Here is a 112,435-nt window from a genome sequence, read left to right on the forward strand (position 1 = left end):
GGGTGAGCAGCACGGCGGCCGGATGCAGGCGGTGCTCGGCGAGCAGCGCGTCGAGCTGGTCGAGCACCCCGATGCCGGGATCGACCACCACGCACTGCTCCCCCGGCGCGGTGGCCACCACATAGCAGTTGGTGCCGAAGGCGTCCGCGGGAAAGCCGGCCACGAGCACGGGCGCTGTCCTCTCCGTCGAGCTGTCGTCCTGCCCAGCAGCCTAACCGGCGGGGCGAGCGCGTTTGCCGCGTCCGCCCCCGAGGCCCCATCCGACACAGTGACATCGCACGATATGGGCTGCTGGCGGTGGGGTGGACCTCGTACACCACATTCCCAGTCACTAGCCGTACACTCTGGCGGGCGTGTGGCGTGGCACACGCGAGCCCGGACGGGCCGGGGTACCCGGCCGCCGGTGACGACCAGGCAGAGGAAAGGGGAGCACCTGTGGCTTCCAGCAGGGACCGGCAGCGCAAACTGGCGCGGGCCAAGCTCGACCGGCAGCTGGCTCGCCGGGCCGCCGCCACGCGGCGCCGCCGGCAGATTCAGGCCGGTGTCGGCGCCTTCCTGGTCCTCGCGGTGATCGTGGCCGGCTCGGCCTGGGCGCTCGGGGCGTTCGACTCCGATCCGAAGAAGAACACCGCCGCGGAGGACACCTGCCTCTGGACGCCGCAGGACGCGACCGCCAACACCAACCTCAAGGACGTCGGCACGCCGGCGACCAAGGGCCTGCCGACCGACGGCACCCGGGCGATGACGGTCACCACCAACCAGGGTGCGCCGATCACCGCCGAGCTGAACCTGGCCAACTCCCCCTGCGCCGCGGCGAGCATCGCCCACCTGGCGAGCCGGTCGTTCTACGACAACACCAAGTGCCACGAGATCACCGCCGACGGCGCGCTGCGCTGCGGTGACCCCAGCGGCACCGGCCTCGGCGGGCCGACCTACTCGTTCTACGACGAGGACGTGCCGACCGTGCCGTCGGCGTCGCCGTCGGCCAGCCCGGCGCCCGGTCAGCCGCCGACGTACCCCAAGGGGACCGTGGCGATGATCTCCAACCCGCCCGGCACCAACGGCAGCCAGTTCCTGATCTTCTTCAAGGACTTCACGACCACGGACCCGAAGTACCCGGTGATCGGCAAGGTGACCGGTGGGCTCGACGTGGTCGAGAAGATCGGTGCCCTGCCGACCGTGGACAATGGGACCGGGGCCAAGGTCAAGCCCAAGACCGACGTGGTGATCCAGAGCCTCACGGTCGGCGAGCCGGTCACCGGCGCGGCACCGGCGCCGTCCGGTGCACCGGCCAGCAGCCCGAGCGCCGGCTGACCGGTCGCCCCACCCCACCCGAGCGGCACCCCGCAGCAAACAGCCAGGAGGATCCAGGCGTGACGTCCACCAGAGAGCGGCAGCGCGCGGCGGCACGCGCCCGACTCGAGAAGGAGATGGCCGAGCGCTCGGCCAAGGCCCGCAAGCGCCGCCAGACGCAGGCGATCGTCGGCGCGGCGGCCGTGCTGGTGCTCGTGGTCGCCGGCACCGTCTGGCTGGCCACGACCCTCGGCGGCGACGACGACAAGAGCGACACCGCCGCCTCGGCGCCCGGCGCCAGCGAGTGCGTCTACAACGCGATGCCCGCCGACCAGCGGCCCCCGCAGATCAAGGACGTCGGGGTGCCCAGCAACCAGCAGTCCGCCAAGGGCGTGCAGACCATGACGATCACCACCAACCTGGGCCCGATCACGGCCAAGGTCGACCGGTCGCAGGTGCCGTGCACGGCGGGCGCCTTCACCTACCTCGCGGAGAAGAACTTCTTCGACAACAGCAAGTGCCACCGCCTGGTGACCGAGGGCATCAAGGTGCTGCAGTGCGGTGACCCGAGCGCCACCGGCAAGGGCTGGCGGGACACCGACGGCACGGGTGGCCCGAGCTTCCGGCTGCCGGAGGAGAACCTGCCCACCGACAAGCGCCCGCCGTACCCGGAGGGCGTCATCGCGATGGCCAACTCCGGTCAGCCGGGCAGCACCGGCAGCCAGTTCTTCATCGTCTACGGCGACTCGCCGCTGGACCCGGCGTACACGGTGCTGGGCACCGTCACCGGCGGCATGGACATCGTCAAGGACGTGGCCAAGGCCGGCGACGACGGGGCGTTCGCCCAGCAGGCCGGTGGCGGCCACCCGAAGAAGGAGGTCACGATCACCGACCTCACGATGAGCCCGCCGCAGGGCTGACACCCGCACGAGACGAGGAAGCGCCCGCCGGCTGTGCCGGCGGGCGCTTCCGTGTGCGGGGTACGGGGTTCAGGCGCCCGAGGTGACCCGGTACGCGTCGAAGACCCCGTCGACCTTGCGGACGGTGGCCAGCAGGTGGCCCAGGTGCTTCGGGTCGGCCATCTCGAAGCTGAACCGGCTCACCGCCACCCGGTCGCGGGTGGTGGTGACGGTGGCGGACAGGATGTTGACCCGCTCGTCGGAGAGCACCCGGGTGACGTCGGCGAGCAGCTTGTGCCGGTCCAGTGCCTCGACCTGGATCGCCACCAGGAACGTGGAGGCGGACGTGAGCTTCCAGCTCACCTCGACCACCCGCTCGGCCTGGGCCCGCAGGTCCTCGGCGTTGGCGCAGTCGTCGCGGTGGACGCTCACCCCGCCGGAGCGGGTGACGAAGCCGAACACCGAGTCCGGTGGGACCGGGGTGCAGCAGCGGGCCAGCTTGATCCACACGTCGCTGACGCCACGGACCACCACGCCGGGGTCGCTGCTGCTCTGGCGGCTGCGCGGCGGCCGGGTGGCGACGGCGGTCTCGGCGATGTCCTCCGCCGCGCCCTCCTCGCCGCCGTACGCGGCCATCAGCTTCTGCACCACCGACTGCGCGGAGACCTGACTGTCGCCGACCGCCGCGTACAGCGAGGCGACGTCGGCGAGGTGCAGGTCCCGGGCGATCGACATCAGCGCGTCGGAGGTGAGCATCCGCTGCAACGGCATGCCCTGCTTGCGCATCGCCTTGACGATCGCGTCCTTGCCGGCCTCGATCGCCTCCTCGCGCCGCTCCTTGTTGAAGTACTGGCGGATCTTCGTGCGGGCGCGCGGACTCTTGACGAAGCCCAGCCAGTCCTGTGTGGGGCCGGCCGTCTCGGACTTCGACGTGAAGATCTCGATCACGTCGCCGTTGGACAGCGTCGACTCCAGCGGGACCAGCTTGCCGTTGACCCGCGCGCCGATGCACTTGTGCCCCACCTCGGTGTGCACGGCGTACGCGAAGTCCACAGGCGTCGACCCGGTCGGCAGCGGGATGACGTCACCCTTGGGGGTGAAGACGTACACCTCCTGGCTGGACAGGTCGAAGCGCAGCGCGTCCAGGAACTCGCTCGGGTCGGCCGCCTCGCGCTGCCAGTCGAGCAGCTGCCGCAGCCAGGTCATCTCGTCGATGTGCGCGGGCGGGCCGACGATCTGGGTGCCCTTGTGCTCCTTGTACTTCCAGTGCGCGGCGATGCCGAACTCCGCGGTGCGGTGCATCGCGTACGTGCGGATCTGCATCTCCACCGGCTTGCCGGTGGGCCCGATGACCGTCGTGTGCAACGACTGGTACATGTTGAACTTGGGCATCGCGATGTAGTCCTTGAACCGCCCCGGCACCGGCTGCCAGTTGGCGTGGATCACGCCGAGCGCCGCGTAGCAGTCCCGCACGGTGTCGACCAGGATCCGGACGCCGACCAGGTCGTAGATGTCGTTGAAGTCGCGACCCCGCACGATCATCTTCTGGTAGATCGAGTAGAGGTGCTTCGGCCGCCCGGTCGTCTCCGCCTTGATCTTGGCGGCCTTCAGGTCGGTGCCGACCTTCTGGGTGACCTGCCTCAGCAGCGACTCCCGCTGCGGCTGGTGCTCCCCGATCAGCCGGTTGATCTCCTCGTAGCGCTTCGGGAACAGGGTGCCGAAGGCCAGGTCCTCCAGCTCCCACTTGATCGTGTTCATACCGAGCCGGTGCGCCAGCGGCGCCAGGATCTCCAGCGTCTCCTTGGCCTTCTGCTCCTGCTTGGGGCGGGGCAGGAAGGTCAGGGTGCGCATGTTGTGCAGCCGGTCGGCCAGCTTGATCACCAGCACCCGCGGGTCCTTGGCCATCGCCACGACCATCTTGCGGATCGTCTCGGCCTTGGCGGCGTCGCCCAGCTTGACCTTGTCCAGTTTGGTGACACCGTCGACCAGCAGGGCGACCTCGCCGCCGAAGTCGGCGCGCATCGCGTCGAGGGTGTACTCGGTGTCCTCGATGGTGTCGTGCAGCAGCGCGGCCACCAGCGTGGTGGTGTCCATCCCCAGGTTGCCGAGGATGGTGGCGACGGCGAGCGGGTGGGTGATGTACGGGTCGCCGGACTTGCGGTACTGCCCGGAGTGCCACCGCGCCGCCGTGTCGAAGGCGCGCTGGAGCAGCCGCGCGTCGGCCTTCGGGTGGTTCTCGCGGTGACTCGCGATGAGCGGCTCCAGCACCTCGCTGACCTGCGAGGTCTGCCAGGGCGCGTTGAACCGGGCCAGCCGGGCGCGCACCCGCCGACCGGTGGGCGCGTTGGACAGCCCGAAGCCACCGCTCGGCGACGGGTCGACGCCGGCGTCGGCCGGAAACGGGACCACGACCCCGTCGGCGCCCGGGGACGCCTCCGTGGTGGCGCTCGCCGTGACCCCGGTCGGAGCCGTCGCGTCGTCGGCAGGAGCCCTGCCGGAGCCGTTGTCGGTGCCCGTCACCCGGGCCGGCGCGTCGCCGTTCCGGTCGGTCACCGAGCCGTCAGCGTCGCCTGTCGGGTGCACCGTGCCCTCCGCCGGAGGGACGACATCGTGGGACACCGGCCTCCTCACCGCTCGCCGGAAACACACCGGCCGAACATCGGCCGGCCTGGTCTCGCGTCGCCGGACGGTGTACCGCCGGCGTCAGCAAAGGGCAATGCTACCCGCACGGACGGTCCCCTGCCGCTCCGCCGGACGGTCGGCGCGACCTCCGCCCGGCGGGCCGGGTTCAAACGGTCAGCAGGGCATGGACCGGACGCGGCGCCAGCCGTTCCCGCGCGCCCAGGAAGCCGAACTCCAGCAGCACGGTGAAGCCGGTGACCGTCCCGCCGGCCCGCTCGACCAGGTCCAGCGTCGCCTCGGCGGTGCCGCCGGTGGCCAGCACGTCGTCGACGACAAGCACCCGGTGGCCGGCGGTGAAGGCGTCCTCGTGCACCTCCAGGGTGGCCTCGCCGTACTCGAGGGCGTACGACACCGAGTGCGCCGGGCGGGGCAGCTTGCCCGCCTTGCGCACGGGCACCACGCCCACCCCGGCCGCGTACGCGACAGCTGCCGCGACGACGAAGCCGCGCGCCTCGATGCCCACCACGACGTCGAAGCCGTCCCGCCCGTGGTACGCGACGATCTCGTCGACCACCTCGCGGAACGCCTTCCCGTCGGCGAACAGCGGCATCAGGTCCTTGAACAGGACACCGGGCTGGGGAAAGTCCGGCACGTCCAGCACCCGGCTGGCCACCAACCGGGCGGCCTCCGGGCCGCTGTCCCCGCGCGCCGCGGTGCTGTGGGTCTCCGTCACGGCTGTCTCGTTTCCCTTCCCACGACGACGGCGTCCGGCATGCTGCTCGCACAGCATGCCGGACGCCGTTCGGGCGTTTCCTCCCGGGGCGACCCCGGGGGTCGGTCAGCGCCGCTTGGCGCCGCCGGGCCGGTTACCGCCGCCGCCGGGGCGACCGCCCCGGGCGCCGGTCGGCCGCTTGCCCGCCGGCCGCGCGCCCACCTTCGGGGCGGCGCCGGCCAGCGCGGCGGAGTCGGGATCGAGCGGCGCGTCGGCCGCCTCGCCCTCGACCGGGGCCGGGGCACCCTTGCCGGTGACCTCGCCACGGCCCGGCGTACCCCGACGGGCCTGCACCCGCTTGTTGTGCGCCTGGATGCGGGGGTCGTAGTTCTTCAGCAGCGCCAGCAGCGGCGTCGCCACCAGGATGGAGGTCAGGAACGCCACCGCCATACCCACGAACAGCACCAGGCCGAGGTCCTTCAGCGTGCCGGCGCCGAGCAGGCCGGCGCCGATGAAGAGCAGACCACCGACGGGCAGCAGCGCCACCACCGAGGTGTTCAGCGACCGCATGAGGCTCTGGTTGACGGCCAGGTTGGCCGCCTCGCCGTACGTCATGTTGTTGTTGGCGGTGATGCCCCGGGTGTTCTCCTGCACCTTGTCGAAGACCACCACCACGTCGTAGAGCGCGAAGCCCAGGATCGTGAGGAAGCCGATGATCGTCGACGGGGTGACCTCGAAGCCGACGAGGGAGTAGATGCCGGCGGTGAGGATCAGGTTGGTGAACAGCGACGCCACCGCGGCGACCGCCATCCGCCACTCGAAGCGCAGGATCAGGTAGACCATCACCAACGCGATGAAGATGACCAGACCGAGCAGGGCCCGCGAGGTGACCTGGCTGCCCCACGCCTCGCTGACCTGGTTGTCGCTGATCTGGTCCGCGTTGATGCCGAACCGCTGGGCGATGTCGGCCTTGACCGCGGTGGCCTGCTCCGCGCTGAGCTGACCGGTACGCAGCTCGTACGAGTCGCCGCCCGTGCCGCCGACCTTCTGCGCGGTCACCACCTCGGCGCCGCCGCCCTTGGCCGCGAGCGCGGCGTCGACCTGCTCCTCAGCCTGGTTCAGGGTGCCGACGCTGGCCGGCACCTGGAACGAGTTGCCGCCGGCGAACTCGATGCCGAGGCTGAACCCGCGGATCGAGAAGCTCAGAATCGCGATCAGGATCAGGATCCCGGCGACGCCGAACCAGAGCTTGCGCCGGCCGACGACGTTGAGACCGGCCTCGCCGTTGTAGAGGCGGCTCGCCAGACCGTTCTGAGCCATCTCAGGCCTCCTTGGCGCGCGGGTTGCGGGGCTGAGTCTGCTGGCTGCGGGCCGGGAGTGCCCGACCCAGGCCGCTGACCCGCGGGGACAGGAACGCCCGGGTCCGGGCGAACATCGTCATGATCGGGTGCCGGAAGAGGAAGACCACGACCAGGTCCAGCACCGTGGCCAGGCCGAGGGCGAACGCGAAGCCCTTGACCGTGCCGACCGAGACCACGTAGAGCACCACTGCGGAGAGCAGCGTGATCGCGTTTGCCGAGATGATCGTCCGGCGGGCGCGGACCCAGGCGCGGGGCACCGCGCTACGCGGGCTGCGTCCCTCCCGGATCTCGTCTTTCAGTCGTTCGAAGTAGATGACGAACGAGTCCGCCGCCACACCGAGCGAGACGATCATGCCGGCGATGCCGGCGAGGGTGAGCGTGAAGCCGATCTGCCGACCGAGCACCACCAGCGCGCCGAAGACGAGCAGCGCGGACAGGATCAGGCTCAGGAAGATCACCGAGCCGAGCAGCCGGTAGTAGAAGAACGCGTAGATGATGACCAGCAGCATGCCGATGCCGGCCGCGAGCAGACCCGCGCGGAGGTGGCTGGCACCCAGGGTCGCGGTGACGTTCTGCGACTCCTGCGGCTGGAAGGTCACCGGCAACGCGCCGTAGCGGAGCTGACTGGCGAGCGCGCTGGCGTCCTTCTGGGTGAAGTTGCCGGTGATCTGGGAGTTGCCGGTCAGCACGGCCTGAATCTCCGGGGAGGAGACGATCTCGTTGTCCAGCACGACGGCGACCCGGCACTTGCCGTCCTGCCCGAGAGCGGTCGCGTCGCAGGCCTGGCCCTCGTTGGTGAACGCCTCACGGGTCAACGCGGTCCACTTGCCCTGGCCGTCGCCGGTGAAGTCGAGGCTGACCACCCAGGCGTTGGTCTGGTCGAGCACCGCGTTGGCGTCGTCCACGTCGGTGCCCAGCACCTTGGCCTGGTCGAGCAGGTACTTCGAGGCGCCGTCCTCGCAGGACACGACCTGCTGCTTCGGGTCGGAGATCGAGGCCGGGGGGCGCTTGTCGAGCTGGGCGCAGCCGATCGTCGGCACGTTGAACTGCATCTGCGCCGGCAGCACGGCAACCTCTTGCGGGCTCAGCGTGCTGAACGGCTTGAGCTTGTCGCCCAGCGACGGGTCGGCGCTCAGGTCGGCGGGGGCCTGCAGACCGCTGGCGGCCTGCCAGGCGGCGGCGCCGACCTTCTGCTCGACGGCCTTGCGCTGCTCCTCGATGCTCGCCGGCACCGGCTCGGCGCTGGCGCTCGCCGACGGGGCGGCGGCGCTCGCCGAGGCCGAGGGGGTCGGTGTCGCGCTGGCGGACGGCGCGGGCGCCATCCCGCCCTGTCCACCGCTGCCCGACGGGGTCGCCGAGGGGGCGCCGCTGCCCGACGGGGTCGCCGAGGGGGCGCCGGACGGGGTGACGCTGCCCGGGGCTGCCGTGGCGGCCGGCGGGGCGGCGGCCGTCCCGCTGCCGTCGGCGGCCTTGAGCACCTTGCGGAAACGCAGCTCGGCGGCGCTGCCCACCTCGTCGAGGTTCCGGTTCTCACCGGGCAGGGAGATGACGATGTTCCGGTTGCCCTCGGTGACCACCTCGGCCTCGGCCACGCCGAGCCCGTTGACCCGGTTCTCGATGATCTGCCGGGCCTCCTCAAGGTTTTGGGCCGTCGGGGGCTTGCCATCGACGCTGTTGGTCGCCTGCAGCGTCATCCGGGTGCCGCCGATCAGGTCCAGGCCGAGCTTGGGCTCCAGCCGGTCCTTGAAGCTGCCGCTGGCACCGCCCGCGAAGAACACCAGAAGGTAGAGGACCACGAAGATGAACCCGAGCACGGCGAGCTGCCGGCCGGGGCGCATCTGTCCCTGAGGTGGTGCCACGGTTGTCCTGTCTCCCTGTACGGTCGCGCCGCTGCGCGCGGCGGCGGCGAGTGTCGGGCCGGGGGTCCCGGCCAACGGGTCTGACCTGGGCCGACGGGGTGCCGACACAGTGGCCGGACACGCCGGCATGGGGACGCCGACGGCCACGGGAACGTGCCGACGCCCGGCGTCGACCCAACTATCCAGTTTTCACGTCACGTCCGCTGCCCCGTTGGGCGCGGTGGCCGGGGAGCCGGTCACCCGGCCGTACGCCGGAACCGTCACCCCCGCGGGAGGGTCACTCCTTGACGGTGTCCGCGTCCTCGGTGACCGGCTCGCTCGGCAGCTCCGCGCGGGTGACCACCCGGGCGATGGCCGGTCGGGCGTAGCGGGTCTGCACGCCCGGAGCGATCTCGAGCAGCACGGCGTCGTCCTCGACGCCGGTGACCGTGCCGTAGAGCCCGCCGATGGTGACAACCTCGTCGCCCGGGCCCAACGCGGACTGCATGGCCTCCGCATCGCGGCGACGCTTCTGCTGCGGACGGATCATCATGAAATACATGACGCCGAAGAGCAGGACGATCATCAGGATCGGCGTGAAGCCGCCGGCCCCACCACCCGCTGCAAGGTATTGCACGGTTACTGCCTTCCCATTGGCCACCTGTCCGGCACGGGAGTGCCGGAGCGGAGGCGGATTCTCACATCCTGTACAGACCGCGGCGAAGTCTAATCCCTGCACCTGAGAACACCGAATGCGGCACAGATCACGTTCACATCACGGCTGATCGGTGTCCAGGGAGAACAGACCGGGCGGAGACGGGATATCCATCCCAAATGTACCATTCGGTGGAGTACGCCCCAGGTGCCGCCAGGCGGCTTCCGTGGCCACCCGCCCCCGCGGGGTACGCGCCAGCAGGCCGGCACGCACCAGGAACGGCTCGCAGACCTCCTCGACCGTGTCCGGCTGCTCCCCCACCGCCACGGCGAGGGTGGACAACCCGACCGGGCCGCCCCGGAACGAGTCCACCAGCGCGGTCAGCACCGCCCGGTCCAGCCGGTCCAGGCCCAGCGCGTCGACGTCGTACACCGTCAGTGCCTTGCGGGCGGTGCCCAGGGTGACCACGCCGTCGGCCCGGACCTCGGCGTAGTCGCGGACCCGGCGCAGCAGCCGGTTGGCGATCCGGGGGGTGCCCCGGGACCGGCCGGCGATCTCCGCCGCGCCGTCGGCGGTGATCGGCACCCCGAGGATGCGCGCCGAACGGTGCAGCAGCGTCTCCAGGTCCGCCGGGGCGTAGAAGTCGAGGTGCGCGACGAAGCCGAACCGGTCCCGCATGGGCCCGGTCAACAGACCCGAGCGGGTGGTCGCGCCGACCAGGGTGAACGGCTCGACGTCCAGCGGGATCGCGGTGGCGCCCGGCCCCTTGCCGACCACCACGTCGACCCGGAAGTCCTCCATCGCGCTGTAGAGCAGCTCCTCCGCCGGCCGGGCGATCCGGTGGATCTCGTCGATGAAGAGCACATCGCCCTCGGCGAGGCTGGTCAGGATCGCCGCCAGGTCACCGGAACGCTCGATCGCCGGGCCGCTGGTCACGCGGATGCCGGCGCCCAGCTCCGCGGCGACGATGTTGGCCAGGCTCGTCTTGCCAAGCCCGGGTGGGCCGGAGAGCAGGATGTGATCCGGCGGGGACCCCCGCCGCATGGCGCCCTGCAACAACAGGTCGAGCTGATCGCGCACCCGGTCCTGGGCGATGAACTCGGCCAGCCGCCGGGGCCGCACGGTGGCCTCCGCGTCCCGGTCGGCATCACTGACGTACGCCGAGACGAGCCCGTCGGTCTCGCTCACCGTGCCGCCTCCCGTCGCCCCTGGGCGGTCATCGGGTACGACCCAGCAGGCGGATGGCCTGCTTGAGCAGGACCGGCACGGGCGGGGTGGCGCCGTCGATGGTCTCCGCCACCGCGGCCACCGCCTGGTCGGCCTGCCCGGCCGTCCAGCCCAGACCGACCAGCGCCTGCCGTACCTGATCGGGCCAGGCGCCGCCGGTCACGCCGCCCACCCCGTCGGCGCCGATCGACACCGGACCGATCCGGTCCCGCAATTCCAGCACCAGGCGCTCGGCGCCCTTCTTGCCGATCCCGGGCACCCGGGTCAGCGCGGCGGTGTCGGCGTTGGCGATGGCCTTTCGCACCGCGTCCGGCGTGTGCACGGCCAGCACGGCCTGGGCCAGCCGTGGGCCGACCCCGCTGGCGGTCTGCAACAGCTCGAACAGCGCCTTGGCGTCGTCGTCGGCGAAACCGTAGAGGGTCAGGGAATCCTCCCGGACCACCAGGCTGGTGGCCAGCCGCGCCGGCTGCCCCACCCGCAGCTCGGCGAGGGTCCCGGGGGCGCAGTGCACGGCCAGGCCGACCCCGCCGACCTCGATCACGGCCAGATCCGGACCTGTCGCGGTCACCGTGCCGCGCACGCTGGCGATCATCGTGCTCCTCCTCGTCGTGCCCGATCGGCCGCGGCGGCCAGCTTGGAACGGGTGCCACCGCGCCACACGTGGCAGATGGCCAGGGCGAGAGCGTCGGCGGCGTCGGCCGGCTTCGGTGGCTCGTCCAGCCGCAGCAGCCGGGTCACCATGGCGGTCACCTGCGCCTTGTCGGCCTGACCGGAACCGGTCACCGCCGCCTTCACCTCGCTCGGGGTGTACGTCTGCACCGGCAGCCCCGCCCGCGCCCCGGCCAGCACGGCGATGCCGCTGGCCTGCGCGGTGCCCATCACCGTCCGGACGTTGTGCTGGCTGAACACCCGCTCGACGGCGACGCTCTCAGGCTGGTGCTCGGCGACCAGCTTGGTCAGCGACCGGTCCAGGTGCAGCAGGCGCAGCGGCAGGTCGTCGGCCGGGTCGGTGTAGACCACGTAGTAGGCGATGAGCGTGCAGGGCCGACCGGGCACCCCCTCGACGACGCCCACCCCACACCGCGTCAACCCCGGGTCGACCCCCAGCACCCGCACGCCGCCCCCTCCCCCAGCCGTCAGCAGTACGTGTGTTCGACACCCTAACTGCCGGCCTTCCCACCGGCCCCACGGGACACGCCCTCCCCCACCCCACACCCCGCGCCACGATCTGGGCAACGTCCCGGAGGTTGCTGCCTCCGACGCCCGAGAGACAGCCTTCCGGCGCGCGGCTCGGCGGGGCGGGCGCGGGCCATGGGGGCAGGGGCCACACAGCAGGGGTACGGAGTATGTGTCGCTGCCCCATGTGCCGCAGGGCACACAGCTCGTAACTTCTTGCGCCATGACGGCAGAACCCGTGGCGGTCCCCCACGTCGTACAGGTCGACCTCGCTGGTCGGACCGCCCTGGTCACCGGGGGCGGCAGCGGCATCGGGCGGGCCTGCGCCCTGCGGTTGGGCGCGGCCGGCGCCAAGGTGCTCGTGGTGGATCGCAACCTGGAGGCGGCCAAGGCGGTGGCCGCCGAGGCCGGCGGACGCGCCGAGGGCGTGGACCTGGCCGACGCAGCGGCCGTGGACGCGCTCGACGTGGACGTGGACATCGTGGTGAACAACGCCGGGCTCCAGCACGTGGCGCCGCTGCAGGACTTCCCCGTCGAGCGCTTCGAGTACATCCAGCGGGTGATGGTGGAGGCGCCGTTTCTGCTGATCCGCCGCGCGTTGCCGCACATGTACGCCCGGGGCTGGGGCCGGATCGTCAACATCTCGTCGGTGCACGGCCTGCGCGCCTCGCCCTACAAGGCGGCCTACGTCTCGGCGAAGCACGCCCTCGAAGGGCTGTCGAAGGTGGTGGCGCTGGAGGGGGCCGCGCACGGGGTGACCGCCAACTGCATCAACCCGGCGTACGTGCGGACCGCCCTGGTGGAGAGCCAGATCGCCGATCAGGCGGCCAGCCACGGCATCGGCGAGGCCGAGGTGATCGAGAAGGTCATGCTGGCGCGGGCCGCCATCAAGCGGCTGATCGAGCCGGAGGAGGTGGCCGAGCTGTTGGCGTACCTCTGTTCGCCGCCGGCGGCCTTCATCACGGGCGCGTCGATCGCGCTCGACGGGGGCTGGACGGCCAACTAGTGGGCCTGAGCACAATGTCGACCATGTCGTCGCCGGTGGAGTTCCTCGAACTGCTCGCTCGCGAGGCCGCCGCGGTGGAGTTCGAGGGCCCGTTGGTGGCCGCGCGCGCCGCCGGGATGCCCGCCGACCGGCTGGCCGAGCTGGAGCAGGCCAAGACTGTGGCGTTGCGGGTTCGCGCGCTGCTGGAGCGCCGCCGCCGTCGCGAGACCGAGCTGTCCGGCCTGTACGACACGGTCAGCGACCTGGCCGGGCTGCGCGACCTGGACGACGTGCTGCGGGCGATCGTGCACCGGGCCCGTCACCTGCTCGGCGCCGACGTGGCGTACATGACGCTCAACGACGACGAGCGCGGCGACACCTACATGCGGGTGACCGACGGGTCGGTCTCGGCCCGCTTCCAGCGGCTGCGGCTGCCGATGGGCGCCGGCCTCGGTGGTCTGGTGGCCCAGTCCGGCGCCCCGTACGTGACCGCCAACTACGGCGAGGACGCGCGCTTTCACCACACCGGGGAGATCGACGCCGGTGTGGGCGAGGAGGGCCTGGTGGCGATCCTCGGGGTGCCGCTGCGACTCGGTTCCACCTCGATCGGGGTGCTCTACTCGGCCAACCGCTCGGCCCGGCCGTTCGCCCGCGAGGAGGTGGCGCTGCTGGTCTCCCTCGCCGCGCACGCCGCGGTGGCGATCGACACGGCCCGGCTGCTGGCCGAGACCCGCTCGGCGTTGGCCGAGTTGTCGGCGGCGAACACCACCATCCGGGCGCACAGCAGCTCGGTGGAGCGGGCCGCGGCGGCGCACGACCGGATGACGGCGCTGGTGCTGCGCGGCGGCGGGGTGGAGGACGTGGCCGCCGCGGTGACCGAGGTGCTGGGCGGGGCGCTGTTGGCGTTGGACGCCCAGGGCCGGTTGCTGGCCCGGGTGGGCGAGATCGACGAGCCGGACCGGGCGGACATCGTCGAGGCGGTGGCCGCCTCGCGTACGGAGGGACGCAGCGTGCGCCGCGGCCCGCTCTGGTACGCGGCGGTGGTGGCCGGCGCGGAGAACCTGGGCGCGTTGGTGCTGCGTCCCGACGACGAGTTGGTCGACGCCGACCAGCGGATCCTGGAGCGGGCCGCGCTGGTGACGGCGCTGCTGCTGCTGTTCCGCCGGACCGTGGCCGAGGCGGAGGGGCGGGTCCGTGGCGAGTTGCTGGACGACCTGATCGCCCGGCCGCTGCGCGACACCGACGCGCTGCGCAGCCGGGCCCGGCGGCTCGGCGTGGACCTGGACGCGCCGCACGTGCTGGTGGCGGTGGGCGACGACGCGATCGCGGCGACCGGCTCGGCCCGGCAGCGGGTGCTCTCCTGGGCCACGACGTACGCCACGGCGCGCGGTGGCCTGGCCGCGGCGCGCGACGGTCGGGTGGTCCTGATGCTGCCCGGCCAGGATGCCGGTGGCAGCGCCCGCGCGGTCGCGCGGGACCTGTCGCGGGTGACCGGCCGGCCGGTGACGGCCGGGGCGAGCGGCCCGTCGACCGGGCCGGGGACGCTGGCCGGGACGTTCCACGAGGCGGACCGCTGTCTGACGGCGCTCGGTGCGCTGGGCCGCGCCGGTCAGGGCGCCAGCACCGCGGAGCTCGGCTTCGTCGGGCTGCTGCTGGGCACGGTCGGTGACCGGGGTGAGCGGGACGTGGCTCAGTTCCTGACCGCCACGGTCGGGCCGGTGGTCGACTACGACGCCCGGCGCGGGACGGCGCTGGTGAAGACGCTGGAGGCGTACTTCGGGGTGGGCGGCAGCCTGGCCCGGGCCGCCGAGCAGTTGCACGTGCACGTCAACACGGTGACCCAGCGGCTGGAGCGGGTCGGGCAACTGCTCGGCGCGGACTGGCAGCGGCCCGAGCGGGCGTTGGAGGTGCAGTTGGCGCTGCGCCTGCACCGCCTGCGCGCCCCTGCGGGTTGACCCCGCCGGGGGCGCGCGGTCGGGTCAGCGGGCGCGGATGCCGTCGAGGACGCCGTCGACGACCTGCGTGGGCAGGTTCCGCTCGTCCAGCTCCGGGTTCCACTGCAGGACCCGTTGGATCAGCATCGGCCCGGTGAGCAGCGCCATGGTCACCTCGACGTCGATGTCGGGGCGCAGCAGCCCCTCGTCGATGCCGCGCCGCAGCACCTCGCGCATCAGCTGACGCCGGGGCTCGATGATGGTCTGGTAGAGCTGGTACTGGTCCGGGCTGCGGTTCACCGCCGGCACCAGGCAGGGCATGATCTTCGCGGCGCGGGGGTCGACGTTCTGCCCGACCGCGCCGACCAGCAGGAGCAGGTCGTCGCGGACGGAGTGACCGGCTGGCTGCGGCATGATGCCCTTGAGCCGGCGCAGCGCGTCCAGCAGCAACGCGTCCTTGCCGGCCCAGCGGCGGTAGATGGTGGCCTTGCCGACGCCGGCGCGGGTGGCGATCGCCTCGATCGAGAGCGCCTCGACGGTGCTTCCCTCGGCGAGCAGGTCGAGGGTCGCCTCGATGATCGCCTCGTCGGCGCGGATGCTCCGCGGTCGCCCGGGCGACCGCGGAGCATCGGCGGTGGACGTCATGTCGGACATTGTCCCCTAACCTAGGCCGTCCCGGCCAACTCGGGCTCGGCGGCGGGGGCCGCCGAGGCCGGAGCCAGCGCGTCGCGACCCGGCATCCATCGCAGCACCACCAGCACGCCGAGGGCCGCGACGACCGCGGACAGCGCCGCCGCCCAGTGCATGGCGGTGACGAAGGCGTCGTTGGCCGCCGAGATCAGCGTCGGCGCCGCCGGGCCGAGCTTCGCGGCCGCAGCGTACGCCCCGGAGATCGACTCGTTGGCCGCGTCCTGGGCCTGTGCGGGCAGGCCGGTCAACGCGTCGCCCACGTCACTGCGGTAGACCGCGGAGAGCACCGAGCCGAGGACCGCCACGCCGAGCGCGCCGGCCACCTGGCGGACGGTGTTGCTCACCGCGGAGCCCACGCCGGCCTTCTCGCGGGGCAGCGCCGACATGATGGACTCGGTGGCCGGCGGCATGATGTTGGCCATCCCGACGCCCTGAATGAAGAAGACGACAAGCACGATCCAGATCGGGGTGGACGCGCCGATGAAGGCGAACGCGGCCAGCGCCACCACTGTCAGCCCCAGCCCCACGGCGGCGACCGCCCGGCCGCCGTAGCGGCGGACCATCGCGGCGCTGCGCGGCGCGAAGATCAGCTGGGCGCCGGCGAAGGGCAGGAAGAGCAGGCCGGTCTGCAGCGGGCTGTAGTCGCGGACCAACTGCAGGTAGAACGAGCTGAAGAACATCACGCCCATCGCGGCGAAGAACACCAGGCCGACGATCGCCACCGGCGCGGCGAAGCGCGGCACCTTGAACAGCCGGACGTCCAGCGACGGGTGGTCGGAGCGCAGCTCGTGCCGCACGAACCAGGCCAGCACGGCGAGGCCCACCAGGATCGAGCCCCAGGCCACCGGACGGTCGAAGCCATGCTCGCCACCGTCGATGATGCCGTAGGAGAGGGCCACCAGGCCGACCACGGAGAGCAGGACGCCGAGCAGGTCGACGCGGCCGGGGCGCGGGTCACGCGATTCGGGGACGAGCAGCGCCACCAGGAGAACGCCGGCGACGACCACCGGGACGTTGATCAGGAAGACCGAGCCCCACCAGAAGTGCTCCAGCAGCGTGCCGCCGAGGATCGGGCCGATCGCCACGGCCAGGCCGACCGCGCCGGCCCAGATGCCGATGGCCCGGCCGCGCTCACGCGGGTCGAACACGTTGGAGATGATCGAGAGCGTCACCGGCATGATGGCCGCGCCGCCGACCCCCATCAGGGCGCGGGCCGCGATGAGCTGCGCGGGGCTGTGTGCGTACGCGGAGAGCAGCGACGCCAGGCCGAACAGCGCCAGCCCGATCATCAGGAAGCGCTTGCGGCCGGCGCGGTCGCCGAGCACCCCGAAGGTGAACAGCAGTCCGGCGAAGACCAGCGTGTAGGAGTTGATGGACCACTCCAGCTCGCCCTGGCTGGCCCCGAGGCCGTGCACCGGGTCGGCCAGGGTGCGTAGCGCGACGTTGAGGATCGTGTTGTCGAGGACGACGACGAGGAGGCTGATCACCAGCACCCCCAGGATCGCCCACCTCCTCGGGTGTCCCGTGTTCTCGTGCAGTTCCATGCCCGGTTCTCCCCCCGGTTGCACCCGACGCAATACGATACGAGCCAGACTCGTATCGCGGGACAGCCTAAGGGCGGGCATTAACGATACGGAACCGATCCGTATCGTATGTGGCGGGCATCACCTCCGCTGTGCCGCGAGACAGGCGGCGACGGCGGCCGGCAGCCCGCCCAGATGGCCCACCGGCGCGGCCAGCGGCTCGATCCAGCCCGGCCCGGCGCCGTACACCCGCAGGCGCGGAAAGTCCCGGGCGAAGCGCACGAGGCGGTACGCGCGGCCGGTGACCGGCGTCTGCGACCAGAGCACGACGGTGTGCGGGCGAGCCCGGTACACCGCGCTGGTCAGGGCGGCCCAGGGCAGCGCGGGCCCCAGGTGCAGGCAGCCGCGGCCCTGCTCCCGCAGGGCGGCGGCGAGCGCGTGCAGGCCGAGGGAGTGCGTCTCCTGCTCGGCCCCGGCCAGCAGCACCCCGCCGACGGGCAGGGAGCGGCCGGGCTCGCGGCGGTACACGTCCAGTCCGACCCGGACACCCTCGGCCAGGGCGTGCTCGACGGCGATCTCGGCGGCGCCGCGCCCCGACAACCGCCCCAGCAACGGCCGACAGACCTGCTCCCAGAGCGCCGGCACGCCCCACTCGGCGGCCAGCTCCCGCGTCAGCGCGGCGACACGGTTACCGTCCAGGTCCTCGGCCGCCAGCGAGACCCGCTTGAGCGCGGTCTGCACGGCGTCGGCCGGCATCGGCTCGGTCAGCATCGGCTCGGTCAGCACAGACGTACCCCCGGGTAGACGTTCTCTACCCGGGGGTTCGCCGCGAGCGCGCGCGGCGGATGCGCCCGGCGGGAATTTACCGGCGCCGGAGCGCCAGCCGGCGGGCCAGCGCGGCGGCGCTGCCCCAGATGCCGCGCCGGAAGAGCACCACCACGAGGACGAAGATGCCGCCCGTGACCAGGCCGATCGCCTCGAATCCGGAGAACGACAACCAGTCCTCCAGGCGTACGACGACCGCGGCGCCGAGCACCCCGCCCCACAGCGTCCCGATCCCGCCGAGCACCACCACGATGACCGCCTTGCCGGAGGTGGTCCAGTGCAGCACGTCGAGCGAGACGAACCGGTGCCCCACCGCGAACAGGCCGCCGCCGAGGCCGGCGATGAACCCGGACAGGACGAACGCGGTGAGCTTGTAGCGGTGCACCGGGTAACCCAGGGCACGGGCGCGGGCCGGATTGTCGCGGATGCCGACGAGCACCCGGCCGAACGGCGAGTGCACGATCCGCCAGGCGGCGGCCAGCCCGAGCAGCACGATCGGCAGGATCGCATAGTAGAAGTAGTAGTCGTCGGTCAGATCCAGGCCGAAGAACGAACGGGGCACCCCCTGCAGGCCGTTCTCCCCCTGCGTCACGGAGCGCCACTCGTTGGCCACGTAGTAGACCATCTGCGCGAACGCGAGGGTCACCATGGCGAAGTAGATGCCGGTCCGCTTGACCGCGAGATAGCCGATCGGCACGGCGAGGACGGCCGCGGCGAGCGCCCCGGCCAGCACCGCCAGGGGGAACGGCAGGCCGGCGTGGATGGCCACCAACCCGGTGACGTACGCGGAGGTGCCCCAGAACGCGGCGTGCCCGAAGGACATCAGCCCGGTGAAGCCGAGCAGCAGGTCCACCGCCACGGCGAACAGCGCCCAGCAGAGGATGTCCACCGCGACGGCCGGGTAGAGGCCGTTGGGCAGCCAGGCCGCGACGGCCAGCCCGACGGCGAGCAGCGCGTACCGCACCCAGCCGGGGGCGTGGGCCACGGCGACCAGCCCGGACGGCGGCGTCGAGCGGGACGCGTCGGCGGGAGTGTCCACGGTGCTCGTCATGCCGGGGCCTCCTCACGACCGAACAGGCCGGCCGGACGCCAGAGCAGGACGCCGGCCATCACGACGAAGACGATCGTCTGCGACACGATCGGGAAGTTCGACAGGTACGCCTCGCCCCACGCCTGCACCAGGCCGATGCCGAAGCCGGCGGCGACCGAGCCGAAGATGGAACCCAGACCGCCGATCACGACCACCGCGAAGACCACGATGATCAGGTCGGCGCCCATCAGCGGGTTGACCGCGCGCATCGGCGCGGCCAGCACACCGGCGAGCCCGGCCAGGCCGATGCCGAAGCCGAAGACCGGCGTCACCCAGCGCCCGACGTCGATCCCGAACGCCCGGGTCAGGTCGGGCCGCTCGGTGGCCGCGCGGACGACCATGCCGATCCGGGTCCGGGTGAGCACCCACCACACCGCCACACAGAGCAGCACCGCGAAGCCGAGGATGAACACGCGGTACGTCGGGAAGTCGAACAGGCCGAAGTTCACGGTCCCGTCCAACAGCGCCGGGGTCGCGTACGGGCTGGACTGCACGCCGTAGCGCAGCTTCACCAGGTCCTGCAGGATCAGCGTCAGGCCGAAGGTGAGCAGGAAGTTGTAGAGCGGGTCGAGCTTCGTCAGCCGGTGGATCACCGCGCGCTCCAGGGCCATGCCGAACAGCCCGAGCCCCACCGGCATGATCACCAGGGCCGCCCAGAACGGCACGCCCGCCTCGGTGAGCAGCACGTACGCGCCGAACGCGCCGAGCATGTAGAACGCGCCGTGCGCGAAGTTGACCACCCGCAGCATGCCGAAGATGACGGCGAGCCCGAGGGCGAGCAGGGCGTAGAACGCCCCGCTCACCAGCCCGTTGAAGGTGTTCTGCGCGAAACCACTCATAGCTTGCAGTCCGCCGACGGCGCGCGGAACGCCTCCGCGGCGGGGATCGTCTTGAGCACCTTCACGTAGTCCCACGGCTCGGTGACCTCGGCCTGCGGCTTCACCTGGGCCAGGTACGCGTCGTGCACCACCCGGTGGTCCTCGGCGCGGATCTTGCCGTTGCGCAGGAAGACGTCCTCGACCGTCTTGCCCTCCAGCCCCTTGACCACGGTGTCCGCGTCGTCGGTGCCGGCGGCCTGCACCGCCTCCAGGTACTGCAGGGCCGCCGAGTAGTTGGCGGCGTGCGCGAACGTCGGCCGGGTGCCGGTCTTCTGCTGGAACCGGTCGGCGAACTCCCGGTTCTTCGCGTCGAAGTTCCAGTACCAGGCGTCGGTGTACGTGGTGCCGGCCAGCGCCGCCGGGGTGAGCGAGTGGATGTCGGTGAGGAACATGAGCCCCACCGCCAGGCCGACGCCCTTCTCGCGCAGCTTGAACTCGTTGTACTGCTTCACCACGTTGACCAGCTCCGCGCCCGCCTGCATGGTGCCCAGCACGTCCGGCTTCGGGTTCAGCGTCGGCGCCTTGAGCAGGAACGTCGAGAAGTCGCCGCTGGTGTTCGGGAACGGCGCCCCGTCCTTCCCGACGACAGTCCCGCCGGCCGCCGTGATCGCGGTGGAGAAGCTCTTCTCCATGTCCTGCCCGAACGCGTAGTTCGGGTAGAGGATGTACCAGTTCTTGCCGATCTGCTCGGTGGTGGTCTTCCCGGTGCCGTTGGCCAGCATGTACGTGTCGTAGGCGTAGTGGAACGTGTATTTGTTGCAGCTCTTGCCGGTCAGGTCGGTCGTCGCCGCGCCGATGTTGAAGTAGAGCTTCTTCTTCTCCTTCGCCACGTCGGCCACCTTCAGCGCCGCCGACGAGGTGGGCACGTCCAGGATGAGGTCGACGCCCTTGCGGTCGTACATCTCCTGGGCCTTGGAGTTGGCCACGTCCGGCTTGTTCTGGTGGTCGGCGGTCTCCACGGTGATGTCCTTGGTCACCGCCTTGTCGCCGTACTTCGCGGTGAAGTCGGCGATGGCCATCTCCACCGCCGTCACCGAGTTCTTGCCGGACAACTCCGAGTACGCCCCGGACTGGTCGTTGAGCACGCCCAACACGATCTTGTCGCCGGTCAGCTTCTGATCGCCGCCCGACTGGGGTCCACCGCCGCCGCAACCCGCGACCAGCACCACCGCGGCCGACGCCGCGGCCACACCCACCGTCCTGCGCATGCCCACTCCATCCATTCCGCGCGCCGTCGCGCGGCTCGTCGTTGAGAAGAATCAGATCCCGAGGTACGCGAGCAGCTCGCGTTCGCGCGAGCGCACCTCGGAGTTGTCCATCGCCTCGGCGACACGTCCCTCGGCCAGCAGGTAGTGCCGGTCGGCGACGCCGGTGGCGAAGTGCAGGTTCTGCTCGACCAGCAGCACGGTCACCCCGTGCTGCTTGGCCTCCCGCAGCAGGTCGCCGACCTGCTGCACGAGCAGCGGTGACAGCCCCTCGGTGGGCTCGTCGCAGAGCAGCAGCCGCGCACCCATGCGCAGCACCCGGGCCAGGGCCAGCATCTGCTGCTCGCCGCCGGAGAGCATGGTGGCCGCCGAGTCCCGCCGGGTGTGGAGAGCGGGGAACGCCTCGTACACCCGCTCCAGCGGCCACGGGTCGGGGCCGACCGTGGGCGGCAGGGTGAGGTTCTCGGTGACGGTCAGGGTGGCGTAGCTGCCCCGGTCGTCGGGCACCCAGCCCAGCCCGAGGCGGGCCCGGCGGTGCGCGGGCAGCCTGGTGATGTCCCGCCCGTCCAGCTCCACCGTGCCGCGCTGGCCGGAGTGCAGCCCCATCACGCAGCGCAGCAGAGTGGATTTGCCGGCGCCGTTGCGGCCCACGAGGGTGACCACCTCGCCGGCGGCGACCTCCAGGCCGACCTCCCGCAGCACCTGCGCCTCGCCGTAGAACGCGGCGAGGTTCTCAATGCGCAGCATCAGCGGCTCCCAGGTAGGCGGTGATCACGCGCTCGTCGGCGCGGACCTGCTCGTACGGGCCCTCGACGAGGACCCTGCCGGCCTGCAGGACGGTGACGGTGTCGGCGAGCCGGCCGACCACGCTCATGTTGTGCTCGACCATGACCACGGTGCGGCCCGCCCGGACCCGGCTGATCAGCTCGACGGTGCGGTCGACGTCCTCCAGGCCCATCCCCGCGGTCGGCTCGTCGAGCAGCAGCACCTTCGGGTCCAGCGCGAGGGCGATGGCCAGCTCCAGGGCCCGCTTGCGGCCGTACGCCAGCGCCGCCGACGGGGCCTGCGCCAGGTCGGCCAACCCCACCATGGCCAGCAGCTCGTCGGCCCGTTCGGTGTAGCGGTCCAGCAGCTTCGCCGAACGCCAGAACCGCCAGCCCAGCCCGCTGGAGGACTGCAACGCCAGCGCGACGTGCTCGCGGGCGGACAGCTGCGGGAAGAGGCTGGTGATCTGGAACGAGCGGGCCACGCCGAGCCGGGCGACCCGCTCCGGCGGCAGCCCCGTGACGTCCCGCCCGGCCAGTTCGATCCGCCCGCCGCTGGGCGCGAGGAACCCGGTGAGCAGGTTGAACAGGGTGGTCTTGCCGGCGCCGTTCGGGCCGACGAGCGCGTGCACACTCTCCGGCGCGACGTCCAGGTCGACCTCGTCGACCGCCCGGAAGCCCCGGAAGTCCCGGGTCAGCCCGCGGGCCGACAGGAGCGCTTGCCCGGCCATCGCCTCATCCTCCGCACGGTCGCGGCGACGGTCGATTCGGTGACCGCGGTCACAGGCCCGTCGCGTGGAGGAAACCTACGGCCGCTCGCGCGAGTCGAGCCATGTCGATCGCATCCATATTCGACGGGCAGAGGACGTGCCCGGCCTCCACTCCCCCGTCCAGCCGACTTGACCCGACCTCCTAGGTTGATGATCCACACAGCCCAGCGGAAGGTCCCCACCCCATGCCCGTCGGCTTCACCATGGCGATCGTCTTCGCCGTCGCCCTGGCGGTCAGCGCCGTCCTGGCTCTCGTCGCCCCCGCGCGGTCGCTGAAGCGGATGGCCGCCCTCGCGACGCTCGTCTTTCTCGCCCTCACCCTGCTGGTCGGTGTCACCTCCAGCGCCCACTCGGTGCCCATCCGCTCGGTCGGCATCGTCACCAGCTTCGGCAAGCCCACCGGCAAGGTGACCGGCTCCGGCCTGAAGTGGGTCGCCCCCTGGCAGAAGGTCGGCGAGTGGGACGCCGGCCGGCAGAAGTACGACCACATCGGCGGCAACAACTGCGTACGCGTCCGCACCGGCACGCTCGCCGACGCCTGCGTCGAGGTGCTCATCGAGTGGCAGGTCAGGCCGGAGAACGCGCCGAAGCAGTTCATGGACTACAAGGGAGACTTCGACAGCTTCCGGGGCCAGCGGGTGGGTGTGCAGCTCGACAGCGCGGTCAACGACGCCTTCGCCGCGTACAACCCGCTGGAGAAGATCGACGCGCGGACCGGTGACCTCAACGTCGACCTCAAGCCGTTCGCGGCGAACATCAAGACCAGCGCGGACACCCGCCTCGCCAGCGACGTGGACATCCTCTCGGTGACCATCACCCGGGTGAACCACGACGACAAGACCGAGGGCAATATCAAGGCGTTCCAGGACAAGCTGGCCCAGACCCGCAACCTGGAGCAGGACCGCAAGAACGCCGAGATCTCCAAGCAGATCACCGAGACCAACGCGAAGGTCGACAAGGTCACCCGCTGCCTGGAGATCGCCGAGAAGAACGGCGCCAACCCGGGCCTGTGCATCAACCCGGGCATCGTCACCGGCAAGTGAGAAGGAACCGGCCCACCCGTGGCAGGTGGGCCGGCGCCGTGCCGCTCGATGCTCAACTCAACAGGACGGCTCGTCCGCCCTGACGTGCCGCAGCGAGTACGCGGCGTCGGTGAAGGCGCCGCCCTGCAGGGCGGCGGGGTCGACCGGGTCGCGCGAACCGGGCACCCCGTCGGCGAAAACCTCCGCGTTGTCCACCGGCAGATAGCCGAGCCGAGCCCCGGCCGTGGTGTCCCAGAACGCCCGAGTGTTGGCGGACACGGCGTAGGCGGTCGCGAAGCGCACGTCGGGAGCGGTGAGAGCCGCGCGAACGAAACCGATGCCGTCGCGCGGGCTCAACCAGGTCGCCAGGTAGCGGGCCTCGTCCGGCGCGTCCTCGAAGCTGCCGATGCGCAGGCACACCACCGACAGGCCGAACTTGTCGGCGTACAGGCGCCCGAGCGCTTCGACAGCGACCTTGCTCACCCCGTAGAAACCGTCCGGTCGGACCGGCTCGTCCGGCCCGACCACCTGGCCGACGGGGTAGAAGCCGGTGACACGGTTGCTGCTGGCGAGGACGACCCGCCCTACCCGCTGCCGACGGGCCGCCTCCAACACGTGGTACGTGCCCAGCACGTTGCTCTCCAGCAGGTCGGCCAGGGGTGCCTCGTCCGGCAGCCCGGCCAGGTGCACCACCGCGTCCGCGCCCTTGAGCGCGGCGGTCACCGCGTCGGCGTCCGCCAGATCCAGTTGAATCGCCCGGTCTGTCGGCGACTGCGGCTGCGAGGGCACCCGATCGACCAGAACGAGGCGGCGCACGCCGTCGCGCAGGTGGCGGCAGACCGCCGAACCAATGCGACCGGCGGCACCCGTGACGACGACCGTGCCCAGACGTGAACCCATGACGCCATCCTGCCGGCCCGCACCGACAGGATGGCCGGTCCAGGGTGACCACCCAGCGGGCGCCCTCGCCCCGGACCGGTCGAGCGGATCAGCTCGTCCGGTTGGTGGCGGACCGCTCCCACTGGCGGGGGGCGCTGATCTTGGCCCAGCTCGCGCCGAACGTCATCCGGCGCAGCGGTGACGCGATGCCGCAGAGGCTGAACCAGCCACGGGTCAGACCCACGCTCACCCGGTTGCTCATCATGCCCTGGTGCAGCGTCCGCAGGGCCAGCTCGACGGCGTGGAATCCGTACTCGCGCATCTCGGCCTCGTATCCGCCGATCGCATCCAGCAGCGGCAGGTGGCCGCCGTCGGCCAGCGACAACTGCCGGGTGAGCAGGGCGGCGTCGCGCAGTGCGGTGTTGGCGCCGTTACCGCCGGCCGGTGGCATGCCGTGCACGGCGTCGCCGAGCACGGTGACCCGCGAGGGCGTCCAGGGCGCCGGACGGTCGGACGCCTGGAACGGAAACGCACTCACGTCGTTCGGTGGACATTGGTCGATCAGCTGGCGGAGCGCCGGATGCCAGTGGGTGATCAGCCCGGCGACGTAGGCCTTCAACTGTGGGCCGTCGAGGCGCTCCGGACGCGAGGGGAACAGCTCGTTACGGGCGACGAACGCGCACAGCAGATAGTCGTCCCCCACCGGCTGCCGGCGTTCGAAAACAGAGGTGAACAGGAAGTGCGGCGCACCGGTCACGATGAGGTTCATGCCCTCAGCCAGCCGGGCGGGTAACCAGGCTCGGGTGTCGTCGTTCAGCGGCAACTTGAGCCCGACGCCTACCGCACCGGCATCTCTCTGCGTGGCGGTCGGCAGGTACTGCGCCCGCACCCGCGAGTTGATCCCGTCCGCGCCGACCAGGACGTCGCAGGTGGCGGACGTCCCGTCGGCGAAGCGCGCGGTGGGGCGACCGTCGGCGGCGAGCTCGTAGCGCTCGAATGCCTTGTCGTAGTGGACGGTGTCGTCGAGTCCGTCGAGGAGAACGCCGCGCAGCGTGTGACGGTCGACCGGGTAGGCCCGTTCGGCGGGGTCGGGATCGTCGGGATACATGACCGCGTCCTCCACGAGGACCAGCGTGCGCAGGTCCGTGCCCAGGAAGCCGAAACCGCCGCCGGGCCGACCCGCGGTGTCGATGAACGCCTGCCAGTGTCGGTCGGGCAGACAGGCACGCAGCGACCGGCTGCCCGCCGGGTTGATCGCGAGCCGGTAGCGGTCCACCCGGTCGTCGCGGCGTCGGTCACGCTCGTACACGGCGACGGTGATGCCGTGTTTACGCAGACCCTGGGCGAGAGCGAGGCCGCCGATGCCACCGCCGACGATGAGCACGTCAGTCATGGGTGAGACTTTCTGGTGCGAAGAGGTCGCACAGCTGGTTGACCACCGACTCGGCCTTGTCGGGACGCAGACGAATGCCTTTGACGGTGGCGATCACCAGCTCGACGCTGGCAGCGACGTCGAGGTCCACCGACCACACGTGTCGCGCGACGCCTTCGGTGAAGATCGCCGCGAGCGCGTCCCGCCAACCCTGTTCGTCCCGCTCGATATCGGCCCCGGTGGACTCGTCCCGTCGAGCCCGAAGGTCGAGCTCATCGAGCACGATGAACAACTCGGGCCGTTGCGCGACCGCGGTGGCGATCTCGCTGAGGTGTTGCCGCAATCGGGCGGCGGGTTCCAGGTCGGCGTGCATCGTGGCCTCGAATTGGCTGGTCACGTGCTCGAGCACTGCGGCGATCAGGTCGGCCTTGGTCCGGAAGTAGTGGTGCAGGGTGGAGTGGTCGATGCCGGCCGCCGCGGCGATCGGCCGCAGCCGGAACCCCTCGAAGCCCTCCTCGGCGATCGCCGAGAAGGCCGCGTGCACCAGCGCCTGCCGGCGATCGAGCCGTTCGGTCATCCTCCACCATCCCCAACCAAGCGGTTGGTTGATAGTTCAGCATCGGTGTGTCGAGCTGTCAACCACGTGGTTGATGAAGACCTCCCGGTCCGGTTCGGACCAGCCGCAGCGATCGGGGCTGGTCGTGCCGACAAGGTTGATCGTCGAGTCGTCGACCTGCGAAGCTGCTGCGTGTGACTGATGCTTCCGAGCGTGAAGCGACGCCGGTGACCGTGGTGCGTGACGGAAAGCTGCGCGCGGCGGGGCTGCGCCTTGGCGACGCCATCGTCTACGACTGGGGATTTCACCTCGACAATCGACCGTATGAGCAGCGCAGCTTCGTGCTGCTCGATGACGGGTTCCAGATCAATCAGCCGGTCCTGTTCCCACCCGAGCAGCAGGGCTGGTGGTACTGCGACCTGGTACGAGTCATTGATCATGGGAGCGTGGTCACGGTCGACGACCTGTGGATCGACGTGATCGTCGGACCTGGCGACCATCCCTACCGGGTCCTGGATCTCGACGAGTACGCCACGGCCATGCAGGACGGCGCGCTCAGCGTGGGTGAGGCGACCGAGGGACTCATCCGTACCCAGCGTTTCCTTGATCGACGTCTCAACCGACGGCACGACCCGCAACGCTCCTGGCCGGACTTCCCACCGGCCAGTATCACCGACCTGCTGCACGTCGTATTTCCTCAAGACTGGTCCCTCATCGACGCCGGATGAAGGCCAGTCCCGCTCAGCTGAGCCGGATGACAGCGGCGACGAGGAGCGGGCTGGCCGTTCGCCGGGACGGGCGGCCGGGTCACGCCACGGCACGCCCGTCCACGGCTTCCACCAGATCCCGTTGACGACCTGAACGTGATCCCCTAGGCGTAGCTGAACAACGGGGGAAAGACGAGGACCACGATCCAGGCCCACGCTGCGTACACCGGCAGGTAGCCGGTCTGCCACCGTTCGAGCGCCACGAAGGGCGTACGCCGACGCAGGAAGCTCAGCAGGAGCCACGCCGACCACGCGAGGTTGACCAGCAGGATCACGTTCTCGCCGAGCGCTGCCGCCCGGTTGGGCGTACCGCCGTAGTTGTCGGTGATACGCCCGGTGATCTCCACCAGCACCAGCACGTCGATGGCCAACGCGCTGACCACGAGCGCGAGCTGGAGTTTGTCGAACGGGCCGGGCGGGGCCAGCGGATCGCGGGCCGAGAGCGAGTAGAGCAGCAGCCCCAGCACCACGACGAGCAGAAGGTCGAACAGGATCAACGCCTCGCGCTCGACGTCGATGCCGTGGCTGGTCCAGACGACGGCGACGAGGAAGGCGAGCAGGGCGGCGGTGAAGAGCGGGGTGAACAGTCGCGTGAGGACCGGCGCGATGTTCTCGACGACGCTCTGCTTGGCCTCGACGAGCCACCCGGCCACGACGACCGCGGCCGCGGCGCCGCAGGGCAGGAGCCACTGCGAGATGAACGCCTCCGGGACGATCCCGATGGCCGCGAAGGTGTTGAACAGGAACGCGGCGAGCACGCCGCCGCCGAGGGCCATCAGCACGAAGTAGATGAACCACTCGCCGGTGAAGCGGATGAAGTCCATGCGTCGACGCGACGAGCGCCAGTCGTCGGCGACATAGGCCAGACCGACCACGAGCCACAGGGCGATCGGAAGGTGGATGCCGGTCACGACCACGGACTGCGAGTCGTCCGCCAGGGGGTAGACGTTCGCCGCCACGGCGCCGAGGGCGAACAGCGCCACCAGCACCGCGATCACCACCGGTCGGGCTCGCCGGCGCCAGGCCAGGAACGCCGCCAGCCAGGGCAGCGCGAACAGCGTGGCGTTGCGCGCGTAGAACGACCCGTCGTCGTCGAAGGTCAACCCGAACAGCGCGGGCACTTTGACGGACGCCACCGCGCCGGCCGCACAGGCCAGCATGACCCACAGGTCCCGCCGGGAGCGCGAGCCGGCGGCCGGGTTGCCGGAGTCGCCGGTCAGCACCAGTTGCTTCCACAGCCGTTCCGAATGCTCCCGGGCGAACTCGCGGGAGAGCTCGTCGAGACTGCCCATCCGCTTGACCGCGACCAGGAACGCCTCGTCCGGGCTCAGGCCCGCCGCGACGAGCTCGTCGACCGAGCCACGGAGGTGGTCTTCCAACTCGTCGGCGTCCACCGACTGCAGTTCCCGACGCCGGAGCACGTATCGGCGCCACTGTGCGAACTGCGCTTCCAGCTCCTCCGGCCCGTCGTGCGCCGTCATGCGAGGCCCCCCAGCGGGCGCACCGTCAGCGGCGTACGGTCGTGCCAGATCTCCTTGAGCGCGCCCACGACGGTGTCCCACTGCCGGCGCTGCTCGGCCAGCTCGGCCAGGCCCCGGTCGGTGATCCGGTAGTACTTGCGTTTCCGCTCACCGGCGACCGACTGCCAGCTCGCCTCCACATAGGCCAGGCGCTCAAGCCGGTGCAGCAGCGGGTACAACAGCCCCTCGGTCCAGTCCAACTCACCTCCGGACAGCTCGTTGATCCGCCGGAGGATGGCGTAGCCGTAGCTCTCCCCCTCGGCCAGGATGCCGAGCACCATCGGTGTCGCCGACGCGGCCACCAGATCCTTAGCGACCTTCACGAAACCTCCCACCTCCAACCCTAGAAGTACGATGCATAGTACCGCTAGGTATTCTCCGGATGCAACGACTCCGGCGCGAAAACCCCGTGGGGTGCTGGTGGTCGATTCCGCGACAATGGCCGACGTGCAGGAGATCGAGGTCGTCGTCGCCCACCAGGAGCGGGCGACCGTGCGCGTCGGCGACGTGTTCCTCAAGATCGACGCCGATCCGGGTCACGCGGACGTCGAGGTCGCGGCAATGGCCATGGCGCCCGTGCCAACTCCGGAGGTCCTGTGGCGCAACCCGCCTGTGCTCGCGCTCGCCGTCCTGCGCGGCAGGGCACTCGGCCGCCTCGGCGAGCCGTCGACCGCGCCCCCGACGGCGTGGGCCGCGGCGGGCGCCGCCGTACGGGCGTTGCACGACGCGCCGCTGCCACCCTGGCCCGGTCGGAGCCTCGACGAGCTGGCCGCGCAGCTCGACGGTGAGTGCCGGTGGCTCGTCGCGAACGGCGTTCTCCCCACCGACCTGGTCACCCGAAACCGCCACGTCGCCGAGGCTGCACTCCGGCCGTGGACACCTGTGTTCACGCACGGCGACCTGCAGGTCGCCCACGTGTTCGTCGACGGTGACGAGGTCACCGGCGTGCTCGACTGGTCCGAGGCGAGCCGGGGCGACGCCCTGTTCGACCTCGCCACGTTGACTCTCGGACACGAGGAGCACCTCGGCGACGTCGTGGCCGGCTACGGCGCCGACGTCGACCTCGACGTGATCCGGGCGTGGTGGTCGTTGCGCAGCCTGCTGGTGATCCGGTGGCTGGCCGAGCACGGCTTCGACCCCTCGGCGCCCGGCTGCGAGGTCGACGTGCTGCGGGCGCGGATGTGACGAACGTCAGGGGATGAGTCGGTCGAGCAGCTCGAACCGCTCGTATGGCTGGTTGTAGTCGCCGAAGTGCCCGTCGTCGCGCACGATCTGGGTGCCGCCGAGCCGCTCGAACATGGCGCGTCCCTGTCGGTCGTCGCAGCCGTACGGATCCGCGCGGGAGTTGATGAAGAGGATCTCGCGCACGTGCGACCGGATCGCGGCCCAGTCGTAGCTCTCCTGGAGGACCGGTTCCTCGCTGGTGTTGGGCCGGGTGCAGTAGCCGGCGACCAGGATCGCCTGGGCGACGGGCACCTCGACATGCTCCAGGAGCGCCAACAGCAGGGCCGCGCCGCCGGAGTGGCCCACCAGGACCGTGTCCTCGTCGAAGCGGCGCCCGTCGAGCACCGTCGGCAGGAACGTCGCGATCGGCTCGACGTTGACGCCCGGGAGGTGCGGCACCTCGACGGTGTAACCCCGAGCCTCGAGCCGCTCCGCCAGCCAGCGATACCAGACGACGTCCGGGTTACCGCCGGTCCCGTGGAAGATGATCGCTCTGCGTCCCACCATGCCCCCTTCGCATCGACATCGTGATCAAACCGCGTGACCCACAGAAGCGAGTGCGGCCTCAGGGGGCCGGCCGCTCCCGAGGTTCTAACGGCATCCGCATCCGCGGACAGCGGTCGCGTCCGGCGCCCTGTCACTAGGGTGATGGCTCCAACCGTTCGCGGTCGCGGGTGAGCTGGAGCCGCGTCGTTGCGTTGTGATGTGCCTGCCAGCCCATGTCAAGTGCCTGCCGGATGATCTTCGCGACCAAAGCCGGGGCGATCGGGCTCAGTTCGAACACTTCGGCCGCTCGGCCGGCAGGTGCGGTGATGATCGGTCCATAGTTCAGCCATGGGTCATCAAAGAACGCCATGACCTCCAATGCACCGCCGGGCCCGTCGCGCCAGACCTTGACCTTGACACGGCTCGGATCGACCAGTCCGACGGTCCATCGGTAGACGATGTCCTCGACGACGCTGCTCCTGATTCGGGTACGCGCCACGGCGGAAGAGTAGGCACCGTCCGCGCAGTCCGGTAGCGAGGTACCGCTTCGCCAATCCGGCACCGCACCCTCCGATCACCTCGTTCTGCGCGCTGACCCAGACCGCAACTACATCCTCGCCGCACACATGGCTTCCGGGACACCCCCAGCGCTCGCGGCTCTGTCGAGTCGAGTGCGCTTGGGAGGCCGGCAAGCCATGGAGGCCGGCAAGCCATGGAGGGAGGCCGCGTCACTGCACAGCGGTCGCCGGGGGATGATCGAATGATTTGGGGCAGCGGAAGGTGTACAGCGAGTAGCCACGCCCGATCTGCACGCCGACGATGTCTGGGGACACGGTCGGGTTCTCCTCGGACGGGCGCCAGCTGCAATGCATGCCGTTCCAGTCGCCCGAGCCCACGGTGAAAATCAAGGTCATCGTGGTGCCGCAGGCAGCACAATCCATCGGGTACGGATCGGTCAGTGACCAGTTCGCGTACCCGCCGACCTTCCATCCCGGCGCCAGCGACAAGTCGGTCTGATACTGATAGTGGGGACGGCTATCGTCTTCGTCCCACTCGTCGAGCCGCTCGCGCAGGTCATCGGGGAGTAGAGCGGCGTATTGGTACTCGCGAACCTGCTCGGGGTGCACCACGCACGGAACCGGCAGGTACATGTCGCTGATCACCGGCGGCTCGGGAGGCGCTTCGAGCAGCGGGCCGACGGCGGAACTGTCGCGCCAGAAGAGGAAGACGCGAGGGCTGTAGTGCCGGTCCGAGTGGTCCACCGGGCACCACAGCACCTGGAGCAGGTCGGTGCCGTCCGGACCGGCGTAGTCCGGGACATCATGTCGGTACAGCTGCGCGACCGGGACCAACGGGATGGGGTCCTCGATCAGGTCGTCCAGGTCCAATGCGTCGGCCGCATCGAGCTCGGCCCGCTCCTGCGCAGTCAAGAAGTACCCGCCCGGCAGCGGCTCCCGGGCTTCTGCGGTCGCGAGGATCTCCCGCCTGCAGCGCAGGGCGGCCGGGGTGGCCAGGTTGTATGGCTCGTGCGCCCCGGCGTCGTCGCAGACCGGCCATACCTCGTCGGCCGGCCACAGCAGCGGTCCGCCGACCGAGCTGTCCCTAACGGTCGGAGCGCCGGGTCGGGGATGCAGGCGGGTAGCGGTGATGGAATGGTCCCGCAGTTCGGGGAAGAGCGCGGTGATGTCCAGGGGACGCGGAGGTGTGGTGCGGACCATAGAAGTAAACCTTATGGGCTGCGGTGTACCAGCAGGACCGCGCCGGTCTCCACGAGTGCGCCACAGACGACGACATGCATGACGGGATGAGAGCACCGGGATAGGACAAGCTCGGTCCAGCCCGAGGGCACGCGCACACATCCGGCTCCGCCAGGGACCAAGGCTGCGGATTCAGCGACCGGCGTCTGGCTCGGCCCTTAGCCACCGCACGATCGTCGCAAAGGGGTAGCAGATCACGATCGCTCCCCTGGCCGTTCGGTTTAGGGGCAGTTGCGGGGCGCGATCGAGCGCAGTCCGGGATAGCCTTGGCGCATATGGCTACCTATCGCAGCGCCTCAGTGCTTCTCTCCTCGGACGGCACCAGGACCCCTGGCACCGCCGCCCTCTTCGCCGAGCCCGCCCGCAAGGGTGGGATTCGACCGTGGGCAGGCGACTTCCGGCCCGCCAACAGCGCCGGCAACGGCCCCAAGAACGCGGTCGGGAAGGCTTTCACGTTGGAACTGCCCGACGGCAGCACCGGCAAGGTCGTGGTCCAGAGCCTCAAGAGCGGGAGGGGTGGCGTCGTGCTGGCGTTGATGGGCGAGGACACACCACCCTTCTGATCGAAACTGATCGCCGCCGACGTCACCGGCCCGAGCAGGCCCGCATGCGAGCCTGCTCGGCTCAGTCCAGTGTGACCACCCAGCGAGCGCCCTCGCCCCGCGCCAACCGGTCGAACGCGGTGGGCGCCTCGTCCAGCCCGATCGTGCCGCTGACCAGCACGCGCAGATCCAGTGCGCCGTCGGCGAGCTCGGTGGCCAGCACCGGCACCTCGCGGTCCGGGTCGGACGAGCCGTACACCGAGGAGCGCAGCGTACGGGCGGAGTGGAAGATGTCGAGCGCGCCGAGGCTGACCATGTCGTCCTTGGCGCCCATGCCGACCACGGTGACCGCTCCCCCGCGCCGGGTGAGCCGCCACGCCGCCCGGATCGTGGCGGCCCGCCCGACGCACTCGAAGGCGTGGTCGACGCCGCGGCCCTCGGTGCGTGCCCGCACCTCCTTGGAGAGCCGGTCGTCGGAGAGCAGGAAGTCGGTGGCCCCGGCGGCGAGGGCCAGGTCCCGCTTCGCCTCGGCCACGTCGACGGCGAGGATCGTCGTGGCGCCGGCCCGGCGGGCTGCGGCGAGAACGGCGAGCCCGACCCCGCCGAGCCCGATGACGGCGACCGACTCGCCGGGCGCGACCCGGGCGGTGTTGCCGACCGCGCCGACGCCCGTGAGCACCGCGCATCCGAGCAGCGCGGCCTGCTCGGCGGGCAGCCCGGCGGGGATCGGTACGACGGCGCTCTCCGGCACCACCACCGCCTCGGCGAGCGCGCCGAGACCCAGCGTAAGGTGCAGCCCGATGCCGTCCTCGGTCTCGCCGCGCGCCACGGTCGGGGCGGTGTTGGCGGCGCAGAGCCACGGCTCGTCGTGCCGGCACCACCAGCAGGTCCGGCAGGCGGGCGCCCAGTTGAGCACCACCGGCGTGCCGACCGGCAGCCGGGTGCCCGCCCCTGCCTCGGCCACCACGCCGGTCGCCTCGTGCCCGAGCACCAGCGGGAACGTCGCGGCCAGAGTGCCGTTGACCATGGACAGGTCGGAGTGGCAGACGCCGGCGGCCCGGATCGTCACCCGCACCTCGCCGGGGCCGGGGGCGGGCAGGCGTACCCGCTCGACCCGCAGCTCGGCGCCGGGCCCGCGCGCGACCAGCGCGCGGACGGTGACCGACCCGCCCGCCCGCTCAGCGCTGACCGCCGGCACGGCCGCCTGCTCCGCAGCCACCCCCGGTACGCCCGTCGACTCGGCGGCGCTCATCGCTGGATCGCCTTCAGCTCGCAGAACTCGGCGAGCCCGTGCACGCCCAGCTCCCGGCCCAGGCCGGACTGCTTGTAGCCGCCGAAGGGCGCGAGTGGGTTGAACGCCGCGCCGTTGATGTCGACCGCGCCGGTCCGCAGCCGCCGCGCCACCGCGAGCGCCGCCTCGGTGTCGGCGGACCAGACCGCGCCGGCCAGCCCGTAGCGCGAGTTGTTGGCGATGGCGACGGCCTCGTCGGTGTCGTCGAACGGGAGAACGGCGAGCACCGGGCCGAAGACCTCCTCCTGGGCGAGCGCGCTGTCCGGGTGCACGTCGGCGAAGACGGTCGGGGCGACGAAGTGCCCCCGCGCCGGGACCGGGGCGTCCGGGCCACCGGCGACGAGGCGGGCGCCGTCGGCGAGAGCCCGCTCGACGTGGCCGCGCACCCGCGTCGCCTGGGCGGCGGAGACCAGGGGGCCGAGGCGGGTGGCCGGGTCGAACGGGTCGCCGACGCGGTAGCCGGCCACCGCCGTCGCGACCAGGTCGAGCGCCTCGGCGTACCGGTCGCGGTGCACCAGCATCCGGGTCCACGCCGTGCAGGTCTGGCCGGAGTTCATCAGGGCGTTGCCGACGCCGACCTTGACCGCGGCGGCCAGGTCGGCATCCTCGAGGATCACGTTGGCGGACTTGCCACCCAGCTCCAGCGCGACCCGGGCGATCCGGTCGGCGGCGAGTCGCATGATCCGGGTGCCGGTGGCGGTGGAGCCGGTGAACGAGACCAGGTCGACGTCGGGGTGCCCGGCGAGCGCCTCGCCGACCGCCGCGCCGGTGCCGGGGACCAGGTTGAGCACACCCGGCGGCAGACCGGCCTCGGTGACCGCGTCGAACAGCAGGTACGCGGTCAGCGGGGTCAGCTCGCTGGGCTTGAGCACGACCGTGCAGCCGGCGGCGAGCGCGGGCGCGACCTTCGCCATCACCTGGTGCAGGGGGTAGTTCCACGGGGTGATCGCGCCGACCACGCCGATCGGCTCGCGCACGACGAGGGAGTTGCCGATGGTCTCCTCGACCGGCGGCCGGGCGGCGAGCGCCACGTGGTCGCGCAGCACGATCAGCGGCAGCGCGACCTGCACGCGGGTGGCGAGCTTGAGCGGGGCGCCCAGCTCGAAGGCGACGGTGCGGGCGAGGTCGTCGGCGCGCGCCGCGAGCGCGGCGTGCAGCCGGTCGAGGTAAGCGGACCGTTCGGCGGGCGCGGTGGCCGCCCAGCCGGGAAAGGCGGCGCGGGCGGCGGCGACGGCGGCGTCCACATCGGCCGCGGTGCCGGCGGGCACCTGACCGATCAGCTCGCCGGTGCTCGGGTTCTCCACGTCGATCACGTCGGTGCCGGCGGGAGACGTCCACTCGCCGCCGATGTGCAGGTGGCGCCGGAGGCGCAGGGCATCGGGCAGCAGCGACGGCGGGGCGGCGAGGTCCATGGCGTCCCTTCCGGGGTGGCGACGGGCGATGGGGGCGGGCTGAGCGGCGGGCGAAGGCGACGGGTCGCGGCGGGCGATGAAACTAGCGCTGGGAGTTTGGACGCTACCCGCTGGACCGCCCGGACTCCACCGGCCCGACGGTGCGGACGTACTCGGCGGCCAGGCCGTGCAGCAGCGCGTCCAGGCCGAGGGCGAAGGCGCCCTCGTCCACGCTCTGCTGGTGCTCGGCGAGCCGGTGCGCCTGGCGCAGGTGCGGGTAGTGCGCGGCGTACAGCTCGGGATCCTCGACGAAGCCGCGGGCGAACGAGCCGAGCGCCGAGCCGGCCACGAAGTAGCGCAGCGCCGCGCCGATGTGGGTGGCGCGGGCCGGTGGCCACCCGGCGCGGACCAGGCCGCCGTAGACCGCGTCGGCCATGGCGAGGGCGGCCGGCCGGCGACCGGGCCCCTGGGCCAGGTACGGCACGATGTTCGGGTGCGCGGTGAGCGCCCGCCGGTACGACCAGGCCCAGTCGCGCAGCGCGCCGGCCCAGTCCCGGCCGGTGAAGCCGCTGGTGTCGACGGCGCCGGTCACCGCGTCGGCGACCGCGTCGAGGATCTCGTCCTTGGTGGCGAAGTGGTTGTAGAGCGACGGGCCCTGCACGCCCAGCGCGGCGGCGAGTCGACGGGTGGAGAGCGCGGGCAGACCCTCGGCGTCGATGAGCGCCGTGGCGGTGTCGACGATCAACTGCCGGGTGAGCCGGGGCTGGCGGGGTCGGGGCACTGCGCTCCTCGCGAGTCGGCGACGTAGGGTCTGGACGCATCAAAACTTACACCGCTAGTTTAGGGGTGACCGGCCGCGCCGACGCCAGGAGGACCACCGTGGACTTTTCGCTCACCGACGAGGAGCGGGCGGTACGGGACACCGTCCGGTCGTTCATCCGCCGCGAGGTGATGCCCCTGGAGGCGGAGGTGCTGCGCCGCGAGCGGGCGCACCAACCGGGCCTGGATCACTCCGAGGTGCGCGAGCTGCAACTCAAGGCGCGCAAGTTCGGCTTCTGGGGCCTGGCGACCCCCGAGGAGTACGGCGGGATGAACCTGCCGGCCGTCCTCCAGTCGTTGATCTGGACGGAGCTGGGCCACACGTTCGTGCCGTTCCGCTTCGGTGGCGAGGCGGACAACATCCTGTTCCACGCCACCGAGGAGCAGAAGCAGGAATTCCTCATTCCGACGATCGAGGGCGAGCGGCGGTCCTGCTTCGCGATCACCGAACCGGGCGCCGGCTCGGACGCGGCGAACATCCGGCTCTCCGCCCGCCGCGACGGCGACGGCGACGACTGGATCCTCGACGGCGAGAAGACCTTCATCACCGGCGGCCACGACGCCGACTTCGCCATCGTCGTCGCGGTGACCGACCGGGAGAAGGGCGCCCGCAACGGCGGCGCGACCGCGTTCCTGGTCGACCGGGCGATGGGCTGGCGCTCGGAGTTCATCCAGACCATGGGCGAGGGCGGGCCCGCGTCGCTGATCTTCGACGGTGTACGCGTGCCGCACCGCAACATCCTCGGCGAGATCGGGCAGGGCTTCACCCTCGGCATGGAGTGGATCGGCAAGGGCCGCTACACCATCCCGTCGCACGCCATCGGCATCGCCGAGCGGGTCCTGCAGATGGCGATCGACTACGCCAACACCCGCGAGACGTTCGGCGCGAAGATCGGCACCAACCAGGCCATCCAGTGGATGATCGCCGACTCGGAGACCGAGTTGGAGGCGGCCCGCTGGCTGGTGCTGCGCTCGGCGTGGACGGTCGACCAGGGCCTCGACCCGCGGCACGCGTCGTCGATGGGCAAGCTCTACGGCGCCGGCATGGTCAACCGGGTGGTCGACAGGGTGCTCCAGATCCACGGTGGCATGGGCTACACCCGGGAGCTGCCCATCGAGCGCTGGTACCGGCAGGTGCGGCTCTACCGCATCTTCGAGGGCACCGACGAAATGCAGCGGCTGATCATCTCGCGAGACCTGCTGCGCGGGTACACGAAGATCGGTGGCCACCTGGCCTGAACCGCGTCACCCCGCCAGCGCCTCCAGGGCGGCGTCCACATCGGCCTCGGTGGAGTAGAGGTGGAACGAGGCGCGGACCCGCCCGGCGCGCACCGCCGCCCGGATGCCGGCCGCGGCGAGACGCTGCTCCGCGCCGGGTACCTCGACGGTGACGATGGCGCTGTCCCCCGGCGGCCGGCCCAGGCCGGTCAGGAACCGGTTGGCCAGTGCCACGTCGTGCTCCTGGATCGCCGGCACGCCGATCTCGGCGACCAGCTCCATGGCGGGGGCCGCGCCGACCCAGCTGAACCAGGCCGGCGAGATGTCGAACCGGCGGGCGTCGTCGGCCAGCCGCAGCGGCGGGCCGTAGTAGGAGGCGTGCGGGTCGTGGCCCGCGTACCAGCCGGCGGCGTCCGGGCGCAGGCGCTCGCGCAGCGCCGGGGCCAGATAGGTGTACGCGGTGCCGCGCGGGTTCATCAGCCACTTGTAGCCGCCGACGGCCACCACGTCGGCCCGGCTGCCATCGAACGGCAGCCACCCGCACGCCTGGGTCGCGTCCACCACCACCAGCGCGTCGTGCGCGCGGGCCGCGGCCACGATCTCGTCGTACGCGGCGACCGAGCCGTCGGCCGACTGCACCAGGCTGAACGCGACGAGGTCGGTGTCGGCGTCGATCGCGTCGACCAGCCGGTCCGCCGGCACCGTGCGGACCGTGACGCCGCGCTCCTCCTGAACCAGCCAGGGGAACAGGTTCGAGGTGAACTCGATCTCCGGAACGACCACGGTGGCCCCCGCCGGCAGCCCCGCCGCCACCGGCGCCAGCATCTGGGAGACGGTCGCGCCGACCGCGACGTCACTGGCCGGCACGCCGATCAGACCGGCGAACGCGGTCCGGGAGCGCTGCACCGAGTCGCCCCAGCCCTCCCATGACGTGCTGCCGACCCGCCAGGCGGCCAGGGCCTCCTGCAACGCCGTCCAGGCCGGCTCGGGCGGCAACCCGTAGGAGGCCGTGTTCAACCAGCCGGGCTCCGGCTTCCACAACTGCTGTGCCTGCGCGATCTCCATGCCACCGACGCTAGGCGGGCTCGTCGCGCAGGGGCACGGCCAATCGGAGTCCTGCGGCCTGCGGGCTCCCGGCGGCGGACTGCCGGCGGCTTGCGGGCTTGCGGGCTGTGCCCGGCACCCCGCACCCGGCGCCCGCCGCTCGCCACCCGGAGCCGGGCACCGGGGAGGGCGTGATGACTCTCAGGTATAGATATGACTCTGAGGTATGTCGCTCACGACCAACCTGCCGCCGAGGCGACCAGCCAGGCGCGGGCGGCGACGTCATCGACGCCGATTCGCGTCCGGCGGGTGGATCCGGGTGAGGCTGTCGGCGAGGCCGGCGAGCCACCGATCGACCTCCACCAGGTGCCGCACCGCCGAGGCGTCGACCGCGCCGAGCAGCGGACGGACCCGGTCCACCTCGTCGACACAGTCGGTCGGGGCCGGCACCGCGCCCGCGGCCCGGCCCTGTGCCACCTCTCCGGCCAGTTCGTCGTACGCCGAGCGCAGTTGCCCGGCCGCGTCCCGCAGCAGGACCGCCGCCGCCGGCCAGCCGGCGAGGCAGCCGGGCGGGTTGCGGCGCAGCAGCGACTCGGCGCCGGGCACCACGTGCTGCCCGGCGCCCAGGGCGGCGTCCCAGTTCACGCGTGCGCGCTGCGGGTCGTGGCGCTCGGAGTGGTACTGGCAGTAGGACGAGTCGACCAGGACCATCCGCTGGCGGACCCGATCGAGGTCGTCCTCGGGCGGCGGCGCGTCGCCGAGCACCGCCTCGACGGTCCGCTCGACCGCGTCCCCGCTGGCCGTCAGGTAACGCGCGGCGTTGTGGCGCAGGTCGCGGCTCGCACCGCGCGGCCACATGGCGACGCCGGCGAGCACACCGATCACCGCGCCGAGCCCGACGTCGACCAGCCGGGCCTCGGCGAGCCGCCAACCCTCGGGGCTGAGCTGACTGAACACGACCGTCAGCAGCAGGGTGAACAGCGCCTGTTGCCACACCGGGCCCAGCAGCCGACCGACACCGAACGCCAGCAGCAGCGTGACCGGCAGGACGACGGCGTACACGACAGGGTCCTCGACGAGGAGCACCAGCAGGCCACTGACGACGACGCCCGCGATCGTGCCGAGCACTGCGGGTCGCAGCGCGGTGCGGGTGTCGGCGGCCGAGGTCCGCAGGACCGTGAGTGTAGCCAGGAGCACCCAGAAGCCGTGGTTGAGCTGCAACACTCCGGCAGCCACCCGGGCGACCGACAACGCCACGGCCAGCCGAAGCGCGCTGTGCAGGTGGGCGGAGCTGGGAGCAAGATGGGAGCGGAACTGCCACCAGTACAGCGTCCACGGGCTGTGTCGCGCGTACCCGAAAAGTCTGGGGTAGGCCTCGCCTCCGGCGGGCCGTGCCCCGGCGGCGACCCGGGCACCGACGGCGAAGACCCGCACCTGGTCGGCGAGGGCCAGCGCGGTCGCGTCCCGGCACATCCGGGGTACGTCCGGCGCGTCGGCGCCGCCACCTCGCCCCACCGGGTAGGCGGCCTCGGCCGCGCGGATCGCGACGTCCAGGCCAGCGAGGTCGACCGGCGGCGCACCCGGTGACAGGCTCCGGCCGGCGGCCCGGGTCGTCTCAGCGCAGGTGCGCACCAGCCGCGCCGCCGCCAGCTCTCCGATCGGCTCCGGCGGGGCGTCCCCCGCGAGCCGGTCCGCCTCGGCGAGCACCTCCCGCAGCGCCGCCGCCGAGATCCGCAGAGCCCGGTCCTGGGCGCCCGCCGCGGTCGGCGCCCGCTCCGGCGGGTTGCGGCCCAGACCGAGCGGGGCCACCAGGTCGTACGCCCGCGCGCGCCGGCTGTCCCGACCAGCGTGACCGGCGTGCGGGTCGGTCAGCGCGTCGGCGGCGTCGTCGAGGAACGCCCCGACGCCGTCCGCCGCCCGGGTGAGCAGCTGCCGGAAGGTGACCGGCACCGGGTCGGGCCAGAGCAGCACCTCGGCCGCGGCGAGCAGCACGATCGCGAGCGTGACCCCGCCCAGTCGCTGCGGCAGGGTGTCCGGTTGGTACGGCGGAAAGGACGCCAGAATGTAGAAGAGCTGGAACGCGCTGGCCAGACCCACCAGGCGTGGATTCCCGACCCCCGCGAACGCCACGACGAACCCGACGACCAGCATCCCGCCGGCCGCCGCCCACGTGCTCCACGCCAGCAGCGTGCCGGCCGCGATCAGCGCCCAGACCGCCGGCAGCGACGTGACGAGGATCCGCGCCCGCTGCGGCGCCGGACCGGGCAACTGGGCAAACGACCCGGCGGCGATCGCGCCGAACAGCCCGTACGTGGCGAGCACCGGGCTGCCCGCCCCGTACCGACAGGCGTAGAAGATGACGGACGCGACGAGCGTCAGGCGCACCGCGCGCCGCAGGACGGCGTCCCCCGGGTCACGGCGGCGCAGCCGGCCAAGGAGGCTGGTTGCGAGCACGCCTGCTCCCCCGGTTCGTCGCGGCACCCCTTCCCGACCCACCATTCTCCACCGCACCCCGCCACGGGCTGCGGGTTTGGCGACGAATCACCGCCGAGAGCGGCCGCGCAGGCCGAAGCGGAGCGCCCGGAACAGGGTGCCGGGGCGGCTCAGGGCGGCCGGGTGGTCGAGCATTGTGGTCACCCGCCCCAACCGGGCGTTGAGCACCGGGTCGGTGAGCGACGCCCGGAAGAGCAGATCGCCGAACCACTTGGTGACCCGGTAACCGGGCGGGTACGGCCCGTCGACGTGCGGCAGCTCGATGTCGGCGGTGGTGGAGACCTGCCAGGCGGCGTCGACCACCACGCGGACCTGGTCGAAGTACGCCCGCGCGGGCTCGTCGTGCGGCTTCGGCCCGGACCGCAGATAGTTTGACAGGCAGGAGGCGTGCAGCGTCGCGGAGGTCATGCCCTGGCCGTACACCGGGTTGAAGGACGCGACCGCGTCACCGGCGGCGACCAACCCGGCGGGCAGGCGGTCGAGCTCATGGAAGTCGCGGCGTCGGCTGTCCGCCTGGTGGTACGTGACCACCGGGCCGAGCATCTCCCCGTGTTCGGCGATGTCGCCGAACATCTGCGGGTAGTGCTCCCGGCAGCGGGTGGTGAAGTCGGCGACATCGCGGCTGGGCCGGTCCCCGTCGTAGCCGGCGACCAGCATGATCCAACGGTCCCCTTCGACCGAGTTGATCCCGCCGATCCGGGCGGTACGCCCCTTGCCCGCCATGGTGTGGAAGACCGCCACCCAAGCGTCGCTGACCTTCTCGTCGCGCTTGTAGAGCGCCGTCGCGTAGTTCAGCTTGATCGGCATACGGTGCATCGGCGGGCGCGGCCACCCCTCCTCGGCCAGCCAGTCACTCAACCGGCTGGACCGGCCCATCGCGTCCACCACCAGGTCCGCCGTTTCGACGACCGGCTCGCTGCCGCCCTCGGGCACGTACCGGGCGCCGGTGACGCGCCGCTCGTCGAAGAGGAGGCCCTCGGCCCGGCCGTACACCAACTGGATGTTGTCGACGGCGAGGGTCCGCCGACGGACCAGCGCCTCCAGGAACGGACGCGTGGTGATCAACGCCGGCCCGGTGCCGGTCGCTGCCGGCGGCAGACCCAGTACGCCGTTGATGAAGACCTTCGCGGTGCCCTGGTCGCGCGGCGGCGGAGGGGCGCCGAGCGCCAGCGCCTCGTCGGCGATGCCGGGAAACCAGCGTTCCAACTGGACCTGGCCGGCGGGCAGCAGCGCGTGCACCTGGCTGCCCTGGGGCACCCCCGGCCGAGGCCCGGCGTCGACATTGGACGGATCCCGTTCGATGATCAGCACTTCCTCGGCGTGATCGCTCAAAACCCGGGCCGCCAGCAACCCGGCCATGCTGCCGCCGAGCACCACCGCTCGCCGCATGACCACTCTGGTCTCGGCCGGTCGTTCGGCCGTCGCTATCTCCGCGAAGAGCCGGGACGGAGAGGGGGCCATGCGATCACTCCTCGAACGGTCGGGAAACCTCGGCATCCACGACCGTAACCACCGCGGCGCCCGCCGTCAGCCTTCAGTTGGCCCGCTGGCGTAGCGCCGTGCCAGCAGTGTGCCGGCCGCGATCAGCGCCCAGACCGCCGGCAGCGACGTGACGAGGATCCGCGCCCGCTGCGGCGCATCACCGCCGCGAGGGCCGACGGCGCGCTACGCGGTGGTGCGTCGCCACTGCTGGCTGGCGCCGGTGCCGCACGTCCACTGCACGGCCTGAGCACCGTCCGCCGTGGCGGCGTTCAGCACGTCGAGACACTTCCCGCTGTGGCGGGCCACGAGCCTGACGTAGCCGGTTCCGAGGTCCTCGACGCGCCACTGCTGATTGGTGCCGCCGTTGCAGGTCCACTGGATCACGCGGACGCCGTCGGCGGTGGCGCCCGCGCCGCCGTACACGTCGAGACACTTGCCGCTGCTGACACTTGTCACCGTCGAGTAGCCGCCACCGGCGTCCTGGAACCGCCACCGCTGGTTGGCCTGCCCGTTCGCGCCCCACTGGACGACGTTGGCGCCATCGGCGGTGGACGCGTTGAAGACGTCGAGGAGCTTGCCGCTGTGCCGCGCGGCCACCGTGTAGGTGGTCGGCGTGGGGGCGGTGGTCAGCGGCGCCACCCGGTACAGGCCGCTCCCGTGGGCGGGGATGGATCGGGTGAGCGTGCCGGTGACGGTGCCGAGACCGGCGCCGGACCACAGGTCGGTGACGGTGGCCGAGCCGATGCCCAGGTCGGCCAGGTTCACCGAGACGTTAGCCGTCGCGCTCTCGCGGTTGAACAGCGCCACGTACCGGTGGTCGGTGCCGGGCACATCGGCGGTCCACACCTGCCGGGTGCCGCCGACGAGCTGCCGGTTGTTGGCGCTGTTCTGGTCGACGGCGAGCACCGCCGCGTTGGTCATCAACGCCAGCTCGGCGGCGCGGTTCTCGACCAGGTTGCCGCCCCACATCAGCGGCGCCCGGTTGATCGCCCACAGGGTCATGAGGGTGCGCTGCTCGTCAGCGGTGAGCCCGGAGTAGCGGGGTGCGCCGACCGGGCCGTACTTCGACAGCCGCCCGATCGGGATCATGTCCGGATCAGGCCAGGCGCCAGTCGTCCGGTACGGCGTCCAGTTGCGCAACTGGTCGAACAGCGCGTCGAGCGACGACCAGTTGTCCCACAGGTCGTTGACGATGCGCCACATGTGCGCGTTGTCCCGCACGTGCCCGCCACTGGCCAGCGGTGTCGCGCCGGGCGAGAGGCTCAGCACCATCGGCCGACCGCTGTGCTGGATCGCCGTCCGGTAACCCTCGACCTCGGCCTGCCGGTACGTCGGGGCCGCGATGTCGTCCACCTTCACGTAGTCGACACCCCAGCCGGCCAGGAGCTGGAAGACCGAGTCCAGGTACGCCTGCGCGCAGGCGTTGGACATGTTCAGACCCCACATCAGGTTGAGCCAGGCCGCGGTGGTGGTGTTGTTGATCTGGTTGGCCCGGCAGGTGGTGCCGAGGATCGGCACGTTGTCCGCGACCGCCTGCCGCGGGATGCCGCGCATCAGATGGACGCCGAACTTCAGTCCCTGGTCGTGCACGTAGTCGGCGAGAGGCTTGAACCCGTTGCCGCCCGCCGCCGAGGGAAACCGCGTGGTGTCCGGCAGCAGCCGTCCGTTGGCGTCCATCCGCAGCCGGGGATTGAGGTTGGCGTCCTGGTTGGGGCTGTTGTTGTGCTGGCCCGGGTAGTACCAGGCCCAGTCGATGACGACGTACTGCCAGCCGTGCTGGCGCAGGTTGTCGCGCAGGTAGTCCGTGTTGGCCCGGACGTCGGCCTCGGTGACGCTCCAGTTGAACGAGTCGTAGCTGTTCCACCCCATGGGCGGGGTGTTCGCCGTGCCGTTGTCCCACGCCACGGCGGGCTTCGGGGAGATGACGGTGAGGCCGACGGCGAGCAGCACGACCAGAGCCGTGAGCCCGGCCATCCGCCGTGCGGTGGAACGCGCGAGGACGAGCGTCATCGGACCTCCCGACAGACAATGGCGCTTATCGATGTTAACGCTCACACGCCCCCTGTCAAGTGCGCGGAGGGTGGGTACACAGAACCCGTGACCTACTTCGTGGACCTGACGCCGTACACGTACCTGGAGCGGCATGACGAGGACGGGCGTGGGCCATCCGACGAGCCGCTGCTCAACGTCGGCTGGCTGGACGCCTCGCATCCGTTCCCGACCGGCGCTCCCCCGGGCGGATTGATGCCAGCTCTGACGGAACTGGCCAAGGTGCGAGTCCGCCAGACACGGGGACACCACTACTGCGAGATCTGCATCCGGGACCTGGGCGACGACGCCAGAGAAGCCATTCGGGAGGGCATGATCGCCCGCGAGAGCGCCGAATTCGAGGTGCGGGGCGACAACGTCGCGTACGCCGCTCCTCAGCTCCTGCTCCACTACGTGGACGCCCACGGATACCTGCCACCAGCCAAGTTCCGTGCGGCGGCCCTGAGGTCGACGAGCTGACCCAGGGCGACGCCGTCCGGGGCGCGGGAGGCGGTTGACAGGGTAGATCTTGGACAGTTTCCGTTAGCAGCTAACGGAAAGTGTCCAAGATTGCCAGCGGTGGCGGGGCCCGAGGTCGTGTCGCACGGGAGCGTTTGGTCTCTGTCGTCAGCCGGAGGTCAACCTCTCGGTGAAGATCGACACGAGATCAGCGATATCGGGGTGTCCTACAAGCTTGGATACCCCGATATCGCCGACCTGGAGTCGATCACCCCCCGGGACGGTCAGGCCGGGACGCCAGCTGGCGCGGTCGATTCGTCGGGGCGTGCCGCCGACTCGTCGTCGTGGTCGTCGAGCATGGTGGCCTCGTCGAACGGGTCGTCGCCGCGCAGCACGCCGGCCGCCCGGTCCCGGTCGAACTCGCCGGTCCAGATTCCCACCAGGACGGTCGCCACCGCGTTGCCGGCGAAGTTCGTCAGCGCCCGCGCCTCCGACATGAACCGGTCGATGCCGACGATCAGCCCGACGCCGTCCACCAGGTCCGGCCGGTGCGACTGGAGGCCACCGGCAAGCGTGGCCAGCCCGGCACCGGTGACTCCGGCGGCGCCCTTCGAAGCGATGATCATGAACAGCAGCAGCGAGATCTGCTCGCCGATGGCCAGGGGCTTGCCGAGCGCGTCGGCGATGAACAGCGACGCCATCGTCAGGTAGATCGCCGTGCCGTCGAGGTTGAACGAGTACCCGGTCGGCACCGTGATGCCCACGACCGGCTTGCTCACGCCGAAGTGCTCCATCTTGGCGATGAGCCGGGGCAGCGCCGACTCCGACGACGAAGTCGACAGGATCAGCAGGAACTCCCGGCCGAGGTAGCGCAGCAGCGAGAAGATCGAGATCCGGGCCACGAACCACAGCAACGCGCCCAGGACGACCAGCACGAAGATCAGACAGGTGGCGTAGAAGCCGAGCATGATCTGGGCGAGGCTCTTGAGGGCGTCCACGCCGGTCGCGCCGACGACGGCCGCCATCGCGCCGAACGCGCCGATCGGCGCCAGCCACATGATCATGGCGAGGACCTTGAAGACGACCCGCTGGAGGACGGCGATCGCGCCGAGCACGGGCTCACCGCGCCGGCCCATCGCCTGCACCGCGAAGCCGACGAGCAGCGCCACCAGCAGCGTCTGGAGCACCTCCCCCTCGGTGAGCGCGGAGAAAAGCGTGGTCGGGATGATCCCGAGCAGGAATTCCGCCGTACCGCCGGCCTCGTCACCGGCGGCGGCCTTGCCCGCGCCCGCGAGGTCCTGGCCGAGGTCCAGGCCGGAGCCGGGGTGGATGAGGTTGCCGACGACCAGGCCGATGGCGAGCGCGACGGTCGACATGGTCAGGAAGTAGCCGAGCGCCAGGCCGCCGACCTTGCCGACCTTCGCGGCCTGGCGGACGGAACCGACGCCCAGCACGATCGTGCAGAAGATGACCGGGCTGATCATCATCTTGATCAGGTTGACGAAGCCCGTGCCGATCGGCTTGAGTTCCTTGCCGAAATCGGGGGCGACCAGGCCGACCACGATGCCGGCGAGCACGGCCACGATGACGGCCAGGTACAGGTAACGGGTACGGTCCCGGCGGGCCGACGGCTCCGCCGTGGTGGTGGATGCGGTGGTGTCCATGTCGACAATGTGAAGCGCGTCTCACCCGTTGACAAATTTGCGGTCATTCTGTTCACCGCGAAAATCCGAGGAGGTGATGGAGGTGGCCCGACGGCAGTGGAGCATCGCGGGGCAGCTCTTCGCCCTCCAGGCGGTGGTGGTGACGCTGCTCGTGCTGGCCGGCGCGGCGGGCGCCGTCTGGCTGGCCCGCGTCGACTCCCGCCAGGCCGCGCAGGAGGAGGTGCTCGCGGTGGCGCAGACCGTGGCCCGCTCCCCCGACGTCCGCGCGGCCCTCACGACCGCCGACCCGGCCAGCATCCTTGCGCCGTACGCCGAATCGACCCGGCTGGCCACGGGCACCGACTTCGTGGTCGTGATGGCCCCCGACCGCACCCGTTTCTCGCACCCGACCCGGGACCGCATCGGCGAGCCGTTCGTCGGCGACATCGGGCCCGCCCTGGCGGGGCACCCGTTCACCACCACCAACGTCGGGACGCTCGGCGAGTCGGTGCGCGCGGTGGTGCCGGTGTACGACGAGCAGCGGCGCATCGTCGGCCTGGTCTCGGTGGGCATCACCACCCGGGCCATCAACCGCAAGCTGCTGCGCCAGCTCCCCGTGCTGCTCGGCGTCGCGGCGCCGGCGCTCGCGCTCGCCGCGACCGGATCGTGGCTGCTCAGCCGCCGGCTGCGTCGCCAGACCCACGGCCTGGGACCGGCGCAGATGACCCGGATGTACGAGTACTACGACGCGGTCCTGCACTCGGTGCGCGAGGGTCTCGTGGTGCTGACCACCGATCGGCGGGTGGCGCTGATCAACGACGAGGGCCGGCGGTTGCTCGATCTCGACGCCGACGAGCCGGTCACCGACCAGCCGGTCGCCGGGATCGACCTGCCGCCCGCCGTGGCCGAGCTGCTCGGCTCCGGGCGCGACGCCCTCGACGAGCCCATGCTGGCCGGTGACCGGGTGCTGGTGGCCAACCAGCGGACCGCTCGCTTCGAGGGCGCGCCGCTCGGCACCGTGCTGACCCTGCGCGACCAGACCGAGCTGCGTACCCTCGCCAGCGAGCTGGACTCGGTCCGCGCGCTGACCGAGGCGTTGCAGGCGCAGACCCACGAGTCGGCCAACCGCCTGCACACCGTCCTCACGCTGGTGGAGCTGGGCCGCGCCGACGAGGCGGTCCGGCTCGGCACGCGGGACCTGGCCCACGCGCAGCAGCTGACCGACCGGGTGGTCGACGCGGTCACCGAGCCGGCCCTGGCCGCGCTGCTGCTCGGCAAGTCCGCCCAGGCCGGCGAGCGCGGCGTGGACCTCGTCATCGAGCCGGACTGCCGCCTCGACGACAGCCCGTTGCCGACCAACGACCTGCTCACCGTCGTCGGCAACCTGATCGACAACGCCCTGGAGGCGGTCGCCGGCACGCCCCCGCCGCGTACGGTGCGGGTCTTCGTCGGCGCCGTCGACGACGAACTGGTGGTCCGGGTCGCCGACAGCGGCCCCGGGCTGGCCGAGGAGCGGGTGGCGGACGCGTTCCGGCGCGGCTGGTCCACCAAGAGCAGCGGCCGGGGTCTCGGTCTGGCGCTGATCGGGCAGGTGGTCCGCCGCCACGGTGGCCGGCACGAGGTGGCCCGCTCGGACGACGGCGGCAGCCTGTTCACGGTCCGACTACCGGTCGGCGGTGCCCCGCGATGACCGACATCCGGGTGCTGGTCGTCGAGGACGAGCCGCTGCTGGCCGAGGCGCACGCCGCGTACACCGAACGGGTTCGGGGTTTCGTGGTGGTCGGGGTGGCGCACACCGCGCGGGCGGCGATGGCGGCTCTGCGCGCGGGTGGCGGCGGCGACGTGGACCTCGTACTCCTGGATTTTCGGCTGCCCGACCTGCACGGCCTGGACGTCTGCCGGGCGCTGCGCGCGGCCGGCAGCAGCGTCGACGTGCTCGCGGTGACCTCCGCGCGGGACCTGGCGGTGGTGCGCACCGCGGTGTCCCTCGGGGTGACCCACTACCTGCTCAAACCGTTCACGTTCGCGGCGTTCCGCGACAAGCTGGAGCGCTACGCCGACTACCGCGCCCAGGCGCTCGCCGAAGGCGAGGTGACCGCCCAGCACGACGTGGACCGGATGTTCGCCACCCTGCGCGGCACCGCCGGGCACAGCCTGCCCAAGGGCCTCGACGCGCAGACCCTCAATCGGGTACGTGCGGCGCTGGCTGACGGATCCGGCCCGGGTGCGGGGTTGTCCGCGACCGAGGTGAGCGCGGCGACCGGCATCTCCCGGGTGACCGCCCGCCGCTACCTGGAGTACCTGGTCACCATCGACCGCGCGGTGCGCACCCCCCGCTACGGCACCCCCGGCCGCCCCGAGGTCGAGTACCGCCCCCGCTGACGCAACGCGACGTCAAGCGGCGCCGGGTGGATGCTTGAGTGATCAACGGCTGCTGTGGCCTGCACATGTGCTGATCGTCAGATCAGGCGATCTGGCGCAAGTCGTCGCCGTAGTCGAAGATGATCCGCATTCGGGCGCCGAGCGCTCGCGCATACCGACTCAGTGTCGCGACCTCATTAGCCTCCAGATCACCGTTCTCGATCTGGCTGATTCGGCCGGGCGTGACACCCATCAGCTCGGCCACCTGCCGCTGGGTCAAGCCCAACCGCTTCCGCTCCTCGGCAAGGTGGAACGCGCTGATCCACGCCTCGGTACGGGCACGTTCGGCGTCGAGCGCTTCATCGTCCCCGTCGTGCAGCTCGGCCCGGATGTCGTTCCAATCATGGAAGTCGCTCATCAGCCCTCCCTCCGCTTCTTCTCGAAGGCAAGCCAGCCCTCGTACGCAATCTCGGCCACCGGAATCGCCTTGTCGTACCATCGATTCCAATCTCCCGCCTTGTTGCCGGCCACCAGCAGGACGGCCTGGGACCAGGGATCGAAGACGAACAGCACCCGAACGGCAACGTCCCTTCCGGATCTCGGTCGAAGCTCTTTCAGGTTGCTGATGGTCGAGCCCTTGAGGGTGTCGACCAGTGGCCGCCCCAGGGCCGGACCGGTATCCGCGAGCATGTCGATCGCTACGTTGACGGACCGGTACGTCGCAGGGTCGGCATCTCGCAGGGATCGCAACCAGTTACGGACATCCGTTGTCGTCTTGATCGCCCAGCGACGTGGCGGCTCATGAGACATGGACCAACTATAGCCTGAGCTATACAGAACCGCTGCGCTCTAATGCGGTGGCGGGGTCAAGATCCGTTGTTAGACTTGCCGGGTTGGGTTAGCGGTACGACCAGGGAGACCAGACATGGCGGGTGACGACGACATCTCCGGGTGAGACCGGACATGTTCGGCCATCGGTTCGGCGCGCGTAGGCGCAGCCGCCGAGGCCATGCCGTCGTTCCACCGGTTCCCGTTGTCGTCGGGCGGCTTAGGCGCGCGCCCACCCCACCCTTCGAGGTCACTCGCATGTCTGATGCGTACATCGTCTGCTCGAACCTGTCCTTCTCCTGGCCGGACGACACCCCGGTCTTCTCGGAGCTGTCCTTCACCGTTCCGGGCGGTCGTACCGGCCTGGTCGCGCCCAACGGCGCCGGCAAGAGCACCCTGCTGCGGCTGATCGCCGGGGAGCTGACGCCCGGCGGCGGCAGCGTCACCGTCGACGGCGTGGTCGGTTACCTTCCGCAGACGCTGCCGCTGGTCGGCGACCTGACCGTGGCCCAGGTGCTGGGCGTCGCCGAGCGGATCGCGGCGCTGCACGCCATCGAGGCCGGCGACGCCAGCGAGGCGCACTTCGCCACCATCGGCGACGACTGGGACATTGAGGAGCGCACCCGCGCCGAGCTGGACCGCCTCGGCCTGGGTGACCTGGCGCTCGACCGGCGGCTGCACACCCTCAGCGGCGGTCAGGTGGTCTCCCTCGGCCTGGCGGCGCAACTGCTGCGACGGCCCGACGTGCTGCTGCTCGACGAGCCGACCAACAACCTGGACCTGGAGGCTCGGCACAAGCTCTACGACGTGCTGTCCGACTGGTCCGGGTGCCTGCTGCTGGTCAGCCACGACCGGGAGCTGCTGGACCGGATGGACCGCATCGCCGAGCTGGAACGAGGCGAGATCAACTGGTACGGGGGCAACTTCACCGCGTACACCGAGGCGGTGCAGGCGGCGCGGGAGGTGGCCGAGAGCAACCTGCGCAACGCCGAGCAGGAGGTCAAGCGGGAGAAGCGGGAGATGCAGCAGGCCCGTGAGCGGGCCGACCGGCGGGCCAGCAACGCCGCCAAGAACCTGAAGAACGCCGGTCTGGCCCGGATCGTCGCTGGTGGGCTCAAGCGCAGCGCGCAGGAGTCGGCGGGCAGGTCGCAGGAGACCCACTCCGCCCGGCTCGGCTCGGCCAAGGCCCGGCTCGACGAGGCCGGCCGGGCGGTCCGCGACGAGGACAAGATCACCGTCGACCTGCCGGACACCACCGTCCCGTCCGGACGGACGGTCTTCTCCGGTACGGGGCTGCGGGCCCGCTTCGACGATCGGGAGCTGTTCGGCGGCGACGGCGCCGACCTGGTGATCCGGGGGCCGGAGCGGATCGCGCTCACCGGGGCGAACGGCGTCGGCAAGTCGACCCTGCTGCGCCTCGTCAACGGCGATCTCGAACCGGCCGGCGGCGAGATCAAACGGGCCGACGGGCGGATCGCGTACCTGTCGCAGCGGTTGGACCTGCTGGACCTCGACCGCACGGTCGCGGAGAACTTCGCCGCGTACGCGCCGAGCCTGCCGGACGCCAAGCGGATGAACCTGCTGGCCCGGTTCCTGTTCCGAGGCGCCCGGGTGAACCTGCCGGTCGGGGTGCTCTCCGGCGGCGAGCGGCTGCGCGCCACCCTCGCATGCGTGCTCTGCGCCGAACCGGCGCCGCAACTGCTGCTGCTCGACGAGCCGACGAACAATCTGGACCTGGTCAGCGTCGCCCAACTGGAGAGCGCGCTGACCGCGTACCAGGGTGCGTTTGTGGTGGTGAGCCACGACGAACGGTTCCTCGCCGAGATCGGCGTGCAGCGCTGGCTGCGGCTGGCCGACGGCCAGTTGCGCGAGATCGCGGCACCCGACCAGGGCTGACCCGACGTCGCGGCCCGGCCGGACAAACGTCGGCCGGCCCGGTACCGGGCCGCTAGCGGATGTTGCTGGTGTGGCCCAGGGAGTAGCGACCGGGCTGCGGCCACACGGTGAGGCCGTGCGGGCCCTTGCCGACCGGGATCCGGGCCAGCAGTTTGCCGGTCGAGGTGTTCAGCGCGTACACCTCGTCGGTGAAGCGCCCGGAGAGCCACAGCACCTTGCCGTCGGCGGACAGGCCGCCCATGTCGGGGCTGCCGTTCGGGATCCGCCAGGTCGCGGTGCGCTTCAGGTTCGCCAGGTCGAGCACGGTCACCGTGCCCTCCTCGCGGTTGGTGACGTACGCCTGCCGGGCGTCCCGGCTGAAGTAGATGCCGTGCGCGCCCCTGCCGGTGGGGATGAACGCGGTCTGCCGGGTGGCCAGGCCATCGAAGACATACACCCCGTTGGCGCGCATGTCGGCGACGAGGAAGTGCTGGCCGTCCGGAGTCAGCCGGGTGTCCTGCGGCATCCCGTCGGGCGTCCGGGTGAGGCGAAACTCGCGCACCTTGCGCAGGGAGGCAGTGTCCAGCACCAGCATCCGGTTGGCGAACTCGCAACTGAACAGCATCGTCCGGCCGTCGGCGGAGTAGTCCATGTGGTTGATGCCGCCGCACTCGGGAAACCGCACCGACCGCACCCGCTGCCAGCTAACCAGGTCGTAGAAGTCCAGTCGCTGGTACGCCTCGGCGACCACGATCGCCTGCTTGCCGTCGGGGGTGAAGTAGAGGTTGTAGACGTCCTCGAGGTTGCGGAACTCGCCCGGCTCACCGGTCCGGGCGTCGATCGGGATCAGGCCACCCCGGGGGATCTGACTGGACGCCACGTAGAGCGTCCGCAGGTCGTAGGAGGGGACGACGTGCTGGGGCTCCGGGCCGCCGGGGAACTTCCCCACCACCTGGTACGTCCCGGGGTCGATCAACCAGACATCGTTGCTCTTGGTGTTTGGCACGTACACCATCGGGCGGTCGCCGCGTACCGCATCGGTCAGCTGGTCGGGGCCGGCGGCAGCGTAGACGTTGCCGGCCGCCGGATAGGTCGGCATTCCCGGTGCCAGCGGGCCGAAGGCGGTCGGTGCCGGCCCGGCCGCGCTCGCCCCGGCTGAGGTCGGCCCAGCCGCGGTCGACCCGGCATCGGCTTCGTTGGTGGACCCCCGGTCGGTGCAGGACGCGAGGCCGACCACCAGTGCCAGGGCGGGGACCACGGCCCGCAGGTGACGACACGACACCTTATGACGATAACGGACATTTCCCCTGATGTTGGTGATTCCCCACGGCCAACCAGGTCAGCTCACGTTGGCCGGGCCGAGGACGCTCTTCAGGTCACCCATCAGCGCGGTGGTCGCCGCCACCCGGAACGGGCCCAGCCGCAGGGTGGTGGTGCGCCCACCGTTGAGCAGCTTGACGTGCACCTCGGTGTCACCGGGGTGCAGCACCAGGGTCTCCTTGAGCCGTTCCACAAGCGGCGGCGTGCACCGGTGCACCGGGATGGTGAGGGTGACCGGCTTGTTGGTGGCGCTGGTGCTGACGTCCGGCATGGACATGTCCATCGCCATGATCCGTGGGGTGTCGTCGCGGCGGTCCACCCGACCCTTGACCACCACGATGGCGTCCTCGGCGATGTACTGCCCGATCACTTCGTAGGTGTTGGGGAAGAACAGCGTCTCCACCCCACCGGCCAGGTCCTCGAGCGTGGCCGAGGCCCAGGCCCGCCCCTGCTTGGTGACCCGCCGCTGCACCCCGGAGAGGATGCCGGCGAGTGTGACGACAGCCCCGTCCGGCACCGCCCCGTCCTCGGCCAGGGACGCGATGGTGGTGTCGGCCGCCGCGCCCAGGATGTGCTCGAGGCCGAACAGGGGGTGGTCGGAGACGTACAGGCCGAGCATCTCCCGCTCGAAGGCCAGCTTGTCGCGCTTGTCCCACTCGCCGTCGCCGATGACCGGCATCACCGTCGTGCTGCCGGTGTCGGCGTCACCGAAGCCGGCGCCGAACAGGTCGTACTGGCCGACGGCCTCCTTGCGCTTGACGTCGGCGTACGCGTCGATGGCGTCGGCGTGCACCGCGAGCAGCCCCTTGCGGGGGTGCTCCATCGAGTCGAACGCGCCCGCCTTGATCAGCGATTCGATGGTCTTCTTGTTGCAGACCACCGCGTCCACCTTGGACAGGAAGTCGTAGAAGTCGGTGTAGTCGCTCTTCTCCTGGCGGCACCGCATGATCGAGGCGACCACGTTCGCGCCGACGTTGCGGACCGCGGCCAGGCCGAAGCGGATGTCCTTGCCGACCGGCGTGAACGGCCCGGCCGAGGTGTTCACGTCCGGCGGCAGCACCTGGATCCGCATCCGGCGGCACTCGGACAGGTAGAGCGCCATCTTGTCCTTGTCGTCACCGACGGACGTGAGCAGCCCCGCCATGTACTCGGCCGGGTAGTGCGCCTTGAGGTACGCGGTCCAGTAGGACACCAGGCCGTACGCGGCGGAGTGCGCCTTGTTGAAGGCGTACCCGGCGAACGGCACCAGCACGTCCCACACGGCCTGGATCGCCTCGTCGGAGTAGCCGCGCTCGCGGCAGCCGTCCCGGAACGGGATGAACTCCTTGTCGAGGATCTCCTTCTTCTTCTTACCCATCGCGCGGCGCAGCAGGTCCGCCTGACCGAGGGTGTAGCCGGCGAGGATCTGCGCGGCGCGCTGCACCTGCTCCTGGTAGACGATCAGGCCGTGCGTGGGCGCCAGGATCTCCCGCAGCGGCTCCTCCAGCTCCGGGTGGATCGGCGTGATCTCCTGGAGGCCGTTCTTGCGCAGCGCGTAGTTGGTGTGCGAGTCGACGCCCATCGGGCCGGGCCGGTACAGCGCCAGGACGGCGGAGATGTCCTCGAAGTTGTCCGGCTTCATCAACCGCAGCAGCGACCGCATCGGCCCACCGTCGAGCTGGAACACGCCGAGGGTGTCACCGCGGGCCAGCAGCTCGTACGCGGCCTTGTCGTCCAGCGGCAGGCCCAGCAGGTCGAGCTTGAGGCCGTGATTCAGCTCGATGTTCTTGACCGCGTCGTCGATGATCGTCAGGTTGCGCAGGCCGAGGAAGTCCATCTTCAGCAGCCCGAGCGACTCGCAGGTCGGGTAGTCGAACTGCGTGATGATCGCCCCGTCGGCGTCGCGGCGCGTCAACGGGATGTGCTCGATGATCGGCTCGGCGGACATGATGACGCCGGCGGCGTGCACACCTGTCTGCCGGATCAGCCCCTCGATGCCCTTGGCCGTGTCGATCACCTTGCGGACGTCCGGGTCGGAGTCGTACAGGCCCCGGATCTCGCCGGCCTCGGCGTAGCGGGGGTGCTTCGGGTCGAAGATGCCGGTCAGCGGGATGTCCTTGCCCATCACGGCCGGTGGCATCGCCTTGGTGATCCGGTCGCCGACCGCGTACGGGAAACCCAGCACCCGGGCCGAGTCCTTGATCGCGGCCTTCGCCTTGATCGTGCCGAAGGTCGCGATCTGGGCGACCTTGTCCTCACCCCACTTGTCGGTGACGTACTTGATCACCTCGCCGCGCCGACGCTCGTCGAAGTCGATGTCGACATCCGGCATCGAGACACGCTCGGGGTTGAGGAACCGCTCGAAGATCAGGCCGTGCTGGATCGGATCCAGGTCGGTGATGCCCAGCGCGTACGCCACGAGCGAGCCGGCGGCCGAGCCACGGCCCGGACCCACCGCGATGCCCTGCTTCTTCGCCCACTGGATGAAGTCGGCGACCACGAGGAAGTACGACGGGAAGCCCATCTGGTTGATGACGCCCAGCTCGTACTCGGCCTGGACGACGTGGCCCTCCGGGATGCCGTTCGGGTAGCGGCGGGCCAGCCCGGCGAAGGTCTCCTTGCGGAACCAGGACTCCTCGGTCTCACCCTCGGGCACCGGGAAGCGCGGCATCAGGTTGTGGAACTCGAACATGCCCTTCGGGTCGACCTTCTCGGCCACCAGCAGGGTGTTGCGGCAGCCCTGCTGCCACAGCTCGGACGAGTCGACCGCCCGCATCTGGTCGGCGCTCTTGACGAAGTAGCCGCCACCCTCGAAGCGGAACCGGTTCGGGTCGTCGATGTTGCTGCCGGTCTGCACGCACAGCAGCACGTCGTGCGCGGTCGCCTGCGCCTCGTGCGTGTAGTGCGAGTCGTTGGTGACGACCGGCGGGATGTCGAGCTTGCGGGCGATCTCGGTGAGACCCTCGCGGACCCGACTCTCGATGGAGAGGCCGTGATCCATGATCTCCAGGAAGTAGTTCTCCTTGCCGAAGATGTCCTGGTAGCTCGCGGCGACCTTGAGCGCCTCGTCGAACTGCCCCAGCCGCAGCCGGGTCTGCACCGCGCCGGACGGGCAGCCGGTGGTCGCCATGATGCCCTCGGCGTGCTCGGCGATCAACTCCATGTCCATCCGGGGCCACTTGACGTAGTGCCCCTCCATGGACGCGCGCGAGTTGAGGGTGAACAGGTTCTTCAGACCCCGGGCGTTCTTCGCCCACATGGTCTTGTGGGTGATCGCGCCGTTACCCGAGATGTCGTCGCTCTTCTGCTCCGGCCGACCCCACTTGACCCGCGCCTTGTGATAGCGCGACTCCGGCGCCACGTACGCCTCGACGCCCAGGATCGGCGTGATCCCGGCGGCCATCGCCTGGTTGTAGAAGTCGTTCGCGCCGTGCATGTTGCCGTGGTCGGTGATCGCCACCGCCGGCATGCCCAGCCGGTTGGCCTCGGCGAACAGGTCCTTCAGCCGGGCCGCTCCGTCGAGCATCGAGTACTCGGTGTGCACGTGCAGATGCGCGAACGAATCAGCCATGCCTGGCGCCCCCCGGCGGTGTGGATCTCGGTGGTCGGAGCCGACCGGGACCTACCCTACCGAGGTGATCTCGGCGGCTCCACCGTCCGCGCCGAGGGTGGTCCGCGTCTCCCCCACGACTATTCTCGGAACATGGCGAGGTATTACGACGTACACCCGGAGAACCCGCAGCCACGGGTCATCGGCCAGGTCGCGGACCTGATCCGCGGCGGTGGGCTGGTCGCGTACCCGACGGACTCCTGCTACGCGCTCGGCATCCAGTTGGGCAACCAGGACGGCCTGGACCGGATCCGCCAGATCCGCCACCTCGACGACCGGCACCACTTCACCCTGGTCTGCCGGGACTTCGCGCAGCTCGGCCAGTTCGTGCAGATCAACAACGCGGTCTTCCGCCTGGTGAAGGCGTCCACGCCGGGCAGCTACACGTTCATCCTGCCGGCCACCAAGGAGGTGCCGCGCCGGATGCTGCACCCGAAGAAGCGGACCGTCGGCGTGCGGGTGCCCCGGCACACCGTGACCCAGGCGCTGCTCGCCGAGTTGGGCGAGCCGCTGGTGTCGAGCACCCTGGCGCTGCCCGGCGAGGACGAGCCGATGACCCAGGGCTGGGAGATCAAGGAACGGCTCGACCACCAGCTCGACGCGGTGCTCGACGCCGGCGACTGCGGCAAGGAGCCGACGACGGTGATCGACCTGTCCGGGCCCGAGCCGGAGATCCTGCGCCGGGGCGCCGGCGACGTCTCCCGGTTCGAGTAGCGCGGGTCGGGTGCCGGACCGGACGAGGGCGGGCCACCGCCGCCGGCCGTACGCTTGAGGATCGGCCACCGGCGAGCATTGGACACCCGGCATGCCCGACCCCCCGGACCTCGACGCCCTGGCCCGCCGCGCCGCGCAGGGCGACCCGGCGGCGCTGGACGCCCTGCTGGTCGCGGTGCGTCCGGAGGTGCTGCGGCTGTGCGCCCGATTCCTGCCCAACCGCCAGGACGCCGAGGAAGCCTGCCAGGACACGCTCCTGGCGCTGGCCGGCGGCGTCGACCGATTCGAGGGTCGCTCCTCGTTTCGCACCTGGCTGCACCCGCTGGCCGCCAACCGGGCCCGCTCCACGTACCGCACGCTGCGACGCCGCTGTCGACTGGAGGCCGGCGGCGTTCCGGTGCCCGACCAGGCCGATCCCCGACGGACCAGCGTGGTCGCGGGCACCCGCCTCGATCTGCTCGACGCGTTCGACTCGGTCCACCCCGACCACGCCGAGGTGGTGGCCCTGCGCGACGTCCTCGGGCTGAGCTACCCCGAGATCGCCGCCCTGCTCGACGTGCCGGTGGGCACGGTGAAGTCCCGGTTGCACCTGGCCCGGCGGCAGGTCCGGCAACGGCTCGGCGCCGGATGAGCCCGGCGTCGTCCCGCCGGCTCGTCGTCGTCCTCGCGGCCACCGTGGGGGTCGCCGCATGTCGGAGCGGCCGAAACGGGGCTTGGGCAAACACGATGATGTCGTAGTGGACAACAGTGTGTGCCACACAGTATGGTGTGACACATGGTTAGCGAGGATGTTCTACGGACGCACCTGCAGGAGCTGCGTCGAGGCACCGTCGTGGTGGCCAGCCTGGTCGCGCTCCGCCGACCGGACTACGGCTACGCACTGCTGCAACGGCTCACCGACCACGGCTTTCCGGTCGACGCCAACACGCTCTACCCGCTGCTGCGCCGCCTGGAGGACCAGGGCCTGCTGACCAGCGAGTGGAACACCGAGGAGAGCCGGCCGCGCAAGTTCTACCGGACCAGCGACGAGGGCGAGTCGATGCTGAGCCGGCTCCTGGACGACCTCGCCGCCGTACAGACCTCCATCACCGGGCTGATCCAAGGAGTGGACCGATGAACACCCTGACCGACCGCTACCTGGCCGCCACCCTGCGCTCGGTGCCCGCCCAGCGGCGCGACGAGATCGCGACCGAGCTGCGCGCCTCGATCGAGGACATGATCGAGGACCGGACGGGGGGCGGCGAGGACGCGGCGGCCGCCGAGCGGGAGGTGCTCACCGAGCTGGGCAACCCCGACCGGCTGGCCGCCCGCTACGCCGACCGCCGACTCCAGCTCCTCGGCCCCACCTACTACCTGGTCTGGTTGCGGCTGCTGAAGCTGCTGCTCAGCTTCATCCCGGCGCTCGCCGGCACGGTGGTCACGGTCGTCAACGTGGTCGAGGGCAAGGGCTTCGGCGCCATCGGGCCGGGCCTCGTCGTCGCCCTGCACGTGGCCGTGCACATCAGCTTCTGGCTCACGCTGACCTTCGTCCTCATCGAGCGGTCCCAGCCCACCGCCGACCTGCCCGACTGGACCGTCGACGAGCTGCCCGACGTCCCCGCGCACCGCGACATCTCCCTCGTCGACACCATCGCGTCGGTGGCCATGCTGGTGCTGACCATCGGCTACCTGCCCTTGCAGCACTACCAGTCGTGGGTGCGTGCCAGCGACGGCGACAACATCCCCGTCCTCGACCCGGCGCTCTGGTCGTTCTGGCTGCCGGCGCTGATCGTCGTCCTGCTCGCCATCGCGGTGTTCGAGATCGTCAAGTACCGGATCGGGCGCTGGAGCTGGCCCCTGTTCGCGGTGAAGGCGCTGCTCAACCTCGCGTTCACGGTGGCGCTGGCCGGGCTGGCGCTCTCCGACGCGCTGCTCAACCCGGCCCTGGGCGAGCGGCTGAGCTGGCTGGCGGACGCGGACAACCGCAACCTTCTCAACGCCCTCATCGCGCTGGGCGCCGCAGTGGTGCTGGTGTGGGACCTGATCGACACGGCCCTCAAGACCCGTCGCCAGACGACCTGAGCGACAGCGGAGACGGCGGCCCGGCGCGGACACCGCGTCGGGCCGCCGCACGTCGGCGCGCGGTCACCGCCGGTCCGTCCGGATAGCGGGCGCGGCCGGCGACGTGGCATCGTTCCCGGATGACCGAGGCACAGCGCGACGAGTGGCGGCGTCCGGGCCCGACGGCCCAGCAGCGGCGGATCGACCTGTGGATCGGGCTCGCGGTGACCGGGCTGGCGCTGGTCAGCCTCACCCTGGCCCGCAGCACCGGGGCGTTCCTGCTGGGGCCACCGCCGTCCGGGCTGGAGCAGCTGTTCTGGACCGTCGCGGTGACGCTTCCGCTGGTCGGGCGGCGGCGCTGGCCGGCCGCCACCCTGCTGGTCGTCGCGGTGGCGTTCATCGCCGCGCAGGCCCGGTCGGCGCCGGAGACCCAGTTCTCCGCGTGGGCCCTGTTCTGCGCCCTCTACACGATGGGCGCCTGGGGACCGGACCGCCGGGTGGCCCGCCGGCTGCGGATCGGCGTGATCGCCACGATGTTCGCCTGGCTGGGCGTCTACTACGCGGTGACGATCGACCACATCCCGCCCGGCGCCTTCGACGACGCGGTCGGCCCGGTGCCGCCGGTGCTCGCCGCGATGGTCAGCGGCGTCCTGGTCAACGTGCTGGTCTTCGGGTTCGCGTACTTCTTCGGCGAGACCGCCTGGGTGGCCGCGCGGCGCGAGCACGAGCTGCGCGAACAGGCCGAGGAGCTGCGCCGGTCCCAGGCCGAGGGCCGGGAGCGGGCGGTGCTCGGCGAACGGGTCCGGATCGCCCGGGAGCTGCACGACGTCGTCGCCCACCACGTGTCGGTGATGGGCGTACAGGCGTCCGCCTGCCGCCGGGTGTTCGACCGCGACCCGGGCAAGGCCCGCACGGCACTCACCGCCATCGAGCAGAGCGCCCGCACCGCCGTCGACGAGCTGCGCCGGATGCTCGGCGTGCTGCGCGCCTCCGGCGACGGCGACGTTGAGCGGCCCGCGCCCGGCGACGTCGAGCGCATCGCCGAGCTGGTCGAGCGGGCGCGGGCCGCGGGCCTGACGGCCACCCTCGGGGTGTACGGCGAGCCCGTCGCACTGCCCGAGTCGGTCTCGCAGGCTGCCTACCGGGTGACGCAGGAGGCGGTGACCAACACCCTGAAGCACGCCGGGGCGGATCTGCTGGATGTGCGGGTCCGCTATCTGGCCCGGGAGGTGGAGGTCGACGTGACCGACGACGGACGGACCGGCGGCCGGGCCGATGCCGCCGGGCTCGGCCTGATCGGGATGCGCGAGCGGGTCACCGCGCACGACGGCGAGCTGGAGGCCGGGCCCCGGGCCGGCGGGGGTTGGCGGGTCCGTGCCCGCTTCCCGCTCGCGGACCCGGCGATCGGCCGGCAGCGCGAAACCGGAGACGGACGGTCGTTGACGGCCGGGGCGGGGCGGTCGTCGTGAGCACCGCATCGATCACCCCGATCCGGGTGCTGCTCGCCGACGACCAGCATCTCGTGCGCACCGGCTTTCGGATCATCCTGGAGGTGGAGGACGACATCACGGTGGTCGGTGAGGCCGCCGACGGCGCGCGGGCCGTCACCATGGCCCGCGCCACGCGCCCGGACGTGGTGCTGATGGACGTGGAGATGCCCGGCATGGACGGGCTGGAGGCCACCCGGCGGATCACCGACGACGGGCCCGACGCACCGGCGGTGCTGATCCTCACCACCTTCGACCGCGACGACTATCTCTTCACCGCGCTGCGGGCCGGGGCCAGCGGTTTCCTGCTCAAGAACGGCACACCCGAGGAGCTGATCGAGGCGATCCGGGTGCTGGCCCGCGGCGACGGTCTGCTCGCCCCGGAGATCACCCGCCGGGTGATCTCCACGTTCGCCCGTCCCGGTGATCCGGCGGGCACCGCGCACCGGGGGACCGATGCCGAGGCCGCGCTGGGCGAGCTGACCCCGCGGGAACGGGAGGTGCTGGTGCTGCTCGCCGCCGGCTCGAGCAACGCCGAGATCGCTGCGACGATGTGCCTCGGCGAGGCGACGGTGAAGACGCACGTGAGTCGGGTGCTGGCGAAACTGGGCCTGCGCGACCGGGTCCAGGCGGTGGTGTTCGCGTACGAGAACGGGGTGGTCCGCCCCGGCGGATGACCGGTGTCCGTCGCTCGGCGGACCCCTCGGCTTAGCCCCCGGAGGGATGGCGGGCCGACGGGTTCGATCTAGCGTGGACGCGTGACGAGAACGCTCCAACTCGACGGCGTCGACCGCAGTTTCGGCGACCGGCAGGTGCTCAAGAACGTGTCCTTCGAGGTGGCCGCCGGCCGGATGACCGGCTTCGTCGGCGCCAACGGCGCCGGCAAGACCACCACCATGCGGATCATCCTGGGTGTGCTCGCCCCCGACGCCGGGGAGGTGAGCTGGGGCGGCGCGAAGCTCACCCGGCAGGACCGCCGCCGCTTCGGCTACATGCCGGAGGAACGGGGCCTGTACCCCAAGATGACCACGCGGGAGCAGGTCGCCTATCTGGGCCGGTTGCACGGCCTGGACGCCCCCGCCGCCCGCCGCGCCACGGACGCTCTGCTGGAGCGGGTCGGGCTGGGTGAGCGCGGCGACGACCTGCTGGAGACGCTGTCGCTGGGCAACCAGCAGCGGGCCCAGATCGCCGCCGCGCTGGTGCACGACCCCGAGGTGCTGGTGCTCGACGAGCCGTTCTCCGGTCTCGACCCCCTCGCCGTCGACACGGTCGTCGCCGTGTTGCGCGAACGCGCCGCTGCCGGAGTGCCGGTGCTGTTCTCCAGCCACCAACTCGACGTGGTGGAGCGCCTCTGCGACGACCTGGTGATCATCAATGACGGGGTGATCCGGGCCGCCGGAAGCCGTACGCGGCTGCGCGACTCGTACACCTCGCCCCGCTTTGAGCTGGTGGTGGCGACCGACGCCGGCTGGGTCCGCGACCAGCCCGGGGTCACCCTGGTCGAGCTGGACGGCGCGCGGGCGGTCTTCGACCTGCCGGTCGGCGCCGACGAGCAGCCCATCCTGCACGCGGCCCTCGCCCGCGGCCCGGTCCGCGCCTTCCGCCCGGTCAGCCCCTCGCTCACCGAGATCTTCCGAGAGGTCACCCAGTGAACGTCACCCAGGCCACCCGGCTGGTCGCCGAACGCGAGATCCGGGTCAAGCTCCGCGATCGCACCTTCCTGTTCGGCACGCTGTTCTTCCTGGTGATCGCCGCCGCCGGCACCATCCTGCCGCCGTTGCTCTCCGGCGGCCCGAAGAGCGTGGCCGTCACCCAGGACGCGGCCGGCCCGCTGCGCGCCGCCGGGCTCGACGTCCGGGTGGTAGCCGACGACCGGGCCGCCGAGCAGGCCGTCCGCGACGGGGACGTGGACGCCGCGGTCGTCAGCGGTCCGGCGGTGCTCGCCATGGACGACGCACCTCACGAGGTGGTCCGGGCGCTGAGCATCGCGCCGCCGGTGCGCCTCCTCGACCCCGACGCGGTCGACCCGGTGGTGGCGTTCCTGGTGCCGTTCGTGTTCGCGTTCGTCTTCTTCATCACCTCGCAGACCTTCGGCCTGCAGATCGCGCAGAGCGTCACCGAGGAGAAGCAGACCCGGATCGTGGAGATCCTGGTGGCGGCCGTGCCGGTACGGGCGCTGCTGGCCGGCAAGGTGATCGCCGGGGGCATCCTGGCGCTCGGGCAGATCGCGCTGATTGGTCTCGTAACCGTCCTCGGCATGCGGATCGGTGACAGCGGGGACCTGCTCACCCTGCTCGCTCCGGCGATCGGCTGGTTCGTGCCGTTCTTCCTGCTCGGCTTCGTGCTGCTGGCCGCGATGTGGGCGGCGGCCGGCGCCCTGGTCAACCGCCAGGAGGACATCGCCGGTGTGTCGACACCGGTGCAGCTCGCCGTCATGCTGCCGTTCTTCGCGGTGATCTTCCTGAACGACAACGCGACCGCGATGCGGGTGCTGTCGTACCTGCCGTTCTCGTCGCCCACGGCGATGCCGCTGCGGCTGTTCACCGGCGACGCGGCCGGCTGGGAGCCGATCGTGTCGCTCGCCGTCCTGCTGGTCGCCGCCGGCGCCTTCGTGGTCGCCGGGGCCCGCGTCTACGAGGGTTCGCTGCTCCGCACCAACGGCCGGACCTCGCTGCGCGCCGCCTGGCGGGAGCGGGAGAGCATCGGCTGACCCGCGAGGGCCCACGCGGGCGTCGGTGTCCTGAGCGGACACCGGCGCCCGTCGCGTACACCGGCCACCCGACCAGATGTTTCTCGTCGATCGGGGGCGGAGTGCTGACCGACCACACGGCCGGCGCGGCTCACACGGCAGTCGCCCGTGGTCAGCGGGTGGGCACCGAGGCCCAGCCGGCCGGCAACCGGGGCGCCGACCAGGCCGGATCGGGTTGCCACCGCGCCCACGCCGGATCCCACCACCGCTGACCCGCGTCGAGCAGGGCGGCGATCCGGTCGCCCTCGCCGCGGATCGCGTCCGCCATGCCCGGGTAGCGCCCCTCGACGAGGCGCTGCGCGAACATCTCGACGTCCTTCCAGACGTACCGGTCGTCGTCCGCGCCCCACCACAGGTCCAGCTCGTGGTCGAGAGTGTCCACCCCGATCGGGGTACGCCGCAGCGGATCCTGCAGGTTGAAGTACCAGCCGGCGAAGTCGCGCTGCGGGCCCGTCCAGAACACGTCCACCGAGTGCGCCTCGCCCGGCCGGTGCAGCATCAGCTTGCCGTGCCCCGACCAGGAGCGGTGGCCGGCCGTCTCCCACGGGTGCCGGCCACAGGGGAAGACGCCGTCGGTCGGGAAGCCGAACTCCGCCCCCGGCGGGAGGTAGAGGGCGAGCAGGTCGGGCGAGTCCTCGACGCAGATCGTCGGGCAGCCGAACCAGACCTCGCCCCGCAGGATCTCCCGCCGGACGACCACCTCACCCGGCGCGAATCGGCGTTCCACCATCTCCCCCGGAACCTCCTCGTTCGCTCCCCGAGGAAGGAAGCCTACGGCCGCCGCTCCCCTAGACGAATAAGTCCTAACTCAAGACGGGGCTGGGGTTGCGGCGAAGGGCGCTGGTCATCCGCTTTGGCTGCCCGCCGTGTCGGACTGCTGTTGAGCGGTATACCTCAGAGGTATGAATATGACTCTGAGGTATACCGCTTACGACCGCATCCGCCCCGACGGAGGTGACCGAGGGTCACCGCTGGCCGCGCCCACCGCCCCAGCCAAGATTAGGAATTATTCGTCTAGGAGGAGTCAGAGGCTGGACAGCGGGCGTCGACGCGACCACCCTGTGCGGTTGGAGCTGTGCTTCGGCGACAGCTTCGCCGGGAGGGCCGACGGCTCCCGCCGGGCGCCCGGCGGCGCCGGGGCGCTTGATCGACTCCGTTTCACGGAAAGCGGGGTATCCCCACGCGTCGGACACCCCCACTTCCATGATGTCGAGTCGATCACGCGTTGGGTGCTACTCGGCGGCCTTGGCGTGGGTCACGAACGCGGCCCAGGCCGCCGGGGAGAAGGTGAGCGCCGGCCCCTCGACGTCCTTGCTGTCCCGGATGGCCACGACACCGGGAAGGTTGTCCGCGACCTCCACGCAGTTGCCCTCATTGCCACTACGTGTGCTCGTGCGCCAGCGGGCACCGGTCAGATCACTCATCGTAGGTCTCCTTGATCACTGTGCTCACCAGATCCTCCGAGGCGCGCTCGGGCAGGGCAAGATCCCAAAGCGCCTGCCAGACCTCAGAGTACGTCTGGACCTCCGCCGGACGATCGAGGTAGAGGCCACCGGTCAGCGACTCGCTGTAGACCGTGCTGGGCTCCGCCGGCCGGGTGCCGATTGCCGGAAAATCGAGCAAGACGAAGGCTCCGGCAACGGATGCCCGGTGCGGTCCGATCCCCAGCGGCAGCACCCGGACGGCGATGTTCGGCGCTTGAGCGGCGTTGACCAGGTGAGCGAGTTGCATCCGCCAGCCCTCGATGTCATCGATGGGTCGGCGGACCACGGCTTCGTCGATCACGACATCAAGACGCGGGGCCGCAGGACTGCGCCTGGTCAACAGCTTCTGTCGCTGCATCCGTAGGGCGACCTTCTGCGCCACCTCCTGCGGGGTACGCCCGGGTTTGGTCTCGAACACCGCGGCCATGTACTCCGGGGTCTGGAGGAGTCCGGGAATGAGGGTCGGCTCGTACTGGCGGATGGAAGAGGAGGCGGCCTCCAGTCCCACGTACAACTCGAACCAGCCCGGGATCACCTCGTCATAGGCGTGCCACCACCCCCGGGACTTGCTCTCCCGGGCAAGACTGACCAACACCTCGGTCAGTTCGGCAGACGTGCCGTAGAGCTGACACATCAACACCACGTCATGAGTACGCAGCGCAGTCTGGCCACTCTCCAACCGGTACATCTTGGCGCGGGACCATTCGAGGTCATTGGCGGCAGCCTCAAGGTTGATTCCGGCTTCCTCACGTGCCTGGCGCAGAAGCCGCCCGAGTTGCCGCCGTGGGACTGACGAACCGACCTCACTCATTCGGCCTCCGGTCTCACCTCTCGTGGCCTGTCTGTCTCATCTGGAACAGCATGGCCGGCCAAACGAGACGCCGTCAATCTCGAAGCGCGGTTTTCGGTGTGAGACGTTGCAGATCGTTGGCCGGCAACGGAATCCTGCCTGCTAGATGCCCTACTCGCATTGACTTCGGGAGGCAGGCCGTGTGCCGTTGGAAGTGGTTTCACCGACCGGATGAGCCAGTCGACGTGGTGGAGCGGACCCGGTTCCCGGGCCGGGCTGGCGCCTACCGGCGCACCACGCCGCTCGCGTCGAGCGAGGAGAAGAGCGCGGCGTCGCCCCAGCGAGGTGATCGCCATGATGGGTGAGGAGCCCCGACCCGAGCCGCCGTTCCTCGTGACGATGGCGAGCTACGTGATCGACTTTCATCATCGCAACGTCTGCACCAGGTGCGGCCCGGATGGTTCGTGTCCCCGGCTGGTCGAGGCAAGTGATCATCTCAAGGCGTGGCGCGACCGGAAATCCGGCGGCCGTGCGGGCGGGTGACCTCTTTCAGGTCACCCGCGCGGCGAGGATCCAGTTCAGCCGGCCGATCCTGTTCCGCGTCATCCGCGTTCTCGACTGGCCAACCTATGACGGGTGGGTCTGGCTCGACGGCTACGAGGTGGGGCCGAGACTGGACGCGATCGCCCGACGGTCGATCGTCGTGCGGCCTGCCGGGCTGCTGCCGGTGGCACCCGTCATCCCGAGCCGATCAAGGGGGCGCTGACACACGTCAGGTCGCCGATATGGGGGCAACCGCTCGCGCGGACACCCCCACATCGGCGACCTGGTGTGGATCACGCCGGGCAGGCCGGGCAGGCCGGACCTCAGGCGTCGACGGCCGCCATCACGTCGTCGCTGACGTCGAAGTTCGCGTAGACGTTCTGCACGTCGTCGCAGTCCTCCAGGACGTCGATCAGCTTGAAGATCTTGCGGGCGCCCTCTTCGTCGAGCGGGACGTTCATGCTGGGGATCAGGGAGGACTCGGCCGACTCGTACTCGATGCCGGCGTCCTGCAGCGCGGTGCGCACCGGAATCAGGTCGGTCGGCTCGGAGACCACCTCGAACGCCTCACCGAGGTCGTTGACCTCCTCGGCGCCGGCGTCGAGCACGGCCATCATCACGTCGTCCTCGCTGGTGCCCTCCTTGGGCACGATCACCACGCCCTTGCGGGAGAACATGTACGACACCGAGCCGGCGTCGGCGAGCGAGCCGCCGTTGCGGGTGAGCGCGGTGCGCACCTCGGTCGCGGCCCGGTTGCGGTTGTCGGTGAGGCACTCGATGAGCATGGCCACGCCGTTCGGGCCGTACCCCTCGTACATGATGGTCTGCCAGTCGGCGCCGCCGGCCTCCAGGCCGGAGCCGCGCTTGACGGCGCGGTCGATGTTGTCGTTCGGCACCGAGCTCTTCTTCGCCTTCTGGATCGCGTCGAAGAGCGTCGGGTTACCGGACGGGTCGCCGCCACCGGTCCGCGCGGCCACCTCGACGTTCTTGATCAGCTTGGCGAACATCTTGCCGCGCTTGGCGTCGATGACGGCCTTCTTGTGCTTGGTCGTCGCCCACTTTGAGTGGCCGGACATCTTCTACCTCCGTCTGTCATTGCACGCCTGCGTCGACTGCCGCACCGATTCCGCGCCGCATCGGCGATCCGGCGGCCGGTCGGCCCCGCGGGAAGTGCCGCGCCGGGCGACGGCCCTGCCGAACCGCGACAATCTTACCGAGGTCACACCCCGCCATGTCACGCCCGGGACCGGCCCGGGGCGGCGGCACGGCGCCGGGGCCTGCCCAGACCAACGATCCGGGGGCGGGATTCATGCCCGCCACCGCGCTTCCGCCGCTCAGGCGGCGCGCACCAGCTCCACGAAGTACGCGTGTACGCGCAGGTCACCCGTCAGCTCAGGGTGGAACGAGGTGGCCAGCAGGTTGCCCTGCCGCACCGCCACGATCCGCTCGGCGGCCGGGCCGCCGGTCACCTTCCCGATCACCTGGACGGCCGCGCCGACGCGCTCAACCCACGGCGCGCGGATGAACACCGCGTGGAACGGCTCCCCCGGCACGCCGGCGACCTCCACCGGCGCCTCGAACGAGTCGACCTGCCGGCCGAACGCGTTACGCCGTACGGTCATGTCGATCCCGGCGAAGCCGCGCTGGTCGGCCCGACCGTCCAGCACCTCGGTGGCCAGCATGATCATGCCGGCGCAGGAGCCGTAGACCGGCATGCCGTCGGCGATCCGCTTGTCGATCGGCTCACGCATCTCGAAGATGTCGGCGAGCTTGCTGATGGTGGTGGACTCGCCCCCCGGGATCACCAGCCCGTCGACCGCGTCCAGCTCGCTCGGGCGGCGGACCGGGCGGGCATCCGCGCCCGCCGCGGCCAGCGCCGCCACGTGCTCCCGGACGTCGCCCTGGAGCGCGAGCACACCGATGGTGGGTCGGTTCATCCTCACCAACCGCGCTCGGCCAGGCGGTGCGGCTGCGGGATCTCGTCGACGTTGATGCCGACCATCGCCTCACCCAGACCCCGGGAGACCTTCGCCAGCACATCCGGGTCGTCGTGGAAGGTGGTGGCCTTGACGATCGCGGCGGCCCGCTGAGCCGGGTTGCCGGCCTTGAAGATGCCGGAGCCGACGAAGACGCCCTCCGCGCCGAGCTGCATCATCATCGCCGCGTCGGCCGGCGTGGCGATCCCGCCGGCGGTGAACAGCACCACCGGCAGCTTGCCGCTCTCGGCGACCTCCTTGACCAGCTCGTACGGGGCCTGCAGCTCCTTCGCGGCGACGTACAGCTCGTCGGCCGGCAGCGAGGACAGCCGGCGGATCTCCTGGCGGATCTTGCGCATGTGGGTGGTGGCGTTGGAGACGTCACCGGTGCCGGCCTCGCCCTTGGAGCGGATCATGGCCGCGCCCTCGGTGATCCGGCGCAGCGCCTCGCCCAGGTTGGTCGCGCCACAGACGAAGGGCACGGTGAACGCCCACTTGTCGATGTGGTTCGCGTAGTCGGCCGGGGTCAGCACCTCGGACTCGTCGACGTAGTCGACGCCGAGCGACTGGAGGATCTGCGCCTCCACGAAGTGACCGATGCGGGCCTTGGCCATCACCGGGATGGACACCGCCTCGATGATCCCGTCGATCATGTCGGGGTCGCTCATCCGGGACACCCCGCCCTGCGCGCGGATGTCGGCGGGCACCCGCTCCAGGGCCATCACCGCGACCGCGCCGGCGTCCTCGGCGATCTTGGCCTGCTCGGCGTTGACGACGTCCATGATCACGCCGCCCTTGAGCATCTCGGCCATGCCCCGCTTCACGCGGGCCGTGCCGACGACGGGGGCGGTGCCGGTGGTCGAGGCGGTGGTTTCGGGCACGGGTCATCGCTCCTTGGACGTGCGGTGGGGGTGGCAGCGGAAATGCTACGCACTGGTCAACGCCGCGCCGACAGCCAATCAGACCCCCGGTGGCCTGCACTGTGGCCCTGCTCACCGCCGCGCCGGCCCGCCCCGGTCAGCCTCCGCCCGCCCCGATCAGCCGGCCGGAACGTCGGCCGGCACGACGAGCGTCGGGTCGTCGATGTCGAAGTAGCGCGGCCACTCCCGGCCCCGCCCCATCCGAAACAACCGCACCAGCGGACGACTGCGCGCCGACCGGGCGTCGCGAACCAGGTCGGTGTGCACCTGCCGGGACAACGCGAGACGGCGGCTCGCCGCGATGACCGCCGTGCAGTCCGGATCGGCCGCGTCCAGCCGCACCGAGCGCAACTGCCGGGTCAGGTCGTTCTCAGCCGCCTCCCGCTCCTGCGGCGGAGCGTCCAGCGCGATCCGGGCCGCCGCGTACAACTCGACGCCGAAACGCCGCTCCGCCAGCACCGCCGCGGCCGCTGCCCGGCGCAGCAGGTGGGCGTCGAGGGCCCGCGCCGCCAGCTCCGCGCGGCCCTGCAGCCGCTCGACCCGGCCGGCGGTCCAGATGAGGTACGCCGCAAGCACCCCCACGAGCACACTCGCGGCCACCACCCACCACATGTGCGGCATCGTAGTGCTGCTCCGTTTCTCCTCCGTTGCGCACGCCCGCGCCGGTCACCGGCGTCACCAGCCGCACCATCCGTCACGCGGGTCAGCCCAGCCCCACCCATTCCTGGTCGATGACCCGCCCGTCGGTCGCCTCGATCGCCGCTGCGTATACCTCAAGAACACGCCGAGCAACCACCGGCCAGTCGAAATTCGCCACCACCTGATCGCCGCAGGCGCTCAGCGTGGCCCGCCCGGCCGGGTCGTCGAGCAGCTCGGACAGGGCGTCACGCAATCCCACCGCGTCTCCGGTCGGGAACAGCCGCCCCGCCCGCCCACCGTCGAGCACCCGGCGGAACGCGTCCAGGTCACTCGCGATCACCGTGGTGCCGGCGGCCAGCGCCTCGGTGAGGATCATCCCGAACGACTCGCCGCCGGTGTTCGGCGCCACGTACAGGTGCACGCTGCGCAGCATCCGGGCCTTGTCCGCCTCGGAGACCAGCCCGAGGAACGTCACCCGCTCCCGCAGCACGGCCGGGAACTGGTCGTACAGGTCGTCCGGGTCACCCGGGCCGGCGACCAGCAGCCGCAACCCCGGGCGGGTCGCCGCCAGCGCCACGAAGGCGTCCCGCAGCACCGGGAAACCCTTGCGCGCCTCCGTGAACCGGCCCAGGAAACCCACCGTGCCGCCGGTGCCCGGCCCGCACTCCCCCGGCCAGCCTGGCAGCGGCTCGGCGTCGGCGAACTTCGCCACCGCCACCCCGTTGGGGATCTCCACCGCGCCGCCGTCCATGTGCTCGACCTGCACCTTGCGGGCCAGCGCGCTCACCGCGATCCGGGCGGTGATCCGCTCCAACACGATCTGCAGCACACCCTGCGCGGCGGCCAGCACCCGCGAACGGGTCATCGCCGTGTGGAACGTGGCCACCACCGGGCCGCGAGCGGAGAGCACCGCCAGCAGCGACAGGCTCAACGTCAGCGGCTCGTGCACGTGCAGCACGTCGAAGTCACCGTTGGTGAGCCAGCGCCGGACCCGCGCGGTCGAGACCGGGCCGAACGCGATCCGGGCCACCGACCCGTTGTACGGCAGCGGCACCGCCCGGCCGGCGGACACCACGTACTCCGGCAGCGGCGAATCCTCATCCGCCGGAGCGAGCACGCTGACCTCGTGACCGAGCACGATCAGCGCCTCGGCGAGATCCATGACGTGGTTCTGCACCCCGCCGGGGACGTCGAACGAGTACGGGCACACGATGCCGATCCGCATGCGTCAGCCCACCCCTTCAGCCCTGGCCGGGGGCTGACGAGGGCAGCGCCGTGCCCTCCCCCGCCCTCCTCTGGTCCAACCACATCCGCTGCAACATGTGCCAGTCTTCCGGATGCCGGGCGATACCCGCCGCCAGACCGTCGGCGATCAGCTGGGTCAGCGACCGGACCCGCTGGTCCAGAGGCCCCACCTCGGGCCCGGGCACCGGCAGCGGGCCGGCGAGCGAGGCGCACGCCACGTCCTGCTCGTACCACAACGAGGCCACGTACAGCGGCGCTCCGGTGTGCAGGGCGAGCAGCGCCGGCCCGGCCGGCATCCGAGTCTTCCCACCGAAGAAGTCCACCTCCACCCCCCGGGCGGAGAGGTCCCGGTCGGCCAGCAGCGGCACCACCGCGCCGGCGCGGACGCGGTCCAGCAGCACGTCGAACGCCGGACGCGGGCCACCGTGGGTGGGCAGGATCTCCATCCCGAGCTCGGCCCGGAAGGCCAGGAAACGCTCGTACACGCCCTCCGGCTTGAGCCGCTCCATGACTGTGGTGATCGGCCAACCGGTGGCCGCGACCCAGGCGCCCGCGGCATCCCAGTTGCCTGCGTGCGGCAGCGCCACCACCGCGCCCCGGCCGGCGGCCACGTCGGCGGCGAGCAACTCCGCGCCGTCGAGGCGGAACCCGGCCAGGATCTGCTCCCGGCTCAACGCGGGCAGCCGGAACGCCTCCATCCAGTACCGGGCGTACGAGCGCAGCCCGCGCTTGACGAGATCGTCCAGCTCCGCCTCGGGCAGCTCCGGGCCGACCACCCGGCGCAGGTTCGCGCGCAGTCGGGCCGTACCCCCGCCACCGCCGCGATGGGCGCGGTCCGCGCCCGCCTGGAACGCCGCCGCCACCAACGGCCGGGGAAGCGCGCGGACCAGCCGCCATCCGGCGACGTAGCCCAGCTCGGTGAGGTTCACGCGGCCCGGCCGCCGGTCGTCCGACGCCGGGTCGCCGGCAGCCCGCTCACGCCTGGCCGTCCGGCTGGAGCTGCTGGGCCTGGCGGTAGACGTGCGCCACCCGCTGCCCCACCGTGAAGATCGAGATGGCGGCGAGCAGCCAGAGCGCGATCTCCAGGGCCGGCTTCACGCCGACGCCCGTGAGGATCCCGCCGACGCCGACGATCAGCAGCCGCTCGGTGCGCTCGGCGATGCCCACGTTGCAGGTCATGCCCAGCCCTTCGGCGCGCGCCTTCACGTAGGAGACGAGCCCGCCGGCGGCCAGGCACAGCAGCGCGGCGGCCACCCCGGAGTGGTCGCCCCGGGTGGCCAGCCAGTAGGCCACCGCGCCGAAGACGGCGCTGTCGGCGACCCGGTCCATGCTTGAGTCGAGGAACGCGCCGAAGCGGGTGGAGCCGCCGCTCATCCGGGCCATCGTCCCGTCGAGCAGGTCGGTGAGCGCGAACACGGTCACGATCAACGCGCCCGCGACCAGGTGGCCGCGGGCACCGAAGCCGAGCGCGCCGATGAGCACACCAACGGTGCCCGCGACGGTGACGGCATTGGGAGTGACGCCCGCGCGCAGGAGGGCACGTGCGATCGGCTCGACGACGCGGGTCATCCCCGCGCGGGCCGACACTTGGAAGATCTTCGCCATGGCGGTCCCCACGATAACGGTCCGCCCAGGTCCGGCGATACGGCCGGTCCCTGCGACCCGCCCGGGGCAGGCTTGTGCCTGTACGGCAACGGGTGTGAGATCGAGCCGGGAGGTGAGCCAGCTCACCCGCCCGCCCGTTGAGTTCCCGCTGTGCAGCAGACCACCGGAGGATATCGCCGCGCACTCGCCCCGGGCCGCTTCCACCTCGCGCGGCGGTCGCCACCCACCACCGGCTGAGGGAGGTGCGCCCCATGGCGCAGAAAAATCAGGAAAAGGGGGCCACCGGCGGCACGCCGGTGGTGACCGACCCCGCGCGGGTACGCAACGTGGTGCTCGTCGGGCATTCCGGAGCGGGCAAGACGACGCTCGTCGAGGCGCTGCTCGCCGCGACCGGCACCATCGGCCGGGCCGGCAGCGTCGTCGACGGCACCACGGTCGGCGACCACGACCCGGCCGCCGTACGCCAGCAGCGCTCGGTGAGCCTGTCCTGCGCGCCCCTGCTGCACAACGGCATCAAGGTCAACCTGCTGGACACACCCGGGTACGCCGACTTCGTCGGCGAGCTGCGGGCCGGCCTGCGGGCCGCCGACGCCGCGCTGTTCGTCGTCTCGGCGGCCGGTGGGATGGACGCCGCCACGGTGGCGCTGTGGGAGGAGTGCGCCGCGGTCGACATGCCGCGCGCCGTCGCGGTGGCCCGACTGGACCAGCCCCGCGCCGACTTCGACGAGGCGGTGGCGCTCTGCCAGCGGGTCTTCGGCGACAACGTGATGCCCCTGTACCTGCCGATGCTCGGCGACGACGGGGTCTCCACCGAGGGCCTTCTCGGGCTGATCACCCGACGGGTCTTCGACTACTCCGCCGGGCTGCCCGCCGACGTGCGCGACCCGGACCCGGAGCACCAGCGGGCCATCGACGAGTCCCGCGACGAGTTGATCGAGGGGATCATCGCCGAGAGTGAGGACGAAACCCTCATGGACCGCTACCTCGACGGCGAGGAGATCAGCACCGAGGTGCTCATCGAGGACCTGGAGAAGGCCGTCGCGAGGGGCCACTTCTACCCGGTGGTGCCGGTCTGCGCCGAGACCGGCGTCGGTCTGGACACCCTGCTGGAGGTGCTGACCGCCGCGTTCCCGTCACCGCTGGAGCATGAGCTGCCGGCGGTCACCGGCGTGGACGGCTCGCCCCGCCCGCCGCTGACCTGCGACCCGGACGGCCCGCTCGTCGCCGAGGTCGTCAAGACCACCGTCGACCGCCACGTCGGTCGGGTCTCGCTGGTCCGGGTCTTCTCCGGCACGCTGCGCCCCGAACAGACCGTGCACATCTGCGGGCACGGCATGGCCGAGCGCGGGCACCCCGACCACGACGCCGACGAGCGGGTCGGGCACATCTACACCCCGCTGGGCGCGACCCTGCGCGAGGTGCCGCACTGCGTGGCCGGCGACATCTGCGCGATCACCAAGTCGGGCAGCGCGGAGACCGGCGACACCGTCTCGGCCAAGGACGACCCGCTGCTGATCGCGCCGTGGGAGATGCCGGAGCCGCTGCTGCCGGTGGCGATCGTCGCCCGCAGCCGCGCCGACGAGGACGCGCTGGCCCGCAACCTCGCCCGGCTGGTCGCCGGCGACCCCACCCTGCGGCTGGAACGCAACCCGGAGACCCACCAGCTGGTGCTCTGGTGCATGGGCGAGGCGCACGCCGACGTCGTGCTGGACCGGCTGCGCGCCGGAGGCGTCGAGCTGGACACCGAACCGGTCAAGGTGTCGCTGCGCGAGACGCTGACCGTGCCGGCACGGGGGCACGGCCGGCACGTCAAGCAGTCCGGCGGCCACGGCCAGTACGCGGTCTGCGACATCGAGGTGGAGCCGCTGCCCCGCGGCGCCGGCTTCGAGTTCGTCGACCGGATCGTCGGCGGCGCGGTGCCGCACAACTACATCCCGTCCGTCGAGAAGGGCGTCCGCGCCCAGCTGGAACGCGGGCTGGTCGCCGGCCACCCGGTGGTGGACCTGCGGGTCACCCTCGTCGACGGCAAGGCGCACAGCGTCGACTCCTCCGACGCGGCCTTCCAGACCGCCGGCGCGCTCGCGCTGCGCGACGCCGCCGAGCGCGGCCAGCCGACGCTGCTGGAACCGATCGAGGAGGTGACCGTCCGGGTGCCGGACGGCTCGGTGGGCGCGGTGATGGGCGACCTGTCCAGCCGGCGCGGCCGGGTGCTCGGCACCGAACCCGACGAGGACGCCGAGGGCCGTACCCTCGTGCGCGCCGAGGTGCCGGCCACCGAACTGCTCCGCTACGCCGTCGAGCTGCGCTCGATGACCGCCGGCACGGGCACCTTCCGCCGCCACTTCGTACGCCACGACCCGATGCCCACCCACCTGGCCGACCAGGCCCGCAAGGAACACACCCCGTAACCCTGCGTGCCCCCTGCGTATTCGCTGGCCCTGTCTGCCCGCTGGCCCTGGTGCCCGCGCGCCTGTCCCGGACGACTCCCCGTCGCGCGCGAGCCGTCGCGCGTGGGCGGGACGGCGGCGCGGCCTACGTGTTCGCGTCCTGTCGAGCTGCCCCACATTCGGGGCGCCGCTGCCGGAGCGGACCACATCCGCACCGACGCTGCCCCAGATCTGGGGCAGCTCGACAGGACGCGACACCAGCACAGCACGCGGCGCCGCCATGGCACACGGCACCGCGCGGCACGCCACAGCACGGGACGGGACGGGACCGGCGTCGGAGAGGGCGTGCCCGCACTGCGCGCGGTGTGCGGGTCAGGGGTGGGTCGTGGGGTGGGTGGGGCGGGGCCAGTGTGGGCGATCGGCGTCGCGGAGCGCGGCGGTGCGCAGGGCGGCGAGTTGGCGTTCCACCTCGACGAACTGGTCCGGCGCCAGCGGCCCCCGGCGCAGCGCGGCGGCGTTCTCCTCGACCTGGGCGACCGTACGGCAGCCGGGGATCGGGATGGTGCGCCCGCTGCGTGCCCAGATCCAGCCCAACGCGCCCTGGGCGAGGGTGCGCCCGTCGGCGGTCAGCGCGGCGCGGACCGCCCCGACCCGGCGCAGCCACTCCGGCGCGGGCCGGCCGCCGCGGAACCACTCCAGCCAGCCTGGCGCCAACCCGCGCACGTCGTCGCGGGGCAACGTCGACGTGGCCGTATACTTGCCGGTGAGCAGGCCCATTCCCAGCGGCCCCTGGTTGACGCTGGCCAGGTCGTACTTGTCGCACACGGCGAGCACCTCGGGGGCGTCGCGCAGCACTGACAGGGCGTGCTGCACGGCGGTGGCGCCGGAGGCTGCCTGTCCGAGGGCGGCGGCCCGGTCCGGGCGGTCGGTGCTCCACCCGTACGCGCGGATCAGGCCCTCGGCGACCAGGTCCTCGCAGACGCCGATCAGCGCCTCCGCGCGGGGCACCGGCAGGTCGGCCAGGTGCAGCTGGTAGAGGTCGATCCGGTCGGTGCCCAACCGGCGCAGCGAGGCGGTCACGGCCCGCCGCAGGTACGCCGGTGACGCGTCCTCCCCGGTCGCCTGCCGGGTCGCCTCGTCGAACGTGTAGCCCCACTTGGTGGCGATCACGGCCTCGTCCCGGCGGCCGGCGAGGGCCCGCCCCAGCACCCGCTCGCCGTGCCCCGCGCCGTACGTGTCGGCGGTGTCGAAGAGTGTGATGCCCTCCTCGAGCGCGCGGCGTACCGCCCGCACGGACTCGTCGTCGTCGACCGCGCCCCAGCCCAGCGGCTGGCTGCCCTCCGCCCAGGGACCGGCGATCGCCCAGCACCCCATGCCGAGGGCGCTGACCTCGATGCCGCTGCGCCCCAACATCCGTGTCGTCACTGCCATCGGCCGATCGTGCCACCTTCACCGGGCGGGGCGTAGCAACTCCGCACGCGGAAACGCGGTACGCGCGCGCCGGGGCCGTACGGCATGATCGACGCCATGCGACGGCTGGGCGTGGACATCGGCGGTGTGCTCATCGAGCCGGCCGACGACGACGCCGACACCTCCTTCTTCGGCGCGCACTACCTGCGGACGCCCATGGTCGACGGGGCGTTCGACGCGCTCGGAGCGCTCGGGCCGGCGTTCGACGAGGTGCACCTCGTCTCCAAGTGCGGCGAGTCCACCGAGCGGCGGACCCGGGAGTGGCTGGCCCACCACGATCTCACGGCTCGCACCGGGATCCCCGTCGAGCGGGTGCACTTCTGCCGGACCCGGCCGGCCAAGGCGCCGATCGCCCGGCGGCTCGACCTGACCCACTTCGTCGACGACAGGCTGGAGGTGCTCGGCTACCTCGACTCGGTGCCGCACCGCTACCTGTTCCGGCCCCGCCGGGCGGAGGTCGCCGCGCACGCCGCGCTGCTGCCCCGCGTACACCCGGTAAGGAGCTGGGCGGAGCTTGCCGACCTGCTGCGCGCCGACTAGCCGGACCGGCGCGGTCCTCGCGGCGGCGAGGTCAGGCCCGGCGGGTCAGGACGGCCAGGCGCGGGCGAGCAGGTCGCGGGTGTCGCCGAGCAGCTGGGGCAGCACCTTGGTGCGGCCGATCACCGGCATGAAGTTCGCGTCGCCGCCCCAGCGCGGCACCACGTGCTGGTGCAGGTGGGCGGCGATGCCGGCGCCGGCCACCCCGCCCTGGTTCATGCCCAGGTTGAAGCCGTGCGCGTTGCTGACCTTGCGGATCACCCGCATCGCGGTCTGGGTGTACGAGGCGAGCTCGACCGTCTCCGGCTCGTCGAGGTCGGTGTAGTCGGCGACGTGCCGGTACGGGCAGACCAGCAGGTGCCCCGGGTTGTACGGATAGAGGTTGAGCACCACGAAGACGCGCTCGCCGCGGGCGACCACCAGGCTCTCCTCGGTGGGCAGCCCGGGGGCCAGACAGAACGGGCAGCCGGTCGGCTTCTCGTAGCCCTCGGCCGGGCGGTCCTCGCCGGAGATGTAGGTCATCCGGTGCGGCGTCCAGAGCCGATCCAGGCCGTCCGCCATGCCGTCGCTGTCCGTGTGCCGCTCCGCCCCTGTCACGAGCCGATCCTACGGAGCCGCGTGGGCCAGCCGCGACACCCGTCACCGGGAAACTCCTTGCTGCAAGTTGTTGACGGATTGCCGCCGAAACCTGAAACTTCCATGCATTCAGGCACTTGAATAGATGAATGGAGAGCTTCATGATCCGACGACTCGGCAGGGTCATCGCGGCGCTCGCGCTGGCCGTCGCCACCACGGTGACCGGGGTCACCCTCACCGCCAGCGCCGCGCACGCGGACGGCTGCTACACCTGGGGGCGCACCCTGTCGCAGGGGATGTCCGGCGAGGACGTCCGGCAACTCCAGATCCGCGTCGCCGGCTACCCCGGCTACGGCGCCGTGCTCACCATCGACGGCGCCTACGGCCCCGGCACCCGGTCCGCGGTGATCCGCTTCCAGCAGGCGTACGGGTTGGGCGCGGACGGCGTCGCCGGCCCGCAGACCTTCAACCGGCTGTACGCCCTCCAGGACGACGACTGCACACCGGTCAACTTCAGCTACGCCGAGCTGAACAACTGCAACAGCACCTGGTCCGGCGGAGCGGTCGCGGCGAGCACCGCCCGCGCCAACGCGCTCGTCTCGATGTGGAAGCTCCAGGCCCTGCGGCACGCCCTCGGTGACGTGCCCATCGCGATCAGCAGCAGCTTCCGTAGCTACGCCTGCAACAGCGCGGTCGGCGGGGCCTCGAACAGCCGCCACCTGTACGGCGACGCGGTGGACCTGGTCGGCTCACCGTCGCTGTGCCGGCTGGCCCAGCAGGCCCGCAACCACGGCTTCGGACAGATCCTCGGCCCCGGCTACCCGGACCACAACGACCACACCCACGTCGCGGCGGTCGGCGGCTGGTCGGCACCCACCTGCGGCATCTGACCAGGCTGACGCCCGCTTCGGGCGGGATCGCGCCCGAACATGGAAGTAGTGGCCTCCCACGGCGGGGAGACCACTACTTCCTGGATCGAGCACGATCGCGACACGCGACACGCGACGCCGACGCCGGCTACTCCGGTGCGGCCGACGGGCCGACGTTCGTGCGGGAGGTCACCACGTCGAGGACGTGGGTGACCGCCTGGGCGATCGGCACACCGTTGCGCTGGGAGCCGTCGCGGTAGCGGAAGGACACCGTGCCGGCCGCCACGTCGTCGTCACCGGCGATCACCATGAACGGGATCTTCTGCTGCTGCGCCGTACGGATCTTCTTCTGCATCCGGTCGTCACCCGCGTCCACCTGGGCCCGGATGCCCTCGGCCCGCAGCGCCGCGACGAAGCCGTGCAGGTAGTCGGTGTGGTCCTCGCGGATCGGAATGCCCACCACCTGCACCGGGGCCAGCCAGGCCGGGAACGCGCCCGCGTAGTGCTCGGTGAGCACCCCGAAGAACCGTTCGATCGACCCGAACAGCGCCCGGTGGATCATCACGGGCCGCTGGCGGCTGCCGTCGGCGGCCTGGTACTCCAACCCGAACCGCTCCGGCTGGTTGAAGTCGACCTGGATGGTGGACATCTGCCAGGTCCGGCCGATCGCGTCGCGCGCCTGCACGGAGATCTTCGGCCCGTAGAACGCCGCGCCGCCCGGGTCGGGCACCAACTCCAGACCCGAGGTCTCGGCGGCGGTCCGCAGCGCCTCGGTCGCCTCCGCCCAGTCCTCGTCGGCACCGATGAACTTGGGCGAGTCGTCCCGGGTCGACAGCTCCAGGTAGAAGTCGTCCAGGCCGTAGTCGCGCAGCAGGTCCAGCACGAAGCTGAGCAGCGTGGACAGCTCGCCGGCCATCTGCTCGCGGGTGCAGTAAATGTGCGAGTCGTCCTGGGTCAGGCCACGGACCCGGGTCAGGCCGTGCACGACGCCGGACTTCTCGTACCGGTAGACCGTGCCGAACTCGAACATCCGCAGCGGCAGCTCACGGTACGACCGCCCCCGCGACCTGAAGATCAGGTTGTGCATCGGGCAGTTCATGGCCTTGAGGTAGTAGTCCGCGCCCTCCAGCTGCATGGGCGGGAACATCGTGTCCGCGTAGTACGGCAGGTGCCCGGAGGTGTGGAACAGCTGCGCCTTGGAGATGTGCGGGGTGTTGACGAATTCGTACCCCGCCTCCTCGTGCCGCCGCCGCGAGTAGTGCTCCATCTCGCGGCGGATGATGCCGCCCTTGGGGTGGAAGACCGCCAGGCCCGAGCCGATCTCGTCGGGGAAGCTGAACAGGTCGAGGTCCGCGCCGAGCTTGCGGTGGTCGCGCCGGGCGGCCTCCTCCAACAGCTTCAGGTACGCCTTGAGCTCGTCGCGGGTCGGCCACGCGGTGCCGTACACCCGCTGCAGTTGGGGGTTCTTCTCCGACCCGCGCCAGTACGCGGCGGCCGAGCGCATCAGCTTGAACGCGCCGATCAGTCGGGTGGTCGGCAGGTGCGGGCCCCGGCACAGGTCCGACCAGCAGACCTTGTCCTCCTTGGCGTCGAGGTTGTCGTAGATGGTCAGCTCGCCGCCGCCGACCTCCATCACCTCGTCGGTGTCCAGGCCCTCGCCCTTGACCTCGATCAACTCCAGCTTGAACGGCTCGTCGGCCAGCTCGGCGCGCGCCTCGTCGAGGCTGCCGAAACGGCGGCGACGGAACCGCTGCCCGGACTTGACGATCTCCTGCATACGCTTCTCGATCTTGCTGAGGTCATCGGGCTGGAACGGCTTGGCGACGTCGAAGTCGTAGTAGAAGCCGTTCTCGATGGGCGGGCCGATGCCCAGCTTGGCCTCGGGGAAGATGTCCTGCACGGCCTGGGCGAGCACGTGCGCGGTGGAGTGGCGCAGCACGGTGAGCCCGTCGGGCGAGTCCAGGCTGACCGGCTCGACGACGGTCTCCTCGGTCGGCGCCCAGTCCAGGTCGCGCAGCTGACCCTGCGGGTCGCGGACCACGACGATCGCCTTGGGGCCGTTCGCGGGCAGTCCGGCCGCGGCCACCGCGTCGGCCGCCGTCGTCCCGGCGGCGACGACGACAGGGTCGGCCACGGCGGGGGTACGGGGTGCGGACACGGTGACTCCTCCAAGCAGTACGAAACGATGCCGATCCTCGGCTCCTGCCGATGCTATCGGTCCACCCCCTCGTGGCCGGGAAGGGCACCTTCCTCGCGTCCGGCGTTGAACCTTTCGCGCCTGCCAGCCGAACTAGAAGGTGTGGCCGGAAACCGGAGCCGGTCACGTCGAGACGGATGGGGGCACGAGATGGCGAGCGCACACAGCGGAGGCCGCCCGCGGCGAATCGCGGCGGTGACCGCGCTGACCGCCGCGGGGCTGCTGCTCTGGCCCGGTACGGCGGCGCACGCCGCGGACGTGACGACCACCCCGACCGAGGCACGGCAGGGCGACGCCGTACGGCTGGAGTTCAGCGTGCCCGAGGAGCGGGCCGGCACGAAGACCACCCGGATCGAGGTCCGGTTGCCGGCCGACGCCCCGGTGGCCGAGGTCTACCCGATGTCGGTCGACGGCTGGGCACCCAAGATCAGCTCCCGTACGCTGGACAAGCCGGTGGCCGGCATCCACTCCTCCGGAGTGAGCACCGTGACCACGGCGGTGACCTGGGTCCGCGTCGGCGCGGGCGCGTCCGGCCCGGCCCGGCTGGCCCTGTCCATGGGCCCGCTGCCGCAGGCGGAGCGGCTCACCTTCGAGGTCGTCCAGACGTACGCCGACGGCACGGTCGTCCGGTGGGCGGACGCCAGCGGCGCACACCGGGCCCCGGTGCTGACGCTGTTGCCGGCGGCGGCGGGTGCGGCCGGGCCGGTCGGGCACGGCGGGCACGGCGCCCCGGCGGCGGACGCGGGGAACGGTCCCGCCGCAGGGGCGCAGGGCGCCGACGGCGCTTCCGGCGGCGGTGACACGGCGGCGGGCGGCTCCGCAGAGGAATCCGGCAACGCCGACGCGATGCTCGCCGCCGGCTTGCTGGCCGGCCTGGGCGGCGGCGCGGCGATCGGCTGGCTGGTCAGCCGTATGCGGCGACGTGACCCGGCCGAGCGGGGAGCGCTGGCAGCGGTGACCGGCGCGGCGGAGACCGACACGGTGACGCCGGCGTCGCAGCCGGACGGCACGGACGCGCCCACGGATTCGGCGGCCGCCGCGGAGCTGGCCTCGGCGGCCACTCCTGCCCGCACCGGCTGAGGCAGCACCGGCCGCAGCGGCGGACGGGCGTCAGCTCATGGCCGGGCGGCGGCCGCAGCCCTTCGCGCGTCCTTTGCTCTGCTTCAACCCGCGCACCACCCAGGCCCCAAAACTGTTGCGCGGGTTGAAGCAGAGCAAAGGTGACGTGGCACCCTTGGCGGCTGTTAACGCAGCCGGTGAGGCAGGGCTGCCGAGCGTTCGGGACACCGGACAGTCAGGGACACCACGAGGCCAGGACCTGGCAAGGGGCACCCACGGTGCCGGGCAGGCGAGCGGTCAGGGTAGCCAGGTGGGCAGCGGCTCGCGGGCGGCCAGCCACGCCTCGGGCACACCGCCCGGCGTGCCGACGCCGGTGTACGCGGCCACCACCGCGCCGGTGATGGCCGCCGTGGTGTCCACGTCACCGCCGGCGCGCACGCAGACCCGGATGGCCTCCGGGTAGTCGTCGAGGTGGGTGGCGGCCACCCAGAGCGTGAACGCGACGGTGTCCTGGGCCGTCACGCGGGCGCCGTTGCCGAGCGCCGCCACCACGCGGGACAGGGGCCGGCCGAGCAGCCCGACGGCGCGGTGCACGCCGCGGTGCACCTCGGTGCCCGGGTCGACCGCGGCGGCGATCCCGGCCAGGAGCCGGGCCGGGGCCGGTCGGTGTCCGTCGAGGCGGGCCCGGGCGGCGAGCGCGGCGGCGACCGCCACCGCGACCGCGCCGGCGATTCCCTCGGGATGCGCGTGGGTCACCTCGGCCGAGGCGCGGGCCTGCGCGGCGGCGCGGGCGGTGGAGTCGGCGAAGTACGCGCCCAGCGGGCCCACCCGCATCGCCGCGCCGTTGCCGCAGGAGCCCTGGCCGTCGAAGGCGGACGCGGCGGCCACCGGCCACGGGGTGCCGGTGCGGATCAGCCGCAGGATCAGCATCGCGCCGGGGCCGTACCCGCGCCGGGCGTCGCAGCGTTCCGCGAACGCCAGTGCCAGCCGGTCCGGGTCGATGCGGCCCGTCGCGGCCAGTTCCGCGACCACCGAGCAGGCCATCTCGGTGTCGTCGGTCCACTCCCAGGGCGCGGGCGGCAGCGTGGCGTCGGCGAGGTCCTGCGGCGGCCCCGGCAGGAAGAAGCGCGCGCCGAGCGCGTCGCCGGTGGAGAGGCCGGCGAGGCTGTCCCGGGCGAGCGCCAGGCGGGCGTCGGCGAACAGGGTGAAGGACATCGTTGTACCAGCTTGCCCGGTTCCCAGGCACGTCGCAACGCGATCAACTTGCCAGGCCAAGTACGGTCTTGTCGTGGCCTCCGTGCTCCTGGTCGAAGACGATCACGTCGTACGCGGCGCGATGCTGCGGTCCCTCGCTGACCGGGGGCATGCCGTGCACGCCGTGGGCACCGCCCTGGACGCGTTGCGCCGGGTCGCCGCGGAGACACCCGACCTGGTGGTGTTGGACCTCGGCCTGCCCGATCTCGACGGTTCCGACGCCCTGCGGATGCTGCGCGGCATCACCGACGTCCCGATCATCATCGCCACCGCCCGCGACGACGAGCAGTCGGTGGTCAAGCTGCTGCGCGCCGGGGCCGACGACTACATGGTCAAGCCGTTCACGGGCGCGCACCTGGACGCCCGCATCACCACGGTGCTGCGGCGTGCCGGGCGGGCCAGCCGGACGGTGCAGCCCGCGGTGCACACCGTCGGCGGGTTGCGGGTCGACGTCGGTGAGCGCAGCGCCCAGCTCGACGGGGAGCCGCTGGCGCTGACCCGTAAGGAATTCGACCTGCTGGCGTATCTCGCCGCACGACCCGGGCGGGTAGTGTCCCGCCGGGAACTCTTGGAGGAGGTATGGCGGCAGCCATCGGTCGGCGAGGATCAGACCATCGACGTACACCTGTACTGGCTCCGCAGAAAGATGGGCGAGTCCGCGGCGAAGCCGCGCTACCTGCGCACCGTGCGGGGGGTCGGGTTCCGGCTGGTGGCACCGGACTGAGGACGGCGCTGGCCCTGCTCACGGCCGGCATGTGCAGTCTCGTCGCGCTCGCGTTCCTGATCCCGCTCGGGTTGAGCCTGCGCGAGCAGAGCCGGGAGGAGGCGATCGCCGACGCGGCCCGGCGCAGCGCGCTGGTGACCGGGGCGCTGGCGGTGAGCACGGACCCGGCGGTGGTGGAACGCGCCGTCGTGGCCAGTGGTGACGGCGCGTCGACCCGGCCGGTGGTGCACGGGCTGGGGTTGGACGAGTCTGCCGGCCGCGCGAGCGGCAGCGACCTGGACCGGGCCCGCGCCGAGCGGCGCTCGCTGGTCACCGACGTCGACGGCGGGGTGGTCCGGCTCGACCCGGTGGTCCTCGGCGATCGGACGGCCGTGGTCGAGGTGTTCGTGGCGGACTCGACGTTGGGCGAGGGCGCCGGCAGCACCTGGCTGCTGCTGTTCGGGGTGGGCGCAGCGATGGCCGGCGCGGCGGTGCTGGTGGTCGACCGGGTGGCCGCCCGCGCGGTGGACGCCACCCGAGGTCTGGTCAAGGCCGCCCTGTCGATCGGCGACGGCGACCTGGGCGTACGCGTGGAGCCGACCGGGCCCCGTGAGCTGGCGGAGGCCGGGTACGCCTTCAACCGGATGGCCGACCGGCTGGACGCGGCGCGCACCGATGAGCGGGAGCTGGTGGCCGACCTGTCCCACCGGCTGCGGACGCCGTTGACGGTGCTGCGGCTGGACGCGGAGGCGCTGGAGTCCGACGACACCAGTGTGGGCTCGTTCAGCCCGGCGGAACTGGACCGGCTGCGGGGCATCCGGCGGATCCGGCAGGCGATCGTCACCCTCGAAGGTGAGATCGACGTGCTGATCAAGACCACGCGCAAGGCGGTGGCCCACGAGGCCGGCCCGGCGATGTGCGACGTCAGCGAGGTCGTCCGGGACCGGATGGTGTTCTGGGCGGCGCTCGCCGGTGACCAGAACCGGCCACACCGGGTCAACGGCGCTCAGCTGCGCATCCCCGCGCCCGTGCCACGCGCCGAGCTGGCCGCCGCGCTGGACGCGGTGATCGGCAACGTCTTCCGCTACACCCCGCAGGGAACGGCGTTCGAGGTGGCCGTGTCCCGCCGCGACGGGTACGTGGCGATCCGGATCGACGACGCCGGCCCGGGGATCGCCAACCCGGACCGGGCGCTGCGGCGGGGCACCAGCGACCAGGGCTCGACCGGGCTCGGCCTGGACATCGCCAAGCGGGTGGCGTTGCAGGCCAACGGCTCGGTCAGCATCGACCGGGCCCGGTTGGGCGGCGCCAGCGTGGTGATGCTGCTCGCCGACCCGGAGGCGACGCCCCGGCAGGTCAACCGGTTCGGCCTCGTGGGCCGGATGGCGCGCGACGCCCGGGACCAGAAGACGAGCGGCCGTCGCTGGCCCCGCCAGCGCCCCACCGACGACTGAACACCCCCGCGCAGGCGACTAAAACACCTCCGACCGATCGGCCGCCGGGGGCGCTCCGATCGGCTGAGCGGACCGGGGCTGTGCGGCGGCGCAAGTCTTCCTTAGATCGCGGTTAACGACGGCGGTCGGAGGCCCGCGGGCTGACAGGATCAGAGCACGAACCCACCAGTTCCACCGGCCAGCGCACCGCGCACCCACACCGCCGGTGGAGCCGCGCGCGCGGCGGGAGTCTCAGGTCCCCCCACACCCACGCTCCCGCCGCGCGCCCCGCTCACCCGAGCGGCCCAGCCCGACCGGCGTCAGCCGGCGCTGGCGACGTACGCCTCGATCTCGGCGGTGATCCGCTGCTTGCCGGCCGGGTCGAGGAAGGACGCGGTCACCGCGTTGCGGGCCAGGGCGGCCAGCTCCCCGGGGCCCGCCCCGAGCAGCCGGGCGGCCACCGCGTACTCGTCGTTGAGGGTGGTGCCGAACATCGGTGGGTCGTCGGAGTTGATGGTGACGAGCAGCCCGGCCTCGACCAGCCGGGGCAGCGGGTGCTCGTCGAGACTGGCCACGGCCCGGGTCCGTACGTTGGACGTCGGGCAGATCTCCATCCCGATCTGCCGCTCGGCCAGGTACGCGAGCAGCTCCGGGTCCTTGGCGGCGGAGATGCCGTGCCCGATCCGCTCGGCGCCCAGCTCGTTCAGCGCGTCCCAGATGGTCTGCGGGCCGGTGGTCTCGCCCGCGTGCGGCACCGAGCGCAGCCCGGCCGCACGGGCCTGGTCGAAGAAGGGCCGGAACTGCGGCCGGGGTACGCCGATCTCGGGGCCGCCGAGACCGAAGCTGATCAGCCCGTCCGGGCGCTCGTCGAGCGCGATGCGCAGCGTCTCCTCGGCCGCCGGCAGGCCGGCCTCGCCGGGGATGTCGAAACACCAGCGCAGCTCAAGGCCGAAGTCGGCGGCGGCGCGCTTGCGGGCGTCCTCGATCGCCTCGCAGAACGCCGGCGCGGGGATCCCCCGGCGCACGTGCGAGTACGGGGTGATGGTCAGCTCCGCGTAGCGGACCTGCTGGCGGGCCAGCTCCCGGGCCACCTCGTGGGTGAGGAGCCAGACGTCCTCCGGGTCGCGGATGAGGTCGACGACGCTCAGGTAGACCTCGACGAAGTGGGCGAAGTCGCGGAACTCAAAGTAGGTGGCCAGGGCCGCCGGGTCGGCCGGGACGGGCGAGCGACCCTCGTGCCGGGCGGCCAGCTCGGCGACGATGTGGGGGGAGGCGGAGCCGACGTGGTGCACGTGCAGCTCCACCTTGGGCAGGCCGGCGATGAAGGTGGACAGGTCGGTCACGGGTTCTCCTGGGCATGAGCGCCGGTGCGGGCGACGACGAAGACGCGGCGGAACGGGAAGGACACCTGGCCGTGCCGCACCGGGTACGCGGCGGCGAGCCGTACGCCCAGCTCGGCCCGGAAGGCCGACCAGCCGGCGGCGTCCAGGGCGGCCCGGACGGGGCGCAGCGCGGTGCCCTCCATCCAGGCCAGCACCGGGTGGTCGGCGGCGGGTTCGGCCGGCAGCAGGTGCACGTAGGTAGTCTCCCAGGCGTCCACCGCGCAGCCGGCGGCGGTCAGCAGCTCCGCGTAGTCGGCCGGGTCGTCGACCGGGTCGGCGCGCAGCAGCGGGGTCAGCTCGGCACGCCAGGCCGGTCGGCCGGCGACCTCGCGCAGCGCCCGGTGCGACGGGGCGTCGAAGTTACCGGGGACCTGCATGGCGAGCCAGGCGCCGGCGGGCAGGTCGGCGGCCCAGCGGCGCAGCAGCTCCTGGTGGCCGGGCACCCACTGCAGGGCCGCGTTGGTGACCACCACGTCCTCGTCGCCGGCCGGGCGCCAGTCGCGCAGGTCGGCGACGGCGAACTCGACCGGGGTCGGCAGGGCGCGCGCCCGGTCGATCATCTCCGGCGCGGAGTCGAGGCCGCGGACCCGGGCGTCCGGCCAGCGCTCGGCGAGGGTCGCGGTGAGCTGGCCGGGCCCGCAGCCGAGGTCGACCACCGTCCGGGGCCGCACGGCGGGGACCCGGGCGAGCAGGTCGTGAAACGGCCGGGAGCGCTCGTCGCCGTAGCGCAGGTACGTCGTCGGATCCCACATCTCCGCCTCCAAACCGTACGTCCGTCTTGTTGACGGTACGGCTCGCCTGGCAGGCCGGCAACCCGATCACTAGGCTCGGGGGCATGGAACAGCGCAACTTCAACCGGCTCGGCCGGACTGTCGGAGTGGTTGGCCTGGGCGCCTGGCAGCTCGGCGCCGACTGGGGCACGGTCACCGAGGCCGACGCCATGGCCGTGCTCAGCGCCGCCGTGGACGCCGGAGTCACCTTCCTGGACACCGCCGACGTGTACGGCGACGGCCGCAGCGAGCAGTTGATCGGCCGCTTCCTGCGCTCCCGGCCCGACGCAGGCCTGACCGTCGCCACGAAGATGGGCCGGCGCGTCGAGCAGCGGCCGGAGGCGTACACCCTGGCCCACTTCCGGCAGTGGACCGACCGGTCCCGGGCCAACCTCGGAGTGGACACCCTGGACCTGGTCCAGCTGCACTGCCCGCCGACCGCCGTCTTCGCCGACGACGCGGTCTTCGACGCCCTGGACACCCTCGTCGCCGAGAAGGCCATCGCGGGGTACGGGGTCAGCGTGGAGACCTGCGACCAGGCGCTCACCGCCATCGCCCGGCCCGGCGTGGCCAGCGTCCAGATCATCCTCAACGCCGTCCGGCACAAGCCGCTGGAGCGCGTCCTGCCGGCAGCCGCGCAGGCCGGAGTCGGCATCATCGCCCGGGTGCCGCTGGCCAGCGGCCTGCTCTCCGGCCGCTACGACGAGCACACCGAGTTCCCCGCCGACGACCACCGCAACTACAACCGCCACGGCGAGGCGTTCGACGTGGGCGAGACGTTCTCCGGCGTCGACTACGCGCAGGGGCTCGCGGCCGTCCGTCGGCTGGCGCCGCTGGTCGACTCCGACCGTACGATGGCGCAGTTCGCGCTGCGGTGGGTGCTGGACCAGGCCGGTGTCACAGTCGTCATTCCCGGCGCCCGCGACGCCGAGCAGGCCCGGCGCAACGCCGCCGCGGCCGACCTGCCGCCGCTCACGGCCGCGCAACTGGCTGGCGTACGCGAGGTCTACGACGAGCTGATCCGCCCGCAGGTGCACGACCGGTGGTGAGCCGCCCACCCCGGGTGCTCGCGTCGCGCCACCGCAACGGCGATGCTGGGACCCGGGGGCGGCGCGCCGCCCGATCCGGGAAGGAGGGCCCGCGATGAGGGGTTGGCTGACGCTCACCCTCGGCCTGCTGGCCGTGGTGGTCGGTGCGGTGTGGACGGTGCAGGGCCTCGGCTACGTCAGCGGCAGCGCGATGACCGACGAGCGGATCTGGGCGGTGATCGGCCCGATCGTGGCCCTGGCCGGGTTGGTCGTCATCTGGCTGGGCCTGCGCTCGCGCCGTCGACGCTGACTGATGAACGTGGGAAGCCCCGCATCCCGGAAGGGATACGGGGCTTTACTGCAACGACCCCTGGCCGGGTCGTCCACTGACCGGCGGGGGCCGGCCACCCTCGTCAGAGGGGACGGACCTGCTCGGCCTGCGGGCCCTTCTGACCCTGGGCGATCTCGAACTCCACTCGCTGGTTCTCCTCCAGCGTGCGGTAGCCGCTGGACTGGATGGCCGAGAAGTGGACGAACACGTCAGCACCCCCGCCGTCGACGGTGATGAAGCCGAAGCCCTTGTCAGCGTTGAACCACTTCACGGTTCCCTGCGCCATGTGTATCTCCTTCTAAAACTGGCGGCCGTGCACGCCGTGCGGCCGATTGGCCGTTTTCGAGCAGCGGCGTCTGAGGCGGCCCCCACGAAGGGAACGTCTCTCAACCCACGCCATCTCGCAACAGCGTGGAACAGCAAATCACGTACGCAAAAAGTCTGCACGACCTGTCCGACGAATTTCTCCGACATGTGACCTGACGGATGCCCGAGGTCGCTGGGCGGCGTGCGGAGCCGTGCGAAAGGCCCCCTTCCCGTCGATATGGAAGGGGGCCTCACGTCGATGTCGGTCAGTCCGGCCAGTGGCCGGTCATCCGGCGCACGCCGACCGCTCCACCCCGGTCCACAGCGGCGCGGACCACCGCGAAAATGGCCCCCTGCAACGCCGCGGCGGCCAGGATCTCGCCCCAGCCGCGGTCCTCGTCGGTGGCGTTGGGCGCCTCGCCGTCGCCCGCCGTGACCTTCCAGACCTGCCGGAAGATCGCGCCGGCCACCGTACCCGCGGCGATACCCAACAACACGCCGACCGGCCGGTACGCGACCCTGCCGATGCTCTTGCTCACCTACGCCTCCCCCGCACGATCATCAGCACCACCACGGTGGCCACCGCGCCGGCGGCGATCGCCGCCCACGGCACCGGGTTGCGTCGAACCAGCTCGCTCTTCTCGCGGACCAGGCCGCCCTTGTCGTACGCCTGGGCGCGTGCCATCTCGGCGCCGCGGGCGGCCTGCCCGCGGACCCGGGCCATGGTCTGCGCCGCCTGCTCGCGCATCCGCTCCCGCGCCTGCTCGGCGGACTCCTTCAGGCGGGCCTTGACGTCCGCCTTGGCGGCCAGCGCCTCCATCGTTTCGCCCAGCTCGACCCGGGTGCGGCGGATCTCCTCGCGGAGGGCCTCGGTGTCGCCCCTCCCGTTGCCTGTCATGCCCGGCCCCTGTCCTTCACGGCGGCGGCGACGGTGTCCACATCAGCCCGGAGGCTGCGGACCGCTGCCGCCGGCATCGGCGGGACCGCACGGCTGACCTGCTTCTTTCCCACCAGCGCGAGAATGCCGGCAACCAGGAAGAGAGCCACCGCGACGATCAGCGCGGCGGCCCAGGCGGGCAGCACCAGGTCGAGCAGCAGGATCGCCGTGACGACCAGCGCGCCCAGGCCGTAGAACGCCAGCGCGCCGCCGCCGCCGAACAGGCCGATCCCGATACCGGCGTGCTTGCCCTTCTGGGTCAACTCCGCCCGGGCCAGCGCCAGTTCATCTCGCACCAGACGGGAGACCTGTTCGGTGGCCCGCTGCACCAGCTCGGCGGTGGAGGGCTCGCTCCCATTGCGGGATGTGCGGGCATTTGCCACGTCAGCCATGCTGTCCTCCTTTCCTCATCACCGCGCTGTATGCCCGGAGTTGCCGCTCGTCAATCCTAGAGCGCCCCGAGTCGGTGACCGTTCCTGTTGCCCGGTTGCCGCGCCGATCGCCGACAGAGATGTCCGGCAGCAGGTCCCCCGCCAAAGCCAACCCAAACCTCCCCGCCCACCCCCCTTTGACGGTGATCAAGAGGTTTGCGTCAGGAGTCGCGCTTTCCGTGACGCAAACCTCTTGATCACCGGAATCAGCGGGTGGGGGTGGCGGGACTGGGGGTGGGGGTGGGGGTTTCGTCGGGGCCGACGAAGGCTTCGCTGCGGGCGTCGCCGTCGTCACTGCCGCCGAAGACGCGCGCGTCGTCGGGGGCCTCGGTGGCGCCCGGACGGCTGGTCGGCCGCCGGGGCTGGACCCACTGCCACGGCAGGTTGCTGCTGGCGTCGCCCAGCTCGGTGCGCATCCGGGGCATCGCGGTGGGCCGGTTGTCCCGGATCCAGGCCACCAGGTGCTCGCGGACGAGGCAGCGCAGGTCCCACAGGCTGCCCGCGTCGGCGGCGCTGACCAGCGCGCGCACCCGTACCGTCCCGCCGGTGGCGTCGGTGACCTGCAGGACGCAGACCCGGCCGTCCCACAGCTCGGTGCCCTCGACCAGCCGGCGCAGCTCCTCCCGCATGGTCTGCACCGGCACGGCCCAGTCGACGTCGAACTCGGCGGTGCCGAGCACGGCCGCCTCGGTCCGGGTCCAGTTCTGAAAGGGCGTGCTGGTGAAGTACGAGGTGGGCAGGATCAGCCGCCGGTCGTCCCAGATCTGGACCACCACGTAGCTGAGGGTCAGCTCCTCGATCCGACCCCACTCCCCCTCGACGACCACCACGTCGTCGAGGCGGACCGCGTCGCTGAAGGCGAGCTGCAGCCCGGCGAAGACGTTGCCGAGCAGACTCTGGGCGGCCAACGCGGCCACCACACCGACCACACCGGCGGAGGTCAGCACGCCGGCGCCGATACCGCGCACGCTCGGGAACGTCATCAGCATCACGCCGACGGTCAGGATGACGATCACCGCGACGGTCAGCCGCCGCAGCATCACCACCTGGGTACGCACCCGTCGGGCGTGCCGGTTGTTCGGCACGTCGACGCGGAACCGGGCGAGCGCGGTGTCCTCCACGACGATCAGCAGCGCCGCCACCAGCCAGGCAGCGCTGGCGATCACGCAGAGCACCAGCAGGTGCAGCAGCAGCCGCCGCCAGCTCTCACCGACGGCGTACCCGGTGCTCAAGCGGATGGCGAACTGCACCGCGAGCACCGTGACGGCGACCTGGAACGGGCGGTGCGCGTGGTCGGTCAACTCGGTCATCAACAGCGAGCGGCGACCGAACCGTCGGGTGAGCCGGTGGATGACCCCGACCAGGAAAAGGGCGACCGCCGCCGCGGCGAGCGCGGCGACGGCCGTTTCGAGATAGCTCTGCACGAGTGGGGCGCTTCCCTTCGACCGGGGGCGGTAGTTCGGGCAAAAGCCCAATAGTGCCCGACGTCCCCGGTATCGACCAGCTCAGACCTTGCGGTACCGGGACTGGAGGAAGCAGTAGACGCCGAAGCAGGCGATGCCCAGGGCGACCAGGGTCAGCAGGAAGGTGCCGTACGACTGCTCGCCAAGGGTGTGCAGCGCGGCGTCCAGACCGCGGGCCTTCTCCGGGTCGTAGTTCACCGCCGCCACGATGACCAGCAGGCCGGCGATGCCGTACGCGACGCCCTTCGCGACGTACCCGGCGATGCCCAGCCGGCGGGCCAGCTTGCGGGTCTTCGGGCTCATCTCGCCGGTCTTCAGGTGCTTCTCGAACTTCTTGAGGATCCCGTAGATCACCAGACCGACGCCGATGGCGGCGAGCACCAGCCCGGCGAGGCCGACCAGCCAGCGGCCCCCGGTGGAGGTCATCAGCTTGCCGGTCAGCGCCTCCTGCTGGTCGGCGCTGTTCGAGCCGGCGTCGGAAAAGACCTTGAACGCGGTCCAGGCGAAGTAGAGGTAGACGATGGTCCGGCCGGCCGAGGCGAGCCGTTCGGTGACCCGCTCCCTGCCCCGCTCGGCGCGGTGCCCGACCGCCGCCTCCAACCCCTGCCAGATCGCCATGGCGAGCAGGCCGACCGCGGTGGCGATGACCAGGAACTTGCCCAGCGGTTGCGCGGCGAGCGTCCGCAGCGCGCCGGACTGGTCGCCGTCGTCGGACGACGAGCCGAACGCGATCTGCAGGGCCAGCCAGGCGAAGAGCAGGTGGACGATGCCGTAGCCGATGAAGCCGGCCCGGGCGAGGAGTTCCAGCCACCGGCTGTCCGCCGTTCGGGAGGCGGTGGCTTCGGCGCTACGGGTGAGTGACATGCGGCCACAATCTCCGATTTCGAAGATCCCCAAACGTCGGCCACCGCCGCCCGCCAGGTCAGTTGCCCGGGTTGCGGGAAACGCGGATCTTGACCTGCTGGTCGGTGACGCTGTCGAGGGTGACCGCGAAGCCGCCGGCCTCGGTGGCCTGCTGGCCGGTGGTGAGGGTGAGCTGCTCGCCGGCGACCTCGACGGTCACCTGGTCGCCCTCGGCCCCGACCAGCTTGGCCTCGACGCCCAGGATCGTGGCGCTCGCGTCGACACCCCGCTCGAAGGTGACCGTGCAGGCGTCCAGCCCGCAGTCGGTGGAGGCGCCCTGGGAGCTGCAACCGGCGAGCACGGCGAGGCCGAGCGCCAGGCCGGCGAAGAGGCCGGCGGCGCGGCGGACGGGGGGCAGGGGGATGGTGGCGGGTCGGTTCGTCACCTCGCCAAGGGTACGAGACGTCCGCGACGCCCAGGCGAGGGCGAGCGCGCAACGCATCCCGGCTAGGGTCCGGGCATGGCCTTCGACATCGCCCGTATCCGGGCCGCCTATCCCGCCCTGACCGAGGGCTTCGTCCACTTCGACGGCGCCGGGGGCACCCAGACCGCGGCCGGTGTGATCGACGCGGTCACCGACGTCATGCGCGCGGCCGTCGGCAACCGCAGCGCCGCGTTCGAGCCGGGCCGCCGCTCGCTGGAGCTGGTGGCGGCGGCCCGCTCGGCGGTCGCCGACCTGCTCGGCGCCGAGCCGGACGGGGTGGTGCTGGGCCCGAGCGCCACCGCGCTGACGTACACCCTGGCCCGTACGCTCGGCGCTGGTTGGCGGCCGGGCGACGAGGTGGTGGTGTCCCGGCTCGACCACGACGCCAACGTGCGCCCGTGGGTGCAGGCCGCCGAGGCCGCCGGCGCGACGGTGCGCTGGGCCGAGTTCGACAGGCACACCGGCGAGCTGCCCACCGGCCAGTACGCCGACCTGGTCGGCGAGCGGACCCGGCTGGTCGCGGTGACCGCCGGCAGCAACGCCATCGGCACCGTGCCGGACGTGCCGGCGATCGCCAAGATCGCGCACTCCGTCGGGGCGCTGGTCTGCGTCGACGGGGTGCACTCGGTGCCGCACGGGCCGACCGACCTGGCGTCGCTCGGCGCGGACGTGCTGGTCACCAGCGCCTACAAGTGGTCCGGGCCGCACCTGGCCGCGATGGTCGCCGACCCGGCCCGGTGGGCGGCGCTACGCCCGGCGAAGCTGGTGCCGTCCGCGGACGCGGCGCCGGACCGTTTCGAGTACGGCACCCCGAGCTTCGCGCTGCTGGCCGGCGTGACCGCCGCGGTGAACCACCTCGCCGGGCTGGACCCGGACGCGGTCGGTGACCGCCGGGCGCGGCTGCGGGCCGGACTGGCCGCCGCGCAGGCGCACGAGGAGGCGCTGCTGGACCGGCTGCTCGCCGGACTCGCCGCGCGGCCCGCGATCACCGTCTACGGCTCGCCGGCGCGGCGCTGCCCGACGGTCTCGTTCCGGGTCGCCGGGATGTCGCCGGCGGCGACCCAGCAGGCGCTGGGCGACGCCGGGTTCTGCCTGTCGTCCGGCGACTACTACGCCTACGAGTACTTCCAGACGATGGGGTTGCGCGACAGCGGCGGCGCGGTGCGGGCCAGCATCTACCACTACAACACGGCGGACGAGGTGGACCGGTTGCTGGCCGAACTCGACGCGGTGGCCGACCGGACGGGGACAATGGCCCGGTGAGCACCCTCGTCGAGGACAACCCCGCCAAGAACCGCTTCGAGATCCTGGTCGACGACGCGCTGGCCGGCTTCACCGCGTACCTGCCCCGTGGGGAGGTGCTGGTCTTCACCCACACCGAGGTGGACAGCGGCTTCCAGGGCAAGGGCGTCGGCAGCGCGTTGATCCGGGGCGCCCTGGATCAGGTGCGCGCCCGCGGCGGCCGGGTGGTGCCGCAGTGCCCGTTCGTCGCCGCGTTCATCGACAAGCACCCCGAGTACGCCGACCTGGTCGCCGAGCAGCCGTAACCGAACGGGTCGGCGTCAGCGGGCCCGGCCGGTCAGCACCTCGGCGGCGGCCTGCCCGCTGGCCCGGGTGGCGCCGTGGGTGGCCAGGTGGGCCGACCCGGTGACCAGCTCGGGCACGCCCAGCTCGACCACCACCGCGTCGGGCCGGGCGCTGAGCGCACGCCGTACCGCCGCGCGCATCCACTCGTGCCGGTGCAGGTCACGGACCACCAGGACGAGGGGACGGTCGCCGGCCCCGGCGCCCGGGTCGGCGGGCACGTCGGGCTCGGCGTGGCGCACCGTCGTCGTGCCGGGCAGCAGCTCGCCCAGCGGCTCCCCGATGCCCCACGGGGTCTCCGCGCCGATGGCGATGTTGCGCGGCGGCTCGAACTCGACCACGTACGCGGCGCGGGTCAGCGGCAGCGCGCTCGGCGCGTCCGGGCCGGTGGTGACCCGCACGGCACGACGGGCGGCGACCAGCCCGACGTCGGAGGCCCCGTGGACGGTGCCCGAGCGGGCGGCGCGGGCGGCCACCGTCCAGGCGGCGAGCTGCCCGACCCGCTTGGCGGCCTCGGCGAGGCGTTCCTCGGGCAGCTCACCGGAGACGACGGCGGCCACGATGGCGTCGCGCAGCTCCCGGGCCGCCCCCTCGTCGGCCCGCTCACCACCGACGCAGATCGCGTCGGCCCCGGCGGCCAGCGCCCGCACCGCCGCGCCGGCGAAGCCGTACCGGTCGGCGACCGCGCGCATCTCCACCGCGTCGGTCACCACCACGCCGGAGAAACCCATCTCGTCGCGGAGCAGCCCGCCCAGGATGCGCTGGCTCAACGTGGCCGGCAGCCGCTCGTCGAGCGCGGGCACCAGCAGGTGGCCGGTCATCACCGCCTGCACGCCGGCCGCCACGGCGGCGCGGAACGGCACCAGCTCGCAGGAGTCCAGACGGGCCCGGTCGGCGGTGATCCGGGGCAGGTCGTGGTGGGAGTCGACGCGGGTGTCACCGTGCCCGGGGAAGTGCTTGGCACAGGCGGCCACGCCGCCGCGCTGCAACCCGCGGACCCAGGCGGCGGTGTGCCGCGCGACGAGCGCCGGGTCGGCCCCGAACGACCGGACGCCGATCACCGGGTTGGCCGGGTTGGAGTTGACGTCGGCGTCCGGCGCGTAGTCGAGGGTCACCCCGGCCGCCGCCAGCTCGACGCCGAGGTCGAGGGCGACCGCCTCGGTCAGCGCCGGATCGTCGACCGCGCCGAGGGCGAAGTTCCCCGGCCGGGTGCTGCCCCGGGCGGACTCGATCCGGGTGACGTCGCCGGCCTCCTCGTCGATCGCCACGATGACGTCCGGCCGCTCGGCGCGCAGCGTGGCGGTCAGCGCCGCCACCTGGGCGGTGTCGACGACGTTGCGGGCGAAGAGCACCACCGAGCCGAGCCCTTCGCCGAGCCAGCGGCACACCCACTGTGGCGGCGTGGTGCCGACGAACCCGGGTTGCAGGACGGCGGCGGCCAGCGCCGGAAGGTGCCCGGCGGGCGCGGTCACGCCGTGGCCCCGAAACGCTCGGCGTCGGTCGCGGGCGTCGGCGCGTTGCCGCCGACCCGCTGGTTGCGCTCGCTCATGCGGCCCCCGTACCCCATCTCTCGCGCGCCCTCGGCGCACCGCCACCGGCAGGCGGTGCTGCCATGGTCACACCGAGCGATTCAATAGTCAATAAACCTTACAGTTGCCCGGCGGCACCGTTCCCGGGAGAGTGCGGGGATGGACCCCGCCCTGCTGGCCGACGCCACGAGCCCGGCCGACATCCCCGGCGTACGCCTGCTCGGCCTGGTGGTCGGCGCCCTGCTGCTGCTCGCGGCGATCCGGGCGATGTTCGGCCGACGGTGAGCGATCAGGCCCCGGCCTACCGGTGTGGCCGACCGCGACCGGGGTACGGCTTCCCCATCAGCTGGTCCGCGCGCCGAAGGGGAAGCGATGAAGATCGGTTACTTTCTGTCCAGTGAGGAGTTCACGCCGGCCGAGCTGGTGGAGCAGGCCCGCGGCGCCGAACGGGCCGGCTTCGAGGCGCTGTGGATCTCCGACCACTATCACCCCTGGGTGGACGCGCAGGGCCAGAGCCCGTTCGTCTGGTCGATGATCGGCGCGCTCAGCCAGGTCTGCTCGCTGCCGGTGACCACGGCGGTGACCTGCCCGACCGTGCGGATCCACCCGGCCGTGATCGCCCAGGCGGCGGCGACCAGCGCGGTGCTGCACGGCGGGCGGTTCGTGCTCGGCGTCGGCACCGGCGAGGCGCTCAACGAGCACATCTTCGGCGACGCCTGGCCGCCGGCCGACGTCCGGCTGGAGATGCTGGAGGAGGCCGTCGAGGTGCTGCGAGAGCTGTGGGACGGCGGCTTCGTCAACCACCGCGGCAAGCACTACACGGTGGAGAACGCCCGGATCTACACGCTGCCCGACACGCCGCCGTCGATCTACGTCTCCGGCTTCGGCCCGAAGGCCATCGACCTGGCCGCCCGCATCGGCGACGGCTACGTGAGCACGATGCCCGACGGTGAGATGGTCCGGCGCTTCAGGGAGAACGGCGGCGGCGACAAGCCGTGCCAGGCCGGCTTCAAGGCGGCGTACGCGGCAAGCGAGTCCGAGGGCGCGCGGATCGCGTACGAGCGCTGGCCCAATGCCGGGGTGCCGGGCGAGCTGTCCCAGGTGCTGCCCTCGCCGCGCCACTTCGAGCAGGCCGCCGAGCTGGTCACGCCGGAGATGGTGCGCGACGCGTTCGTCTGCGGCAACAGCGCCGACGCGCACCTGGAGATGATCGACAAGTACGCCAAGGCCGGCTTCGACGAGGTGTACGTGGCCAACACCGGCCCGCACTACCAGGGCCTGTTCGACCTCTACCAGCGCGAGGTGCTCCCCCGCCTGCGCTGAGCCACCGACCCGCCGAGCCCATGATCGCCGAACGCGTTTCGGCGGTCGTGGGCTCGGGTACCTCCGGCCCTCGATGAAACTGTCCACGCATTCGATGACGTTGCGCCGCGCGGCGCGGAGCCTCTTCGGCTGGAAAGCGCTGCGGCCCAACCAGCTCGCCGCCATGCGCGCGGTGATGAAGCGACGTGACGCCCTGGTGGTGTTGCCCACCGGCGCCGGCAAGTCGGCCATCTACCAGATCCCGGCCAGCCTGATCCCCGGCCCGACCGTGGTGATCTCCCCGCTGCTGGCGCTGCAGCAGGACCAGATCGCGGCGCTCAACGAGCGGCAGCGTCCGGAGCTGCGGGCGGTGCGGATCAGCTCGAACGAGTCGGCCGCGCAGCAGGCCGAGGCGATCGCCGAGATCCAGTCGGGCCGGGCGGAGTTCCTGTTCATCACGCCGGAGCAGTTGAGCAACCCGGACCGGATGGCCGAGGTCGCCGCGCTGAAGCCGGCGCTGGTGGCGATCGACGAGGCGCACTGCATCTCCGCCTGGGGGCACGACTTCCGGCCCGACTACCTGGCGCTGGGCCACCTCATCGAGGGCATCGGCCGGCCGCCGGTGGTCGCGCTGACCGCCACCGCCTCCCCGCCGGTACGCGACGACATCATCGCCCGCCTGCGGCTGCGCGAGCCCGAGGTGGTGGTGTCCGGGCTGGACCGGTCCAACCTGTTCCTGGAGGTGGCGCACTGCCCCACCGAGGACTACCGGTGGCGGCGGCTGATCGCGCTGCTGCGCGACGACGAGCGACCGGGGATCATCTACGTGCCGACCCGCAGGTCGGCCGAGGAGCTGGCCGCCCGGCTGACCGACGCGGGCTTCCCGGCGCAGTTCTACCACGGTGGGATGCCGGCCGGCGCGCGCAACGAGCTGCACGAGGCGTTCCTCGCCGACCAGGTGCCGATCATGGTGGCCACCTCGGCGTTCGGAATGGGCATCGACAAGCCGAACATCGCCTGGGTGGTGCACATGGCGCTACCCGACTCTCCGGACAGCTACTTCCAGGAGATCGGCCGGGCCGGACGTGACGGACAGCCGGCCCGGGTGCTGCTGCTCTGGCAGGCCGAGGACGTGGGCCTGCAACGGTTCTTCAGCGGCGGCCTGCCGGACCCCGACGAGCTGCGTGACCTGGCCGCGCTGCTGCGCCGCAAGCCGGCCACCAAGACCGAGCTGCGCGAGGCCACCGGCCTCGGCCCGCGCAAGCTGGGCCAGTACCTCTCGCTGCTGGAGCAGGCCGGCGCCGCCGAGCCGCGCGCCCGGCAGCGCATCGCCGCGCCCCGCTACTCGCCCACCCCGACCGACGCCGCGGCCGCGGCGCTGGCCGAGGCGGAACGCCAGCAGACGGTGACCCGCTCCCGCACCGACATGATGCGGGCCTTCGCCGAGACCACCGCCTGTCGCGGGCAGACTCTGCTGGCCTACTTCGGCGAGCAGATGACCGAGGTCTGCGCGCACTGCGACAACTGCCACCGGGGCACCAGCGTGGCCGACCAGGGCGCGGTCGGGCCGTTTCCGGTGCACAGCCAGGTGCGCCACGCGGAGTGGGGGCACGGCCTGGTGCTCGCCTACGAGGACGACAAGATGACGGTTCTCTTCGATGAGGTCGGGTACAAGACCCTGTCGGTGCGCGTGGTGTCCGAGCAGGGTCTGCTGACCCTGGACTAGCCTGACCCGGGCACCGGTGCGGGGCCCGTGGATTGACACACTGAGCAGGGCGGAAGGGGCGTTGCCGTGATCGAGCAGCCGGCGTACACCGGTTTCGGTTTCTCCGACGGGGAGTGGGGGCTGCTGGTCGGCCTCCCGCAGTCGGTGCTGACCGCGGCGAGCGCCGCCGAGTCCGACGGCACCCGCCGGACCATGGCGGAGAACGCGGCCGGGCTGGAGACCATCGCCGCGGGCCGGGAGTCGGCCAGCCCGCTGGTCGCCGCCGTGGCCGGCGAGATCGTCGCGCGGGTCGGCGACCCGGACAGCGGCGAGGAGCTGCCGGTCATCGCGCCCGCCGACCCGGGCGCGATGATCGACGACGTGCTGGTGCGGGCCGGCGAGGCGTCCGCGTTGCTGGCCGCCCGGGTCGACGAGGGCGAGGCCGGCGCGTACAAGCACTGGCTGGTGAAGATCGCCGAGCAGGTGGTCGGCGCCGCGTCCAGCGGCGGGCTGCTCGGCCTCGGCGGCGAGTCGGTCAGCGACTCCGAGCGGCGGTTCCGCGACCGGCTCGCGCACGTGCTCAACGACTGACCGACGACGCTTCCGACAGCGGCGTACCGTTCGGTTCGGTCGGCTCGGCGGCCAGCGCCGCCGGGTCGGCCGGCCGGACGCCGCGCAGCGTCACCAGCGCGCTCACCGCGCCCAGGACCATCGCCACCATGGCGGCGATCGCGGCGAGGTGCAGCCCGTCGGTGAAGGCGAACCGGGCAGCGTGCAGCACCGCGTCACCCACCTCCGCCGGCAGTCCCCGGGTCACGGCGAGGGCGCCGCCCAGCGTCTCCCCGGCCGCGTCGCGGGCGTCCGCCGGCAGCCCGGCCGGCAGCTCGTCGAGGACCTCGCGGCGGTAGATCGCGGCGCCCACGCTGCCCAGGATGGCCATCCCCAGCGCGCCGCCCAGCTCGCTGCTGGACTCGGTCAGCGCGGAGGCGACACCGGCCTGCTCCGGCGGCGCCGCACCGAGGACCAGCTCGGTGACCAGCGACATCACCATCACCAGGCCGCCCGCGTACACGCTGGCGCCGGCCAGCAGCAGCCAGAGCGGCGTCTCGGGCGTGACCTGAGTCAGCACCGCGAACCCGAGCACGGCGATCGCGAAGCCGGCGCCGATCAGGTACGCCCGCTCGACACGCTGGGCGAGCGCGGCGGCGGCCGGGGCCACGCCGCCCACCGCCAGCGACGGCACCAGGCTCCACAGTGCCGCCCGCAGCGGGCTCAGGCCGAGCACCAGTTGCAGGTGCTGGGTGGTGAAGATGGCGAACCCGACAAGGGCGAACATCGCCAGCAGGTTCACCGCGAGCGAACCGGCGAAGCCGTGGCGACGAAACAGCGCCAGGTCGACCATCGGGTACGCCCGGGTCCGCTGCCGGTGCAGGAAGAGCGCCCCGACGAGCAGACCGGCGACGACGGCCAGCACCCGGACCGCGCTCACGCCGTCGCGGGCCATCTCCTTGATGCCGTAGATCACCGGCAACAGCGCGCCGAGCGACAGCGCCGCGCTGACCAGGTCGAACCGCCCGCGCACCGGGTTGCGGAACTCGGGCACCAGGACCGGGGCGAGCAGGAGCAGCAACAGCATCGCCGGAATGTTGATCAGGAAGATGGAGCCCCACCAGAAGTGCTCCAGCAGGACGCCGCTGAGCACCGGTCCGATGGCGATGCCGCCGGTGAGCGTGGCGGTCCAGATGCCGATCGCGGTGCCCCGCTGCTTGGCGTCGTGGAACATGTTGCGCACCAGGGCGAGCGTGGACGGCATCAGGGTGGCCCCGCCGACGCCGAGCACGGCGCGTGCGGCGATCAGCGTCGCGGCGCTGTCGGCGTACGCGGCCAGCAGGGACGCGGCGCCGAACGCGGTGGCGCCCAGCAGCAGGAGCCGACGCCGGCCGATCCGGTCGCCGAGGGCGCCCATGGTGATCAGCAGTCCGGCGAGCACGAAGCCGTAGATGTCGAAGATCCAGAGCTGCTGGGTTGCGGTGGGCCGCAGCTCCTCGCTGATGAACGGGACGGCGAAGTAGAGCACCGACACGTCCATCGAGACCAGGAGCAGCGGCAGCATCAGCACCGCGAATCCGATCCATTCCCGCCGGCCCGCGCGGGGTGCCGGTGCGGTCGTCGCTGTCATGGGAGAACTCCTTCTGCGTATGGCGTACGCTGTTATGCGTAGACCATACGCAGAACTAGGATGGCGGGGCAAGGAGGAAACGTGGCGGAGACGAAAGACGACAGCGGCCCGGCGCTCCCGCCGGCCATCGAGAGCGCCTGGGGCCTGCGGGGGCGGCCACCGCGGGGTCCCCGACCCGGCCTCAGCGTGCCCGCCATCGTCGACGCCGCCGTACGGGTCGCCGACGCCGATGGGCTGCCGGCCGTCTCGATGAGCCGGGTGGCCAAGGAGTTGGGCGCGGCCACCATGGCCCTCTACCGGCACGTCGGCTCCAAGGACGAGCTGCTGACGCTCATGGTGGACGCCGGGTACGGCCCGTCGCCCGGCCCGGCCTCGCCGGACGACGACTGGCGCGCCCGCCTGACCCGCTGGGCCTGGGCCGAACACGACGTGCTGCGACAGCGCCCCTGGCTGCTGCACGTGCCGATCACCGGCCCGCCGATCACCCCTCAGCAGCTCGACTGGATGGAGGACGGGCTGCGCTGCCTCGACGGCACCACCCTGCCCGAGGGCGAGAAGATGTCGATCCTCCTGCTGATCACCGGGTACGTCCGCAACGAGGCCACGCTCACCAACCAGATCGCCGAGGGCAGCCGGGCGGCCGGCGTCGAGCCGGGCGAGATGATGCCGGCGTACCGCCGGATGGTGGGGCGTCTCATCGACCCGGTCCGCTTCCCAGCGCTGCTGCGGGTGCTGAACGCCGGCGTCCTCGATCAGGACGACGACCCGGACGACGAGTTCACGTTCGGCCTGGACCGGATCCTCGACGGCATCGAGGCGCTGATCGCCCGCCGAGCGGCCTGAGGCGACGCCGATGCTTCCCAGAGAGACCGTCGACACCACCGTCCTGCCACCCGGTGAACGGTTCGGCATGTGGCTGGACCTCGTGGCGCGCACCTCCGCGCCGTTGCGGATCCGGTCCGCGCACACGGCCGACTTCGCCGCCCGGGCCGATTTCGTCGACCTCGGCGCGATCCAACTGGTCGAGTACCAGTACCCGTCACTGGACGCCACCCGCACCCGCAAGCTGGTCCGCCGCTCGGACCCGGAGCTCTACGTGCTCGCCCTCACCACCGGTGGCGTCGGCACGTCCAGTCAGGACGGTCGCCGCAGCGAGATCCTGGCCGGCGAGTTCACCTTCTACGACGCCTCCCGCGAACACGACGTCTGCCACCACTCGACCGAGCCGCAACGGACCCAGGCCACCTCGATCATCACGCTGATCCCGCACGCCGCGCTGCCGCTGCCACCCCAGCGGATGGCCGCGCTCTACGGCGGCCGGATGTCCGGCAGCGAGGGGCTCGGTGCGCTGCTGGCGCAGTTCCTGCTCCAGGTGACCGGGCACCCCGAGCAGTACCACGCCGCCGACGCCGGCCGGCTCGGCGCGGTGGGGCTGGACCTGGCCACCACCATGCTCGGTCGGCACCTGGTCGCCGAGGACGCGGTGCCGACCGAGGTCCGCCGCCGGGCGCTGGTCGCCCAGGTGCAGGCGTACGTCCACCGCCACCTCGGCGACGCGACGCTCAGCCCACAGGTCGTCGCGGACGCCCACCACATCTCGCTGCGCACACTGCACCGCCTCTTCGAGGCCGAGAACTCCACGGTGGCGTCGTACATCCGGGACCTTCGGCTGGACCGGTGCCGGCGTGACCTGACCGACCCGACGCTGCGGACCCAGCCCGTGCAGGTCATCGCCGCGCGCTGGGGGTTCGGGGACAAGGCCCACTTCAGTCGCGTGTTCCGGGCGGCGTACGGGGTGAGCCCGCAGGCGTGTCGCGACGGCGACGCACTTGCGGCGCGGCCCGTCAACCGCCTGGCGTCCAGAGTCAACTCGTCCGGGGCAGACTGACGACCGACGTGGCCGAGGCGGCGCCCGTGCACCGGGCTCGACAGCGGCCACGAACGGGGGCCGTGGCGAGGCGCCCGCCGCAGGACGCGGCGGGCGGCCGCCCGGTGTCGCCCCCGGGCCGAGGCCCCGGCCCCGTCGCTTCCCCCCCAGGATCGTCGGCGGGGCCGGTCAGGCCTTCGCCAACAGGTCCAACACGACCCGCTCGATCTCCTCGCGCGGCGCACCCGGGTCCACCGGCGCCACCACTCCGTCGTGGTAGAGGTCGACGACCCGGGGGTCCACGTAGGACGTCCGCGCCACCGTCGGGGTGTTGCCCAGCAGCTCGGCCACCGCACGCATCACCGCCGCCACCGCCCTGCGCCGGGCGGTGGCCGAGCGGGCCGGGTCGGCCGCGGCCAACTCCGCGGCGGCCAGCACCGTGGCATGCCAGGTGCGGAAGTCCTTGGCGGTCATCTCGCCGCCACTGGCGTCGCGCAGGTAGCCGTTGACCTCGTCACTGCGTACGTCGCGCCACTCCCGGCCGTCCCAGTAGCCGAACAGCCGGTCCGCCCGCCGGCGACGCCGGCGCAGGTTGACCAGCACCTCGCACAACTCCGGGTCCTCGATCCGGCGCACCTGCTCGATACCGCCCTTGGCGGGGAACTCGAAGACCACGCAGCCGCCGCGTCTGCGGGCGTGCTCCGGGCGCAGGGTGGACACCCCGAACGTCGGGTCGTCGCCGGCCGCGTACTGGTCGCTGCCGACCCGGAACATCCCCATGTCGAGCAGGCGGGCCACGGTCGCCAGCACCCGGTCCCGACCCAGCCCTCGCCCGCCCAGGTCCTGTCCCACCCGATCCCGCAGCCCCGGCAACCGCCGGGCCACCTCCAGCATGTGGTCGAACTTCGCCGCGTCCTGCTTCTCGCGCCACACCGGGTGGTAGACGTACTGCTTGCGTCCGGCCGCGTCGATGCCGGTCGCCTGGATGTGCCCGTTCGCGTGCGGCGCGATCCACACGTCCTGCCAGGCCGGGGGAATCACCAGCTCCCGCAGCCGCGCCAGGGTCGCGGGATCCCGCACGACCGCACCGCTCGGATCGACGAAGGTCCAGCCCTTACCGCGCCGGCGTCGCCCGTAACCGGGCCGACCCGGGTCGCTACGCCGCAACCGCACCGGAGACCCGCACCGCCCTCTCCACCTCGTCCACGGCGGCCAGCACCTCGTCGAGGCGCAGGGCCGTCAGTGTCGGGTGGCTCCCTACCCCGTCCCACCTGCGCCAATCCCCCGCACCGGCCCACAGCGCCCGGTGTCGGGGCCGGTCCGGCGGTGGCCCCCACGCCGCCGGAGGCACCGGCCCGAAGAGCACCACCGACGGGGTCCCGTACGCGGTGGCCAGGTGGGCCACGCCGGTGTCCCCGCTGACCACCAGCCGGGCGTCGGCGACCAGCGCGGCCAGCGCGCCGAGGTCGGTCCGGCCGGCCAGCACGGCGGCCGGCGCGAGGCCGGCCGCGTCGGCGACCCGAGCGGCCAGCGCGCGTTCGTCGGCCGAGCCGGTGACCAGCACCCGATGCCCCCGTTCGTCGAGCGCCCGGGCCAGGGCTGCGAACCGTTCGGCGGGCCACCGCTTGGCGGGGACCTTGCTGCCCGGATGCAGCAGGGTGGCGCCGGCTGGTCGGCCGGCCTTTCCGGGCCGGCGCAGGCCGAGGTCACGGCGGTCGGTCGGGATGTCGTACCAGGACAGCAGCCGGCACCAGCGGTCCACCTCGTGCTCGTCGTCGTCCCACCGCGGCCCGTCGCCGAACCCGGCGGCGGCGTTCGCGAAGGCGAGCAGCCGCCCCGGACGGGCGGCGGCCAGCAGCCGATGCGACTGTGGGCCGCGTCCGTGCAGATTCACCGCGACCTGCGGGGCCGGGCCGGGCCAGGACGGCCCGTCCAGCCCGGCGGTGTCCACCAGCCGGTCGACGCCCCCGACCAGGTCGACCAGCGGGGCCAGGCCGCCGGGCGCGGCGAGCGCCAACTCCATACCGGGGTACGCGGCCCGCAGCGCCCGCAGCGCGGGCACCGCGGTGACCAGGTCGCCGACGCCGAGGGCGCGCAGCACGAGGATCACGGGTACGACGTCTCCTGCTCGGCGCAGACCACCATCTCGCGCACCGCGCAGCCGGGCGGCTGGTTGAGCGCGAACATGACCGCCGCGGCCGTGTCGACGGGGTCGTTGAGGATGGCGTCCGGCCCCGGCTTGTACTGCGGGTCGCGCTCGTCGAAGAACGCGGTACGCATCCCGCCGGGAATGAGCAGGGTGACCCCGACCTGGCCGGCGAGCTCGGCGGCCAGGGCGCGGGTGAACCCGACCACGCCGAACTTCGCCGCGCAGTACGCGGTGGCGTCGCTGACCGCCTTGACCCCCAGGGTCGAGGCGACCGTGACGATGCGGCCCCGAGAGGTCTGCAGGAACGGCAGCGCGGCCCGGATCACCGCGGCGGTGGCCAGCAGGTCCACGGCGACGATCCGATCCCAAATCTCCCCCGGCACGTCGGCGAGCCGACCCGGCACGTCCATGCCGGCGGCCGTGACCACCGCGTCCAGGCCGCCGGCCTGCTCGGCGAGGTGCTGGGTGGCCACCTCGGCGGCGCGGGTGTCGGCGAGGTCGCACTCGGTCCAGGACACGCCGTCGACCGGTGCCTGCCGGTCCAGCACGAGCGGGCGGCCACCGGAGGCGACCACCGCCGCGACCACCGCCGCGCCGAGCCCGCTGGAGCCGCCGGTGACCAGGACGGTGGGCCCGGCGCCGGACCTCGTGGTGGTCATCGGCTGCGCTCCCGCGTCGTCGACACCGGCTGCTGCGTGCGTTCGCCCAGGCTGGGGGACTGCCCGCCGGCCGAACGGGTGATCAGGTCACTTGTGGAACGACCGTCCAGGTACGGCACCACCACCGTGTTCCCGCCCCAGCGGCGCAGGACCTCCGCCTCGGGGAGCCCGGCCGCGTCTGGGCCGCCGGTCGCGTAGTCGCCGCCCTTGACCCAGACATCGGGGCGCAGCCAGGACAGCACCGCCTCCGGCGTCGGCTCGTCGAAGACGAGGACGGCGTCGACGCAGCTCAGCGCGGCCAGCAGGCGGGCCCGATCACCCTCGGACACGACCGGCCGGTCCGGCCCCTTCAGCCCGGTCACGCTGGTGTCGGAGTTCACGCAGACGATCAGGCAGTCGCCGAGCTGCCGGGCGGCCTGCAGGGTGGCCACGTGCCCGGCGTGCAGCAGGTCGAAGCAGCCTCCGGTGGCCACCACGGTGCCGCCGGCACCCCGCACCTCGGCGAGCAGCGTGGCGACCGCCGCGATGCCCACCCGCTCATGCCCCGGGCCGGCGACCCCGTGCCCGCTCGCCGGTCCGCGGTTCGACCCCGCCCGCAGGACGCGCGGAAACGGCTGCTCCGGTGGCGGCAGCGCCGTGACCACTCCCCCACCCGCCACGTACGCGGACGCCTCGGCGACCGCCGCCTGCACCGCCTCGGAGACCAGCGCGCCCTCGGCCAGCGCGAGACTGGCGGCGGCGGCGAACCGGTCACCGGCCCCACAGGTGTCGCCCTCGGCGCTGCCCGGGGTGGGCACCACAAGCGGCGTCGACCCGGCGTGGCAGAGCAACGCGCCGTCCCCGCCCAACGTCACCGCGACCGCGCCCGCCCGCCACCGCCGCCGCAGCCCCTGCGCACCCCGGGACGCGGTGGCCAGCCGGGACGCGCCGGGCAGCGCGGAGACCAGCTCGCGTACCTCCGACTCGTTCGGGGTGACCAGGTGCACCCCGGGCACCGCGGCCGGGCCGCGCGGGTGCGGGTCCCAGACGACCGGCGCGCGGGTGGCGGCCAGCGCGGCGCGCAGCGCGGGCTGGCGGGCCACTCCCCGGCCGTAGTCGCTGACCAGCACCGCCGACGCCGCGGCGAGCACCCGCAGCACCTCGTCGGAGGGCTGACCCGGCTCGCCGGAGGCGCCGCCACGGTCGTGACGCAGCAGCACCCGGCCCCGGGCCCGCAGCCGGATCTTCTCCGGGGTCGCGCCGGACAGGCTCAGCGGGTACACCTGCACGCCGGCCGCGGCGAGCAGCGCGCTGAGCCGCGCGCCCCCGGCGTCGTCGGCGAGGGCGGTGATCAGCACCACCTCGGCGCCCTGCGCGGCCGCGAAGACCGCGGCGAGGCCGGCGCCGCCGGGCCGGTCGACGGCCGAGGTCTCGTCGAGCACCGGCACCGGGGAGTCCGGGCAGAGGCGGTTCACCACCCCTTCCACGTCCCGGTCGAGCAGGGTGTCCCCGACCACCACCACGGGTCCCCTCACGCTTTCCCCCTCATCCTCACGCGTCGACCTGCTGTCCGGCCCCGCCGTCGAGCACCACCTCGACCCCGGTCCGCACCGGCCCGGACGCGAGCCGACCGGCCGGTGCCGGCTCGGCGGGCACGCCCGCGGCGGCCCCGGTCACGGCCAGCGCGGCGGGCAGTTCCTGTTCGAGGTACTCGCAGATCAGGTGGCTGGTGACGAGATGCAGCTCCTGGACGACCTGGGTGTCTGCCGACGGCACGGCGAGCACCTCGTCGCAGGCGTCGGCGAGCGGGTTGGGAGCGGGCCCGGTGAGTGCCCACGTGGTCAGGCCGGCGTCGCGCGCCGCGTGCGCGGCGGTGAGCAGGTTGAGGCTGGTGCCGCTGGTGCTGAGCAGCAACAGGACGTCGCCGGGCCGGCCGTGGGCGCGGACCTGACGGGCGTAGACATCGCCGTAGCCGTAGTCGTTGGCGATGGCGGTCACCGCGCTGGTCTCGGCGTGCAGGGCGATGGCCGACAGGGGCTGGCGGTCGTCGTGCAGCTTGCCCACCAGCTCGGCGGTGAGGTGCTGGGCCTCGGCGGCGCTGCCACCGTTGCCGGCGACGAGCAGCCGTCCGCCGCCGGCCAGCCGGTGCGCGAGGGCCGCGCCCCAGCGCGCCAGTTGCGGTTCACACCGGCGGTACGGCGCCAGTGCCGCGGCGAGGTTGGTCAGGTGCACGTCGAGCGGGCTGCCCGCCGGCATCAGGCCACCACCCGGGTCGGCCGGCGCACGGCGGCGACCTCGCCGTAGACCTCGGCCAGGCGCTCGGCGGTGGCCTCCCAGGAGTAGCGCGACCGGGCCCGCTCGCGCGCCGCCGTGGCGTACCGGAAGCGGCGGATCCGGTCGTCGAACAGCCGCTGGATCGCGGCGGCGAGGGCGTTGGGGTCCCGGGCCGGTACGAGGTCGCCGGTCGTGCCGTCGACGACGGTGTCGCGGATGCCGCCCACGGCGGTGCCGACGACCGGCACGCCGCACGCCATCGCCTCCAGCGGGGTCAACCCGAACGGCTCGTACCAGGGCGCGGCGACCAGCAGGTCCGCCGAGCGGTACCAGCGGCCCATCTCCTCCCGGGGCACCGCGCCGACGAGGTGCACCCGGTCGGCGACCCCGCACGACTCGGCCAGGGCGCGCAGCCTGCGGGCGTACGGGTCGGTCTCCAGCAGCCCCTCGGGCGGGCCGCCGACCACCACACACTCGGCGTCGGGCACCAGCGCCATGGCGCGGACCACCGTCTGGAAACCCTTGCGTTCGACCAGCCGGCCCACGGTCAGGATGCGGGCTCGTCCCGGCTCACGGTCGGCGACCGGCCCGAGCGGGGCGAACGAGGCGAGGTTGACCCCGGAGGGCACGACGGTCATCCGGGACCGGGGCACGCCCATCCGGACCAGCTCTCCGACCTCGTCGCGGCACTGGGCGACCACCCGGTCCACCGAGCGGCCCAGTTCCCGCTCGTAGGAGATGCGCCGGGCCGGGCTGGTGTCCTGCACGCCCTGGTAACGGCGCTTGACCGTGCCCAGCGCGTGGTACGTCTGCACCACCGGCACCCCGGTCTGCCGACCGGCGGTCAACGCGGCCAGGCCACTCATCCAGAAGTGCGCGTGGATCACCTCGGGCGTCCAGTCCCCGCCGCGCCACCGCTCGATGAGCCAGCGGCTGAACTCGCGCATGTGCGGCAGCAACGCGTCCTTCGCGACCGGCTCGGCCGGACCGGCCGGCACGTGCACCACGTCGTACCCGTCCGGGGCGCGCACGGTCACCGGCAGGTCGAGGGCGTCGCGGCGGGTGTAGACCCGCACCTCGTGCCCGGCGGCGGCGAGCGCGGCTGACAGCTCGGCGACGTGCGTGTTCTGGCCGCCGGCGTCCTCGCCTCCGAGGATGGCGAGCGGGCTGGCGTGCTCCGAGATCATCGCGATCCGCATACTTCCTCCTCCAGCAGCCGGTCCCAGTCAGCGAGGAAACGGTCGAGGCCGTACCTGTCCCGCGCGGCGGCCCGTGCCGCCACGCCGGCCTGACGTGCGGCCGCCGGCTCGGCGATGAACCGGCGGGCGGCGTCGAGCAGGGTGTCCATCCGGGTGGAGAGCGCCCCCGCCTCCGGTGGCACCGCGGTCACCGCCTCGGTGGTGGCGAGCGCGACGACCGGCATGCCGATCGCCATCGCCTCGATGAGGCTGAGCCCGAGGGAGGTCCAGCGGCACAGGTGCAGGTACGCCCGCCGGCGGGCCAACTCGGCGTGCATCCGGTCCTGGGGTACGTCGTCGTGGCTGGTGAGCCGGTCGGCGGACAGCCCGAGATGGTCGGCGAGACCCGCGACGCCCATGCCGAACACGTCCAGCGGCGCGATCTCGGCGAACTCGGGCAGCAGGTCCGTGCCGGTCACCCGGCCCCGCCGCACCGGTTCGTTGATCACCACGGCGAGCCGGTCCAGTTCACCCGTGTACGACACGGTCGGCGCGACGATGCCGTGGTCGACCACCCTGGTGCGGGTCGCGCCGGTGTCCCAGAAGATCTGGTTGAACCCGGTGACGTGGGCGACGAGCAGGTCGGCGCGGTCGGCCATCGGGTGGCGGGTGTTCGGCACGTCGCCCTTGGGGGTGTTGTGCTCGACGTAGATGGCGGGCACGTCACGCCCGGGGCGCCGCCCGAGCCACTGCTCGGCCAGGTCGATCTCCTCTGGACGTTGCAGGACGACCAGGTCGACGTCGCTGCCGGGCAGGTCGTCGGGGGCCACCTCGACGGCGCTGTCCGGCCACGGGTAGGTGCGGGCCCGGCCGAGGCCGTACGGACCACGGTCGGGTGTGGTGGGGATCAGGTAGCGGTGGCTGCCGTGCACGAAGGACGTGGTCCAGGAGCCGTGCACGTGCCAGAGCAGGATGTTCATCGGTTGCCACCACCGCTGGGCACGAGCGTGCGTACCGCCTCGACCACCTCGGCCGGGTCGAGGCCGCTGAGGCACGGGTGCCCCGGGACCGGGCAGCTGGCCGCCCGGGTGTCACGGCAGGGCGCGCCCGCGTCGCCGAGCCGGACGGTGGGCACCCGGTAGGGCCCCCACTGCCCGAAAGGGACGGTCGGCGCGAAGAGGCTCACGACCGGCACCCCGGCCGCGGCGGCCAGGTGCGCGGGCCCGGTGTTGCCGACCACCACGGCGGCGGCGTCCGCGACGAGCGCGGCCAGCCCGGCCAGGTCGGTCCGGCCGCCCAGGTCGGTGCCGCCCGCCGCCGCGACCCGGGCGGTGACCGTACGCTCGTCGGGCCCGCCGGTGACCAGCACCCGATGCCCGGCGGCGGTCAGCGCCGCGGCGATCCGCGCCGCCAGCTCGGTCGGGCAGGCCCGGCTCGACGCGGCCGACCCGGGGTGGAGCACCACGTAACCGGGGTCACCGGCAGCGGCCGGGCGCAGTGCCACGGTGTCGCCCCGGAGCCGGAGCACGGGTTCGTCGCCGACCGGCAGCCGGTAGCCGGCGGCGGCGGCGAGGGAGAGCGCCCGCTCGGGTTCGGGGACGCCCACCGGCACCCGGTGGCGGATGTCCACCAGGGAGCCCGGGTAGTCGTCGCTGATCGCGGCGATCCGGTTGATCCCGGCCATCCGCAGCAGCAACGCGAGCGGCAGGGCGGACTGGTGGAACGACGTGAACACCACCGCCTCGTCCGCGCCGACGGCGGCGAGACGGGCGGTCAGGCCCCGCATGGCGTCCGGGTCGATCGGCGCCGGCGCGGGGTCGATCCACGGCAGCGGGTGCTCGATGATCTCGTCGACGCCGGGCAGCAGCTCGGCGGCGGCGCGTCCGCGGGGACCGCACAGCAGCACCACCCGCCGCGCGCCGGCCGCGACGGCGCGGATCGCCGGCCCGGTGACGAGCACGTCCCCTGCCGAGTCCGAGCGCACCACCAACGCCGTGCCCACCCGCTCGCCGGCCTCGGCGGGTTGCACGGCCCGCTGGCGGCGCAGGATCTCGTCCACCGCCGAGGGCAGGTCCGCGGCCACCCAGCCGGCGGCGGCGATCTCCTCCGGTCGGGTCACCGGGGTGGGCACCAGCACCCCGGCCGCACCGGCGGCCAGTGCCGCGTCCACGTCGCGGCCGATGTCACCCACCAGCACACAGCGCGACGCGCTCGTGCCCAGCTCGCGGGCGGCGGCGTGCACCAGACCGGGCGCCGGTTTACGGCAGTCGCATCGGTCGGAGTCGTCGTGCGGGCAGACCAGCCAGGCGTCGAAGCCACCCAGCAGCTCCTCCACGCGGGCATGCACCGCCCGCATCTGCTCCTCGCTGAAGTAGCCCCGGGCCAGACCCGACTGGTTGGTCACCACCGCCAGGCGCAACCCGGCGGCCCGCAGCCGGTCCAGCGCCGCCCGCGCCCCCGGGACCGGACGGACCTTCTCCGGGTCGCCGTTGTACGGCACATCCTCGATCAGCGTGCCGTCGCGGTCGAGCAGGACCGCGTCGTACAGGACTCCCCCGGGGGGTTCAGCAGGCCCGTGGCCAGCCCGGCCAACACCGGCGTAAACCCGGGCTGACCTGCGCTGATACGGATCCTCCTGGTCCTGTCGCACAGCCGGCGGGTTCCCGGCGCCCCGAGGAGTAAACGTCGTCGTCGGCGCCGTGGGCCAACGCCGGCGGCGGTGCCCCGGTCGGCCTTACCCGCCGCTTCCGAGAAGCTAACCCGCCGGCCCGTTAACCTCCGTCGCGAGGCGGGTATGGGAGCCCAGTGGCGATAGTGGAGAAAGTAATCGACGCTCCCCCGCAGCGGGTGTTCGACGTGCTGGCCGACGGGTGGACGTACAGCGACTGGGTGGTCGGGACCGCGCACGTGCGCGACGTGGACGACGCCTGGCCACGGGTGGGCAGCCAACTGCACCACCGGGCCG

General features: G+C 72.1%; 109 protein-coding genes (2 of these 109 cut by a window edge). 39 read left to right on the top strand and 70 right to left on the bottom strand.

The window, feature by feature from the left end; genetic code table 11:
• On the bottom strand, positions 1-169 hold the start of the coding sequence (locus ACFYPR_RS16885) for an MBL fold metallo-hydrolase (protein ID WP_355065755.1). It extends 542 nt beyond the left edge of the window; only the first 169 of its 711 coding nucleotides appear in the window; the start codon lies at positions 167-169; the stop codon falls past the left edge of the window.
• Between the two features lie 266 nt (positions 170-435).
• Between ACFYPR_RS16885 and ACFYPR_RS16890 the strand changes: the two genes are divergently transcribed.
• Both ACFYPR_RS16890 and ACFYPR_RS16895 read left to right on the top strand, forming a co-directional pair.
• Positions 436-1,314: a peptidylprolyl isomerase gene (locus ACFYPR_RS16890; RefSeq protein WP_355136356.1), complete on the top strand. Its 879-nt coding sequence runs from the start codon at positions 436-438 to the stop codon at positions 1,312-1,314.
• Between the two features lie 59 nt (positions 1,315-1,373).
• Positions 1,374-2,213 (top strand): peptidylprolyl isomerase, encoded by an 840-nt coding sequence (locus ACFYPR_RS16895; protein ID WP_354856031.1) that lies wholly within the window; start codon positions 1,374-1,376, stop codon positions 2,211-2,213.
• A gap of 69 nt (positions 2,214-2,282) precedes the next feature.
• Here ACFYPR_RS16895 and ACFYPR_RS16900 read toward each other — a convergent pair whose 3' ends face one another.
• From ACFYPR_RS16900 to ruvC, 8 genes are all read right to left on the bottom strand, one after another.
• On the bottom strand, positions 2,283-4,811 hold the full coding sequence (locus ACFYPR_RS16900) for a RelA/SpoT family protein (RefSeq protein ID WP_387260739.1): 2,529 nt from the start codon (positions 4,809-4,811) through the stop codon (positions 2,283-2,285).
• Positions 4,812-4,980: 169 nt separating this feature from the next.
• Positions 4,981-5,547, bottom strand: coding sequence for an adenine phosphoribosyltransferase (locus ACFYPR_RS16905; protein ID WP_387260742.1), 567 nt, complete (start codon positions 5,545-5,547; stop codon positions 4,981-4,983).
• A 105-nt stretch (positions 5,548-5,652) separates the two neighbouring features.
• Positions 5,653-6,846: a protein translocase subunit SecF gene (gene secF / locus ACFYPR_RS16910; protein ID WP_354856028.1), complete on the bottom strand. Its 1,194-nt coding sequence runs from the start codon at positions 6,844-6,846 to the stop codon at positions 5,653-5,655.
• A 1-nt stretch (position 6,847) separates the two neighbouring features.
• The gene (secD, locus tag ACFYPR_RS16915) at positions 6,848-8,746 is read right to left on the bottom strand and encodes a protein translocase subunit SecD (RefSeq protein ID WP_387182196.1); all 1,899 of its coding nucleotides are present in this window, start codon (positions 8,744-8,746) and stop codon (positions 6,848-6,850) included.
• 277 nt (positions 8,747-9,023) lie between these two features.
• Entirely contained in the window at positions 9,024-9,362 is a 339-nt protein-coding gene (gene yajC, locus ACFYPR_RS16920; RefSeq protein WP_354856026.1) for a preprotein translocase subunit YajC, read from the bottom strand.
• A gap of 138 nt (positions 9,363-9,500) precedes the next feature.
• Entirely contained in the window at positions 9,501-10,568 is a 1,068-nt protein-coding gene (gene ruvB / locus ACFYPR_RS16925; protein ID WP_354856025.1) for a Holliday junction branch migration DNA helicase RuvB, read from the bottom strand.
• A gap of 28 nt (positions 10,569-10,596) precedes the next feature.
• The gene (gene ruvA, locus ACFYPR_RS16930; RefSeq protein WP_354856024.1) at positions 10,597-11,199 is read right to left on the bottom strand and encodes a Holliday junction branch migration protein RuvA; all 603 of its coding nucleotides are present in this window, start codon (positions 11,197-11,199) and stop codon (positions 10,597-10,599) included.
• Positions 11,196-11,723, bottom strand: a complete 528-nt coding sequence (ruvC, locus tag ACFYPR_RS16935) for a crossover junction endodeoxyribonuclease RuvC (RefSeq protein ID WP_234583505.1) — start codon at positions 11,721-11,723, stop codon at positions 11,196-11,198. The genes ruvA and ruvC overlap by 4 nt, the downstream gene beginning before the upstream one ends.
• Positions 11,724-12,006: 283 nt before the next feature.
• Between ruvC and ACFYPR_RS16940 the strand changes: the two genes are divergently transcribed.
• Positions 12,007-12,789: a 3-hydroxybutyrate dehydrogenase gene (locus ACFYPR_RS16940; RefSeq protein ID WP_354856023.1), complete on the top strand. Its 783-nt coding sequence runs from the start codon at positions 12,007-12,009 to the stop codon at positions 12,787-12,789.
• 14 nt (positions 12,790-12,803) lie between these two features.
• Positions 12,804-14,723: a helix-turn-helix domain-containing protein gene (locus ACFYPR_RS16945; RefSeq protein ID WP_355136350.1), complete on the top strand. Its 1,920-nt coding sequence runs from the start codon at positions 12,804-12,806 to the stop codon at positions 14,721-14,723.
• Positions 14,724-14,747: 24 nt separating this feature from the next.
• Here ACFYPR_RS16945 and ACFYPR_RS16950 read toward each other — a convergent pair whose 3' ends face one another.
• The 8 genes from ACFYPR_RS16950 to ACFYPR_RS16985 form a co-directional block, all read right to left on the bottom strand.
• Positions 14,748-15,356, bottom strand: coding sequence for a TetR/AcrR family transcriptional regulator (locus tag ACFYPR_RS16950; protein ID WP_355065747.1), 609 nt, complete (start codon positions 15,354-15,356; stop codon positions 14,748-14,750).
• 11 nt (positions 15,357-15,367) lie between these two features.
• Positions 15,368-16,936: an MFS transporter gene (locus tag ACFYPR_RS16955; protein WP_354856020.1), complete on the bottom strand. Its 1,569-nt coding sequence runs from the start codon at positions 16,934-16,936 to the stop codon at positions 15,368-15,370.
• Positions 16,937-17,056: 120 nt separating this feature from the next.
• On the bottom strand, positions 17,057-17,701 hold the full coding sequence (locus tag ACFYPR_RS16960; RefSeq protein ID WP_355065745.1) for a transcriptional regulator: 645 nt from the start codon (positions 17,699-17,701) through the stop codon (positions 17,057-17,059).
• A 76-nt stretch (positions 17,702-17,777) separates the two neighbouring features.
• Positions 17,778-18,791 (bottom strand): branched-chain amino acid ABC transporter permease, encoded by a 1,014-nt coding sequence (locus tag ACFYPR_RS16965; RefSeq protein ID WP_355065744.1) that lies wholly within the window; start codon positions 18,789-18,791, stop codon positions 17,778-17,780.
• Positions 18,788-19,669, bottom strand: a complete 882-nt coding sequence (locus ACFYPR_RS16970; RefSeq protein WP_355065742.1) for a branched-chain amino acid ABC transporter permease — start codon at positions 19,667-19,669, stop codon at positions 18,788-18,790. The genes ACFYPR_RS16965 and ACFYPR_RS16970 overlap by 4 nt, the downstream gene beginning before the upstream one ends.
• On the bottom strand, positions 19,666-20,916 hold the full coding sequence (locus ACFYPR_RS16975; RefSeq protein WP_355065740.1) for an ABC transporter substrate-binding protein: 1,251 nt from the start codon (positions 20,914-20,916) through the stop codon (positions 19,666-19,668). Before ACFYPR_RS16975 ends, ACFYPR_RS16970 begins: the two co-directional genes overlap by 4 nt.
• A gap of 51 nt (positions 20,917-20,967) precedes the next feature.
• Positions 20,968-21,660: an ABC transporter ATP-binding protein gene (locus ACFYPR_RS16980; protein WP_355065738.1), complete on the bottom strand. Its 693-nt coding sequence runs from the start codon at positions 21,658-21,660 to the stop codon at positions 20,968-20,970.
• Complete coding sequence (locus ACFYPR_RS16985) at positions 21,647-22,408, bottom strand: ABC transporter ATP-binding protein (RefSeq protein WP_355065736.1); 762 nt, start codon at positions 22,406-22,408, stop codon at positions 21,647-21,649. Before ACFYPR_RS16985 ends, ACFYPR_RS16980 begins: the two co-directional genes overlap by 14 nt.
• 224 nt (positions 22,409-22,632) lie before the next feature.
• Between ACFYPR_RS16985 and ACFYPR_RS16990 the strand changes: the two genes are divergently transcribed.
• Positions 22,633-23,490, top strand: a complete 858-nt coding sequence (locus ACFYPR_RS16990) for an SPFH domain-containing protein (RefSeq protein ID WP_354856013.1) — start codon at positions 22,633-22,635, stop codon at positions 23,488-23,490.
• A 57-nt stretch (positions 23,491-23,547) separates the two neighbouring features.
• Here ACFYPR_RS16990 and ACFYPR_RS16995 read toward each other — a convergent pair whose 3' ends face one another.
• The 3 genes from ACFYPR_RS16995 to ACFYPR_RS17005 all read right to left on the bottom strand — a co-directional run bounded on the left by ACFYPR_RS16995 (position 23,548) and on the right by ACFYPR_RS17005 (position 26,297).
• Positions 23,548-24,369 (bottom strand): NAD-dependent epimerase/dehydratase family protein, encoded by an 822-nt coding sequence (locus tag ACFYPR_RS16995; RefSeq protein WP_387260749.1) that lies wholly within the window; start codon positions 24,367-24,369, stop codon positions 23,548-23,550.
• Positions 24,370-24,457: 88 nt separating this feature from the next.
• Positions 24,458-25,741, bottom strand: a complete 1,284-nt coding sequence (locus ACFYPR_RS17000; RefSeq protein WP_387260752.1) for an FAD-dependent oxidoreductase — start codon at positions 25,739-25,741, stop codon at positions 24,458-24,460.
• On the bottom strand, positions 25,734-26,297 hold the full coding sequence (locus ACFYPR_RS17005) for a TetR/AcrR family transcriptional regulator (protein ID WP_387182177.1): 564 nt from the start codon (positions 26,295-26,297) through the stop codon (positions 25,734-25,736). Before ACFYPR_RS17005 ends, ACFYPR_RS17000 begins: the two co-directional genes overlap by 8 nt.
• A gap of 173 nt (positions 26,298-26,470) precedes the next feature.
• Between ACFYPR_RS17005 and ACFYPR_RS17010 the strand changes: the two genes are divergently transcribed.
• On the top strand, positions 26,471-27,004 hold the full coding sequence (locus ACFYPR_RS17010; RefSeq protein ID WP_387182174.1) for a DUF402 domain-containing protein: 534 nt from the start codon (positions 26,471-26,473) through the stop codon (positions 27,002-27,004).
• Between the two features lie 143 nt (positions 27,005-27,147).
• Here ACFYPR_RS17010 and ACFYPR_RS17015 read toward each other — a convergent pair whose 3' ends face one another.
• Both ACFYPR_RS17015 and ACFYPR_RS17020 read right to left on the bottom strand, forming a co-directional pair.
• Complete coding sequence (locus ACFYPR_RS17015; RefSeq protein WP_387260755.1) at positions 27,148-28,524, bottom strand: permease prefix domain 1-containing protein; 1,377 nt, start codon at positions 28,522-28,524, stop codon at positions 27,148-27,150.
• Positions 28,521-28,886: a PadR family transcriptional regulator gene (locus ACFYPR_RS17020; protein WP_354856007.1), complete on the bottom strand. Its 366-nt coding sequence runs from the start codon at positions 28,884-28,886 to the stop codon at positions 28,521-28,523. Before ACFYPR_RS17020 ends, ACFYPR_RS17015 begins: the two co-directional genes overlap by 4 nt.
• 115 nt (positions 28,887-29,001) lie before the next feature.
• On the opposite strand from ACFYPR_RS17020, the gene ACFYPR_RS17025 reads away from it, so the two are divergent.
• A complete protein-coding gene (locus ACFYPR_RS17025) occupies positions 29,002-29,748 on the top strand; it encodes a phosphotransferase (protein ID WP_355136334.1) in 747 nt (248 codons plus the stop codon).
• 6 nt (positions 29,749-29,754) lie between these two features.
• On the opposite strand, the gene ACFYPR_RS17030 is transcribed toward ACFYPR_RS17025, so the two are convergent.
• The 3 genes from ACFYPR_RS17030 to ACFYPR_RS17040 form a co-directional block, all read right to left on the bottom strand.
• Entirely contained in the window at positions 29,755-30,294 is a 540-nt protein-coding gene (locus ACFYPR_RS17030) for an alpha/beta hydrolase (protein ID WP_354856005.1), read from the bottom strand.
• 133 nt (positions 30,295-30,427) lie between these two features.
• On the bottom strand, positions 30,428-30,772 hold the full coding sequence (locus ACFYPR_RS17035; protein ID WP_387260758.1) for a hypothetical protein: 345 nt from the start codon (positions 30,770-30,772) through the stop codon (positions 30,428-30,430).
• A gap of 229 nt (positions 30,773-31,001) precedes the next feature.
• Positions 31,002-31,991 (bottom strand): hypothetical protein, encoded by a 990-nt coding sequence (locus ACFYPR_RS17040; protein WP_387260760.1) that lies wholly within the window; start codon positions 31,989-31,991, stop codon positions 31,002-31,004.
• A gap of 314 nt (positions 31,992-32,305) precedes the next feature.
• Here ACFYPR_RS17040 and ACFYPR_RS17045 point away from each other — a divergent pair, with 314 nt between their 5' ends.
• Positions 32,306-32,593 carry a hypothetical protein gene (locus ACFYPR_RS17045; RefSeq protein WP_354856002.1) on the top strand — a complete coding sequence of 96 codons (288 nt, stop codon included), beginning with the start codon at positions 32,306-32,308 and terminating at the stop codon, positions 32,591-32,593.
• A gap of 61 nt (positions 32,594-32,654) precedes the next feature.
• Here ACFYPR_RS17045 and ACFYPR_RS17050 read toward each other — a convergent pair whose 3' ends face one another.
• The 3 genes from ACFYPR_RS17050 to ACFYPR_RS17060 all read right to left on the bottom strand — a co-directional run bounded on the left by ACFYPR_RS17050 (position 32,655) and on the right by ACFYPR_RS17060 (position 36,035).
• Positions 32,655-33,824 (bottom strand): alcohol dehydrogenase catalytic domain-containing protein, encoded by a 1,170-nt coding sequence (locus tag ACFYPR_RS17050; RefSeq protein WP_387260762.1) that lies wholly within the window; start codon positions 33,822-33,824, stop codon positions 32,655-32,657.
• Positions 33,821-35,275, bottom strand: a complete 1,455-nt coding sequence (locus ACFYPR_RS17055; protein WP_387260765.1) for an aldehyde dehydrogenase family protein — start codon at positions 35,273-35,275, stop codon at positions 33,821-33,823. Before ACFYPR_RS17055 ends, ACFYPR_RS17050 begins: the two co-directional genes overlap by 4 nt.
• A gap of 103 nt (positions 35,276-35,378) precedes the next feature.
• On the bottom strand, positions 35,379-36,035 hold the full coding sequence (locus ACFYPR_RS17060; protein WP_387260769.1) for a TetR/AcrR family transcriptional regulator C-terminal domain-containing protein: 657 nt from the start codon (positions 36,033-36,035) through the stop codon (positions 35,379-35,381).
• A gap of 98 nt (positions 36,036-36,133) precedes the next feature.
• Here ACFYPR_RS17060 and ACFYPR_RS17065 point away from each other — a divergent pair, with 98 nt between their 5' ends.
• Positions 36,134-37,312, top strand: coding sequence for an acyl-CoA dehydrogenase family protein (locus ACFYPR_RS17065; RefSeq protein WP_387260771.1), 1,179 nt, complete (start codon positions 36,134-36,136; stop codon positions 37,310-37,312).
• Between the two features lie 6 nt (positions 37,313-37,318).
• Here the strand turns inward: ACFYPR_RS17065 and ACFYPR_RS17070 are convergent, their stop codons facing one another.
• The 4 genes from ACFYPR_RS17070 to ACFYPR_RS17085 form a co-directional block, all read right to left on the bottom strand.
• Positions 37,319-38,356, bottom strand: coding sequence for an aminotransferase class V-fold PLP-dependent enzyme (locus tag ACFYPR_RS17070; RefSeq protein WP_363935624.1), 1,038 nt, complete (start codon positions 38,354-38,356; stop codon positions 37,319-37,321).
• A 261-nt stretch (positions 38,357-38,617) separates the two neighbouring features.
• Positions 38,618-40,789, bottom strand: coding sequence for an FUSC family protein (locus tag ACFYPR_RS17075; RefSeq protein ID WP_387260774.1), 2,172 nt, complete (start codon positions 40,787-40,789; stop codon positions 38,618-38,620).
• A gap of 87 nt (positions 40,790-40,876) precedes the next feature.
• Positions 40,877-42,289 carry an FAD-dependent oxidoreductase gene (locus ACFYPR_RS17080; protein WP_387260776.1) on the bottom strand — a complete coding sequence of 471 codons (1,413 nt, stop codon included), beginning with the start codon at positions 42,287-42,289 and terminating at the stop codon, positions 40,877-40,879.
• Between the two features lie 204 nt (positions 42,290-42,493).
• Positions 42,494-44,320: an alpha-galactosidase gene (locus tag ACFYPR_RS17085; protein ID WP_387260779.1), complete on the bottom strand. Its 1,827-nt coding sequence runs from the start codon at positions 44,318-44,320 to the stop codon at positions 42,494-42,496.
• A gap of 87 nt (positions 44,321-44,407) precedes the next feature.
• Here ACFYPR_RS17085 and ACFYPR_RS17090 point away from each other — a divergent pair, with 87 nt between their 5' ends.
• The gene (locus ACFYPR_RS17090; protein ID WP_387260781.1) at positions 44,408-44,818 is read left to right on the top strand and encodes a hypothetical protein; all 411 of its coding nucleotides are present in this window, start codon (positions 44,408-44,410) and stop codon (positions 44,816-44,818) included.
• A 263-nt stretch (positions 44,819-45,081) separates the two neighbouring features.
• On the opposite strand, the gene ACFYPR_RS17095 is transcribed toward ACFYPR_RS17090, so the two are convergent.
• Complete coding sequence (locus ACFYPR_RS17095) at positions 45,082-46,461, bottom strand: cation:dicarboxylate symporter family transporter (protein WP_387260783.1); 1,380 nt, start codon at positions 46,459-46,461, stop codon at positions 45,082-45,084.
• Between the two features lie 76 nt (positions 46,462-46,537).
• Here ACFYPR_RS17095 and ACFYPR_RS17100 point away from each other — a divergent pair, with 76 nt between their 5' ends.
• Both ACFYPR_RS17100 and ACFYPR_RS17105 read left to right on the top strand, forming a co-directional pair.
• Entirely contained in the window at positions 46,538-48,130 is a 1,593-nt protein-coding gene (locus ACFYPR_RS17100) for an ATP-binding protein (protein ID WP_387260786.1), read from the top strand.
• Positions 48,127-48,822: a response regulator gene (locus ACFYPR_RS17105; protein WP_387260787.1), complete on the top strand. Its 696-nt coding sequence runs from the start codon at positions 48,127-48,129 to the stop codon at positions 48,820-48,822. Before ACFYPR_RS17100 ends, ACFYPR_RS17105 begins: the two co-directional genes overlap by 4 nt.
• Positions 48,823-48,904: 82 nt before the next feature.
• Here the strand turns inward: ACFYPR_RS17105 and ACFYPR_RS17110 are convergent, their stop codons facing one another.
• A complete protein-coding gene (locus ACFYPR_RS17110; protein WP_354855989.1) occupies positions 48,905-49,219 on the bottom strand; it encodes a helix-turn-helix transcriptional regulator in 315 nt (104 codons plus the stop codon).
• Complete coding sequence (locus ACFYPR_RS17115) at positions 49,219-49,611, bottom strand: type II toxin-antitoxin system RelE/ParE family toxin (protein WP_354855988.1); 393 nt, start codon at positions 49,609-49,611, stop codon at positions 49,219-49,221. Before ACFYPR_RS17115 ends, ACFYPR_RS17110 begins: the two co-directional genes overlap by 1 nt.
• Positions 49,612-49,887: 276 nt before the next feature.
• Between ACFYPR_RS17115 and abc-f the strand changes: the two genes are divergently transcribed.
• Positions 49,888-51,525, top strand: a complete 1,638-nt coding sequence (gene abc-f, locus ACFYPR_RS17120; RefSeq protein ID WP_363939221.1) for a ribosomal protection-like ABC-F family protein — start codon at positions 49,888-49,890, stop codon at positions 51,523-51,525.
• 52 nt (positions 51,526-51,577) lie between these two features.
• On the opposite strand, the gene ACFYPR_RS17125 is transcribed toward abc-f, so the two are convergent.
• Both ACFYPR_RS17125 and dnaE read right to left on the bottom strand, forming a co-directional pair.
• Positions 51,578-52,786 (bottom strand): YncE family protein, encoded by a 1,209-nt coding sequence (locus tag ACFYPR_RS17125; RefSeq protein ID WP_363939220.1) that lies wholly within the window; start codon positions 52,784-52,786, stop codon positions 51,578-51,580.
• A 57-nt stretch (positions 52,787-52,843) separates the two neighbouring features.
• Positions 52,844-56,374, bottom strand: coding sequence for a DNA polymerase III subunit alpha (gene dnaE / locus ACFYPR_RS17130; RefSeq protein WP_387260791.1), 3,531 nt, complete (start codon positions 56,372-56,374; stop codon positions 52,844-52,846).
• A gap of 132 nt (positions 56,375-56,506) precedes the next feature.
• Here dnaE and ACFYPR_RS17135 point away from each other — a divergent pair, with 132 nt between their 5' ends.
• The 8 genes from ACFYPR_RS17135 (at position 56,507) to ACFYPR_RS17170 (ending at position 63,364) form a co-directional block, all read left to right on the top strand.
• The gene (locus tag ACFYPR_RS17135) at positions 56,507-57,127 is read left to right on the top strand and encodes an L-threonylcarbamoyladenylate synthase (protein WP_387260793.1); all 621 of its coding nucleotides are present in this window, start codon (positions 56,507-56,509) and stop codon (positions 57,125-57,127) included.
• A gap of 91 nt (positions 57,128-57,218) precedes the next feature.
• Positions 57,219-57,758 (top strand): RNA polymerase sigma factor, encoded by a 540-nt coding sequence (locus tag ACFYPR_RS17140; RefSeq protein WP_355065699.1) that lies wholly within the window; start codon positions 57,219-57,221, stop codon positions 57,756-57,758.
• 144 nt (positions 57,759-57,902) lie between these two features.
• Positions 57,903-58,244 (top strand): PadR family transcriptional regulator, encoded by a 342-nt coding sequence (locus tag ACFYPR_RS17145; RefSeq protein ID WP_110564981.1) that lies wholly within the window; start codon positions 57,903-57,905, stop codon positions 58,242-58,244.
• Positions 58,241-59,188 carry a permease prefix domain 1-containing protein gene (locus ACFYPR_RS17150; protein ID WP_387260796.1) on the top strand — a complete coding sequence of 316 codons (948 nt, stop codon included), beginning with the start codon at positions 58,241-58,243 and terminating at the stop codon, positions 59,186-59,188. The genes ACFYPR_RS17145 and ACFYPR_RS17150 overlap by 4 nt, the downstream gene beginning before the upstream one ends.
• 119 nt (positions 59,189-59,307) lie before the next feature.
• A complete protein-coding gene (locus ACFYPR_RS17155) occupies positions 59,308-60,636 on the top strand; it encodes a sensor histidine kinase (RefSeq protein ID WP_387260798.1) in 1,329 nt (442 codons plus the stop codon).
• Positions 60,633-61,331, top strand: a complete 699-nt coding sequence (locus tag ACFYPR_RS17160; RefSeq protein ID WP_387260801.1) for a response regulator — start codon at positions 60,633-60,635, stop codon at positions 61,329-61,331. The genes ACFYPR_RS17155 and ACFYPR_RS17160 overlap by 4 nt, the downstream gene beginning before the upstream one ends.
• A gap of 81 nt (positions 61,332-61,412) precedes the next feature.
• Positions 61,413-62,306 (top strand): ATP-binding cassette domain-containing protein, encoded by an 894-nt coding sequence (locus ACFYPR_RS17165; protein WP_355136300.1) that lies wholly within the window; start codon positions 61,413-61,415, stop codon positions 62,304-62,306.
• Positions 62,303-63,364, top strand: a complete 1,062-nt coding sequence (locus ACFYPR_RS17170; RefSeq protein WP_363937048.1) for an ABC transporter permease — start codon at positions 62,303-62,305, stop codon at positions 63,362-63,364. Before ACFYPR_RS17165 ends, ACFYPR_RS17170 begins: the two co-directional genes overlap by 4 nt.
• Before the next feature lie 151 nt (positions 63,365-63,515).
• Here ACFYPR_RS17170 and ACFYPR_RS17175 read toward each other — a convergent pair whose 3' ends face one another.
• The 3 genes from ACFYPR_RS17175 to ACFYPR_RS17185 all read right to left on the bottom strand — a co-directional run bounded on the left by ACFYPR_RS17175 (position 63,516) and on the right by ACFYPR_RS17185 (position 65,698).
• Positions 63,516-64,133, bottom strand: coding sequence for a DUF402 domain-containing protein (locus ACFYPR_RS17175; RefSeq protein ID WP_354861815.1), 618 nt, complete (start codon positions 64,131-64,133; stop codon positions 63,516-63,518).
• Between the two features lie 502 nt (positions 64,134-64,635).
• Complete coding sequence (locus ACFYPR_RS17180; protein WP_387260803.1) at positions 64,636-64,827, bottom strand: DUF397 domain-containing protein; 192 nt, start codon at positions 64,825-64,827, stop codon at positions 64,636-64,638.
• Complete coding sequence (locus tag ACFYPR_RS17185; protein WP_387260806.1) at positions 64,820-65,698, bottom strand: helix-turn-helix domain-containing protein; 879 nt, start codon at positions 65,696-65,698, stop codon at positions 64,820-64,822. The genes ACFYPR_RS17180 and ACFYPR_RS17185 overlap by 8 nt, the downstream gene beginning before the upstream one ends.
• Positions 65,699-66,134: 436 nt before the next feature.
• On the opposite strand from ACFYPR_RS17185, the gene ACFYPR_RS17190 reads away from it, so the two are divergent.
• A complete protein-coding gene (locus ACFYPR_RS17190) occupies positions 66,135-66,443 on the top strand; it encodes a hypothetical protein (RefSeq protein WP_387260808.1) in 309 nt (102 codons plus the stop codon).
• 100 nt (positions 66,444-66,543) lie between these two features.
• Here the strand turns inward: ACFYPR_RS17190 and ACFYPR_RS17195 are convergent, their stop codons facing one another.
• The 7 genes from ACFYPR_RS17195 to pgsA form a co-directional block, all read right to left on the bottom strand.
• The gene (locus ACFYPR_RS17195; RefSeq protein ID WP_139587604.1) at positions 66,544-67,296 is read right to left on the bottom strand and encodes a YebC/PmpR family DNA-binding transcriptional regulator; all 753 of its coding nucleotides are present in this window, start codon (positions 67,294-67,296) and stop codon (positions 66,544-66,546) included.
• A gap of 258 nt (positions 67,297-67,554) precedes the next feature.
• Complete coding sequence (gene pdxT / locus ACFYPR_RS17200; RefSeq protein ID WP_354861804.1) at positions 67,555-68,157, bottom strand: pyridoxal 5'-phosphate synthase glutaminase subunit PdxT; 603 nt, start codon at positions 68,155-68,157, stop codon at positions 67,555-67,557.
• A gap of 2 nt (positions 68,158-68,159) precedes the next feature.
• The gene (gene pdxS / locus ACFYPR_RS17205) at positions 68,160-69,077 is read right to left on the bottom strand and encodes a pyridoxal 5'-phosphate synthase lyase subunit PdxS (RefSeq protein WP_354861802.1); all 918 of its coding nucleotides are present in this window, start codon (positions 69,075-69,077) and stop codon (positions 68,160-68,162) included.
• 156 nt (positions 69,078-69,233) lie between these two features.
• A complete protein-coding gene (locus ACFYPR_RS17210) occupies positions 69,234-69,737 on the bottom strand; it encodes a hypothetical protein (protein ID WP_354861800.1) in 504 nt (167 codons plus the stop codon).
• Positions 69,738-69,819: 82 nt separating this feature from the next.
• The gene (locus tag ACFYPR_RS17215; protein WP_387260812.1) at positions 69,820-70,980 is read right to left on the bottom strand and encodes a glycosyltransferase family 4 protein; all 1,161 of its coding nucleotides are present in this window, start codon (positions 70,978-70,980) and stop codon (positions 69,820-69,822) included.
• A gap of 16 nt (positions 70,981-70,996) precedes the next feature.
• Positions 70,997-71,929 (bottom strand): phosphatidylinositol mannoside acyltransferase, encoded by a 933-nt coding sequence (locus ACFYPR_RS17220; RefSeq protein ID WP_387260815.1) that lies wholly within the window; start codon positions 71,927-71,929, stop codon positions 70,997-70,999.
• 46 nt (positions 71,930-71,975) lie between these two features.
• A complete protein-coding gene (pgsA, locus tag ACFYPR_RS17225) occupies positions 71,976-72,605 on the bottom strand; it encodes a phosphatidylinositol phosphate synthase (RefSeq protein ID WP_354861795.1) in 630 nt (209 codons plus the stop codon).
• A gap of 251 nt (positions 72,606-72,856) precedes the next feature.
• Here pgsA and ACFYPR_RS17230 point away from each other — a divergent pair, with 251 nt between their 5' ends.
• Positions 72,857-75,013 carry an elongation factor G-like protein EF-G2 gene (locus ACFYPR_RS17230; RefSeq protein WP_387260818.1) on the top strand — a complete coding sequence of 719 codons (2,157 nt, stop codon included), beginning with the start codon at positions 72,857-72,859 and terminating at the stop codon, positions 75,011-75,013.
• A gap of 351 nt (positions 75,014-75,364) precedes the next feature.
• On the opposite strand, the gene ACFYPR_RS17235 is transcribed toward ACFYPR_RS17230, so the two are convergent.
• The gene (locus ACFYPR_RS17235; RefSeq protein ID WP_355136286.1) at positions 75,365-76,423 is read right to left on the bottom strand and encodes an aldo/keto reductase; all 1,059 of its coding nucleotides are present in this window, start codon (positions 76,421-76,423) and stop codon (positions 75,365-75,367) included.
• 96 nt (positions 76,424-76,519) lie between these two features.
• Here ACFYPR_RS17235 and ACFYPR_RS17240 point away from each other — a divergent pair, with 96 nt between their 5' ends.
• Positions 76,520-77,002, top strand: coding sequence for a hypothetical protein (locus tag ACFYPR_RS17240; RefSeq protein ID WP_355065675.1), 483 nt, complete (start codon positions 76,520-76,522; stop codon positions 77,000-77,002).
• 45 nt (positions 77,003-77,047) lie between these two features.
• Here the strand turns inward: ACFYPR_RS17240 and ACFYPR_RS17245 are convergent, their stop codons facing one another.
• On the bottom strand, positions 77,048-77,560 hold the full coding sequence (locus tag ACFYPR_RS17245; RefSeq protein ID WP_357497809.1) for an HIT domain-containing protein: 513 nt from the start codon (positions 77,558-77,560) through the stop codon (positions 77,048-77,050).
• A 176-nt stretch (positions 77,561-77,736) separates the two neighbouring features.
• On the opposite strand from ACFYPR_RS17245, the gene ACFYPR_RS17250 reads away from it, so the two are divergent.
• On the top strand, positions 77,737-78,465 hold the full coding sequence (locus ACFYPR_RS17250; protein ID WP_387260821.1) for a D-Ala-D-Ala carboxypeptidase family metallohydrolase: 729 nt from the start codon (positions 77,737-77,739) through the stop codon (positions 78,463-78,465).
• A 127-nt stretch (positions 78,466-78,592) separates the two neighbouring features.
• Here ACFYPR_RS17250 and thrS read toward each other — a convergent pair whose 3' ends face one another.
• Positions 78,593-80,602: a threonine--tRNA ligase gene (gene thrS, locus ACFYPR_RS17255; protein WP_354861970.1), complete on the bottom strand. Its 2,010-nt coding sequence runs from the start codon at positions 80,600-80,602 to the stop codon at positions 78,593-78,595.
• A 234-nt stretch (positions 80,603-80,836) separates the two neighbouring features.
• Between thrS and ACFYPR_RS17260 the strand changes: the two genes are divergently transcribed.
• Entirely contained in the window at positions 80,837-81,721 is an 885-nt protein-coding gene (locus ACFYPR_RS17260) for a DUF1775 domain-containing protein (RefSeq protein WP_354861972.1), read from the top strand.
• Positions 81,722-81,997: 276 nt separating this feature from the next.
• Here the strand turns inward: ACFYPR_RS17260 and ACFYPR_RS17265 are convergent, their stop codons facing one another.
• Positions 81,998-82,915 carry an ADP-ribosylglycohydrolase family protein gene (locus ACFYPR_RS17265; RefSeq protein ID WP_355065669.1) on the bottom strand — a complete coding sequence of 306 codons (918 nt, stop codon included), beginning with the start codon at positions 82,913-82,915 and terminating at the stop codon, positions 81,998-82,000.
• Between the two features lie 73 nt (positions 82,916-82,988).
• Between ACFYPR_RS17265 and ACFYPR_RS17270 the strand changes: the two genes are divergently transcribed.
• Together ACFYPR_RS17270 and ACFYPR_RS17275 are read left to right on the top strand one after the other, a co-directional pair.
• Complete coding sequence (locus tag ACFYPR_RS17270) at positions 82,989-83,678, top strand: response regulator transcription factor (protein ID WP_007458139.1); 690 nt, start codon at positions 82,989-82,991, stop codon at positions 83,676-83,678.
• A gap of 29 nt (positions 83,679-83,707) precedes the next feature.
• Complete coding sequence (locus ACFYPR_RS17275) at positions 83,708-85,111, top strand: HAMP domain-containing sensor histidine kinase (RefSeq protein WP_354861976.1); 1,404 nt, start codon at positions 83,708-83,710, stop codon at positions 85,109-85,111.
• A 299-nt stretch (positions 85,112-85,410) separates the two neighbouring features.
• On the opposite strand, the gene ACFYPR_RS17280 is transcribed toward ACFYPR_RS17275, so the two are convergent.
• Both ACFYPR_RS17280 and ACFYPR_RS17285 read right to left on the bottom strand, forming a co-directional pair.
• Positions 85,411-86,433, bottom strand: coding sequence for an adenosine deaminase (locus tag ACFYPR_RS17280; RefSeq protein ID WP_387260824.1), 1,023 nt, complete (start codon positions 86,431-86,433; stop codon positions 85,411-85,413).
• The gene (locus ACFYPR_RS17285) at positions 86,430-87,224 is read right to left on the bottom strand and encodes a trans-aconitate 2-methyltransferase (RefSeq protein WP_355065665.1); all 795 of its coding nucleotides are present in this window, start codon (positions 87,222-87,224) and stop codon (positions 86,430-86,432) included. The genes ACFYPR_RS17280 and ACFYPR_RS17285 overlap by 4 nt, the downstream gene beginning before the upstream one ends.
• A gap of 83 nt (positions 87,225-87,307) precedes the next feature.
• Here ACFYPR_RS17285 and ACFYPR_RS17290 point away from each other — a divergent pair, with 83 nt between their 5' ends.
• Both ACFYPR_RS17290 and ACFYPR_RS17295 read left to right on the top strand, forming a co-directional pair.
• Positions 87,308-88,291 carry an aldo/keto reductase gene (locus ACFYPR_RS17290; protein WP_355065663.1) on the top strand — a complete coding sequence of 328 codons (984 nt, stop codon included), beginning with the start codon at positions 87,308-87,310 and terminating at the stop codon, positions 88,289-88,291.
• 94 nt (positions 88,292-88,385) lie between these two features.
• Positions 88,386-88,580, top strand: coding sequence for a hypothetical protein (locus tag ACFYPR_RS17295; RefSeq protein ID WP_354861983.1), 195 nt, complete (start codon positions 88,386-88,388; stop codon positions 88,578-88,580).
• A gap of 103 nt (positions 88,581-88,683) precedes the next feature.
• On the opposite strand, the gene ACFYPR_RS17300 is transcribed toward ACFYPR_RS17295, so the two are convergent.
• The 7 genes from ACFYPR_RS17300 to ACFYPR_RS17330 form a co-directional block, all read right to left on the bottom strand.
• The gene (locus ACFYPR_RS17300; protein WP_013732668.1) at positions 88,684-88,887 is read right to left on the bottom strand and encodes a cold-shock protein; all 204 of its coding nucleotides are present in this window, start codon (positions 88,885-88,887) and stop codon (positions 88,684-88,686) included.
• 286 nt (positions 88,888-89,173) lie between these two features.
• Complete coding sequence (locus tag ACFYPR_RS17305; RefSeq protein WP_354861985.1) at positions 89,174-89,446, bottom strand: DUF4235 domain-containing protein; 273 nt, start codon at positions 89,444-89,446, stop codon at positions 89,174-89,176.
• The gene (locus ACFYPR_RS17310; RefSeq protein WP_354861987.1) at positions 89,443-89,805 is read right to left on the bottom strand and encodes a DUF3618 domain-containing protein; all 363 of its coding nucleotides are present in this window, start codon (positions 89,803-89,805) and stop codon (positions 89,443-89,445) included. The genes ACFYPR_RS17305 and ACFYPR_RS17310 overlap by 4 nt, the downstream gene beginning before the upstream one ends.
• Positions 89,802-90,236, bottom strand: a complete 435-nt coding sequence (locus tag ACFYPR_RS17315; protein ID WP_007458124.1) for a phage holin family protein — start codon at positions 90,234-90,236, stop codon at positions 89,802-89,804. Before ACFYPR_RS17315 ends, ACFYPR_RS17310 begins: the two co-directional genes overlap by 4 nt.
• 245 nt (positions 90,237-90,481) lie before the next feature.
• The gene (locus tag ACFYPR_RS17320; protein ID WP_355065661.1) at positions 90,482-91,699 is read right to left on the bottom strand and encodes a mechanosensitive ion channel domain-containing protein; all 1,218 of its coding nucleotides are present in this window, start codon (positions 91,697-91,699) and stop codon (positions 90,482-90,484) included.
• An 81-nt stretch (positions 91,700-91,780) separates the two neighbouring features.
• Positions 91,781-92,602, bottom strand: a complete 822-nt coding sequence (locus ACFYPR_RS17325; protein WP_354860973.1) for a DUF1206 domain-containing protein — start codon at positions 92,600-92,602, stop codon at positions 91,781-91,783.
• 58 nt (positions 92,603-92,660) lie between these two features.
• Entirely contained in the window at positions 92,661-93,026 is a 366-nt protein-coding gene (locus ACFYPR_RS17330) for a hypothetical protein (protein ID WP_354860975.1), read from the bottom strand.
• A gap of 75 nt (positions 93,027-93,101) precedes the next feature.
• On the opposite strand from ACFYPR_RS17330, the gene ACFYPR_RS17335 reads away from it, so the two are divergent.
• Entirely contained in the window at positions 93,102-94,328 is a 1,227-nt protein-coding gene (locus ACFYPR_RS17335; protein WP_387182078.1) for a cysteine desulfurase-like protein, read from the top strand.
• Positions 94,325-94,612 carry a GNAT family N-acetyltransferase gene (locus ACFYPR_RS17340; protein WP_363938878.1) on the top strand — a complete coding sequence of 96 codons (288 nt, stop codon included), beginning with the start codon at positions 94,325-94,327 and terminating at the stop codon, positions 94,610-94,612. The genes ACFYPR_RS17335 and ACFYPR_RS17340 overlap by 4 nt, the downstream gene beginning before the upstream one ends.
• A gap of 15 nt (positions 94,613-94,627) precedes the next feature.
• Here the strand turns inward: ACFYPR_RS17340 and ACFYPR_RS17345 are convergent, their stop codons facing one another.
• Positions 94,628-96,121: a glycoside hydrolase family 3 protein gene (locus ACFYPR_RS17345; protein WP_387260829.1), complete on the bottom strand. Its 1,494-nt coding sequence runs from the start codon at positions 96,119-96,121 to the stop codon at positions 94,628-94,630.
• Between the two features lie 216 nt (positions 96,122-96,337).
• Between ACFYPR_RS17345 and ACFYPR_RS17350 the strand changes: the two genes are divergently transcribed.
• The 4 genes from ACFYPR_RS17350 (at position 96,338) to ACFYPR_RS17365 (ending at position 99,776) form a co-directional block, all read left to right on the top strand.
• The gene (locus ACFYPR_RS17350) at positions 96,338-96,463 is read left to right on the top strand and encodes a hypothetical protein (RefSeq protein ID WP_255421242.1); all 126 of its coding nucleotides are present in this window, start codon (positions 96,338-96,340) and stop codon (positions 96,461-96,463) included.
• Between the two features lie 87 nt (positions 96,464-96,550).
• On the top strand, positions 96,551-97,501 hold the full coding sequence (locus ACFYPR_RS17355; protein ID WP_355065658.1) for a TIGR03557 family F420-dependent LLM class oxidoreductase: 951 nt from the start codon (positions 96,551-96,553) through the stop codon (positions 97,499-97,501).
• A 73-nt stretch (positions 97,502-97,574) separates the two neighbouring features.
• On the top strand, positions 97,575-99,206 hold the full coding sequence (locus ACFYPR_RS17360) for a RecQ family ATP-dependent DNA helicase (RefSeq protein ID WP_387260832.1): 1,632 nt from the start codon (positions 97,575-97,577) through the stop codon (positions 99,204-99,206).
• A gap of 66 nt (positions 99,207-99,272) precedes the next feature.
• Positions 99,273-99,776: a hypothetical protein gene (locus ACFYPR_RS17365; protein ID WP_354860983.1), complete on the top strand. Its 504-nt coding sequence runs from the start codon at positions 99,273-99,275 to the stop codon at positions 99,774-99,776.
• Here ACFYPR_RS17365 and ACFYPR_RS17370 read toward each other — a convergent pair.
• Complete coding sequence (locus tag ACFYPR_RS17370; protein WP_355136261.1) at positions 99,766-101,364, bottom strand: MFS transporter; 1,599 nt, start codon at positions 101,362-101,364, stop codon at positions 99,766-99,768. The genes ACFYPR_RS17365 and ACFYPR_RS17370 overlap by 11 nt on opposite strands.
• Before the next feature lie 81 nt (positions 101,365-101,445).
• Here ACFYPR_RS17370 and ACFYPR_RS17375 point away from each other — a divergent pair, with 81 nt between their 5' ends.
• Positions 101,446-102,207, top strand: coding sequence for a TetR/AcrR family transcriptional regulator (locus ACFYPR_RS17375; RefSeq protein WP_354860987.1), 762 nt, complete (start codon positions 101,446-101,448; stop codon positions 102,205-102,207).
• A 10-nt stretch (positions 102,208-102,217) separates the two neighbouring features.
• Positions 102,218-103,252, top strand: coding sequence for a helix-turn-helix domain-containing protein (locus ACFYPR_RS17380; RefSeq protein WP_355136259.1), 1,035 nt, complete (start codon positions 102,218-102,220; stop codon positions 103,250-103,252).
• Between the two features lie 168 nt (positions 103,253-103,420).
• Here ACFYPR_RS17380 and ACFYPR_RS17385 read toward each other — a convergent pair whose 3' ends face one another.
• Genes ACFYPR_RS17385 through ACFYPR_RS17420 form a run of 8 tightly spaced genes read right to left on the bottom strand, consistent with a single transcriptional unit; the run spans position 103,421 to position 112,120 of the window.
• Positions 103,421-104,404 (bottom strand): DNA topoisomerase IB, encoded by a 984-nt coding sequence (locus tag ACFYPR_RS17385; RefSeq protein WP_387260836.1) that lies wholly within the window; start codon positions 104,402-104,404, stop codon positions 103,421-103,423.
• Positions 104,388-105,341 (bottom strand): glycosyltransferase family 9 protein, encoded by a 954-nt coding sequence (locus tag ACFYPR_RS17390; protein WP_387260839.1) that lies wholly within the window; start codon positions 105,339-105,341, stop codon positions 104,388-104,390. Before ACFYPR_RS17390 ends, ACFYPR_RS17385 begins: the two co-directional genes overlap by 17 nt.
• Entirely contained in the window at positions 105,338-106,039 is a 702-nt protein-coding gene (locus ACFYPR_RS17395) for an SDR family oxidoreductase (RefSeq protein ID WP_354860993.1), read from the bottom strand. Before ACFYPR_RS17395 ends, ACFYPR_RS17390 begins: the two co-directional genes overlap by 4 nt.
• Positions 106,036-107,553 carry a PfkB family carbohydrate kinase gene (locus tag ACFYPR_RS17400; protein WP_387260842.1) on the bottom strand — a complete coding sequence of 506 codons (1,518 nt, stop codon included), beginning with the start codon at positions 107,551-107,553 and terminating at the stop codon, positions 106,036-106,038. Before ACFYPR_RS17400 ends, ACFYPR_RS17395 begins: the two co-directional genes overlap by 4 nt.
• 16 nt (positions 107,554-107,569) lie before the next feature.
• Positions 107,570-108,277: an SIS domain-containing protein gene (locus ACFYPR_RS17405; protein WP_354861001.1), complete on the bottom strand. Its 708-nt coding sequence runs from the start codon at positions 108,275-108,277 to the stop codon at positions 107,570-107,572.
• The gene (locus tag ACFYPR_RS17410) at positions 108,274-109,491 is read right to left on the bottom strand and encodes a glycosyltransferase (RefSeq protein WP_387260844.1); all 1,218 of its coding nucleotides are present in this window, start codon (positions 109,489-109,491) and stop codon (positions 108,274-108,276) included. Before ACFYPR_RS17410 ends, ACFYPR_RS17405 begins: the two co-directional genes overlap by 4 nt.
• On the bottom strand, positions 109,476-110,450 hold the full coding sequence (locus ACFYPR_RS17415) for a glycosyltransferase (RefSeq protein WP_355065644.1): 975 nt from the start codon (positions 110,448-110,450) through the stop codon (positions 109,476-109,478). The genes ACFYPR_RS17410 and ACFYPR_RS17415 overlap by 16 nt, the downstream gene beginning before the upstream one ends.
• Positions 110,447-112,120 carry an HAD-IIIA family hydrolase gene (locus ACFYPR_RS17420; protein ID WP_387182048.1) on the bottom strand — a complete coding sequence of 558 codons (1,674 nt, stop codon included), beginning with the start codon at positions 112,118-112,120 and terminating at the stop codon, positions 110,447-110,449. Before ACFYPR_RS17420 ends, ACFYPR_RS17415 begins: the two co-directional genes overlap by 4 nt.
• 164 nt (positions 112,121-112,284) lie before the next feature.
• Between ACFYPR_RS17420 and ACFYPR_RS17425 the strand changes: the two genes are divergently transcribed.
• Positions 112,285-112,435, top strand: partial view of an SRPBCC family protein gene (locus tag ACFYPR_RS17425; protein WP_387260847.1) — the start only. It continues 287 nt past the right edge of the window; 151 of the gene's 438 nt are visible here — the first part of the coding sequence; the start codon lies at positions 112,285-112,287; its stop codon lies beyond the right edge, outside the window.

The sequence above is a fragment of the Micromonospora sp. NPDC005254 genome (assembly GCF_042872525.1).
Classification (GTDB): Bacteria; Actinomycetota; Actinomycetes; order Mycobacteriales; family Micromonosporaceae; genus Micromonospora.

Bases quoted from the DNA above. Each gene is read 5' to 3' on its own strand.
- ACFYPR_RS17050 (WP_387260762.1), bottom strand. From the start codon at position 33,824: ATGAGCGCCGCCGAGTCGACGGGCGTACCGGGGGTGGCTGCGGAGCAG.
- ACFYPR_RS17395 (WP_354860993.1), bottom strand. From the start codon at position 106,039: ATGACCACCACGAGGTCCGGCGCCGGGCCCACCGTCCTGGTCACCGGC.
- ACFYPR_RS16950 (WP_355065747.1), bottom strand. From the start codon at position 15,356: ATGTCCGACATGACGTCCACCGCCGATGCTCCGCGGTCGCCCGGGCGA.
- ACFYPR_RS17275 (WP_354861976.1), top strand. From the start codon at position 83,708: ATGTGCAGTCTCGTCGCGCTCGCGTTCCTGATCCCGCTCGGGTTGAGC.
- ACFYPR_RS17055 (WP_387260765.1), bottom strand. From the start codon at position 35,275: ATGGACCTCGCCGCCCCGCCGTCGCTGCTGCCCGATGCCCTGCGCCTC.
- ACFYPR_RS16975 (WP_355065740.1), bottom strand. From the start codon at position 20,916: ATGCGCAGGACGGTGGGTGTGGCCGCGGCGTCGGCCGCGGTGGTGCTG.
- ACFYPR_RS17040 (WP_387260760.1), bottom strand. From the start codon at position 31,991: ATGGTCCGCACCACACCTCCGCGTCCCCTGGACATCACCGCGCTCTTC.
- ACFYPR_RS17030 (WP_354856005.1), bottom strand. From the start codon at position 30,294: ATGGTGGGACGCAGAGCGATCATCTTCCACGGGACCGGCGGTAACCCG.
- ACFYPR_RS17000 (WP_387260752.1), bottom strand. From the start codon at position 25,741: ATGACTGACGTGCTCATCGTCGGCGGTGGCATCGGCGGCCTCGCTCTC.
- ACFYPR_RS17230 (WP_387260818.1), top strand. From the start codon at position 72,857: ATGGCGCAGAAAAATCAGGAAAAGGGGGCCACCGGCGGCACGCCGGTG.
- ACFYPR_RS17325 (WP_354860973.1), bottom strand. From the start codon at position 92,602: ATGTCACTCACCCGTAGCGCCGAAGCCACCGCCTCCCGAACGGCGGAC.
- ACFYPR_RS17410 (WP_387260844.1), bottom strand. From the start codon at position 109,491: ATGCGGATCGCGATGATCTCGGAGCACGCCAGCCCGCTCGCCATCCTC.
- ACFYPR_RS17155 (WP_387260798.1), top strand. From the start codon at position 59,308: ATGACCGAGGCACAGCGCGACGAGTGGCGGCGTCCGGGCCCGACGGCC.
- ACFYPR_RS17145 (WP_110564981.1), top strand. From the start codon at position 57,903: ATGGTTAGCGAGGATGTTCTACGGACGCACCTGCAGGAGCTGCGTCGA.
- ACFYPR_RS17175 (WP_354861815.1), bottom strand. From the start codon at position 64,133: ATGGTGGAACGCCGATTCGCGCCGGGTGAGGTGGTCGTCCGGCGGGAG.
- ACFYPR_RS16955 (WP_354856020.1), bottom strand. From the start codon at position 16,936: ATGGAACTGCACGAGAACACGGGACACCCGAGGAGGTGGGCGATCCTG.
- abc-f (WP_363939221.1), top strand. From the start codon at position 49,888: ATGTCTGATGCGTACATCGTCTGCTCGAACCTGTCCTTCTCCTGGCCG.
- ACFYPR_RS16940 (WP_354856023.1), top strand. From the start codon at position 12,007: ATGACGGCAGAACCCGTGGCGGTCCCCCACGTCGTACAGGTCGACCTC.
- pgsA (WP_354861795.1), bottom strand. From the start codon at position 72,605: ATGGCGAAGATCTTCCAAGTGTCGGCCCGCGCGGGGATGACCCGCGTC.
- ACFYPR_RS17265 (WP_355065669.1), bottom strand. From the start codon at position 82,915: ATGTCCTTCACCCTGTTCGCCGACGCCCGCCTGGCGCTCGCCCGGGAC.
- ACFYPR_RS17315 (WP_007458124.1), bottom strand. From the start codon at position 90,236: ATGGCTGACGTGGCAAATGCCCGCACATCCCGCAATGGGAGCGAGCCC.
- ACFYPR_RS16980 (WP_355065738.1), bottom strand. From the start codon at position 21,660: ATGCTGCGCATTGAGAACCTCGCCGCGTTCTACGGCGAGGCGCAGGTG.
- ACFYPR_RS17300 (WP_013732668.1), bottom strand. From the start codon at position 88,887: ATGGCGCAGGGAACCGTGAAGTGGTTCAACGCTGACAAGGGCTTCGGC.
- ruvA (WP_354856024.1), bottom strand. From the start codon at position 11,199: ATGATCGCCAGCGTGCGCGGCACGGTGACCGCGACAGGTCCGGATCTG.
- ACFYPR_RS17210 (WP_354861800.1), bottom strand. From the start codon at position 69,737: ATGCCGCACATGTGGTGGGTGGTGGCCGCGAGTGTGCTCGTGGGGGTG.
- ACFYPR_RS17085 (WP_387260779.1), bottom strand. From the start codon at position 44,320: ATGACGCTCGTCCTCGCGCGTTCCACCGCACGGCGGATGGCCGGGCTC.
- ACFYPR_RS16965 (WP_355065744.1), bottom strand. From the start codon at position 18,791: ATGACGAGCACCGTGGACACTCCCGCCGACGCGTCCCGCTCGACGCCG.
- ACFYPR_RS17245 (WP_357497809.1), bottom strand. From the start codon at position 77,560: ATGGCGGACGGCCTGGATCGGCTCTGGACGCCGCACCGGATGACCTAC.
- ACFYPR_RS17335 (WP_387182078.1), top strand. From the start codon at position 93,102: ATGGCCTTCGACATCGCCCGTATCCGGGCCGCCTATCCCGCCCTGACC.
- ACFYPR_RS17095 (WP_387260783.1), bottom strand. From the start codon at position 46,461: ATGGACACCACCGCATCCACCACCACGGCGGAGCCGTCGGCCCGCCGG.
- ACFYPR_RS17180 (WP_387260803.1), bottom strand. From the start codon at position 64,827: ATGAGTGATCTGACCGGTGCCCGCTGGCGCACGAGCACACGTAGTGGC.
- ACFYPR_RS17370 (WP_355136261.1), bottom strand. From the start codon at position 101,364: ATGACAGCGACGACCGCACCGGCACCCCGCGCGGGCCGGCGGGAATGG.
- ACFYPR_RS16945 (WP_355136350.1), top strand. From the start codon at position 12,804: ATGTCGACCATGTCGTCGCCGGTGGAGTTCCTCGAACTGCTCGCTCGC.
- ACFYPR_RS16985 (WP_355065736.1), bottom strand. From the start codon at position 22,408: ATGGCCGGGCAAGCGCTCCTGTCGGCCCGCGGGCTGACCCGGGACTTC.
- ACFYPR_RS17350 (WP_255421242.1), top strand. From the start codon at position 96,338: ATGGACCCCGCCCTGCTGGCCGACGCCACGAGCCCGGCCGACATCCCC.
- ACFYPR_RS17045 (WP_354856002.1), top strand. From the start codon at position 32,306: ATGGCTACCTATCGCAGCGCCTCAGTGCTTCTCTCCTCGGACGGCACC.
- ACFYPR_RS17285 (WP_355065665.1), bottom strand. From the start codon at position 87,224: ATGTGGGATCCGACGACGTACCTGCGCTACGGCGACGAGCGCTCCCGG.
- ACFYPR_RS17215 (WP_387260812.1), bottom strand. From the start codon at position 70,980: ATGCGGATCGGCATCGTGTGCCCGTACTCGTTCGACGTCCCCGGCGGG.
- ACFYPR_RS17240 (WP_355065675.1), top strand. From the start codon at position 76,520: ATGCGACGGCTGGGCGTGGACATCGGCGGTGTGCTCATCGAGCCGGCC.
- ACFYPR_RS17415 (WP_355065644.1), bottom strand. From the start codon at position 110,450: ATGAACATCCTGCTCTGGCACGTGCACGGCTCCTGGACCACGTCCTTC.
- ACFYPR_RS17115 (WP_354855988.1), bottom strand. From the start codon at position 49,611: ATGTCTCATGAGCCGCCACGTCGCTGGGCGATCAAGACGACAACGGAT.
- ACFYPR_RS17140 (WP_355065699.1), top strand. From the start codon at position 57,219: ATGCCCGACCCCCCGGACCTCGACGCCCTGGCCCGCCGCGCCGCGCAG.
- ACFYPR_RS17070 (WP_363935624.1), bottom strand. From the start codon at position 38,356: ATGGAGATCGCGCAGGCACAGCAGTTGTGGAAGCCGGAGCCCGGCTGG.
- ACFYPR_RS17310 (WP_354861987.1), bottom strand. From the start codon at position 89,805: ATGACAGGCAACGGGAGGGGCGACACCGAGGCCCTCCGCGAGGAGATC.
- ACFYPR_RS17025 (WP_355136334.1), top strand. From the start codon at position 29,002: ATGGCCGACGTGCAGGAGATCGAGGTCGTCGTCGCCCACCAGGAGCGG.
- ACFYPR_RS17150 (WP_387260796.1), top strand. From the start codon at position 58,241: ATGAACACCCTGACCGACCGCTACCTGGCCGCCACCCTGCGCTCGGTG.
- ACFYPR_RS17110 (WP_354855989.1), bottom strand. From the start codon at position 49,219: ATGAGCGACTTCCATGATTGGAACGACATCCGGGCCGAGCTGCACGAC.
- ACFYPR_RS17355 (WP_355065658.1), top strand. From the start codon at position 96,551: ATGAAGATCGGTTACTTTCTGTCCAGTGAGGAGTTCACGCCGGCCGAG.
- ACFYPR_RS17235 (WP_355136286.1), bottom strand. From the start codon at position 76,423: ATGGCAGTGACGACACGGATGTTGGGGCGCAGCGGCATCGAGGTCAGC.
- ACFYPR_RS17290 (WP_355065663.1), top strand. From the start codon at position 87,308: ATGGAACAGCGCAACTTCAACCGGCTCGGCCGGACTGTCGGAGTGGTT.
- ACFYPR_RS17100 (WP_387260786.1), top strand. From the start codon at position 46,538: ATGGAGGTGGCCCGACGGCAGTGGAGCATCGCGGGGCAGCTCTTCGCC.
- ACFYPR_RS17360 (WP_387260832.1), top strand. From the start codon at position 97,575: ATGAAACTGTCCACGCATTCGATGACGTTGCGCCGCGCGGCGCGGAGC.
- ACFYPR_RS17105 (WP_387260787.1), top strand. From the start codon at position 48,127: ATGACCGACATCCGGGTGCTGGTCGTCGAGGACGAGCCGCTGCTGGCC.
- ACFYPR_RS17135 (WP_387260793.1), top strand. From the start codon at position 56,507: ATGGCGAGGTATTACGACGTACACCCGGAGAACCCGCAGCCACGGGTC.
- ACFYPR_RS16990 (WP_354856013.1), top strand. From the start codon at position 22,633: ATGCCCGTCGGCTTCACCATGGCGATCGTCTTCGCCGTCGCCCTGGCG.
- ACFYPR_RS17080 (WP_387260776.1), bottom strand. From the start codon at position 42,289: ATGGCCCCCTCTCCGTCCCGGCTCTTCGCGGAGATAGCGACGGCCGAA.
- secF (WP_354856028.1), bottom strand. From the start codon at position 6,846: ATGGCTCAGAACGGTCTGGCGAGCCGCCTCTACAACGGCGAGGCCGGT.
- ACFYPR_RS17195 (WP_139587604.1), bottom strand. From the start codon at position 67,296: ATGTCCGGCCACTCAAAGTGGGCGACGACCAAGCACAAGAAGGCCGTC.
- pdxT (WP_354861804.1), bottom strand. From the start codon at position 68,157: ATGAACCGACCCACCATCGGTGTGCTCGCGCTCCAGGGCGACGTCCGG.
- ACFYPR_RS17005 (WP_387182177.1), bottom strand. From the start codon at position 26,297: ATGACCGAACGGCTCGATCGCCGGCAGGCGCTGGTGCACGCGGCCTTC.
- dnaE (WP_387260791.1), bottom strand. From the start codon at position 56,374: ATGGCTGATTCGTTCGCGCATCTGCACGTGCACACCGAGTACTCGATG.
- ACFYPR_RS17015 (WP_387260755.1), bottom strand. From the start codon at position 28,524: ATGACGGCGCACGACGGGCCGGAGGAGCTGGAAGCGCAGTTCGCACAG.
- ACFYPR_RS17380 (WP_355136259.1), top strand. From the start codon at position 102,218: ATGCTTCCCAGAGAGACCGTCGACACCACCGTCCTGCCACCCGGTGAA.
- ACFYPR_RS16970 (WP_355065742.1), bottom strand. From the start codon at position 19,669: ATGAGTGGTTTCGCGCAGAACACCTTCAACGGGCTGGTGAGCGGGGCG.
- ACFYPR_RS16995 (WP_387260749.1), bottom strand. From the start codon at position 24,369: ATGGGTTCACGTCTGGGCACGGTCGTCGTCACGGGTGCCGCCGGTCGC.
- ACFYPR_RS17185 (WP_387260806.1), bottom strand. From the start codon at position 65,698: ATGAGTGAGGTCGGTTCGTCAGTCCCACGGCGGCAACTCGGGCGGCTT.
- ACFYPR_RS17295 (WP_354861983.1), top strand. From the start codon at position 88,386: ATGAGGGGTTGGCTGACGCTCACCCTCGGCCTGCTGGCCGTGGTGGTC.
- ACFYPR_RS17190 (WP_387260808.1), top strand. From the start codon at position 66,135: ATGGTTCGTGTCCCCGGCTGGTCGAGGCAAGTGATCATCTCAAGGCGT.
- ACFYPR_RS17250 (WP_387260821.1), top strand. From the start codon at position 77,737: ATGATCCGACGACTCGGCAGGGTCATCGCGGCGCTCGCGCTGGCCGTC.